Origin of the sequence: Shewanella sp. MMG014 (assembly GCF_018100775.1) — a bacterium.
In the GTDB taxonomy this organism is placed as follows: Bacteria; Pseudomonadota; Gammaproteobacteria; order Enterobacterales; family Shewanellaceae; genus Shewanella; species Shewanella japonica.
Genome location: NZ_JAGJDZ010000012.1, coordinates 57,672 through 172,707, shown reverse-complemented (window position 1 = coordinate 172,707; position 115,036 = coordinate 57,672). Strand labels below are relative to the sequence as shown.

Sequence of the window (115,036 nt, the reverse complement as noted above, 5' to 3'; positions counted from 1 at the left end):
GTAAATCAATACAATTAAACAAAATTTGTGGAGGCGCGACCCGGAGTCGAACCGAGGTCGACGGATTTGCAATCCGCAGCATAGCCATTCTGCCATCGCGCCGAAACTTGTTATTGAATTGGAGCGACATATCGGGTTCGAACCGATGACCTATACCTTGGCAAGGTATCGCTCTACCAACTGAGCTAATGTCGCCTTTCAATGCAAGTAATCAATAAGGAGTTAATCTCCGTTGTTGATTTCGAAATGGATTTTACCGTTTTACGCATAACTGTCAATGCAGATTTTTTAAATAATAGCAGTTTTGAATTTGTTTGATGTTTAAATCTACGTATTGAGTGAATAATTAACAATGCGAATAAAACTCAAACAATAAAAAAGCACTTCAATTGAAGTGCTTTTTTTAAAGTGTCTTTTAGATAATTAAAGACAGATTAAAAACTTAAGCTTCTGGTAAAGATAACGTCGTTAATCCAAGCATTTTTTGCATAACACCAACAACCTGGCAGCTATAACCAAATTCGTTGTCATACCAAACATATAGTATCGCACGTTTGCCATCAGCAATTGTCGCTTGTGAATCAACAACACCAGCATAGCGAGAACCGACTAAATCACTCGAAACAATTTCAGTTGAATCGGTGTAATCTACTTGGTTTTTAAGATCTGAAGTTAATGCAATATCCTTAAGATATTCATTTAATTCTTCGCGATTAGTCTCACCATTTAAATTAACACTGATAATTGCCATTGAAACATTTGGTGTCGGAACGCGAATAGCGTTACCTGTTAATTTACCTTCCATAACGGGTAATGCTTTTGCAACAGCTTTTGCTGCACCCGTTTCAGTTATAACCATGTTTAATGGTGCACTGCGGCCACGACGATCAGCACTATGGTAATTATCAATTAGGTTTTGGTCATTGGTATAAGAGTGAATCGTTTCTACGTGACCGTTTTCAATACCATACTTATCGTTAACAGCTTTCAGTACTGGCGTAATTGCATTAGTAGTACAGCTTGCTGCTGAAACAATCATGTCTTCAGGTAAAATATCGTTTTCGTTAACACCGTAAACAACATTTTTAATCGCGCCTTTAGCAGGTGCAGTTAATAATACTTTGCTTGCACCCTTGCTCTTAAGGTGAAGACCTAAACCATCTTCGTCTTTCCAAATACCTGTATTATCAACTACTAGCGCATTGTTAATACCATATTGTGTGTAGTCGACTTGATCAGGTGAATTGGCATAGATGATTTGAATGTACGTACCATTGGCAATGATAGCGTTGTTCTCTTCATCAACTTCAACAGAACCGTTGAACGGCCCATGAACTGAATCACGACGTAATAAGCTCGCGCGCTTTTCTAAATCGCCTTTTTTACCACCACGTAAAACAATGGCTCGTAAACAAAGTTTATTACTCTTACCTGTTTTTTCGATCATTAATCGTGCTAATAAACGACCGATACGTCCAAAGCCATATAAAACTACGTCTTTTGATTCAGCATCATCGCCAAAATTAAGACCTGCTTCCAGCTCACGAGTCATGTAAGCTTGAATTTGAGAAGCGTCTTTATTATCACGCCAGTAATTAATCGCTAGTTTACCGATATCAACTTTACAGTGTTTTACTGACAACTTACTTAATGCTTCAACAAACGGGAAGCTTTCACGTAGACGTAATTTTTCACCAATATGGCGACGAACAAGTCGATGCGCTTTAATAATTTCAATTGTAGATGCGTTTAGTAGAGGTTTACCATACACTAAGACTTCAACGCCTTGATTGCGGTATAGTTTTCCTAATAAAGGCTGCATTGCTTCAGCCATTTCGAAACGTTCTTGCCAACTTTGTAGGTGTTTATCAGCGCTCATTAAAAAGATCCTTTATCTCATATTTCAGCTTTTTGTCGCAGAAAGAATTGAGTAACGAAAAGAAAAGACCAATAATCATTATTTGGTAGGGTTAACCCCTTTTGGTCGGCGACATTGTAATGAAATTTATGCGTTTTCGCCAGTAAGAAATTTTTAGTAAACCTGTAATTTTATTAGATAATTTCCTGTTTTGGAGCTAGTTTTGAACAAAAGTTTAGTAATAATTACATCATTTTCAATTTTTGCTGCTTTATTCGGCTTATTTGGTTGTGATGTTGGCCGAAATAGTGGCAGCATTTGTAAAAAAAATCCTGAACTTTGTGCCGATTTACACAAGGATAGTTGGTGTTTAGTAGAAAAAGGAGACTTAATCCGTAGTCGTTATCAATTAAAGATCACTGAAAATCCGTCGGGTAAGCAACTATATGATCAATTAATTAAACTTGAATCTTATAGCAACTGCATTGAACTCGCAGCCGGCGTTAAACATATAATAAACACACATCGAACAGAAGACAGAGAACGTGCTTATGCTGTTAGCACTCAAAACTTAGCCCAATTACAAGAGTACACCAAAGACAATCCTGATATTTACCTTGCGTATTATCGTTGGACTAAATTTAATGACTTCCCCTCTCGCGATATTGTTATTAAAGCCGAACAAGCCGGTGAGCTCACTGAGACCTTTATGCTCGCTCAAGTTGCCTCTCACTATATAAAAACAGATGTCGCCAGAGCCAAATTACTTTATTTGCATTTACTCTCCCATGTTAAGGCGAGCAATATTGATTCAGATTGGCTCCTCGCTCTAGCAACCATATATAGAAGAGAACAAAATGTACAAAACGAGTATTTGTTAACTAAGGCGAATACATTAATAAGTGATAACACTGCCTCAGAAGAAAAATTATTAGCGTTAATAGCAAACAATTCAGACTTAGCGGTGCAACTCGATGCGGAAGCGAAAGAGCTAGTAAAGGACATCAAGCAAGGAAAGTTTGCAAGCAGTCAGATAAAACATCGTTTTGAATAACCAAATGTAAAATTATTAGCTACACTAAAACACAAATCATTTACAGCACTCGCTGTATTGGACTTTCATAACAAAGCTCAAAACCGCTTTTATTTTGAATTCTGTAAATAAAATACAGACATATTCACGATAAATGTCGCTTTTTGGGCTTTTTTACTTGACGAAATGCTCTAATTTGGTAATTTTACTACCATACGATTTACGTAACAGATTTATAATCACTTGAGGGATATGCGATGACTATCCGTGTTGCAATTAACGGCTATGGCCGTATCGGTAGAAATGTTTTACGTGCGCTTTATGAAAGCGAAAAGGATTATCCAATCGAAATCGTTGCTTTAAACGATTTGGGTGATGCTTCAATTAATGCTCACCTTACTAAATACGACTCAGTTCATGGCCGTTTCAATGCTAAAGTTGATCACGATGACGAAGCTATTTATGTCAACGGCGACAAAATCTTAACTTTCCAAGAACGTGACCCTTCTAAATTACCATGGGCAGAATTAAACGTTGATGTTGTTTATGAATGTACAGGAATTTTCACATCTAAAGACGCTGTTAAACCTCATTTAGATGCGGGTGCTAAAAAGGTCATCATTTCTGCACCAGGCAAACAAGTGGACGCTACCGTTGTTTATGGTGTTAATAATGAAGTATTAACTTCAGATATGACTGTTATCTCAAACGCTTCTTGTACTACCAACTGTCTAGCACCTTTTGCTAAGCCATTAAACGACTCTATCGGTATTGAGTCTGGTTTAATGACGACTATTCATGCATACACAAACGATCAACGTTTATCAGATGTTTATCACACTGACTTACGTCGTGCTCGTGCCGCTGCAATGTCGATGATCCCGACTCAAACTGGTGCGGCAGCCGCTGTTGGACTTGTTGTTCCTGAACTACAAGGTAAATTTGACGGTTTAGCCGTTCGTGTACCTACAGTAAACGTGTCATTAGTTGACCTAACGTTTGTTGCAGGTAGAGATACTAGCGTGGAAGAGATTAACGAGATCATCACTAAAGCTGCTCAAGTTGCACCATTGAGTGAAGTGCTTGCTGTCAATGAAGAACCATTAGTCTCTATTGACTTCAATCACAATCCTTACTCATCTAACTTCGATGCAACACAAACTCGTGTTAATGGTCGTTTAGTTAAAGTAATGGCTTGGTACGATAACGAATGGGGTTTCAGTAACCGCATGCTAGATAATACTGTCGCATTAATGAATGCTAAGTAATGATAGATAATAAAAAGCCCTGTTAATACAGGGCTTTTTTGTATCTGAAATAAAATTAAAGTGAGATACTAAGCATTACCTTTAACTTTCATATTCAAGGTTTTTGCAAAATCCAACATTCTATTTAATGGAATAAGCGCTTCATCACGTAGCGCGTCATCAACAAAAACTTCATGCTGCGTTTTATCTTCAGCGCTTAACGAAGCTTCAATTGCCTGTAAACCATTCATTGCCATCCAAGGACAATGAGCACAACTTTTACAAGTGGCTCCATTACCACCAGTCGGTGCTTCAATTAATGTTTTACCAGGCGCAGCTTGCTGCATTTTGTAGAAAATGCCGCGATCAGTAGCAACAATGAACTCTTGATTAGCCATTGTTTGCGCAGCTTTAATTAACTGGCTAGTTGACCCAACAGCATCTGCTAGTGCAACCACATTTGCTGGTGATTCAGGGTGGACAAGAATTGCTGCGTTGGGATGTTGAATCTTTAGTTCTCTTAACGCTTTGGCTTTAAATTCATCATGGACAATACAATCACCCTGCCACATTAACATGTCAGCGCCGGTTTCTTTGGCAATATAACTACCTAAGTGACGGTCTGGCCCCCAGATAATTTTTTTACCTTCGGCGTCTAAATGTTCAACAATTTCTAAGGCAATACTTGATGTCACGACCCAGTCAGCTCTTGCTTTTACTGCTGCAGATGTATTAGCGTAAACCACAACAGTATGATCAGGATGTGCGTCACAGAACTCAGAAAATTTATCGATTGGACAGCCGATATCTAGCGAACATGTTGCTTCTAAAGTCGGCATCAAAACTGTTTTTTCAGGGCTTAAGATTTTAGACGTTTCGCCCATAAACTTAACGCCAGCTACGATGAGTTTCTTTGCAGGATGATCACGACCAAAACGAGCCATTTCAAGAGAATCAGATACACAACCTCCTGTTTCTTCTGCCAGAGCTTGTATTTCAGGATCGGTATAATAGTGTGCAACTAAAACAGCATCTTGTTCGATTAATAACTGTTTAATTCTTGCTTTGTAATCTGCTTTTTCAGCGTCTGACAACACAGCAGGTTTAGCAGGAAAAGGATATTCAATAGAGTCAATATTCGGTGCCGAGGTGATCATTATGGTTCCGAGAAGTTACAACGTCCGAGGATTATACAAAAACACTTAACAAAATTAAAGGACGCATTAGCGTCCTTTATTTTGATTATGCTGAAAAACAATGATGACTACTTCATCGCTAATAGCATTTCTTGTGGTTGTTCAAGATATTGTTTCCACAAATTACAAAAACGAGCAATGGTGCCACCATCGATAACACGATGATCGCCAGACCAACTCACTTGCATAATCTTACGTGCTTCAACTTCACCTTTAGCATTAAATCGAGGCAATACCTGTAGTTTACCTAAAGCAACAATTGCAACTTCTGGTTTATTGATAATTGGCGTGGCTACTGTGCCACCTAAAGCGCCAATATTAGAAATTGAAATCGTGCCACCTTTTAAATCCGCTGGGCTGACTCGTCCACTTCTAGCGGCGTTAGTTAGTCGCGTAATTTCTGCGGCAACATCAAGAATAGATTTATCTTGTACGTCTTTGACATTTGGTACGAGCAAACCCACTTTTGAATCAACGGCCATACCAATATTATGACTTGCCTTGTATGTTAACTCGCTACAATCTGAATTAACTTGGCTGTTCATCACTGGGAATGAATTGATTGCTAAAGACATTGCCTTCATAAAGAAAGGCATCATGGTTAGTTTTACTTCATCTGATGAATAACGTTCTTTCATCTCTGTACGAAGTGCAACTAATTCTGTTAAATCAAACTCTTCACAATAAGTAAAATGAGGAATAGTTGAAACTGACTCAACCATCATCTTAGCCATAACCGCTTTTACGCCTTTAATTGGCTCTACTGTATCTGCAGCTTGTTTGACAATAGACTGAGAAACCGTGTCGTTAACAGGTGATTGTGTCGGAGTTGTAACAGGTTGAGCCTGAGCATTCGATGAACTGCCATTGGCAAAGTTTTCTACATCTTCTTTATATACTCGACCATTCTTACCACTGCCAGGTACATTAGCAATGTTGATATCTAACGTTCTCGCTAAGCGACGAACGGCAGGACTTGCTAATGCTTTTCCTTGTGGTACTGAAGAAGTCGTTGAAGCCACTGTTGTCGTTGCCGTTTCTACTTGCGTAGATCCCACCACTGAACTAGTTGATTCGACTTCAATAGCGAATAAAGGTTCATGAACTTTAGCAAGTTGACCCTTTCGATAATGCAGCTTAACAATTTTACCATTTTTAATTGCTGGTATTTGTACTAACGCTTTATCAGTCATGACATCGGCGATGGGTTGATCTTCAACGACTTGATCCCCCTCTTCTACAAGCCACTCAACTAATTCACATTCAACAATACCTTCACCTATATCCGGTAAAAGGAATTCTTCAACAGCTTTACCAGATACGGTTACTGAATCAGTCGTTGAGCTAATTTCTACATTCTGCTGTTCAGTCGATACTTGATCATCGTGATTCTGTGATGAACTTTTTTCTGTTTTCTCGGCTGACGTTGCTTCAATATCAACGGCGTATAAAGGCTCATGTACTTTAGCTATTTCACCTTTTGCATAGTATAACTTAGTCACAACGCCACCATGTGGTGCTGGAATTTGTACTAATGCTTTATCTGTCATAACGTCAGCGATAGGTTGATCTTCAACGATAACATCGCCTTCTTTGACCATCCAATCAACTAACTCACATTCAACCACACCTTCGCCAATGTCAGGCAAAATAAAATCTTTAATCATATCTTGCTCCTAAAAATTGACTGAGGCTTTAATAGCTTCATAAGTTTTTAGCTCATCAGGCATGTATTCTTTTTCAAGAATCAAAGGATATGGTGTATCAAGACCACAAACACGACTGATTGGCGACTCTAGGTGTAAAAAACATTCTTGTTGGATTTGCGCAGCAATTTCACCAGCAAAACCACCTGTTAAAGGTGCTTCGTGGTTTATCAGAAGTCTTCCTGTTTTCTTAACCGATGCAGCTACGGTATCAACATCCCATGGAGACAAAGTACGTAAATCGACAATTTCACAAGAAATACCGTCTTTTTCTGCCATTTTGGCCGCTTTTTCTAAAATTTCCATCTGGGCGCCCCAACCTAATAAGGTTATATCGCTACCTACTTTAACGACTTCAGCTTTACCGAGTTCGATAACAAAATCACCAGCAGGTACTTCGCCAACAGATGCACGATACAAACGTTTAGGTTCAAAAAAGATAACAGGGTTAGGATCGCGAATTGATGCTAACAATAACCCTTTAGCTTGTTCTGGGTTACGGGGTACTACAACCTTTAATCCTGGAGTTTGTGTGAAGTAAGCCTCAGGAGATTGTGAATGATAATGACCACCTGCAATACCACCACCGTAAGGTGTTCTAAAGGTTAAACCACCGACATTAAACTGATTGCCACTGCGGTATCTGAATTTGGCAGTTTCATTCACGATTTGATCAAAGGCTGGAAAAATGTAATCAGCAAATTGAATTTCAGCAACTGCTGTCATGCCGTTAGAGGCAAGACCATTGGCAAAACCTGCAATGCCTTGTTCTGTTAACGGTGTATTGAAACAACGTTCACGACCAAATTTTTCTTGTAAACCAGAAGTTGCACGGAAAACGCCACCAAAATGGCCAACATCTTCGCCAAATACTACCATGCGCTCATCATCAGTCATTGCGATTGATAACGCATCGTTGATGGCGTGTAACATATTCATTTCAGCCACGATTAAATTCTCCCTGCACTTTTTGGATATGACTTTGGATATTTCTTAATATGTTGTTTTAGCTCTGCCAATTGCTTTTCAAGGGCTGGCGTTGGCTTATCCAATACATCTGTAATCAATGAGTCAAGGTGCGGTAATGGCACTTTCTCTGCGACTTTTACTGCGTTTAACACTTCTTCTCGGTAATGTTCATACTGAGCAGCGTCATCTTTTTCGTTTAACCAATCTTTATTGATCATCCAAAGCTTAAAGCGTTTTACGGGATCATGTTGTTCCCACTTGGCTTCTTCTTCTTTAGAGCGATAACCTGAAGGATCATCCGATGATGAATGCGCACCAAGACGATATGTCATCGCTTCAATCAACACTGGTGCATTATGTTCAAGAGCATAAGCTCTAGCTTGTTGTGTTGCAGCTAATACTGCAAGCATGTCATTACCATCAACTCTAATAGTGTGCATACCATAACCAACACCACGACTCGCAATACCATTACCAGCAAATTGCTCTTCGGTTGGAGTAGAAATGGCATAACCGTTGTTACGGCAGAAAAAGATAGTCGGAGACTTAAGCACTGCGGCCATATTTAAGCCAGCATGAAAATCACCTTCTGAAGCTGCACCTTCACCAAAGTAGCAAATTGCTACGTTACGTTTACCTTGTAACTTGAATGCATGAGCAACACCTGTTGCTTGCGGAATTTGCGTCGCTAGAGGTGAAGAGATGGTTTGATAATTAAGTTCATTACTGCCGTAATGAATAGGCATTTGACGTCCTTTGCCTAAATCTTTCTCATTACTGAACATTTGATTCATGAACTGCTCTGTGGTGAAACCACGATAGCGTAAAGAAGCATGCTCACGGTACTGGGCAAGTATTACGTCGCCATCATCAAGCGCAGCTGTACTACCAATAATTGAGGCTTCTTCACCAGTACAGGTCATGTAAAAACTAATCCGACCTTGACGCTGCGCACTTAACATACGTTCGTCTAAAACACGGGTAAATACACAAGTGTCGTAAATACGTTCAGCGAGTGCTTGATCAATGACAGGCATCACCGCATTTTCATATGTGGTACCGTCTGCTTGCAGAATTTTTAAAATAGGGATGTGCAATGACGCTTTGTCTAAGAAGCTGACACGATGCACTGTTTCATTATTCAGCGGTGCGTTGCTCATATTATGCTCTTGTTATCTGAGGCCTTATAAAATAAAGCTTAATTTATTATATGCGAAAGCACATTACGTTAACGTAAACTTACTATCAACTAATGTGCTTTCTTGTTGGTAAATAACCTTGCAAAAAATTTGTATATCTAACTTTACAAGTTATTGAATATCTTCATTGGGCGCTGGTACTAAACATAATACCGTGCGTTGCCCGACAGGTACATTTTCATTTGGAAAAACGATAGCTTCGTAGGGCTCTATAACCTTTATCTGTTGATTGTTTTCAATTGCTAAAGTCTGGCCTTGCTCAAACCCAGTAAAGTTTTCAGTCGTCTTAGAAAATGAAAAAGCAAAATCATCAAAATGCTTATTGATTGAACGTGATACTTTATACAAGTTGAGTTTATTGCTATCGAATACGGCTAATTCTGGTTCTGTTTGAGTAATAAGCGCCGCTAACATTTTGTGGGTATTTGCAAATTTATGCATATCATTTTCACCAAATGGCATAACTTTACCTAGCTCAACGGTAAACGCATCAGCTTTAAATTGCTCTGATGAAAAATAACTAAATGTTGTTGTGGGTTCGTGATGAAACAAAATCGTATCTACATCGCAGCCTGCTAAAAACATTATTTGTTTTGCACTGAATGCTCTGCCTGGTCTGTAGGGATATATCGCAAACTTTTCATGCTTTGAAGGCTTGATAGCTGTGTGCAAATCGTAATGAATACGCTGCGAGTTATCATTGTCATTGAAAAAATCACTGACGTATTGTTCAAGCGCTTTAGCTCTCACTCGCTCTTTATTTATCAGCCCTTCCCCATCTGAATGAGCACCTGAAAACAAACGGTTCATGTTCTCTTCAACAAAGCGTGTTTGAGTCAATATAGAATCAGGGTTACCAATAATGAATAAAACGCGATGCAGCGTTTCTATTTTACAGGTAAGTAAATCACTGATGAGTTTGTTACATATTTCTATAGGCGCGGTTTCATTACCATGAATGGCACATGATAAAACCACATCCTTTGTAGAGCCAGATGCGGGGCTAAAGCTGATTACACCATTATCTAAGATTGTGACTGTTGTTTGATTTGATAATGTGAATGCTTGGCTTTTTAAAGGCTTATCAATATTGGCCAAAGTAAAAGCGAGAAAGTCATGATCGTCCATTAATTGCTGAAACACAAAGACTCCTTGAAAGACGTTTAAACGAATAGGTTTCATAATCGTGTTGATTCTAACACATTCAATGGACGCTAACGTTAAGTGTCATTTAACAAAATGTAAATCTTTGCTTGCATTCCTGCTGTGAACAAATATACTTTTAGCCATCTAGACTTCTTTATGGGTATAACTATGACATTAGCAACATTTGGTGCAGGCTGTTTTTGGGGCGTCGAATACTTCTTTAAACAAGTAGAAGGTGTTTTAGATGCCAAATGCGGTTATATGGGCGGGAATGATCAATACCAAACTTATGCTGAAGTTAAAGCGGGCAACACTGGCCATGCCGAAGTCGTTCAAGTTGAATTTGACGAAACAATCGTCTCGTACGAAACCTTAGTCGCTGTTTTTTGGCAAAATCACAATCCGACGACCTTGAATCAACAAGGCGAAGATATTGGATCTCAGTATAGAAGCACTATCTTTTTCCATGATGATCAACAAAAAGAAATAGCTGAGTCAGCAAAACAACAATTAATCGCCAGTAGCAAATGGGGAAACCGTCAAATTGTTACAGAAATTGTACCATTAAAGCGGTTCCACATTGCTGAAGAATACCACCAAAATTATCTAGAAAAGAATGACTTGCCGAGCTGTCATATTTCGTTTTAACAAGTAAGCGCTGAAAATAAGTATAAAAAGGCACCACTTTGGTGTCTTTTGTGTACATAGTCGATTAAAGCAATCTATAAGTTAGACCGAACTGCGCTTTACCCGCCCCGTTAAATTCCCTACAATCCATTCAAATTGCTTAGGCATATGAATACGGAGATATACAACAATGAGTCAAGCACGTCATATTAACCTACTGATATTAGGTTCTGGCCCTGCTGGTTACACGGCTGCAGTTTATGCTGCACGCGCAAATTTAAAACCAGTTATGATCACTGGTATGCAACAAGGTGGACAGCTTACGACAACGACTGAAGTTGAAAACTGGCCTGGTGACGCGAATGATCTTACTGGCCCTGCATTAATGGAAAGAATGCAGCAGCATGCTGAGAAGTTTGATACAGAGATTATCTTCGACCATATTAACGAAGTTGATTTCAGTGAGCGCCCATTTAAATTGAAAGGTGACAATGGTGAATTCACTTGTGATGCCTTAATTATCGCAACAGGTGCATCGGCTAAATATCTAGGTTTGCCTTCTGAAGAGGCATTCATGGGACGTGGTGTGTCTGCTTGTGCAACGTGTGACGGATTCTTTTATCGAAATCAAAAAGTGGCCGTTGTAGGCGGTGGTAATACTGCCGTTGAAGAAGCACTATATTTAAGTAATATCGCATCAGAAGTTCATTTGATTCATCGTAGAGATAGTTTCCGCTCTGAAAAAATCTTAATCAACCGATTAATGGATAAAGTAGCGAGTGGCAACATTATTCTACATTTAGATCAAACTCTCGATGAAGTTGTTGGCGATAATATGGGTGTTACGGGTCTAAAGATGAAGAGTACTAAAGATGGTGCGATTTCAGATTTAGACGTTGCGGGTGTATTTATTGCTATTGGTCATAGTCCAAATACCGGTATTTTTGATGGTCAATTAACCATGAATCATGGTTATATTACTGTAAATAGTGGACTACAAGGCAATGCTACGCAAACGAGTATTGAAGGTATTTATGCTTGTGGTGACGTTATGGATCAACATTATCGTCAAGCTATTACATCGGCCGGTTCTGGTTGTATGGCAGCGTTAGATGCTGAACGTTTCTTAGACGCTCAAAAATAAATTGCTATTATAGAAAAAAGCCAACTATTTAGTTGGCTTTTTTTGTGTCTTTTGAATATAAAACAACGTCTACATCGCCTTCCACATCTGGATGCGACAGTTTTTCAATATATTTCATACCCAGTTTTTTCATTATATTAATTGAAGCTAGGTTTTCTTCATCTGCAATGGCGGAAAAGTGCTTTATATTTTGCTGAGTTGCAAGCAAATGCTCCATCACAGCTTTTGCACTTTCAGTCGCTATTCCTCTGCCCCATGTTGATTGTTTAAAACGCCAGCCAATTTCTAAATCAGAATATGAAGGAGACAGAGTGAAGAAATGCATAGGTCGAATGAGTATCCAACCAAGAAAAGAACTAGGATGCTCTTTAAGCGATACTTTCCAAAGTCCCCAACCTCGTTCTGGGTTGATGTATTTAGCTAACCTCGGAATAAAAATGTCTTTTATTTCTTGCGCTGAAGTGACTTTGCCACCGTTTATGTATTGCATCACAGCAGGGTCTTGATCTAACTCAAACAACAAGTCGCCATCGTTGAGTGTCATTAAACTGATTTGCAATCGTTCTGTGTGTAACTGTTCCATGTAAGTACACCTATTCTCTAAAGTATTCACACAACATTTTATTCGGTGTTTTTACTATCCTATAAGAATTTTGGGCATAAAAAAAGGAACCCGAAGGCTCCTTCTTTAAGCATAATAGCTAATTACTTAGCTAAAGCTTCTTTTGCTTTTTCAACTAAAGTAGTGAAAACTACTTTGTCGAATACAGCGATGTCAGCCAAAATCTTACGATCGATTTCGATTGATGCTTTTTTAAGGCCATTAATGAAACGGCTATAAGAAAGACCATTTTGACGAGAAGCCGCATTGATACGTGCAATCCAAAGTTGACGGAATTGACGTTTCTTCTGACGACGGTCACGGTAAGCATATTGACCAGCTTTAGTTACTGCTTGAACAGCAACGCGGTAAGTACGTGAGCGAGCTCCGTAATAACCTTTGGCTAATTTAAGTACTTTCTTGTGACGAGCACGAGCGGTTACACCACGCTTAACTCTAGGCATTGTTCATATCTCCTTTAATTAAGCGTATGGTAGTTGACGTGCGATTGCTGGCACATCAGACTTTGCAACTAAACATTTAGCACGTAAGTGACGTTTACGCTTAGTGCTCTTCTTTGTCAAAATATGACGTAAGTGTGCTTGTTTACGCTTGAAACCATTAGCGGTTTTTCTGAAGCGCTTTTGAACACCCTTATCTGTTTTCATTTTAGGCATTGCTAAAACTCCGCATTGGGACATTAATAAAACGTAAGGCGAGCAAAACCCTCAAAAGGACTTTGCTACTTTTTAGTGGGTTGCCCTACTATTTCTTTTTAGGTGCGAGGACCATAACTGCTTGTCGACCTTCCATTTTAGGGAAAGATTCAACTACAGCATATGTTTCCAAATCACCTTTGATACGGTTCAAAAGATCCATACCTAGGCTTTGGTGTGCCATTTCGCGACCACGGAAACGCAGCGTAATTTTCGCTTTGTCCCCATCTTCAAGAAAACGAATCAGGTTGCGTAGTTTTACCTGATAGTCGTTTTCATCAGTGCCAGGACGGAATTTTATTTCCTTCAGCTGGACCTGTTTCTGCTTCTTCTTTTGTTCCTTTTGTGCTTTCGCTTTATCAAAAAGGAACTTACCGTAGTCCATTATGCGACAGACAGGTGGCTCAGCATTAGGGCTGATTTCAACTAGGTCTACACCTGCTTCGTCAGCTAATTCCTGTGCCTGTGAAATACTAACGATTCCAACTGCCTCACCATTGATATCCGATAAACGAACTTCTGGTACGCCAGTGATTTCATCGTTAATACGATTAGGGGCTGGCTGTCGCCCTGCTGCTCTCTTGATCTTTATGACCTATTCCTCCAACAATAATAGACTACGGCTAGAAATTTGTTCTTGTATCTTGGCAGCGAAATCATTGATTTTCATCTTACCTAAATCGATACCGTCACGTGTTCTTACCGCAACTTCCTTATTTTCCATTTCTTGATCGCCTACGACCAATAAATAAGGTACACGCTTAAGCGTATGTTCACGTATTTTAAAGCCTATTTTCTCATTCCTCAAGTCTTTAGATGCACGAATGCCACTTTCTTTGAAAGTTTTAACAATTTCGTCAACATAATCAGACTGTTTATCAGTAATATTCATAACAATTACTTGCACAGGTGCGAGCCATGTTGGGAATTTACCTGCATATTCTTCAATAAGAATACCTAAGAAACGTTCAAGAGACCCTAAAATAGCTCTATGGATCATAACAGGTGTCTGGCGAGTGTTATCTTCAGCAACGTAAGTTGCACCAAGACGCGCTGGTAATGCGTAATCTAATTGGACAGTACCACACTGCCAAGCACGGTCTAAGCAGTCATGTAATGTAAATTCGATTTTCGGGCCGTAGAATGCACCTTCACCTGGTAACACTTCAAATTCAATGTTATTTGCATCTAAAGCTTGCTTAAGTGCCTCTTCTGCTCTATCCCACATATCATCATCACCGATACGCTTTTCTGGGCGTGTCGATAATTTAACAACGATATTGTTGAAGCCAAAGCTACCATAAGTATCGTAAACCATTTGGATACATTCACTTACCTGCTCTTGTACTTGCTCATCAGTACAGAAAACATGTGCATCATCTTGGGTAAAGCCACGTACGCGCATTAAGCCGTGAAGTGAACCAGATGGTTCATTACGGTGACAACAACCAAACTCAGCCATTTTCAATGGTAAGTCGCGGTAAGATTTTAGTCCTTGATTAAAGATTTGAACGTGACCAGGACAGTTCATTGGTTTAATCGCATACTCACGATTTTCACTGTTTGTGGTAAACATCGCGTCAGCATATTTGTCCCAGTGGCCTGAACGTTCCCATAAGTTACGATCCATCATCAACGGACCTTTAACTTCTTGGTAAGTATATTGGCCTAGCTTTTGACGAATAAACTTCTCAAGCTCTAGATATAAACTCCAACCGTCGTTATGCCAGAACACCATACCTGGTGCTTCTTCTTGCATATGGTATAGATCAAGTTGCTTACCAATTTTACGGTGATCACGTTTTGCCGCTTCTTCAAGTCGGTTCAAATGCACTTTTAATGCTTTTTTGTCAGCCCAAGCTGTACCATAAACACGCTGCAACATCTTGTTATCAGAGTTACCGCGCCAGTATGCACCTGCAACACTCATTAATTTAAAGTGATGACAGAATTTCATGTTTGGCACATGCGGACCACGACACATGTCAGTATATTCTTCATGGTGATATAAAGCAGGTGTTGAATCCTTGCTAATATTTTCATCAAGAATTGCAATTTTGTATTCTTCGCCACGCGACTCAAAAGTGTCACGAGCTTCTTGCCAAGAAACAACTTTCTTAACAACACTATAATTTGTTTTTGCTAATGCCAACATACGCTTTTCAAGCGCATCAATATCTTCTTGCGTTAGCTTGTGGTCTAAATCGATGTCGTAGTAAAAACCGTTATCGATAACAGGACCAATCGCCATTTTGGTTTCAGGCCACATTTGCTTAATAGCATGCCCTAATAAATGCGCACAAGAATGGCGAAGGATTTCAACACCTTCTTCGTCTTTAGCCGTAATGATAGACAATTCTGAGTCTGTTGTGATCAAGTCACAAGCGTCTACTAGCTCGCCATTAATGCGGCCAGCAATACAAGCTTTAGCTAAACCAGGACCAATGTCGGCTGCGACATCTAATGTTGATACAGAATCTGCAAACTCGCGTTTGCTGCCATCAGGCAATGTAATAATAGGCATTGTATTTCCTTATCCAGTGGTGACCCACACGTAGGGCCACTTGGTAATAATAAATAAAAAAGAAATGCCACCAAACTACAGACATTACAGGAGCCTGAGTTAATAGCGGCATGAGTTTGCATTCTAATTGAAAAGCCCTTTTGCAATCAAGTAATGCGGAGTAATAGAGCTTGTTATCGATAAATTAATTGATATGAACAGCATAATAGATGATCAATACAGAAAAATGCTGATAGATAATCCCATACTAAGATTTTATATCCTTACTTTAACACTCAACTATAATTTAATCGTAAAGTGTAATTTTGACCCAATTACACAGGTTTCGGACAATGTTGAAGCTATATAAAGGAGTATGTTATGAATTTAGTCAGCAGAGTGATCAGTTGCCCACATTGTGGACATAATCAGCATGTTCATATAGATACGAGTTGCGGAGATCAAGAATATTATGACGATTGCAGAGTATGCTGTAACCCAATTCACATGACCTTATTAGTGAATGATGCCAATCGCACCATTCAACTATTTATAGATACCGATGATGAGCAACTATATTAAATAATAAACGCTAGTGCTTGGTGTAACACTATACGATGAAGGAAGCTCATCGTTTTGGTTAGACTAACCTAGCGCTTTTTTAGCTAATATACGTTCTACAGTGTCGACAATAACTTGAGTTTGGCTATCGATTTCTATATTGATTCGCTCGCCAATAGTAATATCACTCAAATTAGTCAATTTTAATGTTTCAGGGATCAAGTGCAGCTTAAAGCTGTTATCACTTAATTCACCAACGGTTAAACTACAACCATTAACACCTATAAATCCTTTATAAAAAATATAGTCCATCCACCGTGCAGGTACAGTAAGTGTTATGTTGTAATGTTTATCCGTTTGACTAATTTCTGTCACTTCTGCCATTGTGTGTACGTGACCAGACAAAATATGTCCGCCAATCTCTTTACCGAACGTTAATGAGCGCTCAATATTAACTTTGTTACCTGGCTCAACAAAATTCAGGTTTGTCACTTGTAAGGTCTCTTCCATTACATCGAAATAAACACTATTATTCTCAAGTTTAGTGACAGTCAAACAAACTCCATTATTGGCAACACTTGCACCTGTCTCAAGTCCTTGTTGTAGTTCTTCTGGAATATTAACTTCAAATGTTTTTAAACCACTTTGCTCTATAATTGAAACCACTTCACAAGTGGCTTGAACGATACCAGTAAACATATTTTCACTCGTTAGTTATAAGGTTTCTTAATGAATCACACAGGCTTTCAAGCCAAAAAGTTAATCCAATTAGCTTTGCCCGTTTTAATTGCCCAAGTTACACAAACCATGATGGGCTTTATTGACACTGTAATGGCAGGTCGAGTTAGTGCTGTTGATATGGCAGCGGTTGCTATTGGTACTAGTCTTTGGTTACCAGCACTGTTATTTGTGCAAGGACTTATTCTCGCATTTACGCCTGTATTTGCCCATCATCATGGTGCAAATAATCCTAAAGCGATTCAACCTCTCATGTCACAAGCGTTCTATATTGCCATAATTGGTAGTCTGGGTGTGTTGCTGTTCCTCTCATTTGCGCAAACTATTTTCGACATGATGGAATTAGAACCAGAACTTGCTGAGTTAAGTGCTGGATATTTACATGGATTTATGTGGGGTGTTCCAGCGTTTATTTTGTATCAGATACTTAGAGGTTGCTCTGAAGGTATTTCCTATACACTACCGACTATGATCATCGGCTTTGTTGGTTTAGCTGTGAATATTCCTGCTAATTATATTTTTATTTATGGACATTTTGGTGTTCCGGCGATGGGCGGCGCAGGTTGTGGTATTGCAACAGCACTCGTATTTTGGGCCATGATGATTGCTATGATGATTTACATGCAATTTCATCAAAAATTCGCCGAAATCGAACCTTTTAAACGGCTTAATAAACCTAACTGGAAAACCATTTGGGAAATGTTGAAGCATGGTATGCCGATCGCAATGGCATTATTTTTTGAAGTCAGTTTATTTGCCGTCATAGCATTATTGTTAGCTCCACTAGGTGCAACTGTTGTCGCTGGACATCAGATAGCGCTAAATTTTTCATCTATCGTATTTATGTTGCCATTATCTATTGGTATTGCAGTGTCTATCCGCGTGGGTTATTACTTAGGACAAGACAAACTCGACATATCTAACTTAGTTACTAAGATAGGGTTATTCATTGCTTTTTCATTAGCCGTCATTACGGCCGTGATTACAGTGTTATTTAAAACCCAAATTGCCCTACTGTATAATAACAATCCTGAAGTGGTCGCGTTAGCTGGTAGCTTAATGTTCCTAGCGGCACTGTATCAGCTATCTGACTCAATCCAAGTAGTTGCTGCAGGTGCATTACGTGGTTATAAAGATACTCAAAGTGCCTTTTATATTACCCTTGTGTCTTATTGGGCTATCGGAATGACGTTAGGTTACTTATTAGCAAGAACCGATATCATTGTACCTGCCATGGGAGCACACGGTTTTTGGATTGGTCTTATTGCAGGCCTAACTAGTGCTGCATTATTATTTGCCCTGCGTCTAAGGTACATACAAAAATCTGGGAAATTGAAAGCAGTCATTGAAGAACGCAGTTAATAGCGACTATGGATTTGAATTAACCAAATAAAATCTTAGTTTTGCAGAGGAAATTAAATAAATCTTAGCCTTTGTGCTGTAATAAGATTCAATTTGAACAGCAATTCACCATTCAAACAATTTTTTTGTTTTTTTACTTGCATCAAGCGACGTATACCGTAATATATCGCTCGTTCCAAAGATTACATGATATGTAGTCTTTAAACGATACAACTGTAGCTCAGCTGGTTAGAGCACCACCTTGACATGGTGGGGGTCGGTGGTTCGAATCCACTCAGTTGTACCATTTAAAAGATATTATACAACTGTAGCTCAGCTGGTTAGAGCACCACCTTGACATGGTGGGGGTCGGTGGTTCGAATCCACTCAGTTGTACCATCTTTAACTTTTAAACCAGCGAAAGCTGGTTTTTTTGTACCTCAAAAAAAACACCATCAATAATCAATGGTGTTTTGTTGGGGGAGATAAAAATGTTAGTTATGGATTAACAGATACGTCATCTAATAAGTAATCCACTCCTATAGGTAATCCATCAAAATACATAAATAACTCCGCTAATGTACATTCTGGTATCACTAATTCACCGGTGACTTGTTGCCAATCAAGATTATTGATCAATCCAGCACCTACGCCTTTATACAGTTCACTGTCACCTTCACAACGTGATTTAACCGTAATAGAGATATTGTGTTCAATAGTGCTCATGCTGCTGATTTTAGACCAAGCTGTGATTTGATAAGTCTGACCAGCTGTTGCCGTAGGTAATAAATCATATACGGCGCCCTGCCATTCTGCAGTCCTATTTTGAACCAATGCACTAAAATTTCCTGAATGAGCATCGATATCAGTTTGGCTAATATTTGCATCTCCCCATGTTACCCAACCTTGTGTATCCTGTTCAAAATGAGGGTTTGTGATGAGATTATTTGGGTCTTCAACCAATTCTGTACTGATAGTCACTTCATCTAGATAAATATTTGCATCAACAACAGGTCCATCAAAGTAAACAAATACCTCTTCCAATTGGCAATTTGGTAAGGTTAACGAACCATTTATAGCTGTCCAACCATCATTAGTTGCTTGAACACTGGCTAATTGTTGATATTGCTCTGTTTCACCAACACAGAGTGTTTTAACTGTAATGTTAACAGGATTAGATTCAATACCTTCAATGCGTGTATATCCATTAATATTAATCAATTGACCCGCTTGAACACGTGATAATAAGTCAATTAACGGTCCTTGCCATGTGCCAGTTCTATTAGATAATAATGCACTTTGAGTCCCCTGATATGCCTGCGCTGAAGTAACTTGTAAATCTCCGCCCCACGCACTCCAGCTATCAAGACCATTTTCAAAATCACTATATTGTATAACCTCGTTAATGGGTTGCGTGATGGCTTCATGTAATACCACGTCATCTAAGTATATATTTGCCTCAGGGGATGGCCCTTCAAAATACAATACAGCTTCAATGAAGTTACAATTAGGAATAGTGACTAAGCCGCCAAGTAATCGCCACTCAGTATTGCTGACTGTCGTCCCTCCTACACCAATATATTGATCTCCAGCAGGACAAGTTACTCGAATAGTCGCTTTTACGGTGGCTTGAGAGGCTGAAATTAAACTCTGTGCAAATAACTGATATGAATTACCCGCTGTTACTATGTTGGTTAGATCTAATGCAGGTCCCTGCCAGGTTTCTGTTCTGTCGACAGCAAGCAGGCTTTGCGACCCCGAATAGGCATTATCAGTTGTTATTGTTAAGACAGGATCACCAAATGGAAACCATTCATGATTAACCTGCTCAAAATCACTATTATCAATTAGATTAGGCCCAAATCCTTCAGTATTTGGCACTAAGCGTTTAGGTCTCAGGGTTAAGCCATCAACAAATAAGTCTATACCTGCTTGTGGGCCTTCTATATATAAAGATGCCGTTAATGAATCGCAATCAGGTGTTGTAAAGCTTGCCGTAATTTGAGACCAACGAAAAAGTCGAGGAGAGACTGTATCTAAGGATTGGTATATCGCACCTTCACTATCACACTGTGTCATTAAACTTAATGATACTTGTTGATTTCGTGCTAGTACGCGAGTCCAAACACTGGTATCGTACTCTTGAGCGGGTTTTATTACTTCACTGATATCGTAAACTGCACCATGCCAATTTTCAGTACGGTTCTTAACTCTTAATCCACCACGGCCATTTTTTGCAAAAAAAGCGGTTCGCTTAAGTTCACCAGCCCAGGTCGACCAGCCATCAAGGCCGATTTCTAAATTACCGTTAGCGATTAAATTGGGTAGTTGCCCTGCTTCATCAGCTTCAATTCTTAATAAACCATCTACAACACCAAAATATGCCGGTTTACGTTGATATTCATCATCATAGATGAGTGGATCATCTTCACCAAACTCTCCATCAATCCAGGTGTATTTGTCAGTGAATCCCCAAATCGTAAACGCATCACATTGACGTACATTCATACATGCATTCACAGCACGATGATAAACTTGTTGTTGTATCGCTAGATTGGTGACATCGTCCCAAGGAAGTGAAGATATTCTAACGTCAATCTCACTAATGTTGACTGATAAGCCAAGATCCGCAAAACGTTGTAAATTTGCAGTCATCTCTTCAGTACTAGGTGCAGAAGCGGCATCTAGGTGCATTTGAAACCCTATTCCATCAATAGGTACACCATCAGCAATTAATTCAGCCATCATGGTATAAACGGCATCTGATTTAGCATTGATGGAATCAATACCATAATCGTTGTAAAATAATTTCGCTCTTGGATCAGCAGCCCTTGCTGAAATATAGGCATCAGCAATATAAGATTTTCCTAATTTTTTGTAAAAAACAGATTGTCTATAGTTAGCATCATCACCCATAACCTCATTAACAACATCCCAAGCATAAATTTCACCTGCATAATATTGCATTGTGGTGGTGATATGATTATCAATCATTTGTGCTAGCGTTGCTGCATCAACTTGGTCATTGACAAAATTTGGTGCCTGTCTGTGCCAAACTAATGCGTGCCCTTTAACTTTTTGTTTGTTGTCTTGGGTAACCGCCAACATGGAATCAAAAGCACTAAAATCCCATTCATTAGCGCTAACAGGTTGCAAAGGTCCCCACTTTGCTACGTTCTCCGGAGTAATATAGTTAAACTCAGATGCAAGTAGTGATAAATAATCTTCTTCACCTGAAGCCATGACACCATAACTTGGTGCCGTCCCCACTTTTTTACGTGCTTTTTTACTTGCATCTGCAAGAGTTTCGACATGGCTGAAAAAATTAAACTTTTTCCAATCCGATTTTTTTTGCGGAGCAGCCTCCGCAATATTTATTGTTAACGTGGCTAATACTAACGCGCATAACCCAGCGTTTTTTACATGCTTGTTCATTAACTAATCCTTAAATAGATTCAGTTTTAAGGCAAAGAAAGCCCAAATGATTTTTTGATTGTTTTAGCTCTTATTCAGTGACTGCTTTTTAAACCGAATAACAAAAAACTAACATGTGGTCTTTTTGACAACAAGATGAATTTTTAATCTATCTATTTTAAAGAGCACAATACCGATACGGGTAATACACACAAATGATAAGCAATTTGGTTTACTAAATTATTGGCAAATAAAGGCATTACTTGATGTTAAGTAAAATTAAATGATGGCAATTTGGACTTAATAAAGTTTATTTGTTTATTTTTTCTGATGTGTTTTTTTAAACAGATAAATTCACTTAACGTTGTTTCAATAAACAATCATTTTTGAAAGATACCCTTGATGCCCATTGCAAAAGGCTTCAAGGATAAAATTTAGATCATTTGTTGGCGATTTTGGGTCAACTTATAAATCAGTTGTCATGTATCTATTCACAATAATTCAGATAGTTACTAAAAATATTGTTTGATCAAATATTGCGTAACTTAGAACTAGCTACACAATACTAGATTTAGCCCGTTATTGAATTTTCGGTATGTTCAAGATTAAAGTTAGAGCAGGTTTATAGCTTAAATCGCGATTCCATAACAATGGATAGTTAGTTCTTTGTGGAATAGGATAATCATTTTTCCAAGACATCGTGTCATGTACTCCCCAAAACGTGACTCGGTCAATTTTATCCTTCTTACGGTAAAACAATTCGAACAAAGCCTGATATCTTTTAGTAAGTTGCACTTGAACAGAATCAGGTAAACCATCACGATATGGGTCTAAATATGCTTTAAACTCTGACAGTTGAAATTGTGGGTGCGAGAAAGCCTGTCCAATGACTTGCCCATGCTTGGTAAATGGTAGTACGTCTATATCTAATTCTGTAATCATTACCTTTAACCCGAGCGCTGCATATGCATCAATTGCCGCTTCAATTTGCTCAATTTCAGGATAATTAAGTCCCCAATGGGCTTGAATACCGATACCATCAATTCTAATGCCTTCATCCTGTAGTAACTTGACCATTCGGATGATGCCATCACGTTTATTTGGCCTCCATGCATTAAAATCGTTGTAATATAGTTCTGTATCGGGTGCATATACAGCTGCAAACTGATATGCATATTTCACAAGTTTATCCCCATCACCCACGGCCTTAACCCAATTCGTTTGGCGATAATATCCATCCTCACCAATCACTTCATTAACAACATCCCATGCATCGACTTTGCCAGCATATCTTCCTGCAACAAGTTTAATGTGCTGTTTCATTCTGTCTAATTGCTGCTCAGAAGAATTTGCTGAGTTGTCAGGTTGTAAGAAAAACCAATCAGGTGTTTGGTTATGCCAAACTAATGTATGCCCAATAATGAACATCTTATGTTGTAAACCGAACTCAACAAAATTGTCAGCTTCAGTGAAGTCATAATATGAACGAGTAGGATTAACAACCTCTGCTTTCATGGCATTTTCTAACGTTATGCTGTTGAACTGAGTCGTTACAATATCGGTTAATTTAGGCGAATTACCGTTGATAATTGATTCATTTATCGCAACTCCAACTTTAAAGTGGCCATTATAGTGACTTTTTAAAGTCTCTAAAGTTTTGGTTTGTTCATTATTCGCCACTGTATACGCTGAAAAGAAACACAGACTTGTAAAAATACAAATAATTATTGGCTTAAGATAAACTCCGTATAGTGAACTGGTAATATTCTTGTATCTTTTTCCCTTGGAACACCTTTGACTATTCAATTTACCCCTCCTTTTGTAATTAGCTTTTCCTCATGAGTGATTTAATTATCCTCACATTTTTAAGCATATATAACGACGCACCTATGTGTCAATTTGACTATTAGGTGCGAGGTAATTATGATGTTAAGCAATCGTTAATAGGGAATATTGGGAAAAGGATCAAATGGGCAGCAAACATCTTCGTTTCATAAATATGGTTTTGCTTTTTAGCATGATCTTTTATTTTACTTCTCCTGTTTTCGCTAACCCTGTTCAGCCTAATAAGGCCACTCAACAAGAATTTATTGAAAGCTCAAGTGATACAAGGGCTATCAACTCTCATTCGAATAACAAGGTAAATGTTGCGATAGATACAAAAGCGCAATGTTATTCAGATATTCCACCTTTACCTGTTAATCCCACACCAACATTAATTACTAAAGATCTTGGATTTCTCGAAGGACCAACCTGGTCATCAGTAAAACAACAGTTTTATTTTTCAGAAATGGATTTTGACGGGCCTCAGACATCAGGACCTATTTCAACAATTTATACATGGAGTCATCAAGACGGTGTCAATAAACTAATCAATGATGTTGGTACGAATGGGTTATACGCTAAAGGTAATGAGTTATACCTGCTTGATCATGCTAACCGTGGTATCAGCAAGATGAATTTGTCGTCATTAAATCAACACGTCATTACAAACCAATTTCAAGGCCAACATTTTAATTCTCCTAATGATGCCGTCATGGATAAAGATGAAATACTGTATTTTACTGATCCTGATTGGCAGCTAGGGCCACGAGAGCAGGAAACTCCTTTTACTGGTGTTTATACTTTAAACAAGCAGGGTCATGTCCAGCTTATTAATAAGTCACTTAATAAACCTAATGGAATCGCTTTATCAAAGGATGAAAAGCATATTTATATCGGGGATTACTCGCATCATATATATGTTTATCGCTTAACAGCGGATAAAACAATAGCAGAAATTACGCAGAAAATTAGCATAGATACACCAGATGGAATGGCTATTGATTGTGCTGGCAATTTATATGCTACAAGTCATAACGAGGGTTTTATAAAAATTTATAATAAAAAAGGAAATTTGATTCAGTCAGTGTTCATTGCACCCAAATTGACTAATGTTGCTTTTGGTGGAAAAGATATGAAAACACTGCTCATTACAACGGGTAATGGGCTATTCCAACTGACAACAAAAGTTCCTGGTTAAAGAACACTTTACTGACGATAACCAAGACCTGTTGCCGCCCAATAAATGCCCCCGTATAAATGGGCTAAAAACAACGGGTCTTGATACACTGCCCCCAGATGACCTAAGCCTGTATAAAAAGAGCGACCACCATCATAATATTGAAACCACGCAATGGGGTGAAAATCTCCCATCCCATCACCCTGTTTGACTCCCCAATCAGATTGCGTTTGATAAGTCTGCTCGTCCACAGTTAATAAGTATTGCAAAGACGGTGTATTGGCCTCACTAAAGTCGTACCACTCGTCTGTAAACCAAAAAGAAGCAGGTAATTGTTCAGATCCGACAAAATCAATGGCAGTTTTATTAACGAGCGCAGTTTGCACTGTTGGATGAATGATAAATGTATGGCCAATTAATTTTTGGTACCACTCCCAACTGTATTCTGTATCAGCAGCGCTGTGAATACCTACAAAACCTTTACCGCTTTGAACATATGTTTCGAGTGCTTGCTTTTGCTTTTCATTTAAAATGTCGCCACTTGTGGCCAAGAAAATAACCACATCAACATCTGCAAGGTACTGGGTATTAATATAATGTGCTTCCTGATGCCAGATAACATTAAAGAAATGTTTCTCGGCCAATTCTTCTATTGCCTTCACTCCATTTAATATAGATTTATGATGCCAACCAGAAGTTTTACTAAAAACCAATACGTTAAATTGCTTTTTAGGCAACGTATCAAACCCCGTTGCATTAACTTGTTTAATCGTACAACACCAAGCTGAAATAAATAATAGAAGCAAAAAACCAAGTAATTTTGATTGATAAAAACTAGATACGAAAACACGAGTTAACTGATAATTTTTACTGATCATAATCTGTTATTCCTAATAGAATTATCTGAAAAGTTAGCAGTTAACTATCAGCTACTAGCAAGCTTACAAAAATTTAGCCCTACTTTATTATTCAAAGCCACGTTAAATAACAAATGGCAGAAGTTTAAAATTAACTTACCTCATTTCAGCAGAGCGGCAATAATTTTGAATAAAATCTACATGGTTAGGTAAGCTGTTTACCCTTCTCTGAATTGTTGATTTTATGGTGTTTAGAAAACCAGCTAACTCCTCGTCAGACATGTTATCGACGATTGGATGATATTCTTTGGGCATGAGTCCTTGACCAATCATCACTTGTAACCATGACGCTTCGCCAAATAATTCTTGATCTGTTTTATATACTTGTGCACTTTGTACAAACAAATCAATTCTATCTTGTAAGCTTTTTGGTATTTCCATCGATTTACAATAGCGCCAAAACTCACTGTCATCTCGCTGAGTTACATGATAGTGCAGCACAATAAAGTCGCGAACATTTTCGATTTCAAGTCGCATCTTTCGATTAAAATCATCAACTACAGCTGGTTCCATTTCTGTAGAAGGTAAGCTTTGCATCAATCTAACGACACTTTGTTGAATTAAATGAATACTCGTGGACTCTAGTGGCTCAATAAAGCCACTAGCAAGACCAATTGCTACACAGTTTTTGTTCCAGTGTTTACGGCGAGTACCAGTTTTAAACTTCAGCACTCTAGGTTCATTAAGTTTGTCACCTTCAATGTTTTCAAGCAGCAGCTCTATTGCTTGCTGGTCTGTCATGTATTTACTACAAAACACTAAGCCATTACCCATTCTATTTTGAAGTGGTATTTGCCATTGCCAACCCGATGGATGCGCTATTGAGCGTGTGTACGGGACTAACGGTTTAGTTTGCCTTGTTTGCACAGCAATAGCGCTATCACAAGGTAACCAGTGACGCCAATCTTCGTAACCAGTATGAAGTGCTTCTTCAATGAGTAATCCTTTAAATCCTGTGCAATCAATAAATAAATCGCCGTTGATCTGTTGACCATCTGCTAAGGTCAGCGATTTTATAAAACCGTTTGAATGATTAAGGTTAACTTTCGAAATTGTACCTTCAATCCGTTTGGCACCATGTTGTTCAGAAATGGCACGTAAAAACTTTGCATATAAACCGGCATCGGTATGAAAAGCATGGTTGCGGTCTTGATTAGGTAAAGCGGCGAATTTACCTAATCGACTGGCTAAATGTTCCGGGCAATAGTCACCAATTTCACTCGCTATCCCCTGTTGATAACCTTTGAGCCAAAAATGTTGGAAACCAGCAGCCCAGCAACTTTGGCCAATATAGCCAAACGAATGCATATAATCTTCATTCACTTGTTTCCAATTCTCAAAAGAAATCCCAAGCTTGAAAGTCGCATTCGTTGCCGCCATAAAATCTGACTCTTTAATTTTTAACAGGTCATGAAATAAATGAAGCGTGGGGATTGTCGCTTCACCAACACCAACGGTAGGAATGTTATCAGATTCAATTAAAGTGACTGAAATATGCTTTCCTAATAATTTTGAGAAAGCCGCAGCAGCCATCCAACCTGCTGTTCCGCCACCAGCTATAACTACATTTTTAATTTTATTGGACATGGTAATCCCCACTTGTACCTAGATTATTAGGTTATTGTTTTTATTCTATATTAAAACTTTAACGCCTTAACTGATTTTGAATTTGCGCACGTAATTTTCTTGCCGTTATTTCATTTAATGGAGAGCGTAAAACACCTTGTGCAGATGGTTGGATATGTTCAAAATTACTGTATTCATCGTTAAAAACATAATGATCGAACAATTTTTTCCAAGCATCTTTTTGCACTTTAGGTAAGTCACGAAGACTTAAAATACCGTGCATTAAAGCGTTACTCGGTTGACCTAAATGCCCCAAGCCCGAAGTAAACCAATAGTTAATTAACACATTAAATGGTGCTAAGGCTTCAACTTGATGCCACCACATGCTAGGAATAATCAACGCATCCCCCACTTCTAATTCGACAACTTGAGAAGCGTTAAATGCATGTTTAAGCTTTGGATATCGCTCAAAATCAGGATTTGTTAAATCAGCTAAGCTAATTGGCTGACCTCCAGGAGCAAGATCTATTGGACCAATATAAAGGTTATCTATTTGCTCAGGCGGAAATAAAGTAAAACGACGCCTTCCAACGACTGAACATGCTAGGTTTTGCGCAACATCATAATGGGCTGATATGTTTGTTTGATTACCCATCCAGATATTCGTTAATGCATCATCTGGCATGGTATCGATTGTAATTTCTTCCAATAATTCAGGGAAATTGTGCTTAATGCTCGTTGAACCTACATAAATGGTATCGGGATGCGGTTTTGAGATTTGGTCAATGAGTTGTGCTAACACATCATTTAAAGGCAACTGCAAAGGATCAAAATTAAATCCTGACAAATCTTCATTATAAAAAACTCGCCCTTGATGGTCGTTGTGTAAATAACAAGCATTAACACTATCACCATCAAATTTTTTACGTAAATAATCCATGGCTTTAAGTAATGACTTTTTACCATGGTGAACAAGTGTCCAGTCACTGGCAAAGTTTTTTAATATGACTGGTTGCTCTGAATATAGCAGTGTTCTGTCGATATTCTGGTGCGTGACACCAGTATATTCACTAATTACTAATTTTTTATTGGCCATATCATTCTCTTCAATCAACTCTGTGAGGGGGTAAGTCAACCTTTGCTGTTAACACTCTGAAGTTAATTGTTTAGCTGTTTATTTTTTCGTTCAATCAGCTTATTAATGTGAGCTTGAGACGCGATAATCATGTAAATAACTTCTAAATAACCTGCATGGTGAAGTCCTAGAAGTTCTGCATCTTCTAATTTGGCTAGTCGTTCTTTATTAATGATATAAAATCCAATTAATTGATGATGAGAGCTATCATTTAATTTAATGTCCATCGACACCGATTCTAATAAATCACAATGGATTAACGCTGCAATAAATTGCTGATTTTCTTGTAAACCTAGGTGTAGGGTTTCAAGCACACTGCCAATATGTTCCAGATAATCACTGTTACCACCTAGCGGAAGAAACAAAGCAGTTCCTTGGTTGCTACTCACTCTCGGAGAGTCTGTATCTAAAGTAATGACACGTTGCATATCAGTAACACCGTCTTGCGCTGTTTTTTGATAGCCAATATAAAAAGGCATCCTTTGAACTGATAGTGGGATATAGCTCGCATCCCAGCCGTTTTCAGTTAAAAATAGATTTTCTTGGTTTTTAAAACCGAATAAGGTGACAGGGCTAAATTCGCCAGTATCAGAATGCTTCTGAAATAAGATGGGATAATGGGCTTGCGCAGTTTTGATCTCTGCTAAAAAAGTCGCAGCAAACCATAAATCATCGCCAAGTTCTGCTGAACGCTGTGTATTGATACGTAATTCTTTGTGTTCTACATTGTTAAGTAGTACATGATTCATCTTATTCTCCCGACAAGATTGCCCTTACCCACAATCTCATATTATTTTGTTTATCTTGGTTAGTTTGTTTTAGTTAGATAGCAGAAAAGCCTTGTTGCCTAACAAGATCTAACAGTTCCCGATTAGATTTCATTCGTTGAGATAATGTTTGTCGTTTACTCATCACATCTTCTAAAAAGGCGATATAACGAGGAGTGATGCCTGAGTTTGGACTCAATAAATTAGCCTTTGGATCAGGTGTATTCGCTGTTGTCGTCTCCTTCATCCCCATATAAACATATTGGTAACTCGCACTAGGAAAGAGAGGATTCACGTGAGTAATATCCGCTGCACTTGGTAATTGGTGTTGCCACAGATTGAGTAATGTTTTTAGTGAATCAGGTATTGAGCTTAATGTTTGATGATCGCACCAATATTGGCTATCTCGTCGCTTGGATAAGACATAGTGCAATTTTAAAAATTCGATAATTTGCTGCCAATGTAACTTCATGCGCTCATTAAAACGCTCAGTAACGATTGGAAGAATTGCCAGATCTGTTGGAAATTGTTGTGCAATTTCAATTGCAGACTGTTCAACAACCGCAATGGCAGACGCTTCAAGTGGTTCTATAAATCCCGCAGACATCCCTACTGCAACACAGTTTTTATGCCAGAATTGGCGACGAAAACCTGGTGAAAAAGCAAGATGTTTAAATGACAAATTTTCTCGTTGCTGCTCAGATAAATTAGGCGTACTTGTCCCGATATAGCGCTTAATTTCAGTTAAGGCCTCATCCTTTGTTTGATGAGAAGAGGAATATACATGACCTACACCTCTTCTTGTTTGTAGCCCAATATCCCAAATCCATCCCGCACTTACAGCTGTTGATAACGTACTTGAGTTTATGCTGGCTGTAGTGTCGTTAGGGATTTGAACCGCTATTGCACTGTCATTAAATAATATTGATTTTTGACACACTAATGGGATCTTGTAATGCTGGCCTAATAACAATGAATGCTGACCGCTGCAGTCAATGAACAAATCACCTTGAATCTTTCTATCCTTGTTACTTGAATCTTTAATCGTCACTGATTCAATATGCCCATGGCGGCAAGTAACGCTATTATTTTCAGAATACTCGGTATCTGATATTTGAACATCTACGCATTGGTTTACGTTATTTATACCAATCACATTAGCAGAGATATGACTCACCTTAAGTCTATTCACGCAATGTTGTTTTAATAAGTTTGCAAATTTTGCTGCATCTAAATGGTATCCATAATTACAAACGAATTGGTACTCTGGTGTTGATATTTGCTTAGGTGCGAGATTTTGCTGACATAACTGGGTTTGATATCCCATAGCATCGGCAAACTTGATATCAAACGGTAAATTATTTTTTACCGTTTGATATTGCTTGAAAGCATCGGTAAATGGGAAGCTAATCAGTGAAAATGGATGGTAATAACTATGAGTGACAGAATTATCACTACCACTAGTATCACTCACATTCCAATTAATAAACTTCGAGGCTTGTTTGAAACTGGCATCGCACTCAGTTAAAAACTCAGCCTCACTAATACCTATATCTTGTAAAGTTTGACGCATTGAAGGCCACGTCCCTTCACCGACACCGATTGTCGCGATATCGGGCGATTCAATTAAGGTAATAGTGACAGCATAATGAGTTATTTTAGAAGCCAAAATTGCAGCGGTTAACCAACCCGCAGTTCCGCCCCCAACAATAACGATATTTTTAATGGCTGTTGAAGTCATGTTGTGATCCACTAGATAAACATTCAAATTAATCGTACTGACTCATCTACCGAAATAGATGAGCCAGTGACGAATTGTTAGAATGTATATCTAACTCCTAAGCCATAACGTGCTCCTGTTTGAGTTATTTTATACACTAACTGATCAACACGACCGTATTCTTTCACGTACTCTTCAGTCACGTTAATACCTTCTAAGAATACTGTTAGGCCTTCTACAGCAGGGATGTCATAACTTACGTTGAAATCTATCTGATAATATTCATCAGTATAAATAGGCGCAGTTAAATCACCATTTACACGACGCTCATTTAAAAATGCATCACGCCAGTTATAAGCTACGCGCGCTTGTAAACCATAATTATCGTAGAATAAAACTAAGTTGGCCGTATCACTTAACCCAACTAAAGCTTCAGTGTCTTCTAGCGAATTATTATCGTATTCAAGATCTGAGTTAACCATGGTGTAGTTAACGATACCGCCAAAGCCAGTTTCGCCAAATAAATGCTGAACATTAAATTCGAAGCCATCAATGGTGTGTTCTTCATCGCCATTAACAGGAACATTCAGGTTAAATGTGACTTCGTCGTCGGTAGCAGGATCACCAATAATTGTTCCGCCATCTAAGTTACCGTCAGCATCATAGTTTGGTTGAACATTCGGATCATTTTCATAATTCTCGAAAATATACTCGCGAATTTCCTCGTTCGTTGCACCAGCACCCAATGCAGCCACTGCTGAATCAAACTTTTGTCCACTTAATGGATTTGATAAATTGAAAATATTAGAGGTGGTTGTTCCGGTACGGATCCAATTCGAGACATCTTTTCTAAAGTAACCAACAGAGGCATAGCTGCCTTCATCGTAATACCACTCACCGGTGAAGTCGTAGTTAATTGATTCTAAAGGTTCAAGTCCTGGATTTCCTGAACTACCAGAGTAACCACTTAAACTGCCACCAGTATTAATTGAAGTTCCACCTAGCAAATCATTGTAACTTGCACGTGAAATGGTTTTACTTGCAGCAGCACGCACCATAAGATCATCAGTGACTGATAAATTGAAGTTTAAATTAGGCAAGAATTGGTCGTAATCAGCTGATTGATTCAAAGATTCAATACCTGTGATACCTGTTACCGAAGTTGAGGTTGCTTCAGTCCATTCAACACGGCTATAACCTGGAGCAGACGCTTGTGAGAACACATCTGTTTGTTCATAGCGTAATCCTACGTGAACACTAAAAGGCATATCCGAGATTTCACCAAAGTAGTTGGCTTGCAAATAAGCAGCTGTGGTTTTCTCTTCTGTAAAACGGTTTGTTCCCGCATCCCATTGCGTTGACGCACAGAATTGACCTTCTCCATTAGGGCCAGATGCCGCGCCAGGGGCAGCCTGACAATCACCGTATAAACCATCAACATTCGCTTCAGGATCAGCAAGTTCTGCAGCATTAACAATCTGGTCAAAATCGGCATAAAAGATTTTGTTGAATAGATCATAATCTTCTTGCGTAGGCGTTCCTTCGAAATTGCCAGGTGTACCAGAAAATTTATCTAAGATAGTGTCTTCAGTCCAATCAATACCAGCGAAGTCACCTACCTCACCAACACCACCCCAATCTGGGCGCTGAACTTGAGTATGACGATAATGGTTATTCACTTTATTGTAAGCGACACCAAAGTCGATATTTAAATCTTCATTTAAATGATATTTACCACTTAATTGAGTTTGCTCAATATCAGAAGAATATTTGTCATTAGCAAACCAACTACCCGATAAACGCATCGTGCTAGGATTAAAGTTTTCGATATTACCAGTCGCAATCCCCGGAAGACTGCCGGTTAAGTCGAGACCTGTACGGCTACGGGTATAAGAAGGAAGTTGTACGTTATTACGTGTTCCGTGCCTAGGATCACTCGCTTCCATCGCCGCTGAGGAGTTATGATAGTCTAACGTTAAAGACAAATCGTCAGTCACATCCCAATCTAAGTTAATACCAATAGAATCTGTTGTTTCTTCACGGCCCCAAGCTCCGACAGTTAATGACGTATCTTGTAAATCTGCAGGACTATTGATGTTATAAATTTCAGAGTAAATCTCAGGCCACGCGTTAGGTTCTCCGCTCCAAACAGATTCACTTCTATCACCAGCATAGTTGAACCATACAGAAGCATCAGTATGCTGTTCTTCGATGTTATTTCTAAACGTAGTGTAATCGACTGTTGCAGTGAAGTTTTCAACTGGGCGATATTGTAGAGTTACTTGACCGTTTATGCGTTCGCGTTGACGCTCTTCAAAGATATAACGAGGTTGTTGTGCATTTGAGTAAATACCGGAAGTTGGACGGTTTGCACCACCTTCAGCACCTGCAGGAACACCACCCCAGCCAGTATTAGTATAGTCACTTGCACGATAGCCTTGATCTTGAAGGAATTGCTGCATGCCACTTTCACGTTCCTGATAACTGCCTGAAATGGCAATACCAAATTTATCATCAGCAAAAGTTTGTGAATAAAGACCACTTAGTTCTGGTGTTGTACTGGCTTTATCTGATGACTTATCTTCAATTGCTTTACCACTGATAGTGGCTTTTAATCCTGGATTATCAAGTGGTTTAAACGTTGTAAGATTAATCGTTGCACCAATACCACCTGATGTAACACTGGCATTAGAGGTTTTATAAACTTGTACCCCATTAACACTTTCAGCTGCAACATTGGCAAAATCAAACGTTCTGTCGCCTGTTGTATTTGGTAATTGACGGCCATTTAAAGTTATTAAGTTATTCGCTGCGCCAAAACCACGTACAGTGACACGACTGCCTTCCCCACTAGCTCGGTCAATAGATACACCAGTAATACGCTGTAATGATTCTGCTAAGTTGGTATCAGGAAATTTACCGATATCTTCTGCAGAAATTGCATCAACAACACCTTCTGATTCACGTTTAATATCCATGGCTCTTTCTAAGCCACCACGAATACCCGTAACGGTAATGACTTCAACTTCTTCATCAGCGTAGCTGTTATTAGCAGCCATTGAACTTAATGCTGCTAGAATCGAAGTTGTTATAATCGTTTTGTTAAACATCTAACTCTCCCCTTTTCTTCATTATTGCCAAATCGGCAATGACTCCTTTTTGGTTTACACAAGCCAATAAAAAACTTGAAAACCTAATTATCATTATCAATAAAGAGTGCTAACAAAGACTGCTATCGGTTTAGATGTTATTAAATAGTTAAAAGCATTAACTATCAAGTCCTTACCGATACTCTGTACATTTATTGCTTCATAGACTGTAAAAAATTGACTACAGCTTTAATTCTCGTTGACATCGTCTATATTGACTTAACAATTTAATGTCAACTTGACCATAACTGAAGTAAGCAAAAAAATTTGCTCTAATGCTAGTTATACGCGGTTATTGGCAAAATCTTGCCATTTATATCGTGTATTAATTCTGTTTTCTTTACGCATCTCAGATGGGTTTTACCTGATGACAAACTAGAGTCATGATAAAACAACCACCATTTTTCTTGATGAAATACAATTGAATGATGATTCGTCCATCCTAAAACTGGATTTAAAATCACACCTTGATAAACAAATGGTCCATAAGGGTTATCTGCTATGCCATAAACAATTTTATGGGTATCACCTGTCGAATATGAAAAGTAATACTTGCCTTGATATTTATGTAGCCACGATGCTTCAAAAAAGCGCCTCTCGTTATCACCTGTTGTTATTGGAGCGCCTGATTCATCAACAATCACAATATCTTTTACAGGCTCAGCAAGCGTTAACATATCGTCTGATAATTTAGCCATTTTTGCTGGTAACGCAGGCTCATTATCAGCTGGGTAGCTATCTTGAATACTAAATTTACCATCACGCCAGTTTTGTAGCTGACCGCCCCATAAACCACCAAAATAAAGGTAATAACTGCCATCATCATCTTTAAACACGGCGGGATCGATACTGAAGCTCCCTTCGATATAGTTTTCCTGTGCTTTAAAAGGCCCAGATGGCCTGTCACTAATCGCAACACCAATTCTAAAAATACCGTCATAATCACGAGCTGGAAAATAGAAATAAAATTGACCAGATTTTTCTGCGGCATCAGGTGCCCATAGTTGCTTTGAAGCCCATTTAATGTCTTCTAAACTTAATGCCACGCCGTGATCTGTCACTTCTTCACTATGGTTATCTATCGAAAGAACATGATAATCACGCATAGCAAAATGGTCGCCATCATCATTTATCGCACTGTCGGTTTCGATATCATGTGAAGGGTAAATATAAATTTTTTCATTAAATACATGAGCCGAAGGATCTGCTGTATAAATATTGGTGACTAATGGCGGATTCTTTGGCTTAAAAGATCTCGCTTTCTTTAAGTCAAGTTGTTGTTTACGCTCAGCATCACTCATTTCAGCTTCTGGTTTCTTTTCCGATTCCATCTTGTTTACATCTCATCCATTATTAAACGTTGGCAATCTTGTTATAGAAACAATCCTTACCGTCTATATTCTGTAGCGATTAACAAGTCTTTGCCTTATTGCTGCTCAGTCCCTATCAATTTAAGTTGAATTTTTTTAACTTCAACTTCTGTGAGCTTGTATTTCGCAATCACAATTAAACAAATGACAGTGCAAATCACAGGTATGCCGGCAAAGGCTAATAATATGCCAGACAAGGTTTCATCTGTTTGCTGCTGATTGGGTATATAGTTATAAGCCGACAACAACCATCCTGCTAATGCTCCGCCTATTGCGAAACCAAATTTGATAGCTAATAAATGGCCCGAAAAAGTAATTGCAGTCAGGCGTCTACCTATCTTTTCAACACCATAGTCAACGGTGTCTGCAACCATTGAGAACATAATGGGCGTAATAATCATGTGTGCAAAATTAGCAATAAAATAGATGATAAATATCAGCAGTATTTGATCGTTAGCAATCACGTAAAATAAACTATGAGAGATAATGACAACAACTAAAGCAACCTGAAACAACACCTTTTTTTCAAAGTATTTAGATAAGAAATTTGTCGAAATTGCACCTAGAACAGAGCCAATAGCTGCTACTGTTAAAAAATTTGATAGAAGGCTCTCGTCACCCACATAATATTTAATGTAATGCGGTGCGACAGATGCACGGATCCCTATGAGTGTTAACGTCGCTAAGCTTATAATGGCTATCACTAACCATTGGTCATTCTTAAATAATTCAAAGAAGTCTTTATAAATGTGTCTAAAGCTTTTTCTCTCTGTTACCTGAATAGTTTCTTTCGTCATTTTAAAACATAACAAGAAGCAGCTTGCAGCTAATGCTCCCATGAACACCATTGCTAATGGATAGCCTTTGGTATCAGAACCTTGACCAAAAAACTCAACTAGTCTCGGAATTGCCCACACAATAATGACTAACGCAGCCATAGCCATTGCAAATCGGTAAGACTGTAATGACGTTCTTTCCTTAGGATCATTAACCATGACACCGCCAAGAGCACCATAAGGAATATTGATTGCGGTATAACAGGTCATCAATAGTCCATAAGTGATATAGGCATAGATAAGTTTTCCAGTGGTATCAAAATCAGGAGTAATGAAGGCTAAACACGCTAAAACACCATAAGGAATCGCAAGAAACAAAATATATGGACGATACGATCCCCAACGGGTTCTCGTTCTATCAGCAATGCCGCCCATGACTGGATCAGTAAAACCATCAAATAACCTGACCGACAGCAATAAGGTACCGGCTGCAGCTGCAGACAGGCCATAAACATCGGTATAGAAAATCAACATGAAATTAGCGACCATTTGAAACACGATATTACTGGCAGTATCACCTAACCCATACCCCATTTTTTCTTTGATGGTCAGCTTTGCGTTTTCCATTTATACCCCAGCCAAATGTAATTAACTTGTTATAGTCAAAAATACTATATGGTTAAAATTAGATTGTAAATACCTTTTAATGGAAATTTATCCATTTAGTAACAACAAGCTTGATGTGGGGTAATATAAAGAGGCATTGTCGCCTAAGTAGAATGTGTTCAGCGTTATTGACTAGTCACGACATTGATAAGAAGACATTGATAAGAAGACATTGATAAGAAGACTTTCATTTTTTCGTGTTCAAGATTTGAAGCGGCTGATTACGGATGGTTAACTTAGCAAAGTTTAACATACTCGTATAAGGACATTATTATGAGTAAAAGCATTCAAGGTCTGATTTAACGGTTCCTGATAAAACAGACGTTTATAAGCAATAAAAAAGGCGATGTATTCATCGCCCTTATAATTAGAAACTTATTCTTTGTCGTAGCCATTTGGATTGGCAGATTGCCAACGCCATGTATCTTCCATCATTTGTTGCAATGTACGAGTGGCTTTCCAATTAAGCTGTTTATTGGCTTTCTCAGCATTGGCCCAGAAAGCCGGTAAATCACCAGCACGTCTTGGACTAACTTCATAAGGAATGGCTTTTTTTACCGCTAATTCGAAAGCGCTAACAATTTCAAATACTGAAACGCCATTTCCTGTACCTAAATTGAACGCTTCAACCCCGGTAAATGCAGGATGACGTGTTAACCAATTCATCGCTGCTACATGACCTTCAGCAAGATCCATTACGTGTAAATAATCTCTCTCACAAGTACCATCTTTAGTTGGATAATCATCGCCGAATACACTTAACTTTTCTCTTTTCCCAACCATAACTTGTGCGACATATGGCAGTAAATTGTTTGGTATTCCTTTAGGCGACTCACCAATCTGACCACTCTCATGTGCGCCGATCGGATTAAAGTACCTGAGTGACACCCCTCTAAAATCGGGATTTGATGCAGCGGTATCGGCCATAATGCGCTCAACCATTACTTTAGTGGCACCATACGGACTTGAAGGCGTACCTAATTTCATCGTTTCAACATACGGAACATCATTTTCTTCTCCGTATACTGTAGCCGATGAACTAAAAATAAAATTATGCACATTATGTTCAGCCATCACTTCCAGTAAGCAAACAGAACCATGCACATTATTTTGATAATAAGCCAATGGAATTTGTCCTGATTCACCAACCGCTTTTAATGCAGCAAAGTGAATGACTGTATCAATATTATTTTCACTAAATAATGATTTAAGCTGCGACTTATCTCTGATATCACCTTCAATAAAATGAACAGACTTTCCAGTTAGGTTTTCAACTCGCTTAATCGATTCTAGGTTTGAGTTAAATAAATTATCAAAAACAATTACATTACAATCATTTTCGAGTAACGATAAAACCGTATGCGAACCAATATAACCCGCACCACCAGTGACTAAAACGTTCATTTCTATTCCTTGTGAAATACTTTTACTTAAATGTGCTATCTGCTGAGCGTAATTTTGAACGTTAATGACAAAATTAGCTAATGAAATTAAGTCTATCGTAAAAATGAACCTTTATACAGATTGTTTTTTGTTAACGATATGCAGTATTCACCAAGAAATGATTAACAATAAAATGCTTACTGAGGCCTACCTACCTTCGTCACGAGTAACAAAATGATTACAAAGTGAACTATGTAAACCTTTGAACTTCGCCTAAAATATGTACTTTGTCGTACTTAACAAACCTTAGAAATTCTAACAATCAAATTTAAACTATTGATTATTCGAAACAATAAGTGTTCTAAAACGCAGCGTATTATGTATACCTAATTGACACAAAAAATTACACATTGAAACAGTCACCTTTTAACAAAGCGTGTAACATACTCGTATAATATCTATAACCATAATATTTAAGCGGGCATTTGGCCTGTATAAGCTTCAACAAGAGGAAGTGTCGTGGCTACAGCAAAACAAATTTTATTCCCATTAGGGATCATTGGTGTAGGTCTTTTGATTTCAGGCGTGTTTATTTCAATGCAAAAACCACCTGAAGAAAAGCCACCAATTGATAATACGCCTCTCGTATCAATTGAAAAAATACAATACCAACCAATGACGTTTACCGTCAGTTCTTACGGTGTTGTCAATGCGAAATACCATACTGAAATAGTCGCTCAAGTCAGTGGTGAAATTACCTATCTATCAGATAACTTTGTTAAAGGCGGCTTCATCAAAAAAGGAGATGTTCTAGCCAGAATTGATCCAAGTGACTATGAATCAGCGCTGTTAGATGCACAAGCCAATCTTGCATCAGCAAAAGCGACATTAGTACAAGAAAAAGCAAACGCTCAAGTAGCCGAACGTGAATGGGCAGAAATTACTGATAGCAAACCCAGTGACTTAAGTCTTCGCAAACCACAACTGGCACAAGAGATTGCTAAACTGAAAAGCGCTGAAGCTGGACTATTACGGGCTAAACGCAACCTTGAACGTGCCATTATTAAAGCCCCATACGATGCGCTTATTGGCAGTCGTAACATAGGTCTTGGTACTTACGTCAGTAATGGCGCATCAATTGGGTTGGTTTATAGCACAGACAAAGCGGAAGTGAGATTACCTCTCGCAGATAAAGAAATGCAATATCTTGACCGTAAAGGTGCCAATGCTGAAGTTAAACTTGTTGGTAATTTTGCCGGTGAAAAGCAAGAGTGGATAGGCACTATTGTCCGCAGTGAAGGCATTATTGATAGTAAAAGTAGGATGACCTACCTCGTGGCTGAAGTCGATGATCCTTATGGTCTTAAAGGGGATCATAAAGAGTTACGTTACGGCACTTATGTTACAGCACATATTGGTGGAACCCATGCTGGTGAAGTTGCTGTCGTTCCAAGGCACCTTATTGTAAATGGTCTTGTCGCCACTATGGATAAAGAAAATAAGTTGCGTTATTTACCCGTTAATATCATTCGACAAGATGGCAGTAACGTCATTATTTCGAGTGGATTAGAAAATGGTATGAACATTATCACTTCAGCCCTAGATTATCCTGTTGAAGGGATGTCAGTTGCTTTACCACAGGATAAGGTTTTACAAACTGAGCCAACAATTGGGATGAATTCTGACACCGCTGTAGCCATGGAAGACAAGGAATAATTCATGGAAGATACAAATAAAGGCTTAATTGCTTGGTTTGCTCGTAACAGTGTTGCTGCAAACTTACTAATGATCATTATTTTACTTGGTGGTTTACTGACTGCTAATACGATTCGTAAGCAGTTCTTCCCTGCCGTTGAAATTAACTGGATTGAATTTAGTGCAGTTTATCCTGGCGCAGCACCACAAGAAGTTGAAGAAGGTATAACAGTAAAAATTGAACAAGCACTTGAAACCGTTCAAGGTTTACAACGTGTCATCACCTACTCTAACCGCAACCAAGCAAACGGCTACTTCAGGATTGAAGACTCTTATGACCCACAGATTGTTTTAGATGAAGTAAAGTCTGAAATTGGTTCTGTATCAACCTTTCCTGCGGGGATGGAATTTCCAAAAGTTGAGCGAATCAAAATTCGTCAAGAAGTCATGTATTTAAGTTTGTATGGCGATCTATCTCAGCGACAACTAAAAGATTTAGGCGAAAAAATCCATAAAGAGATCATGCAATTACCGAATGTTAATATTTCGGAGTTTTATGGTGGTTTAAATTACGAAATCAGTGTCGAGGTAAGTAAAGACCGTTTGCGTGAATTTGGTCTTAACTTTAATGATGTTGCAGAAGCTGTGCGTGGCTACTCACGTAATATGTCTGCTGGACAAATCAAAGCTGAAAACGGCTATATTAACTTACGTGTTGAAAACCAAGCTTATGTTGGTTATGAATTTGAAGATTTGCCACTGTTAACCTTAGATGATGGTACTAATCTTTTATTAGGCGATGTTGCCACGGTTAATGATGGATTTGAAGAAGGTATTCAATACTCAAAATTTAATGGACAAAATGCCGTCACATTTTTTGTCGGAGCAGCAAAAAATCAAAGCATCACAGATGTTGCTGACACAATGAAGGAATACATTGCCAAGAAACAAGCGCTGTTGCCAGAAGGTGTTACATTAGAGCCCTGGGTAGATATGACCTATTACCTAGATGGTCGGTTAGATTTGATGCTAGACAGTATGAAAACAGGTGCTGTTCTAGTCTTTTTCATGTTAGCGCTATTTTTACGTGTCAGGCTCGCTTTTTGGGTAATGATGGGATTACCTGTTTGTTTCCTTGGTACCCTATTATTTATGCCAATGGGTTTTATTGACGTGACAATCAACGTCATTAGTTTATTCGCATTTATTCTCGTCCTCGGTATCGTGGTAGATGATGCCATCGTCATGGGCGAAAGTGCTCACACAGAATGTGAAGAAAATGGCCAAAACATAGATAGTGTTATTAGAGGGGTAAAACGAGTTGCTATGCCAGCGACATTCGGCGTACTGACCACCATTGCCGCGTTTTTACCTATTACTTTAGATGACGGACCTTCATCCGCCTTTGGCCAAGCAATCGGCTATGTCGTCATATTGTGTCTATTATTTTCTTTAGTTGAGTCAAAGCTGATTTTACCTTCTCACTTAGCCCATATGAACAAACCCAAAGTTGTTCAACCAGGTTCAAAGAATCCGTTGGATTGGCTGCGAAATGGGGTCAATTTCATTCAGAAGAAAATCGAAACTAATCTGACTTGGTTCATAAAAAACGTTTATAAACCAAGCCTTACTGTTGCGGTTAAATACCGTTATGCGGTTATTGCAACCTTTTTGATGTTAATTGTTATATGCGCATCATTATATATCAGTGGATTAGTTAGGTTTATTGGCCAACCTAAAATCCCACATGATTTCCCTCGCATCAGCTTGGAAATGAATGTCGATGCTGCGGAAACAGCAACATTAGATGCAGCTCACTCAATCGAAAAAGCCTTACGTACCGTTGAAAAGCAACTAGAGGATCAATATGGTCAAGGCATGATTGCAGAGCTACAAGTTGAATTACAAGGTCGTACTCGGGCGGAAGTAAGAACTAAGCTTGTTGATCCATCTTTACGACCTATCAATACATTTGAAGTCGCAGAAATGTGGCGCCAAGCAATGCCTAAAATCCCAGGAGTCAAATCGTTCACTGTTCAAGATAGTTTATTTGGCGGTGGACGTGATGACGGTGATATTAGCTTTAGGTTGGAAGGAAATGATGAACAACAACTGTTAGCTGCTTCTCAAGCATTAAAAGACAAACTAAACACCTTAAAAGGTGTCAGTGACGTCAATGACAGCCGCCAATCTTCAGCCAAAGAAGTTCAATTTGATTTAAAGCCGTTAGCCCATAGTTTAGGTCTTACCTTAGCCAACATTGCATCGCAAGTTGGTAACAGTTTTTATGGTCTTGAGGCACAACGTATTATTCGCAACGGTGAAGAAATTAAAGTGATGCTTCGTTACCCTGAGGAACAACGTAATTCTATCGCCTTGGTTCAAGATGTTTTAATCAAAACCCCACAAGGCGCAGAACTGCCTTTATCTGAAGTGGCTAACATTACTGTCGTACAAGGTGTGAGTAGTATTCGTCGTGAAAATGGTAATCGCACCATCAATGTATGGGCTTCAGTTGATGCAGAGCAAGCAGAGCCTTTCAAACTGGCTAAAGATATCCGCGATAACTTTATGCCAGAATTGTTAGCCAAATATCCTCGTGTAAAAAGTGAAGTCTCAGGCAGTATTCAAGAGCAGCTTGATAGTGCTGATACGCAAATGCGTGATTTTATTATTTCAATGCTAGTGATATATAGTTTGTTAGCGATTCCGCTTAAATCCTATGTGCAACCTTTTATGATCATGTCAGTGATTCCGTTTGGTGTGATTGGCTCTATGTTAGGACATATCATATTAGGCATTGATTTAAGTGCCCTATCGGTATTCGGGATCATCGCCGCTGCAGGTGTTGTAGTCAATGACTCCCTCGTTATGGTCGATTATGTCAATAATTCCCGTAAACAAGGCATTAGGCTGAATGAAGCTGTTATTAATGCAGGTTGTCGCCGTTTTAGAGCGATAATGTTAACGTCATTAACCACATTTATTGGGCTTGTACCTATTATGACGGAAACAAGCATGCAAGCTCAGATGGTTATTCCCATGGCTGTCTCATTAGCGTTTGGCGTGTTGTTTGCGACTGTGGTTACCTTATGTTTAATCCCATGTTTGTATATTGCGATAGAAGATATGCGACGTATTGCACGTAAGATTTATCATCTTTACGTACCACAAACAAAGGAACAAGCATTAGCAGAGCTTAATTCGTTAACGAATAGTTCAAGCTAGCAAGGGATTAACTTCTGAATTGGCCAGACAAAGAATTAACGGCTAACGATTAAAAAAGCGAAACTTAGGTTTCGCTTTTTTTATTACTTTTAAGCCAGTCTTTGTCGATTTGTCATATAACTAGGCTATATTAACTCGCGTAAAGCATTATTAGTGTTAATGAAAACGAAAATTTAATCTCAACAGTGCTTCAGTTCTTTCAAAGGAAAATTATCACAATGCAAGCAAGTGTTCCCTTCAAAAATAGGTTGTTCATAGTCGTACTTTTAACCTGGTGCGTATTACTTTCCGCCAATGTTAACGCAGACAGTCAAAAAGCAGCTAAACAGCAAAATGTTCTATTAATCTCTATTGACGGTTATCGATACGATTACAATCAGCTACATAACCCTCAAGCACTTAATCAATTTGCTAAGGATGCCGCAACGGTTGAGTTATTCACTCCGGCTTTTCCTACAGTAACTTTTCCTAATCACTTAACTTTAGTGACCGGTCTGTATCCGGCAAATCACGGTATTGTGTCGAATCGTTTTTATAATCCAGTATTAAAACGTGATTATGCAATGAATATTCATGAAGCAGTCACCGATGGCCAGTTCTATCAAGGTGTGCCTTTATGGTCTTTGGCGCGTCAACAAGGATTAAAATCTGCCACTTATTTCTGGCCAGGGTCTGAAGCTAAAATTGCTGGCTTTAGACCTAATTACTGGCTTAAATATGATGGCCGAACCCCAAATGAGCAACGCATTCAACAAGTCGTTGAGTGGTTTTCATTACCAGAAAGCGAAAGACCACAATTCGTTACCTTATATTTTTCGGATGTTGATAGCGCAGGCCATCATCACGGCCCAGAGTCAACACAGACATACAACGCAGTGCAATACATTGATAAACTTATTGCGAGTTTACTTAAACAAATAAATGACTTACCGATTGATATCAATGTCATCATCACTTCAGATCACGGCATGGCTAAAGTAGATGAATTTGATAGAATTTACACAGATAAATTAGTGGGTAAAGTCGCTGATTTAAAGGATAAGTTTATCTTTAATAATGATGCTGCCTTCTCATTAGTCACAGCCATAGGTGAAAATAAAAAGCAAGATTTAGCTAGGCTGAAAGTGCTTGTGGAAGAGGTAGACGGTTTAGCGTTTTATTTACAAGCTGAAATGCCAGAACGCCTCCATTTTAGTGGAAATCCTTCAATTGGTGATGCCGTTATTATTAGTAACAATCACTATATTACTTCCACAGATGCAAAACCTGGCGTGATTGGAAAGCATGGCTATGATCCACAAACTATTCACGATATGAATACGGTTTTATACGCCAAAGGGCCTGCATTTAATCAGGCAACAATTGATCAAGCAGATAATATTCATCTCTACCCTTTGATTGCCAATATTTTAGGGCTAACGATACCCGATGATATTGATGGTGAGCTACGTTTTTTGTCGCCTTTGCTGCGCAAACCGTAACGCTATGACTTAACGGATCCCCTATTTGGTGATAAAAAAGCCTGTTGTCATCAACAGGCTTTTATAACAACCAAGGAGTAGACAATATAGCGATAGTTACTTAGCTTCAGATTCCATTATTTTATGATAAAGCGCATCTTTCATTTCAACGCGTTGTTGTTTTAAATCATGGATTGCATCATCGGCAATTGGCGAGTCTTTGAGCTCTAAATCACGTATTTGTTTATCGAGTTCATCATAACGCTTTAAAATCTCAGCAAAGTTCGCATCACTACTGTTTAGTGCAGTGATTGTGTCTAAATGATCTGGAAATTCATTTCTAAGAGAGTGATTTTCACCTAACATAAAAGCCTCATTTGATTATTAAATAAACCATGTTCGTTCTTTATAAATTTACAAGAATAAATCTAACGTATTTAGAATGTAGATCACACAGTTTAAAATTCAATCAAATAATGCCACTTTTGACGCTAAGGTTTACAAGAAAGTGTTTTTAATTAAATACAGTAATTCAAAAGAACATATTTTTTGCCTATAAAGCAGGCGTTTGCAAGGCAATTTTTAGCGCTATTTCTGGATTACTGTTAAGCTTACTGGTAAATATTTCTCTTTTTCTCATCCGTCGTTATGGTTCTAACATGCAATTATTTGAGTCGCCACATTTTGGCCAAGTGACAATTATTGGCAATGCCAACGGAGATTGGCAAGCATCTAAAAAAGGCTACTCGATAATTTTTAATGGAACTGTTGCTGAAGGAGAGCATATCATTAATATTTGTAATGGCCCTTTTGCAGGTTCAACAGAAGATTTTGTCGTTACCGGCCACCATAATAAATGGTTAAGCACTCAACTCTCTGCTATTGCTCATGAACTTCAAAGCAGATTGAATTGCTGGCCTTCCTCTGGACTGGCATGTTTTATCTTATTTAGTCGTTTAACGATTCCCCTTTCATTAACAAGAATGTCGTTATTGCCTAATTTAGCCCGTAATAATACCATGGCAAAAAACGAGCACCTGCCTTGCGTTGTTCATAACTGGCTTGGAGAAAGAAGAATCGCACTAAGCCAAATTAAAGAGTCACCAAGATCGCAGATTAATTGGCCTGCTTTATTGTTATCATCAGATAACAATAAAACCCTCTATCGTGCAGTAGACGTCACATCAGAGCAAAGCTTTAACGACTCTCCTTTTACCCTACTAGCTAAAATTGCGAACTTACAATCAAGCACACCTGAAGGTGTTATAGCGCTAGAGAAACTAGCGAATTTACCGTTATCACACTGGTTAGCATGTTCTACACAATCTAACTTATTAGACGTAGAACCCCTTTTCTTTAACCAACAACCTGAAAAAAACGCAGGCATATGGTATTTGTCTGACAATCACGCATCACAATATCTTGACTCAATTCGCTTATCGTTAGCACTCTGTCAGCAAGCATTATTGAAATAAACAGCGTTACAACACCATTGTCTTATTTATCATTTTAAGGATCTCTGTTAAACATATCTAAGTACGTATCAATATTGAGTACACACTTCGACCACTATGTTGAAAAGGATATCAAATGAAATGGACGCCAATCGTTGCCGCTTTATCAGTTTGTCTTGTAAATCAGGTTGATGCTAAAGAGCCTAAATTAATCTTACAGATTACTGTTGACCAATTACGCGCTGATTTACTCAACCGCTATCAGCATCACTTTACCGATGAAGGATTCAACTACCTTATTGATGAAGGCGTGTATTATACCGAAGCCCATCACCAACATGCCATTACAGAAACAGTTGTTGGCCACACCACTTTGGCGACAGGCGCACATCCTTCGAGTCATGGTATGGTGAGTAATTTATGGTTTGATAAACAATTACAGCAGCCCATCTATAACGTTCAAGATAAAACTCACCCTTTGATCAGTGCTAATGCTGCTGTTGATGCTGAAAATGAAATAGACCCCACGCAAAAAGCCAGTAAAGTTGAAGGCCGCTCACCTAAAAATATCTTAGCGACCACCTTTAGTGATGAGCTCACTGCCAGTAACAATGGTAAATCCAAAATATTTGCAGTGTCAGTAAAAGACAGAGGTGCAATTACACTTGCAGGTCACACAGGAAAAGCTTTTTGGTTCTCTAAATCAGCGGGTGAGTTTGTCAGTAGTCAATATTATTTTGATCAATATCCACAATGGGTTAATGAATTTAATCAACAAAATGATATTGCAAAATATGCAAATACGTCTTGGACATTATCTAAAGAATCAACTGAATATTTGTTTGGTGATAATGCGGCTCATGACTGGAAAACTAAATTACCAGGTTACGGTATTACATTCCCACATCAATTTGGAAAGCGAGACAATCCGTATTTCAGTACGTTTTTAACTGTCAGCCCAGTCGGTGACGAAATGACGGCCAATTTTGCTAAATCAGTCATAGAACATAATCAATTAGGTCAAAACAAAGTCACTGATTATTTATCTGTTAGTTTTTCATCTACGGATTATGTTGGCCATATTTTTGGGCCATCCAGTTTAGAAGCAGAAGATAATTTACTTCGTCTTGATAGAACGCTAGCCAGTTTATTTTCTTATGTCGATGACAAAGTAGGTTTAGATAATACGTTAATTGTATTATCAGCAGATCATGGCGCACCTGAAGCACCGGGCTATTTAACCCAATTTGGCACCAAAGCCACTCATTTTGATTTAGCCTCTCTAGAAAAACAACAAGATATCGTTAAACTAAAAAAAGACTGGAAGATTAGCGGTAATTTGTTTGCCAATGCTTGGCAACCTTATGTCAATTTAGATCACGATGCCCTCAAAAAAAGTGGAATTAAATTGAAAGATGCAACGTCTGTAGTCGCTGACGTTCTAAATAATGTTGCAGGCATACATCGTGCCTACAGTTATCATCATTTACTAGAAGGTGCAGTACCTAAAGATGAGATAACTCAAAAGGTCATTAATAGTTTTTACCCCAGCCGCTCAGGTGATATTTACATCGTATTTGAGCCAAATGTATTCGTAGCAGATTTTGATGGCCTCAATGTCGCATCTGTACATGGTTCCCCATGGCGTTATGACACTCATGTTCCAATAATCTTTGCTGGATTAAAACTCAATGGGCAACTGATTGAACGGCCTGTCGCCACCGTCGATGTGGCCACTACCTTAAGTGCCATTCTTGGTATTAATGCGCCATCGAGTGCTGCTGGGTTTCCATTAAAAGAAGTGATTAAACAATTTAAAGATTAATCACTTTTACAAAATAACGACGTTTCGTGGTTATATCTATTGCAAACAAAAAGCCAAACTTATGTTTGGCTTTTTCAATTAGTCATCAGTTAGTGTTGGTAAATTGTAAAATTGGCTTTACTATAAAAGTCCTTTTGATAAATAGCAGTTTTAATATGAAATTCAATCATCTAGTTTTGTTTGCCAGCATTCTTATTACTTCTTATTGTTACCACTCAATAACACAAGCCGCTGAGTTCGTCGGGACAGATCAATGTATAGATTGCCATCAAACTGAATATAAAGACTGGCAAGGTTCACATCATGATATGTCAATGCGTCATGCAAATGCCGAATCGGTATTAGGAAATTTCGACAATACCTCTCTCACAGTCAAAGGTGAAGTATATCGATTATTTAAAATAAATGACCAATATTGGGTGAATACAAAAGGGCCTGACGGCAAGTTTAATGATTATCAAATCAGCTACACGTTTGGCTACCATCCATTACAACAATATATGGTTGAGTTCCCTGATGGTCGGCTACAACTTATTCCATTAGCATGGGATGCCCGAAATCAAGAGCAAGGTGGGCAAAGATGGTTTCACCTTTACCCAGATATGGAACCCTATGATGAGTTCTTCTGGACTAATAATGGCCAGAACTGGAATTACATGTGTGCTGATTGTCATTCTACAAACATTAGCAAAAATTATGATGCTGAAAAAAATCAATACAATACCACTTGGTCCGAGATTAATGTCGGTTGCGAGGCTTGCCATGGCCCCGCCAGCGACCACTTGTATTGGGCTAACCAACAACCCAACACCTCAAATGTAAAAGCTAAAATCAAAGGCAATAACCAAGCGACACACCAAGATGATAGTAATACGAAAATAAATGAGGCGACTTTCGGGTTTGAGCGTACTTTATCGCCGAAAGTAGGAAAATGGGTCTATGAAAAAGGTCAGAAAATATTAACCCCAACTGAAGTTAAGGGATCTGATCAATTAGCCACGTGTGGTCAATGTCATAGCCGTAGAGCGCAAATAAGTGACCAAAATGATCACATTAAAGGCAACTTTTATGATAAATACATTTTGAATGCTGTCACTGCAGATCTGTATTATCCAGATGGCCAAATTTATGATGAAGTGTTTGTTTTAGGTTCATTTAAACAATCCAAAATGCATCAAGCTGGGGTCGTCTGCAGTGATTGCCATAACCCTCATAGTAATAAACTTAATGCGCCAATCGAGTCGATTTGTTTTAAATGCCACTTACCTAGTGAATATACCGCTGACACTCATAGCCAACATAAATCAGGCACAGACGCAGCGCAGTGTGTGACCTGTCATATGCCTAAAACGACGTATATGGACGTTGACCCTCGAGCCGATCATAGTTTTAAGGTTCCTAGACCAGATATCAGTTTAAAAATCGGCACTCCTAACGTTTGCACATCTTGTCATACCGATAAAGACAACCAATGGGCTGATAATGCAATTAAGCAGCGTTACCCACAATCAAATTATCGACAAACTGACTCTTTTGCTACAGTGTTTGCTCAAGCTGCTGTAGGCGTACCGACGAGCGGAGATAGCTTATCGTATATTGCTCAAAATAATGCTAACCCAGATATCATAAGAGCATCAGCATTAAGTAGATTAAGTGATTACCCTGGACAAAATGCACTAGTTGCAATAATGCGCGGTGTAAAACATGAAGATCCACAAATCAAGCTGGGCGCTATTGCTGGTGTGACCTCATATCCATTTTCTGACCGTTGGCAAATCATAAGTCCTTTACTTGATGACCCTGTACTTGCAGTAAGAACAGAAACGGCAAGTTCTCTCATTAATGACTGGGCAAGTATGACTCATACCCAACAAGAAAAACTTCGCCCCGCTTTGGATGAGTATCTAGCAATTCAATCCTTTAATGCAGATCGAGGTTTTGGTTTGATGAATACAGCTAACGTATATTTAGCCCAAGGAAAAATACAACAAGCAGAGAAGAGCTATTTAAAAGCAATTGAAATTGAACCTATTTTTGCCACAAGTTATGCCAATTTAGCTGATTTATATCGACAAACCGGTGATGATGACAAGTCCTTAGCTATTTTAAAACAAGGAATAACTAATCAACCTAAAGCGGGGTTACTAAGGTACAGCGCAGGACTTAATTTATATCGACAACAGCAACTTGCAGAAGCAATTGACTACTTCGAACAAGCAACGAAAGTAGAACCAAGAAATCCTCAATACTGGTATGTATTAGGACTCGCGCAAGAGAAAATAGATATAAAAAAAGCAATGAACTCAATCGAACAAGCTTATAAAGTGGGTAATAACCCACAACATTTGTATGCGTTATGCGAGTTTAAAATAAAACATCGTGACCCAACAACGAATGCTTGTATTAATCGACTGTCAAAAATTGTTCCTCCACAGGTAATTAAGCAATTAACTAGACGTTAAGCATGCATGACTATTATTAGATTACGTACGCGCCTTACAGTGCACTCAAGGTTACAATAAACTCTGTAATCTTGAGTCACTAGTCTGAGTGAGCGCTTTTTATCTGAAAAAGTTAATTATATTTATATCGAATTAAGAACAACCTCTAAAACTCCAAATCCCCCCTTCTAAAGCAGATATCCAAAAATTGCATTTTCAATAAATAGAAACGCAATTATATTTATTGCAACTTACTCTGTTTTTACTAGGGAAAAGGGGTTTATTCTGCAATTTTATACTTAAACCCCAGCTGTCTAAATTAGCTTCAATTGATTAAAATCAAATCAAACCTCATTGTTCGCCAATTAAATCAATCAAGTGTTTTAAAGTTGATTTATATCAATATGCCTCAGTTCAAGCCTCTTTATATTGTGTCCATATAGTTTGATCCTTCACCACGGAATAAGGTTGATTCATGGATACACACTCAGCTCTCTATAACCGCAGCAAGACACGATTGGCACAGCTTCGTGAAATTGCACCTCGCCAAACCGTTACCCTAGAAGAAAAATTAAAGGAAAATGGCATCACTCGTCGTGAATTTATGACTTGGAGTGCGTCAGTAACGGCTTTATTAGCACTGCCCTTGCCTTTTACGACTTTAGTTTCTGAAGCTGCAGAACTGGCCGATCGTGTGCCACTTATATGGCTACATATGGCTGAGTGCACTGGTTGTTCAGAATCACTTATACGAACTGATACACCCAACTTAGACAGTTTAATATTTGATCATATCTCCCTTGAATATCATGAAACCCTTATGGCTGCATCAGGCTGGCAAGCTGAAGAAAATTTAGAACATGCACTGGAAGCTTATAAAGGTAACTATTTACTCGCAGTTGAAGGGGCTATTCCGACCGCAAATAATGGCGCCTATTTAACCGTTGGCTGTAAAGGACATACAGGGCTTCATATCGTTAAAGAAGCAGCTGAAGGTGCTGCTGCAATTATTTCAGTTGGCACTTGTGCTGCCTTTGGTGGTGTTCAAGCAGCAGCGCCAAATCCAACGGGTGCTAAAGGGGTACAAGATGTCATAAACAAACCTGTTATTAACTTAGGAGGCTGCCCACCAAGTGAAAAAAATATCGTCGGCACTCTGATGTATTTCATTATGTTTGGCAAACTTCCCGCTTTAGATATGTTTAACCGTCCTAAGTGGGCATATGGCGCACGCGTTCACGACAATTGTGAAAGACGTGGTCGCTTTGATGCCGGTGAGTTTGTTGAAACCTTTGGTGACCAAGGTGCAAAAGATGGCTACTGCTTGTATAAAGTCGGCTGTAAAGGCCCATACACCTACAACAATTGCCCAACAGAACGATTTAACCACCACACCAGTTGGCCTGTGCTAGCAGGGCACGGCTGTATTGGCTGCTCAGAACCGAACTTCTGGGATGACATGGCTGATTTTGAAAAACCACTCGGGAGGCAATTACTTCACGGAGTTGATGCAACAGCAGACACTATCGGCGCAGTTATTTTAGGCGCAACCGTTGTAGGAATCGGTGCACATGCCGTCGCTAGCCTTTTTGCCAAGCCTTTAGAGGAATAATTCATGAACAAACGTGTCGTAATCGATCCTATTACTCGTATTGAAGGTCACCTTCGTGTTGAAGTCGAAGTTGATGAAAATAATGTCATTCAAAAAGCATGGTCTTCTTCAACTTTATGGCGTGGCATAGAAGTCATTTTAAAAGGCAGAACGCCAATGGATGTTGGCCTGATTGTGCAACGGATCTGTGGTGTGTGTACCTATTCTCATTACCGTTGCGGAACCGAGGCTGTTGAAAATGCGCTTGGCGTTAAAATACCACTTAATGCAAAGTATTTACGCTCATTAATGCAAACCTCGCTCTATATGCATGATCACATTGTTCACTTCTATCATTTACACGGTTTGGATTGGGTTGATGTTGTTTCTGCATTATCAGCTGATCCCGCGCTCGCTGCACAAGAGGCATTAAAATATACAGCAAATCCCATTGCAGCTGGTGAAGGTGACTTACGTGCCGCTCAAGAGCGTGTTAAAGGCTTAGTTGATACCGGTAAACTAGGTCCGTTTGCCAATGCTTACTGGGGAAATAAAACCTATAAATTTACGCCAGAGCAAAATCTAATAGCCCTATCTCACTATCTCAAAGCATTAGAAGTACAACGAGTAGCAGCTGAAATGCTGGCGATATTCGGGGGTAAATCCCCTCACCCGCAATCATTAGTAGTTGGTGGAGTGACATCTGTTCGAGATATGTTAAGCCCTGCTCGCTTACAAGAATGGAAACAAAAACACGCAATCGTACAGGATTTTATATTACGTGCTTATAAAGCCGATATCGTCATGGCAGCGGCAGCATTTGGTTCAGAACCGAGTGTGTTAGGCGGCGTTAATGTCAAAAACTTTATGGCCACCAATGATTTTGTATTAGCTGATGGTCAATACATGTTTGACCAAGGCGTCATTATGAATGGTGATTTAGCAGGTGTAACTGATATCGATCCTGATTCAATTAAAGAAGATGTAACTCATGCTTGGTATGAAGCAGATAATGCGCAACATCCATACGAAGGCACTACAGTCCCAAACTATACCGGTTTTGTTGAACGAGACACGGTTTACGGCAAATTACCAACGGTCGATGGTGATGGTAAATACTCTTGGGTTAAATCACCACGATACAAAGATGAACCCGTTGAGGTTGGACCGCTCGCATCATTACTTGTGAGTTATGCCCGTGGTAATAAGGTCGTTGTTAATTCAGTTAATGGTTTACTTGAAGCAACTGGATTACCCATTGAAGCTTTATTTACCACATTAGGACGCACAGCAGCTCGCATGCTTCAAACCGTAATTGTTGCTGAAGAAGGATTAAAAACCTTTGATGCGATGCTAGTCAATATGCAATCAGACGAAAGCACCTTTGTTACACCAGAAATAGATTCTTCTAAGGATTATGTTGGTCACGCAATGATTGAAGCCCCTAGAGGAATGCTAAGTCATTGGATCCGCATTAAAGGCGGAAAAATTGAAAACTATCAGGCGATTGTACCAACGACTTGGAATGCGGGCCCCGTAGATGTAAACGGTAAAGTAGGCCCCTATGAAGCGTCTTTAATTGGGCTTGAACTAGAAGATCCTAGTAAACCTTTAGAAGTGATTCGTATCATCCACTCGTTTGATCCTTGCATGGCATGTGCTGTACATGTGATGGACTTTAAAGGTACCAGTTTAGGCGAGTTTCGTATCGACCCTAATGGACTCTAATGGACTATAACGAGACGACTGTCGAAGAGGATTGAATTATGACTCAGGTTGCTACGCATCACAGAGAACTCATATTTTCACCAGCAATAAGGATATTTCATTGGCTTAGAGCATTAGCCATTGTTGTGTTAGTTGTGACAGGCTTTTACATTTCTTGGCCTTTTTTAGTGGCACCAGAGTCATCTGATGTATTGGTACAAGGCTGGATCAGGTTTGCTCACATTGTTTTTGGTTTTGTATTAACTAGTGTCACGCTTATTCGTTTTTATTTGTTCTTTTTTGGAAAAAGCAGTATCGAAAGACGTTCTATAAAAGATGTACTCAGTGTTAAAAGCTGGATTGTTCAAATTAAATCCTACATTTGGATGGGACACCTTGATAAAGCGGGTGTTTACGGGCCACTGCAGTTTGTCACTTATGTTGCCATTTCACTGGTAGCGTTATTTATGTGCATTACTGGCTTGGTACTTTACGCCAACGTTTATCATGAAGGTTTAGGTGGCTTACTGTGGGATGTGTCTGCATGGTTCACTGAAATAATGGGTGGTTTAGCACAAGTCAGAATATGGCATCACATTCTGACTTGGGTATTTATCGTCTTTGTGGTCATTCATGTCTATATGGCTGTGTGGTCTGGTATTCGCTTCAAACATAACGCTGTGGACTCTATCGTGTCAGGTTATGACTACCATAAGGATCATTAAGCCTTGACCTCTACCTTACTTATAGGAATAGGTAACGTATTGTACGCCGATGAAGGTATCGGCGTACATTTCGTTAATTATATCCAAGAGAAATATCAATTTTATCATCCTAATATCACACTCGATTTATTAGATGGCGGAACCCTAGCCCAAGGGTTAATTCCAATATTATGCCGTTTCGATAATTTGATTGTCGTCGATACCGTCAACAGTCCTGGGGTTCAACCAGGCGAAGTTTACTCGTTTAACTTTGATCAAGCTCCACCAGAAATTGATTGGCAAGGTAGTGCTCATGAAGTTGAAATGCTGCAAACCTTAATCATGATGGAAATGGTGGGCGACCGCCCAAATACCCATGTTATTGGTGTAACACCAACTGTGATTGAACCAATGACATTAGGTTTAACCTCTCAAATACAGGCCGCAGTGCCAGTGATGGAACAAGCCTTACTTAAGCATCTCAGTCTTCAGGGCTTTAGCTCAAAATGTATTGCAGAGGTCGACATCAATTCATTAATCCCTGATTCTTATAAGCGTGGAGCAAACATGTATGCCTAAAATCAGGTTTAACTTTTTTTGCCATCAACCAATCGCGCTGTACGCAAAGTTGTGTAATCAGTACATCAATGATAATCGGTATTTTTTCACTACAATCCACCAGCTGCATCGGGAGCAACAATTTGATGTGTTGCACCAATATTGTATTGAAGTTGAAGCTGAAGAAAATCAGCTAACTGTAATTGCAGACGAGATAGCCGAGCGTTTTTTATATTCAGTTTGGCTTGAACGAGCCGAAGTTATTCGTATTACAGAAAGAATCGGCTCACAGGAGCAAATCCTACATTCAAAGCTCAATCAATATTTTTGTCATGCTTGCAGTAAGCCCATAGCAGACCATACAATTCCAGCTGATATCTCATTCGCTTGCCAACAATGCCATGGTGAAAATAATCTTAAACCTTATGAGATAGGCTATAGTCATCATGATATTGCTCAACTTGCGACAAAACTGATTAAGGGCGACACGGTTGAGTTAACTTCTGATCTGAAAGCAAGCGGTATAGATAAAGCCAATGGCATCAGGTTATCTTTACTTCCTTTAGCAGCCCAGCAGCTTGACAAAAAAGCGTGGCATCAACAAATTTGTCCACAGATCTTAGTGACAAACCCTGAGCGTATCAGTCGTTATTTCCATATTGCGCCACATCAAGTCCATGCTTTATCAAGCCTTGAAAAACCATCAATAACATTACTTGCTAACAAACAGCCTTCAGAGTCTGAATCGAGATTAAGTGAAACCTATTATCAAGTGTGTTTTGCAGATTCACGGCTACTATTGCAACTATCAACACACTTACAACAACAAGGCATTGATTGGCTTTATATTGATAAACAACAAGATGACCTCGCATTAAGCTGGGTAAACCTTGCCTGGGTCGCAAACAAAACTAATGTTGCAGAGGTTAACATCCCTGCTCCTATGCCAAGACATGATATTCATACTTATGGTCAATATCAGGCTACATATCTAAAAGAGATGATTACTTGTAAATCAACGCTATTACCTAGCGGTATAACAAGCAGTCCACATGTAAAAATTCCAGATATTGTTACTCCGATAGCAAAGGTATTTCCCGGGTTTGAGGCCGCGAGCTGTGCATTACATGCAGGGATACTGGCGAATTCTTTCTCAGCATCTCAGTATAAAGCAAATAGACGTCATATAAATAAACAAACAGCAACGAGTGCAGCCTGTATCTACTTATCCAATCAACACCCTAGTTGTGTGATCACTCAAGATACATCAGCAAAGCATGATTGCTTTTTAATGATGCCCTATATTGCTAAATCAGGCGCAAGCATTCTCGCTGAACTAGATAAAAACAAGCATCAAATTAGCGATAAGTTTCGACAAAAATTTAGTCAACGATGCCAAGTCATTAAATCTGTTTCTTTTAGCTCACACAATACTAGCAATAGCTTAGAGCGATTTATTGCAGTAGTGGCCTTGTTTGTATTATCTGAAGCGGACATACGGGCAATTACGCCGTGTAACTTAACGACTGATGCAGAAACTCAACCGCTAACTTGTAAGCACATCGCCCAGTTAGCCGCTAAATTTCATCAATTAGCCCAATTATACAATGGAAACAATGCCCCACGTATCGACTTCCCGTTATGTGCATATAACGGAGAAAACACTTCTGAATCACAAAAACGATCAATTAACTGGCAGCAAACGCTTTCATCAGTAATGAGTTTTATGCTTGCTGATGCCAACCCTGCAATAGTGGCCTTTGGTTTTTTTGACTCTTTAGCTGACTATTTAAGTAACTGGATGGATCATCTTGACCAGGAAATGGGTCTTGATGCTGTTGTCTTAGCCGGAAGTGATTTCAGGTACTCAGTGTTAGCAGATAGGCTGTGTTTGCGCTTAGGGAAAAATTATCCAATTGTCGTCAATCGACTACTTGATTTAGACGGTGCAAACCTCGCAGTGGGTGGTTTATTCCTCGCTAAACGTCGACGTTACTAAGGAGTCTTTTATGACCATACACCAAGGTTACCGTCAACAAGTTAGACTTAACATCAATGGAATTGTTCAAGGGGTTGGATTTAGACCCTTTGTTTACCGGTTAGCGACTGAATTGAATCTCGTCGGATCAGTATTGAATAACCAGCAAGGCGTTTGTATTCATTTACAAGGGTTAAACACCGATATTAACCGTGTTGTGCATCAATTGAAGGTGAACCCGCCTCCTCTGGCTAGAATTGATAAATTGATGATCAAAGAAGAAGCGATTGATCGTGATTTAACACAATTTGAAATAAAAACCAGTCACAGTGAAGACGTCGCAGTCGTTTCAATATCCGCAGACAAAAGCACTTGTGGAGATTGTTTACTGGAAATGCGCGATCCTAACAACAGACATTATTTGTATCCTTTTACCAACTGCACCAATTGCGGGCCACGCTATAGTATCGTTAAACAATTGCCGTATGATCGCGTTAATACCTCAATGGCAACGTTTGAAATGTGTGATGATTGCGCACATGCCTATCATGACCCATTAAATCGACGTTACCATGCTCAACCTGTGAGTTGTCCTAATTGCGGTCCGCAGATACGTTATTCTCAAATCAACTCAGATAAAACAATCACATCAAATGCCCATGCCAAATCTCACAACAGTCAACATGTATTGCAAGCAGTGGTTAACGATCTTAACCAAGGTAAAATTATCGCAATAAAAGGCTTAGGCGGATTTCATTTAATATGTGATGCAACAAACGCCAAAGCAGTGAACACTTTACGCCTTCGTAAACAACGTAAAACTAAACCTTTTGCAGTTATGGCTGTTGATATTAACCAAGCTAAACAAATAGTTTCGGGTTCATTAAAAGAGTGGCAAATCCTTAACTCAGCTGAAAAGCCTATAACATTATTAAAAAAACGTGATGATGTTGCATCTATAATATGCGACGACATTGCACCGGGTATTGATACTTTAGGGGTATTTTTACCCTACACACCATTACATTACTTACTGTTAGATTTATTTAAAAAACCTATTGTTGCAACCAGTGCCAATAAGTCTTCTATGCCAATCATCACGGACTCACAAAACATCATAAGTCAACTAGGCTATGTAATTGATGGAATACTCGACCATAACCGAGATATCGTCAATGCGTGTGATGACAGTGTCGTGCAGGTCATAAATGATGAGTTACAAGTTATAAGGCTTGCTCGGGGTTACGCACCGTTGAGTATTCCATTACCTCACTCTTTAAACCATGCCCTACTGGGTGTGGGTGCACAGCAAAAAAATACCCAATGCTACGCTTTTAATGAGAACGCGTTTGTTAGCCCTTATATTGGTGATTTATTTAATTTAGAAACTGATCAGCACTTCATTAAAACCTTATCAACATTCAACCGACTCTATCAATTTAACCCTGAACAGATTATTACTGATAAACACCCGACTTATTCTTCAAGCCAGTGGGCTGCAAAACAAGCTGATTTACATCAACTCCCCCTAGCTAAAGTTCAGCACCACTATGCACATGTATTAAGTGTTTTAGCGGCTAACAATTATCAGCATAACGTAATTGCATTTAGTTTTGACGGCACAGGTTTGGGAGATGATGAACAGCTCTGGGGCAGCGAGTGTATGGTTGCTGATACTGACGGCTTTGAACTTAAAGCACATCTTAACTCGTTTAAATTAATTGGCGGTGAACAAGCTATCAAGCAACCAGTAAGAATTTTACTGGCTTTGTTATTTGAGAGTATGACAATTGAACAAGTCATGTCATTACCCATTAATGCAATACAACAAATGGACAAAAGCACGATTACCAATTTACATACCATGTGGCGTAATGACACGGCATGTATCCATAGTCGCTCTATGGGGCGACTGTTTGATGCCGTCGCTGTAGCACTTGATTTAATTGTACAAAATGATTTTGAAGCTCAATCAGGCATGTTAATTGAAACTTATGCAAATGAAGCCATTAAATCGCTGCAATACCCTCAAAATCAAGTTAATGCTTTAGATCTGCTTACACTACAGCCCTTAGACCAGACACTGCCTGACGCTTGTCCTGTTCCCCATTTGAGTATGGAAGCAAATACAAGTAAAGATCAGGTACTAGATAAAAGTCCGGCCGTATTTAACACGGCTTTATTAATACAGCAGCTAGTTAAGGCATTACCTGAAATCTCGTCAGATAATAAGCAAGCGCACCTTTGCTTAGCATTTATCAATAGTATCGCTGACATGGTGTATGACATAGCCAATCAGTCTTCACATCTTAAAGTCGTACTCTGCGGCGGCGTTTTTCAAAATAAACTTTTGAATGAACTCGTAAGAATTAAGCTCACTACCCATGACACTCACCTTTTTAATAACCTTAAAACCTATGCCAACCGCTCAGAAATAAATGCGATGAAAAACACGCGTATTTTACCTTGTCACAAAGTACCCATTAATGATTCGGGAATTTCAGTTGGGCAAGTTTGGTATGCGTATCAGCAACTTAATAGATCACAAACTCAGCATTAACTCATGATAAGAGATAAATAGCTGATATGAATCAAAGAATTATTACCAACGCTTATTGATACTGGTTTGTACTAGATTCAGGGCGTTTTAAAGGAGTAAATATATGTGCCAAGATTGCGGATGCTCACTGACAGATCATAGTCATCTTCATAGTAACCCACAGCTGAATGACACGAAAACCTTGTCGGTTATTCATAAAATACTCGACAAAAATGATCATGAAGCTCAGCATAATCGTGAGCATTTTGAGGCTAATCAGGTTCGTGCTTTTAATTTAATGAGTAGCCCTGGTAGTGGCAAAACAACATTACTCGAACACTTACACGAATATTTAGCTAAAAAGTACGCTGTCATTGAAGGCGATTTAGAAACCTCACGCGATGCGGATCGTCTTATTGCTAAAGGCATTGAAGCATACCAAGTACAAACAGGCTCAGCTTGCCACTTAGACGCATTTATGGTTCATCAAGCATTACATCATATCGATCTTGCGCCTATTGATATCTGTTTTATTGAAAACGTTGGTAATCTGGTCTGCCCTGCTAGCTATGATGTTGGTACCCATCGAAATATCGTTTTACTGTCAGTACCCGAAGGTGACGATAAAATTGAAAAATACCCTGTCATGTTTAGACGTGCAGATCTGGTATTAATCACCAAAATGGATTTAGCAGAACACTTTGATTTTTCATTACTAGAGTGCCGTAAACAACTTCAAAAGCTCAATCCAGACGTCACCCTCATGCCAATATCTATTAAGGACCCACAATCTATCACTGCCGTAGCAAATTGGCTTAATAAGCAATTAGAGGAATAACATTATGTGCTTGTCTGTGCCTTCTCAAGTAACGCAAGTGCATGCTGACGCCACAGTAACTGTCGATACCTTAGGTGTAAAACGACGTGTTAGTTCTCATCTAATGTCTGAGCCTCTATTAATCGGTGATTTTGTGTTAATACACATCGGATTTGTAATGAATAAAATTGATGAGGAAGATGCAAAACTGAGCTTAGCGTTATACAGAGAAATCGTTGAAAAACTTGAGCAAGAGGAATAAGCATAATGGAATTATCCAACTTGTATAAAGAATTTCGCGATCCGAAAACCATTAGAGCACTTGCTAATGCTATTAAATCTTATGCTAAGACGGTTAATCAAGATATTAACATAATGGAAGTGTGTGGTGGGCATACACACACCATTATGAAATACGGTTTAAATCAACTACTACCATCAAATATCAAATTTATTCATGGGCCTGGCTGCCCTGTATGTATCATGCCAAAAGAACGCATTGACCATGCCGCCACGTTAGCAATGCAGCCTAATGTCATTTTACTCACATTAGGCGACATGATCAGAGTGCCCGGATCAAAAGGCAGTTTAGCCAAAATTCGCTCACAGGGTGCAGATATTAGGCCTTTATATGATCCAATGGATGCCTTGAATATTGCAAAACAGCACCCTGATAAACAGGTGATATTTTTTGCAATTGGCTTTGAAACCTCTACACCTATGACTGCGGTACTGATTGATCAAGCTGAAAAGCAGCAAATCAATAACTTATTATTTCATATAAACCATGTACTTGTTCCACCAGCCATTGATGCTGTTATGGCTGATAAAAGAACCCAAGTAAATGCCTTTATTGGACCCGCGCATGTGAGTGTTATAAGCGGAGCTAAAATATATCGTCCAGCTGTAGACCAATATCAAACCCCAGTCGTGGTTTCAGGCTTCGAACCTGTCGATGTTATGGAGTCAATTCTTAATATTGTTAAACAAAAGGCCCAGCAAAAATCAGAATTACAAATTCAATATAGCCGCGCAGTAACTGAAGATGGCAATGTCGCAGCACAAGCACTCATCCATCAATATCTGACAACTAAAACGTCTTTTCGTTGGCGTGGCCTAGGACCTATACCCAATTCAGCGCTTACTTTAAAACATGAATATGCTCACCGAGATGCTGAAGTCATTTTTCAATCACAATTACCCAGCGAAGAAATTGATGACCATAAAGCCTGCCAGTGCGGTGACATACTGCGGGGATTATCTAATCCGCCAGATTGTAAAGTGTTTGGTAAAGGCTGCACGCCAGACAACCCATTAGGTAGCTGTATGGTCAGCTCAGAAGGAGCGTGTAACGCTTATTATCGCTACGCAGGAGTCGCACATGCCAATACGTAAAAACGATCGGATCCAACTGAGTCACGGCGGTGGCGGTAAAGAAATGAATGTTTTGATCCATGACATGTTTTTTAAAGCTTTTGCCAATCCAATTTTGGCCGCTGAAGAAGATGCCGCACAACTGCAGCTATGTGGTACGACAGCTTTTACAACAGACTCTTTTACTGTAGACCCGTTATTTTTTGCGGGTGGAAATATTGGCAAACTCGCAATTGCCGGTACTGTTAACGACTTAGCCATGATGGGTGCCATACCAGAATACTTAAGTTGCAGCTTTATCATTGAAGAAGGCTTTGCAATAACAGATCTGCAAACAATAGTGACGAGTATGGCTGACGAGATGCAGCACTGCGGTGCACATATCGTGTGCGGTGACACTAAAGTTGTGCCTAAAGGGTGTGCTGATGGTATTTTTATCAATACCTCAGGCATTGGCCAAATTGTTAAACCTGATATTTCCGTGAAAAACTTACAACAAGACGATGTGATAATCGTTTCTCGCGATATAGGAAGACATGGCGCTGCAATTCTAATGGCAAGAGACAGTTTAACGTTGGAATCGGCACTCACAAGCGACTGTGCGACATTGTGGCCGATAGTTGAGCAACTTATTGCATCAAATGTAGACATTCATGCGATGCGTGATGCTACTCGAGGTGGCCTTTCAGCTGTGCTTAATGAATGGGCGCAAGCATCTAATGTTGGTATCAATATCAATGAAACCGCCATTCCAGTCTCTTCGGAAGTACAAGGGCTGTGTGAACTGTATGGATTTGAACCCTTTGATTTGGCCAATGAAGGCACGTTTATTATTGCCCTGCCACGCAGTGCAGCAGATAAAGCACTAGAAGTCATGGCTCAGTATTGTCATTGCGACCAAGCAGCCATTATTGGCAATGTAACAGATAAGAATCCAGGTAAAGTCGTGCTCAATACACCTTGGGGTAGTAGCCGATATTTAGATATCCCTCAGGGTGAATTACTACCAAGGATTTGCTAATGCACGAATACTCGATTGTGATGTCTCTAATGGAACAAATTACTCAGCTCGCTAAAGATAATAATGCAACTGACATCATAAGGGTCGATATAAAAGTCGGTGTTTTGAGTGGCGTTGAACCACAGTTACTTCAAACGGCTTTCGATACCTTTAAGCTGGGCACTATTTGTAATAATGCTGAATTAAATCTGCAACAACAGGCATTAGTTATCAAGTGTCGGCAATGTAATCAACAAACTGAATTAACTCAGCGAAATATCGTTTGCCCACACTGTTTAAGCTATGAGACACAAGTCATTGATGGCGAAGATATGATGCTCATGCAACTTGAAATGAATTCGATTTGAAAGAGTTAACACTGTTCAAAATTGATTGTTTAACATAACCAACTTAATGATAAAGGACACGACTATGAAAACTAAAATCGCAGCGGTACTCATGGCTATCACACCGTCACTCGCTATGGCACATGAAGGTCATGGCGGTGTTGGCCTTTTCCATCACATGTATGAAGTGGTGCCAGCGATAGTATTAGTCGCTATCGTTGCTTTTATTTTCTACAAGAAATCTAAGTAGCAATGACAACCTCAAAACAAAAAGCCCTCTACTGAGGGCTTTGAAGTCAATATTTATTAATTAATAAATAGCTATGCTCTTAAGGCAGTATCAATCATCACCTGAGCTTGACTGATTATGTCTTGCAGATGGGTTTCGCTTACAAAGCTTTCTGCATATATTTTGAAAAGTGCTTCAGTTCCTGAAGGACGTGCAGCAAACCACCCATTTTCGGTGGTCACCTTAATACCACCAATCGCAGCGTTATTACCTGGAGCGTGAGACAATATAGCGGTAATGTCTTCGCCTGCTAGGGTTTTATCGGTAAAACTATCTGATGATAATTGCTCAAACTTAGCTTTTTTCTTTAAGCTAATTGGACTGTCGATTCGGGTATAAAAGCTTTCACCGAATTTGTCGGTTAACTCAGCGTATCGCTGTGCTGGCGTTTTGCCAGTTACCGCGATGATTTCAGCAGCAAGCAAAGCTAAAATAAAGCCATCTTTATCTGTACACCAAGTACTACCATCTTTATTTAAAAAGGCTGCACCTGCACTTTCTTCACCGCCAAACGCAATCGTACTTTGAGCCAATCCATCAACAAACCATTTAAATCCGACAGGCACCTCTAGACATTGACGCTCATGGGATTGGCAGATACGGTCGATAATTGCACTCGAAACCAACGTTTTGCCGATAGCTAAGTCAGCAGACCAATCTTTTCGGTAAGTAAGTAAATAATCGATTGCTACAGCTAAATAATGATTTGGATTCATTAAGCCAAAACCGGGACAAACAATGCCATGTCTATCGTAATCAGGATCATTACCGACACAAACATCAAAGTTTTCACTGTGTGCTAATAAGCCAGCCATAGCGTAAGGAGAAGAACAATCCATACGAATTTTGCCATCTTTATCTAATGGCATGAAGCTAAATGACGGATCAACTTTGTCATTAATGACGGTAATATCTAACCCATGTGCTTGTGCAATATGGGACCAGTAATAGATACCAGATCCGCCTAATGGATCGACACCAATACGAATGTTAGCTTTTGCAATAGCTTCAAGGTCAATAACACTGCTTAAGGCATTGACATATGGAGCGATAAAATCAACGTGATCAATCCAACCTGAATCTACTGCAACACCATAATTAACCTTGTAAACACCAGAGAGTTGTTTGGCAAGATATTCATTGGCTTTAGCTTCAATTTGTTTAGTAATCTCAGCTTCAGCAGGCCCGCCATGTGGTGGATTATATTTAATCCCGCCATCTTGCGGAGGATTATGAGAAGGAGTAATAATTAAACCATCAGTTAAATCGGTACTGTTTCGATTAGCTGCAACGATAGCTTGAGAAACCACAGGAGTCGGGGTAAATCCATCATCCTTTTGAACGCAGACTTTGACTTGATTTGCTGTTAGAACTTCAAGTACTGACATGTACGCTGCATAAGATAATGCATGAGTATCAAAGCCAACAATCATTGGGCCTTTGATGCCGGCTTGTTGACGGTAATCAACGACAGCTTGGGTGATTGCCCAAATATGGTTCTGGTTAAAGCTCGCTTTTAATGCGCTACCACGATGGCCAGAAGTCCCAAAAGTCACCTTTTGCTGAACATCGTCAACATTCGGGATGATGCGATAATAATGGCTCATTAATTTAGGTAAATTGATTAAATCTGACTGTTGAGCCACAGTCCCTGCTCTTTGATGAATCGCCACCCGTAATCTCCCTATCGTAATTAAATGTTATCTGCTATCGATTTTGCCTGAGATTCATTACAACCTAATTGCAATAATACTTCCGATAAAATCGTACGCTTTTTCGCCGTATTATTGTTGGTTGTTACCCAATAACCGCTGTCACCAATTTCCTTTGGATTAGCAGATTGACTTGCTGATAATAATTCAGCTTTTGAACGTGCGAAATACAAACGACCGCGACCTTGAATTTTAAGGATTTGGTCAAATGTTGAAGGTGTTAATACTGATAGTGATTCAAGCAAGTACATAAAGCGACCTACGGCCCCTTTTTGCTGAGCTAGCATATGTTCATGAACCAAGGTACTAAAATCAACAGGTGTGTTTGGTGTCGCAATATTTGCCTCATTACCTGAAAGTGCAGCCGTGTTACTGACGGTGCTAACTTCTGCAGAGCTGGTTTCTACCTCTGATTCAACGGCTGACTGATCATTTTCTATTGAAGTAGCTTCAGATGAAACGGCAACAGATTGCGTATTTGCTGAAGCTTCTAGACTTGGGTGACTAATATCAAGCGGCTCTGCATGCTCAACAGCTTCTACAGATAACTCTAACAAACGACGTAAAATATCAGATGCACTTTCGCCAATACGTTCTGTTTTGCTAGCAATATAACGATAGAGCTCTTCATCTACCTCAATATATTTCATATTAGTCTTATTCCTTTTGGCTTAAACGAATGCCGCCAAATGCATTGCCTTGTAAAACGTCATACTCTTAATCATTATGATAGTTATAAACAAGTTAAGGGCGGCTAAAGGATCGATTTTGATCGATCTTAATCATGTTCACAGTCTACCCATGTGTGGCAAAACGATAAAGAGCTAATGTCACTTAATCTCTTAAAAATGAGTCGATTTCATCAGTTAATCTTGCTGGTGGATTGATTAATGAACATTTTAGATTTTTTTAATCTGATAACTCACTTGAAATCCAGCTAGGTTTACAGGCAAAATCACGCCTCATTAATCATCATATAGAGAAAAGTGAATGCATTACGTTTCGACAGGACAAGGACCAGCAGTGGTATTAATCCACGGCTTATTCGGTAATTTAGACAACCTAAAGAATCTAGCGAATGCATTAGAGCCTCATTATCAAGTTATTCGTGTTGACTTGCCAAACCATGGACAAAGTCAGCACTGGCAACAAATGGATTACCCTCAATTAGCACAAGAATGTGTGAACCTATTGTCTACATTAGCAATACCAGAAGCCCACTTTGTTGGTCACTCGATGGGTGGCAAAGTCGCAATGGCTTTGGCGCTTCTTCATCCAGAAAAAGTAACCAGTTTGGTGGTCGCTGATATTGCGCCTGTGAGTTACTCACCAAGGCATCAAAAAGTGTTTGCTGGATTAACAAGCTTACCTCTTGATAGCAAAACCACCCGTAAAACGGCTTTAGAACATCTTTTAGCTGCTGACATTGATGTCGGCACTGCACAGTTTTTACTTAAGAATCTACAACGCACAGATACGGGTTTTGAATGGAAAATGAATCTTGCTGGTCTCATTGAAAATTACCCGCAAATCATTGGTTGGGATATGCCTAACACCAGCTTCAATAAACCTTGTTTTTTCATTAGAGGTGGAGAATCTGAATACGTTACAGCAGAACATACAGACGCTATTATGCAACAGTTTCCAAAGGTGAGTGCTAAAACGATAAACGGTACTGGCCATTGGTTACATGCACAAAAGCCAGAGATTTTTAATCGTTTAGTTGTTGAGTTTATTGACAAGCATTCGGTATAAATCTTTACGTAAATTTTAATCAATTGAACTAAGCAGATATAGCCCACGTATCATCAATGTGATATATTCCTGCCCTCTTTTTAGCCTTAAAGCAAAACGAATGGTAAAAACATGTTGAATCAATACATGGATCAAATTGAGACCTTAGGTCTAAACTTGTTTTTTGCTTTAATCTTTTTCTTTATAGGCATGGCGATTCACGATGTGCTCAAACAAGGTAAAGTACCTAAGTTTGGTCGTTATATCGTTTGGTTAGTATTATTCCTTGGCTGTGCCGGGTTTGTAGCAAAAGGTATTATTCAGATGACCTGGGAAGGCTCAGGCGTCGGTTAAACAAAACGATGGCAAAAGAATCAACAGACAGAACAACGATTGACCTGTTTGCTTCTGAAAAACGTCGTGGACGTCCAAGAAGCAATCCCTTAAGTCGGGAACAACAGCTAAAAATCAATAAGCGTAATCAGATCCAACGTGATCGCGCTAACGGATTAAAACGAATAGAGTTAAAGGTGTCACAAGTTTTGTATGACGCCTTGAACGAACAAGCATTGGCCAGTAACATCAGCCGTAGCCAGTTAATCGAATTAATCCTGCAACAACAAATCGACAACTGAACCGTTTTTTACAATTCGCAAGACGAACTAGATATTTAAAGGATAGACAATGGCAACTGTAGGTCTTTTTTTCGGTAGTGACACGGGTAACACCGAGGCTGTAGCCAAAATGATCCAGAAAAAACTGGGTAAGCAAATGGTTGATGTTAAAGACATCGCCAAAAGCACCAAGGAGCAAATCGCTGAATTCGATTTACTATTATTCGGTATCCCGACTTGGTATTACGGTGAAGCACAATGTGATTGGGATGATTTCTTTCCAGATCTAGAGCAAGTTGATTTCACAGATAAGCTAGTTGCTATCTTTGGTTGTGGTGACCAAGAAGATTACGCAGAGTACTTCCTGGATGCAATGGGCATGGTTGGTGATATTGTGTCTGCACGTGGTGGTATCATCATTGGCCATTGGCCAACCGAAGGTTATGACTTTGAAGCTTCTAAAGGCTTAGTTGATGACAAACATTTCATCGGCTTAGGTATTGACGAAGATCGTCAACCTGAATTAACTGAAGAACGTGTTGATGCATGGGTTAAGCAAATTTACGAAGAAATGTGCTTAGCAGAATTGGAAGACTAATCTCGTCTCAATTCTCCTATTAAAAAGCGGCTTAAGCCGCTTTTTTTGAGTCCGCAACAAACTCATTAGAATAAGTCATAATTTCAACATGATAATCTAGCTAATTAAAGTGATGCCAACGCCGTGAATAAACAAGTTAATTATAATGCTCCTCACTGGGACGTCTTTTGTGCTGTTGTTGATAACTACGGTGATATCGGTGTCACTTGGCGATTAGCAAAACAGTTACATGCAGAATATGGCATTACGATTAACTTATGGGTTGATGATCTCAAAAGTTTCTCACATATTTTACCCAAGCTTGACCCGTTGGCTTCAATTCAATGTTTTTATGGTGTGAATATTTATCAATGGAACCAGCCACTAGATATTACCTTTATACCAGGGGAGTTGTTAATTGAGGCATTTGCCTGTGAACTTCCCTCACAGGTAATTGAAGTAATTGAAACTCAACATCAAACGTATAAGCAATCAAACGGTCATGCTATCGCACCGCCAAAGTGGATTAATCTTGAATACTTATCGGCAGAAGATTGGGTAAACGGCTGTCATGGCCTTCCATCTATGCAGCCTAGTGGCATCAAGAAGCATTTCTATTTCCCAGGTTTTACCCGAGAGTCAGGCGGCTTAATATGTGAATCTTCATTATTTGATGAACGGGATCAATGGCAATCAGATGTTTCTAATAAAATGGCCTTGTTTAGCCAACTAAATCTTAAAGGTATCGAGTCATCTGATACTGTAATTAGTGTATTTAGTTACGAATCCACTGCATTAACTCAGTTATGTAAGCATTGGACAAAGGGTACATTTGATCAAACTAGTGATGTTATTACTCCTATTCATGCTTTGATACCCAAAGGTAAAAGTTTATCAAGTCTGGCGTCATTTTTAGATATCCCAATCGACTCTATCAACAGCGGTCAATCATTTACTGTAGACCATTTAACTATTCACGTTTTACCCATGACAGATCAAACTCAGTTTGACCGCCTATTATGGAGCTGTGACCTCAATATTGTACGAGGGGAAGACTCGTTTTTACGTGCTCAATGGGCTGCAAAACCATTTATTTGGCACATATACCCGCAAGAAGATGATTATCATCTAGTAAAATTGCAGGCTTTTGTTAATATCTACATTCAGAAACTTGATGATGACATTGCAACTAATTGGTCTAAAACCAATTTTGCGTTCAATCAACAAGATGCTGATGTCGTTAAACATTGGCAAAAACTAATTTCAGTGCAATTGCCGTTATTGCAGCATGCAAAACAATGGGCAATTGATGCTAAAACAGGTGCAGATCTTGCGTCTCGACTGGTTCAATTCGTTAAAACCAGCTAAGATACTGCACAATTAAAATTACTACCTAAACATATAGGAATAATGCAATGAAAACTGCTCATGAACTCCGTCCTGGAAACGTGATCATGTTAGATGGCAGCCCATGGGTTGTTCAAAAAACTGAAACAACTCGCTCTGGCCGTAACGCTGCTATCGTTAAAATGAAGCTTAAAAACGTACTTTTAGACTCTACTACTGAAACCACCTTTAAAGGTGAAGATAAGATGGAAGACATCATCTTAGAGCGTTTAGACTGTACTTATTCTTACTATGCTGATCCTATGTATGTATTCATGGATGCAGAATATAACCAATACGATGTTGAAGCTGACAACCTAGGTGACGCTGCTGCATATATCGTTGATGGTATGGAAGAACAATGCTCTGTTACTTTCTACGAAGGTAAAGCGATTTCAGTTGAATTACCTGTCACTATCGTACGTGAAGTCACTTACACTGAGCCTGCTGCTCGTGGCGATACTTCTGGTAAAGTAATGAAGCCTGCAACTATCACTGGTGGCGGGACTGTTACTGTTGCTGAATTCGTTAAAATCGGCGATAAAATCGAAATCGATACTCGCACTAACGAATTCAAAAAACGCGTATAATCGCCAGCATAATTGATCATTGTTAATACAATGATAATTAAGTGGTAATTAAGTGAATCAAAGGCCAGCAATTGCTGGCTTTTTTATTGGGTACATTGAAATTATTAAGACTTTATTTCACTAGCGTCTTTACCTTCCCCACCCCTCACAAACAAGCAAAAACACTTTAAACCGCACCTTTACCAGAATAATACTTCAACAATCTCACTTAACAACCTGCTCGTTAGAATAAAACGCTAAAAATATACTCTCAAAAATTAAATAGTGCTTTTATATCCCTATTAAATTCGTTATTGTTCGCTGACTTAAGTCGTATTTAGTAAGGTTAAGCAAGTATGCGTCCCATTATCAAATCCAATAAACTCGATAGCGTTTGCTACGATATTCGAGGCCCTGTTCACAAAGAAGCGCGTCGACTAGAAGACGAAGGCCATCGTATTTTAAAGTTAAACATTGGCAACCCTGCCCCATTTGGATTTGAAGCACCTGAAGAAATTGTTCGTGATGTCATTTTGAACCTGCCTAGTGCACAAGGGTATTGTGAATCAAAAGGGTTATTCTCTGCTCGAAAGGCGATTGTTCAGCACTATCAAGCCCATGGTATTCAAGGGATCGATATTGAAGACGTTTACATTGGAAATGGCGCATCTGAATTAATTTGTATGGCGTTACAAGGATTACTCAATACCGATGATGAAGTCCTTATTCCATCGCCTGATTATCCGCTCTGGACAGCTGCTGCAAACCTTGCAGGCGGTAAAGCGGTTCATTATCGCTGTGACGAAGAATCTGATTGGTTTCCTGACTTAGATGATATTAAAAGCAAAATCACTTCTAGAACTCGTGGCATTGTGATCATTAATCCTAACAACCCGACAGGCGCTGTTTACAGCAAAGCGTTGTTATTAGAAGTCATTGAGTTATGTCGTCAACATGACATTATTTTATTCGCCGATGAAATTTATGACAAAATCTTATATGACGAAGCTGTTCATACCCATGCAGCGTCCCTGTCAGATGATATTTTAACCGTTACGTTTAATGGCTTATCTAAGGCTTATCGAGCTGCAGGTTTCCGAGTCGGTTGGATGGTACTCAGTGGCAATTTAAAATCGGCCAAAAACTATATTGAAGGTTTAGACATGTTGGCTTCAATGCGTTTATGCTCAAACGTGCCCAATCAACATGCAATTCAAACCGCATTAGGTGGATATCAGAGTATTAATGAATTAATCCTACCCAATGGTCGCTTAACGGCGCAGCGTGATGTCTGTTATGAAGTATTAAACAGTATTCCTGGTGTTAGTGTTAAAAAGCCTAAAGGAGCGCTCTACGCTTTCCCTAAGCTCGATATGAAGAAATTCAATCTACGAGATGATGAACGCCTAGTACTTGATTTGTTGAAGTCACAAAAAATCTTATTAGTGCAAGGTACCGCTTTTAATTGGCCAGAACCCGATCATGTTCGTGTTGTCTTTCTACCTCATAAAGAAGATTTGCATAAAGCATTATCAGACTTTGGTAATTTCTTGGAAGATTATTCTCAATAAATAAAGCTAACGATGCTTGTACTCAAACAAGATAAACATCAAAAGCTTGAAGATTAACTAGCCACTGCTTAAACAGTGGCTTTTTTATGCCTCTGAATAAAGGCTTATAGTAAGGGGCTAAATAGATAAAACACTTGCTCAATGACTCGGCGATACATCGGACGCTTCTGCCATTCATCATGCGATAACCTGTCAGAATTATCCATGTAAGTCTGTAACAACCCCTTTAGCTTTGTGGCAAATTTAATGTCATCTACCGCAAGCGTCAATTCGAAGTTAAGCCATAAACTGCGCATATCCATATTAACAGTGCCAATCAAACAATGTTCGTCATCAATTAACACCGATTTGGTATGCAATAAACCACCATTAAATTGATATATATTGACATTAGCAGCTAACAGCTCACTAAAGAACGAACTGCTGGCCCATTTCACCATTGTCGAGTCATTGCGCCTAGGAATAATAATGTTCACTTCAACCCCACGTAGTGAGGCAGTAACTAACGCATCTAACAACTGTTCACTTGGTACAAAATATGGCGTGGTGATTACAATTTTCTTTTGCGCTTGATACAAACTTTGCAGTAAAACTTGATGAATGACTTCTTCAGGCATACCTGGGCCAGATGGAATGGCCTGTACTAAAGATGATGTGTCAGTACATTTTGCTTTGTCTGGGAACGCTGGCAACAAACGTTCGTTCGTTTCAACTTCCCAGTCCCAAGCACTAACGGTATTGATAACAGGAACAACTGGTCCAGTAATCCGAACCATCATATCGATCCACTCACCAACACCATCTCCCTGTTTGAAGTATTTAGGGTCAACTAAATTCATCGAACCTGTATAACCAATATGGTTGTCTATAACCACTATTTTACGGTGAAGTCGCAGGTCCATCCTTCTAAAAAACATCCGTATAGGACTAACAATTAACGCTTGAACTACGTTGATATCAGATTTTTTCATCGCTTTAGGCCATTCAGACTTAAAGAATTGTCTACTGCCAGCGGCATCTAATAATAAGTTAACTTTTACACCTCGATTCGCAGCGCTAATTAACGCCTTAGCAACTTCATCCGCTAATCCACCGGGATGCCAAATATAAAACTCCATATTGATGGTCGTTTTAGCGTGATGAATATCGTTAATTATCGCGTGTAATATTTGCTCGGGCGTGTGCTGTAACTCTAATTCATTTGAAGTGAGTGAAGGAATATTAAGCTGTGAGTCGCACAACTTACTGATTGAAGCGGCATAATCACTTTGCTTATCTGGTTGGTGTGAATTATGGCTATATAGCGTACTAAACCACTTCCCATAGGGTTCATACATTGCTTTTGAGCGGCTTGAGCGAGCTTTGCCTAGATGCAATTCGCCAAAAAGCATATAGGCAAATACACCGACAAAAGGCAGAAAATAAATGATCAGTAACCAAGAAAAAGATACGCCAATACTGCGACGTTTAATGACAATACGGGTCGCTACGGCGCCTAATATCAGCCAATATAAAAAGACACCAAGGACCGCAATGATTTGAGTTAACTGATCCATTTTTAAAAATGTTATCCTTGGTGCTAGAGAATAGTAGAATGATTAATAGTAAAGTTTGATTGTACTCAATTCTTTATAAATCGTCACAAATGGCATTAATCTTCGTTAATAAATTGCATTCTAGTGACTAAACTTCGCTATTGTGAGGCTCAATTGCAGACAAGAAGTATTCAATATTGGCTGTTATTTACGTTTGTAACGATTTTAGGGATTTATATCGTTGCTATTTGCTATTTTAACGGTAATCCCGAGATCATGATGACGGAATCAAAACCCTATTTTTCTAGCCAATGCCTTTCCCAAGACACCACTTCACCACTCGATAGAAATGGACGGTTGAGTATTGCGGTCTGGAATATATACAAGCAAAAAAAGCAAGATTGGCAACCCGTACTTAAGCAGTTAACAGATCATAATGATCTCGTATTATTACAAGAAGCCAAACTTAATCATACATTTGCCACTTATCTTGAAGAGATTCAGCATCACGTTGTGATGGCTAAAGGCTTTAAGTTATTGAATGTACCTATGGGTGTCATGAACATTTCATCACAGCCAGCCAATCAGGCTTGTGCTTATCAAACCACTGAGCCTTTAATACGGTTTGCAAAATCAACGCTTGTCGCATCTTATCCATTATCAACCGGTGAAACGCTTATGGTGGTTAATCTCCATGGAGTCAATTTTGACATTCGATTAAATCGTTTCGAAGCTCAATTTAAACAAGTCATCCACAAAATCAGCTCACACCGTGGGCCTATTATTCTTGCTGGTGATTTTAATACATGGCGTGATGGCAGGCTTAACATCGTAAAGCATCTGACACAGGGAATAAGACTACAAGAAGCGCACTATAGAACTGATTTTAGAAAACGCGTATTTGGCTTGCCATTAGATCATTTATATTACCGTGGGCTTACTTTGGTTGAGGCTAATTCTGATAGAACGACAGCATCAGATCATAACCCGATCAAAACACAATTTATGCTGATGAATGAATAACGGGGACCCTTAGAGAGCCTAATTCGTATTGTATTTCAATCTGTCACAATGCTGAGCTAGAAGACTTTGAGGCTAATTAAACGTGGCTCATTACAAGTAAAGCGATAAAAATCAGTTTCTCTGTCTTGCCTACCAACAAACACGATCGCAGCCTTTTTATCAGTGCCTTTGACCAGTTGTTGTATGTGTTTTAAGCGTTCGATCAAGTGATTAATGCTTGTTTGGGTCCAACTAGCAATATTAATTTCGATATAATATGGCTTTAGATTTTGCTTTTTACCGTCCACTTCTTGCCACCAGCCAGCCGAAAGTTTTACTGTTATGGTATTTTCTGTAATGGCAGGTTTCTCCCAAGATAATGTGGAATAGAACACTTTATTTTCATCATCTTTGCTTTGAAATCGAAATTTTTGTTTACCCACAGGGTTTAAGATTTTTTGGAAAACATCTCGATATTCAGCACCAGTTATTCCTTCAAAGTTAAGCTTTCTATCTCGGTCGTAAGGAAAATTAAAATATTGATCAACTACTGTTTGAAATGAACTCGTCACATAGTTATTTTTCTGACGAACTCCCAAATCTGCTTTAGCAGCCCTTTTAGAATGAGACGTGTCAGTCCCCTTTTCATCTGACACTTCAGGACTATGTTTTACCGATTTTGCTGCAGTTAGATTAAAACAATTAGGATAAGATAATGGAAAGCCTTCTTCAGTAGTAATCCTAGACTTCTTGGCTTGTTCTCTAATTTTAGACACGGCTTTAGCAAAACAATGTGGCTTATGTTCTTTATTCTTACCGGTTTTGAAATAAGGTTTACGTAAGTTAATGGCTTTTTTATAAGAACATGGGATTAATTCAACGCCGCATTCATCGCATATAAAGGTATGGGATTTAACGTTTTCAAGTAGGTACAAATCTTCATTAGTCATGCGTTTATTTAACTCAACGCAGTGGGCATCATCCATGTCAATACTCTATAATTAGATCAATAAGTCAGAGTAAATCTATCACATCCTAAATTCAACAATATCGACAAATATCATTAAATTAATGAATAAAAACAAGGTAATGTTCTGGCAGTTACTGAATAACTGCAGTAATGTTAACCAACAAAAAGGCATATTTATAATCACGTTTAAGCCTGAGGCTTTTTGAATTCAGCGAGTCATTACTCACTAAGGGGCGAACATGAAACCAAGTACCTTTATGGCATGGATAACACGTATGCCATTATTAGAACGCTGGGCATTGATGCATTGCTTTCAAAAAGAAAATGTATCTGAACATTGTCACCAAGTCGCTGTCATTGCACACCTTTTGGTCGTGATTAAAAACAAACGCTTTGGTGGTCAACTCAATCCAGAAAAAGCCGCTACCATAGCCTTGTATCACGAAGTATCAGAAACAAAATTACAAGATATCAATTCAAACACTAAATACCACAGCCCTGAATTTACTAAAGCATTTAAAAAACTTGAAGATTTAGCTGAAAAGGAATGCTTAGCATCCCTTCCTGACGATCTTAGAGATGAAATGGAACCTTTACTGGTGCAATCAGAGGTCGATCCTGAGTATAAGGCCATAGTCAAAGCCGCTGATATATTACAAGCATACGTTAAAACTATGAACGAATTGAGATTTAACAATGATGAATTTCACCATGTTAAAGATAACTTAGATCGTAAATTAAGTGAGATCCAACAGGCTTTACCTGAAGTAAAATGCTTTATAGATATATTTTTAGATAGCTGCACTTCAACACTCGATAAACTAACCCAAGATGATCCCCATCTATAGTTAGTTCAACAATTAAAATCTTTTGTTTAATGAACGACCCAATTGCAAGCAAGTAAAGGAAGCGCCATGTCAGATACCATTTCTTTTAATACCGCATCAAATGAAACTCCTTGGCATGCAAGACGATTAGGTGAAGATAAAGCCCGACGCAATGATCATCGCAGCCCTTTTCAACGAGATAGAGCTCGTATATTACATTCCGCAGCATTTAGAAGACTACAAGCTAAAACCCAGGTTCATGGTATTGGTATGAATGACTTTTTTCGTACTCGGTTAACCCATTCATTAGAAGTATCGCAAATAGGCACTGGTATTGCGGCTCAATTAAAACGTAAATACCCACACATAAGCCATTTATTAGATTCAATGAGTTTAATAGAATCATTATGTTTAGCACATGATATTGGCCACCCGCCTTTTGGTCATGGTGGTGAAGTCGCATTAAATTATATGATGCGAAATCACGGAGGATTTGAAGGAAACGGGCAAACATTTCGGATTTTAGCTCGTCTTGAGCCTTACACTGAGTATTGGGGAATGAACCTAACCCGCAGAACGTTACTCGGTATTTTAAAATACCCAGCCCTTTATCATCAGCTTCATATTGATCTAGGACAGCAAGAAATTAAAAACCATCGTCAACTTAAACCATCCGAGTGGCCGCCAGTAAAAGGCTTATTCGATGATGATAAAGATATCTATGATTGGGTATTATCAGCCCTGTCGACCAAAGACAGAAACCGGTTTGTCAGTTACAAAAACACTGGCGTATCTGTTTACCCTCATCTTAAAACGCAATATAAATCTTTTGACTGTTCCATTATGGAATTAGCTGATGATATTGCTTATGCAGTCCATGATTTAGAAGATGCTATCGTGATGGGTGTTGTGTCACCAAAACAATGGCAACAAGATGTTGCTTCTCATTTATCACTGAGTGAGGATGAATGGCTTAGCAATGAGTTTACTCATATCGCAGAGAAGTTGTTTTCACATCAACATCACCTCCGTAAAGATGCCATTGGTACCCTAGTTAATGGGTTTGTCACTGCGATTGTCATTGATGAAGACCCCCTGTTTGATGAACCCTTGCTGCGTTTTAATGCCAAACTAGAGCCAGCATTTGCTGATGCCTTAACGACACTGAAAAATTTCGTATTCAAGTTCGTTATTCGAAAACCCGAAATTCAAATGCTCGAATACAAAGGACAACAAATCATTATGGAGTTATTCGAAGCATTTGAATCCGACCCACAACGTTTATTACCGTTAAATACTCAAGAGCGTTGGCAACATGCCAAGGATAATAATTTGAACGAAATGCGTGTGATTGCCGATTATATTTCGGGAATGACAGATGAATTTGCTGGACGATTACATCAGCAACTGTTCGGTCCAAAGTCAGCGGGTATTTTTGAAATCAGTTTAGAGCGCTAACCCGACATATACGGCAGTCGACCTATTAAGTAGCACTGCCGTATGCCCCTTATTAAACTATAATCCCTTTAAGCTAACTTTTAGCGTTATCGCTCGTTATCTATATAATCCTAACTGTGAATCCATAAGTAAATTAGCCTAGTGGCAATCTGCTAATGAACTGAGATTATTCATCAATTGACCTGCTAAGTTAACACTAAAGTGCACTATTCAATGACTGTCATTTTTAGTTCAATAAATCAGCATATGATTAGCAACTGCTACCTTTATTCCTCTCTCGTTAAAATGTAATAAAATTACACTTAACTTGAATCTGTGGGCTTGATCACGACATAAATGCCTCTAAAGGGGTAATTTTATAACAGAGACACAAATTAAGAATTTGAAAGAGTCGTTAACTAAACTGATTTAGTTAACTATTTTTAAGGGAGTGATTATGACTGTCACCAATTCTGAACAACTTAACCAATTAGTCGATCGTGTTGCCAAGGCGCAAAAAGAATTTGCTAATTTCAGCCAAGAACAAGTCGATAATATATTTAGAGCTGCTGCACTCGCTGCAACTGATGCTCGTATTTCACTGGCCAAAATGGCAGCAAGTGAAACCGGTATGGGGTTACTTGAAGATAAAGTCATCAAAAATCACTTTGCATCAGAGTACATCTATAACAAGTACAAAGATGACAAAACCTGCGGCATTATCGATGAAGATGTCACATTCGGTACAATAACAATTGCAGAACCTGTCGGTATTATCTGTGGCATAGTCCCGACCACTAACCCAACCTCAACAGCAATTTTTAAAGCGCTAATTAGCCTTAAAACGCGAAATGGGATTATTTTTTCACCCCATCCTCGAGCAAAAGAGTCAACCACAACAGCTGCAAGAATTGTACTTGAAGCCGCCATTGAAGCTGGCGCTCCTAAAGATATCATTGGTTGGATTGACGAACCTTCAGTTGCGCTTTCAAATCAGTTAATGACTCATGAGAGAATTAATCTCATTTTAGCAACTGGTGGTCCTGGTATGGTAAAAGCGGCTTATTCTTCTGGTAAGCCAGCAATTGGTGTCGGTGCGGGTAACACCCCTATCGTGATTGACGAAACAGCTGACATCAAACGTGCCGTGAGTTCGATTCTCATGTCTAAAACGTTCGATTACGGTGTTGTGTGTGCTTCTGAACAAGCCGTTGTGGTTGTTGATAGTATTTACGATCAAGTCAAAGAGCGTTTTGCTAGCCATGGTGGCTACATGCTATCTAAAAAAGAAACAAAGGCTATGCAAGGTGTCATTCTTAAAAATGGCGGCTTAAACGCAGATATCGTTGGTCAAAGCGCCGCGACGATTGCTGCTATGGCAGATATTACTGTCCCAAGCTGGACCAAGGTATTGATTGGCGAAGTCTCTGACATTTCTGATGCAGAAGCATTCGCCCATGAAAAACTATCGCCATTACTAGGTATGTACCGAGCAGCCGACTTTAACGACGCAATGGATAAAGCTGAAGCATTAGTCACCCTAGGCGGTATAGGCCATACATCAGGTCTATATACCGATCAAGATAGTCAAAGCGATCGAGTTAAAGCGTTTGGTTTTAGAATGAAAACCGCCCGTATCTTAATTAATACTCCAGCCTCTCAAGGTGGAATTGGTGATTTATATAACTTTAAACTCGCACCATCATTAACCTTAGGTTGTGGTTCATGGGGCGGCAACTCTATCTCAGAAAATGTGGGTCCTAGTCATTTAATTAATAAGAAAACCGTCGCGAAAAGGGCTGAAAATATGTTGTGGCATAAACTTCCATCTTCAATTTATTTCCGCCGTGGCAGTTTACCTATCGCACTTGAAGAACTTGAAACTAAAAAACGAGCCTTGATCGTTACCGACAAGTTCCTGTTCAATAACGGTTATTGCGACGAAACCATCAAGATTTTAAAAGCTCAAGGACTTGAAACTGAAGTATTTTATGAAGTAGAAGCGGATCCGACCTTAGCGATTGTTAAACAAGGTGCAAAGGTCGCTCAAAGCTTTCAACCTGATGTCATAATTGCACTAGGTGGCGGTTCACCAATGGATGCGGCTAAAATCATTTGGGTTTTATATGAGCATCCTGACGTTGATTTTACAGATTTAGCACTACGCTTTATGGATATCCGTAAGCGTATCTATAAATTCCCTAAACTGGGCGTAAAAGCTCAAATGGTGGCCATCCCAACCACGTCAGGAACAGGCTCTGAAGTGACCCCGTTTGCAGTTGTAACTGATGAAGTATCTGGGATGAAATACCCTATTGCGGATTACCAGTTAACACCCAATATCGCCATTGTCGATCCTAACTTAGTAATGGATATGCCAAAATCATTAACCGCTTTTGGTGGAATTGATGCGGTTACTCACGCATTAGAAGCCTATGTTAGTGTGATGGCAAATGAGTTTAGCGATGGTCAAGCACTACAAGCACTAGATTTACTGGTTGAGTATCTACCTGCAGCTTACGAGCAAGGATCGAATGCACCTGTTGCCAGAGAGAAAGTTCACAATGGCGCCACGATTGCTGGTATTGCATTTGCTAACGCTTTCTTAGGAATTTGCCACTCTCTTGCTCATAAACTTGGCGCTGAATTCCACTTAGCCCACGGTCTCGCAAATGCATTATTAATCAGTAATGTCATTCGCTTTAACGCGACTGACATGCCAACTAAACAAGCCTCTTTCAGCCAATATGATCGTCCAAAAGCCCTGTGTCGTTATGCAACGATTGCAGATCACCTAAAACTTGACGGTGTTGAAAAAGCTAAAACTGATAATGACAAAGTTGAACTACTAATAGCAAAAATTGATGAACTAAAATCGGTTGTCGGTATACCCGCTTCAATTCAAGAAGCAGGTGTTAATGAAGCAGACTTTTTAGCAAAGCTCGATGAACTAGCAGAACATGCGTTTGATGATCAATGTACTGGTGCTAACCCACGTTATCCCTTGATCAAAGAGTTAAAGCAAATATTGCTCGATAGCTTTTATGGTAAGGCGTATCAAGATAGCTAAACATTTCCCCTTTAGTTTTTATTACGCATAAAGAAAAACGCTAACAATGTTGAATTTTGTTAGCGTTTTTTTATATAGCATTTCGATGATTAGATAATTAGCAAAGCAAGCTATTTGCTGAAATCGTTCACATCTGATTTACTAGTCTACAAATTAAACATAAGACGGTAACTCACAAGCGATGCAACGTAGATTGGTTTTGAAATCATTAATTGCAGGTGGTGCAGTGTTCAGTGCAGCGGGTATAACTTGGTTTTCTATTTCGCCAGAAAACCAACCTCTGACAATCAAGCAGACGATTAACACCTTAAATACGCTCCATATGATTTTAGTCACCCAGAGTGAATCCAATTCCGAGTACATATCATCAGCAGGACAATGGAAATTGGGGCAAATATTTGAGCACTGCGCCCAGAGTGTTGAATATTCGATGACAGGTTACCCTGAACATAAATCAGCACTATTTAAAAGCACCTTAGGCCATATCGCTTTTTCGGCATTCTCAGCTAAAGGAAAAATGACTCATAGTCTTCATGAAACAATACCAGGAGCACCTCAGCTTTCATTAAATCAAGACGTTAGCTATTATTTATCGGCTTTATCGAGACTAAGAAAATCACTAACCGATTTTGAATCTTACGCCGGAACGTTAAAGCCCCACTTTGCTTATGGCGCATTAACAAAAGCAGAATATGAACTCGCCCATGTCATGCACATTAATAACCACCTAAGTGAAATTATCACTCGAACATAAGACGAACTTTGGTACTGTCTACAAGTTTAACTTCATTTTTACTAAGGTTTTTGTAAAGCCTACTTTCTCATAGGCTCGAATTGCTGCATCGTTAGCATCATAAACATCTAGATAAAAATCCAAAACACCTTGTTCCTTGCTCCAGTGAACAAGTTTGTCTATCAGACATTTATTAATACCTTGGCCTCTGTATTCAGACTCAACAAACATAAAGCCTAAATAACAGTGTTTAGCATGATTCAAAGATATTTTAGACTGTCTGATTTGTGCATAACCTGTTGCGATAATGTCATTTTGATTTTCGCCAACTAAAACACAACTAAGTGGGTCTATCAGTAATGATTCTAAATCATAATAAATAGCGTTTTCGGATTTAATACTCGCGTTATAAGGCCTTTCCGCTTGAACCACCTTCTGTTCTAACTCTCGCAAAATGGCTATATCTGCCAGTGACGCTGTTCTAAAAGTAATATTATCCAATCTTTTTTCTCATCATTTAACCAGAGTCTATTAATTCATTGTGATAAACCATTAAGCTCACCGCGTAGCTCTATTGATAGTCTACGCAATAAAAAAAATGGGAAACCGATATTGGTTAACTAAGTTTTTTTATCCGATGCTGAATTAGCGAAATCATTTTTTGTGGGCTATCAACACCAATATAAATCTGTTTTGCATCATCAATTTCAGACTTCAAAACGATGTGGATATTGGGTGTACCACTAAAATTATATCGCTTAACGCCTTTTTGCCTTCTTATCACACTGTGATTAAATTCTATTGTTTTAATATTATCCAACGCAATGGTAAACACGTTAAACACTCCGTAACGTAAATATATCTGGCGATCATCAATCGAGATAGGTCGTCTAGACATGGCTAGATACTCGGCGACAAAGAAAACTAAACTGAGTGCAGTTAACAATGTCACTATATTAGCTGCTAAGGGTGACCAAATAAAATGTAATACTAGGTGCATGAGTGGGATTTCGAATGCAATCATCAATATAAATCCTAGGGAATTAGATTGATTTGCATCTTTTAAATGATAACTGAATTGTTCATCTCCTTCATAAGCACTTGAATGAATCAATCGACTGCAAAAAATAAAGCTCCACACTCTCGTTTCAAAAATAATTAACTTACTGATAGCACTATCACCAATAAAACGTTTTATTGGCTTTTCGGTAGCAAAGTCGGGATCAAGCCCCTTGGTTAACGCCTGTTTAATTGCAAATATTACGCAAGCAATAACGCTCAATTCAACGACAATAAAGCCAAATAAAATAAGGTAACGTAGGTCGGTCAGGTAAGGCCAGACAACTTGATACTGATTGGGAATAATGTAGCTACCTGCAGCCACCAACAATGCAAAATAACCAATTGATTTCATTAAAGCTATCTTTTTAGGTTTAATACAAATAAAACACAGCAAAGGTAAGGTAACGCCAATATCAATCAACAATAACCAATCACTTTTTGACTGGCCGAAATCATTTAGCCAGGTGTCATAATTAAAAAAATGCCACCAGCTTGCAGCCATCAATATCAGAAATACCAGTGGTAGTTTTTCAATAACGTGTACGCGCTGTATATTCATGAATGTCCATTTCAATCAGTAAAACTGTCAGTAAATCAATTTATTTACCCTAATCGCTTAAGATACATAAAACAATCTGTAGCTTGTTTCACACCATCAATTAAATAGTCTTTTTCGTATTGTTCAATAACCTCAAAGCCATTCTCACGAAATAAGTTTGCGACATATTTTGACGGGTAAAAATACATATGTACTTTATTTCCTTGGGTTGAGGTTTGAGTTTGTGAATAGAACTTATTTGAGGTCATAAAACTGACAAACAAGATGCTGTTATTGGCCATAAACTGAGGCAAGTCAGCAATAAATTGCTTCAGTTCGTGTTGATTTAAATATGGAAAACAAAAAGCACAAATAGCAAAGTGATACTTATTAGATAATAACGCAGTAGAGGCATTACGTACCTTACGCATATCCAACACTTCATAATGAAAAAGTGGATTGTTAGCTGTTGCTAAAGCAACCATTTGTTCAGCAAGATCGAAACCATAGACACAAATATCTATGCTTATTTGTCGAGTCGCTTGCCAAGTTTTACACTGCTGGTATAAATACAAACTCACATTACCTGGGCCGCAACCTATATCCAATTTGAATATGGGTTTTGTATAAGTGACTGAGTCAACATCCAAAACTTGATCAACATCGGGAGATAAAGCCATTTCGAGAATATAGTCGCACAACTTATCAATACTATGGCTATATAAACTGCAATCCATGTATTTATCTTGATATTGTTGTGCCATCTTATTAAATGTTGCCACACTTTGCGCTGATTTATCCATATGACCTTTATAAGGAATAAAAGAGTAAAACGATGGCTAAGATGCTAACAATTAAGCTCTCCCCTAACTCCTAACGCCTAACGCCTAACCAAGTGATATCAACCATTTCAATTTTGAAGATTATTTTAATGAATGTGCATTTTAAACATTAGTCTATTTTAACCAATAAAAAACCACCCGAAGGTGGTTTAATTTAACGAATGCTCACTTAAAGAGAGTAATTAAAGCGCACTAATCGCATCTTTACATAACTGGGTAATTCGGTCCCAATCGCCTTGCTCCATAGCATCAGTTGGTGCTATCCAGCTACCACCAATACAATCAACATTGGGTAAAGCCAAATAGTTTTTGTAACTAGTTGGAGTAATACCGCCTGTTGGGCAAAAACGAATATTTGCCAAAGGACCTGAAAATGCTTTTAACGCACCTACACCACCAGAGGCTTCTGCAGGGAAGAATTTGAAATGAGTGTAACCTAATTCCATTCCGACCATGACTTCAGAAATACTCGCAACACCAGGAATTAAAGGTACAGTGCCTTTCATAGCCGCCTTCAATAACCCTTCTGTTGCACCAGGGGTGATGATGAATTGCGAACCTGCATCTATTGCTTGCTGAAGATGTTGTTCGTTTAAAATTGTACCTGCACCCACAATGGCTTCTGGCACTTCTTTAGCAATTAATTTAATTGCTTCTAAAGCGCACTCTGTGCGTAAAGTTATCTCTAAAACACTGATACCGCCCGCAACTAATGCTTTCGCTAACGGTACTGCATGCTCAATTTTATTGATAACCATTACAGGAACAATCGGACTGCGTTTAAAAATATCTTGTGGCTGTATCGTCCAGTTATTCTCAAGCATTCGTTATTCTTCCTTACAATTAGTATTTTTCATCAATGGCACTGGTACAGCGAGCGCCGGTTTCAGGACCACTTAAATTACTTCGTAAAGCACCAAATAATTCACGTCCCATGCCAAAACTTGAATGATGTAAATCGACTTTAGCAGCTGTCCTCGCGGCTAATGTTCCATCGTCAACTAAAAGTGTTAGTTCACCAGTATCAGAATTAACACGAATTACATCGCCGTTTTCAATTTTTGCAATCATGCCACCGTCTAACGCTTCTGGTGTTAGATGAATAGCGGCAGGCACCTTACCTGACGCGCCTGACATACGGCCATCAGTCACAAGTGCAACTTTAAAGCCTTTATCTTGTAGCGTACCTAAGTATGGGGTTAACTTATGAAGTTCTGGCATGCCGTTGGCTTTAGGTCCTTGACCTTTAACCACGACAACACAGTCCTTATCTAACTCACCCGCTTTAAAGATAGCGTCTAACTTATTTTGATCGTCAATAACAACTGCTGGCGCTTCAACAACACGATTAGCAACAGGCACTGCCGATACTTTAATTACTGCTCGTCCGATATTACCTTTGAGCAATGTTAAGCCACCATTTGATTGGAATGGTGTATCAATATGGGTTAACACTTCTTTGTCTAAACTTTCTGTTGGGCCTTCAACCCAAATCAATTCGCCGTCGACCAATCGAGGCTCTTGGGTATATTTACGTAAACCAAAACCTGCAACTGTATTAACGTCTTCGTGTAACAGACTGGCATCCAATAGTTCTTTAACCAATAACGCCATACCGCCTGCTGCATGAAAATGGTTAATATCAGCGTGGCCATTAGGGTAGACACGAGCAAGTAAAGGCACGTTTGCAGAAAGTTCTGAAAAATCATCCCAATTGACAATGATCCCTGCAGCACGAGCAGCAGCGACAATATGCATGGTTAAGTTGGTAGAGCCACCTGTTGCCAATAGTGCAACGATGCCGTTAACAACTGATTTTTCATTAACGATTTCACCAATTGGGCTGTATTGCGTTCCCATTGAAGTTAAACGACATACCTGTTTAGCTGCCATTGACGTTAATGCATCACGCAACGGATCATCTGGGTTAACAAATGACGAACCAGGTAATTGAAGCCCCATAACTTCGAGCATTAATTGATTTGAATTTGCAGTACCATAGAAAGTACATGTACCAGCACTGTGGTAAGAGCTAGATTCAGCTTCTAACAATGCTTCTCTATCAACTTTGCCTTGAGCGAAAAGTTGGCGTACTCGCGCTTTTTCTTTATTAGGAATACCAGATTTCATTGGGCCAGCTGGCACAAATAACATCGGTAAGTGACCAAAACTTAACGCACCGATCAATAGACCCGGCACGATTTTGTCACAGATACCTAATAATAAAGCGCCATCAAACATATTGTGAGATAACCCTACAGCAGTCGACATCGCAATGACTTCACGGCTAAGTAGACTGAGTTCCATACCAGGTTGACCTTGAGTCACACCGTCACACATCGCAGGTACACCTGCGGCAACTTGAGCAACACTGCCTACTTCCTGACAGGCTTTCTTTAAGAAGTTCGGATAATCTTCATATGGCTGATGCGCCGACAGCATGTCATTAAATGCTGTAACAATACCAATGTTAGCTTTAGTAAATTGACGTAATGATTCTTTATCTGCAGGCTGACAAGCAGCAAACCCATGGGCTAAGTTACCGCAGCTTAAAGCACTGCGGTGTACGCCTTTTGCATTAGCATCGTTAAGGGCTTCAAGGTATTTTTTACGTGTATCTTTGCTTCGTTCGATTATTCTATCGGTAACAGCTTGAACTACTGAGTGCATAATTGACTCCTTAAGCGCTATAGAACACATCAACGGGCGTTTTACGCTGCGCTAATACGGCTCTAATAGGCATTTCGTTCACATCGTCATTTTGTAATGCTTGGCGATATACGGATAATTTAGATTCACCAACAAGATGAAGATAAATCTGACGACTGTTTAAGATTGCCCCTTTTGATAATGTGATGCGGGGATGCGGTGCGGTTGTCGGATTGACAGCTGCGCATAACAAATCAGTCGTAAAAGCGTTTTCTAGTTCGGTACTGCATGGGAACCATGAACATGTATGCCCATCTGTTCCCATACCTAATACCACCACATCGAAAGGCTTTGGAAAGTTAGCTAATGATTCAATGGTCATTTCGCAGCCCTTTTCTGGACTATCGAACATGTTTTTCAAACCACGAAACTTAGCACTAGCAGCACGGTTCTGTAGAAGATGCTCACGGACTAGGCGCTCATTAGAATCAGCTTCTTCAGCATCAACCCAACGTTCGTCAGCTAATGTAATGTAAACATCACTCCAATCGATTGCTTTATTACTAAGTAATTTAAACAGTTTTAACGGTGTGGAACCGCCTGATACTACAAGACTGGCTTTACCACGACTATCAACAGCATCTTGTAGTTGATTAGAAATTTTCTCTGCTAATTTAGCTTCTAAATCAGCAGGAGTATCAAATGATTTAAATACAGATTCTTTAATCATGACTCATTCCTTATTCGTCCCAAGAGCGGCCGTCTTTAGTGATCAGTGCAACTGAAGCAACTGGGCCCCAAGTCCCAGCTGGATAAGGCTTAGGTTTTTCACCGCCTTTTTCCCAAGAGTTCATGATGCCATCAACCCATGTCCACGCTTCTTCAACTTCATCACGACGAACAAATAAGGCTTGATTACCTATCATGGCTTCAAGTAACAAACGCTCATAAGCATCAGCAATACGTTCATTTTTGAAAGTATCGGTAAAACTTAAATCAAGTTTAGTAGTTTGAATGCGCTGCTTCTCTTCAAGACCAGGCACTTTATTCATCATTTGGATCTCTACACCCTCATGAGGCTGCAGACGAATGGTTAATTTATTTGGTGGCAGGTTGCGCATACTGTCACGGTATAGATTCAATGGTGGGTTTTTAAAATAAACCACAATTTCAGAACTCTTGAACGGCATACGTTTACCGCTGCGCAAGTAAAATGGCACCCCAGCCCAACGCCAGTTATCTATATCAACACGCAGTGCGACAAACGTTTCAGTATTAGACTTAACATTAGCGCCCTCTTCTTCAAGGTAACCAGGAACAGGGCTGCCTTTTAAGAAACCTGCAGTATATTGACCACGTACGGTATTTTCAAAAACATTGTATGGCGTAATTGGACGAAGAGATTTAAGTACTTTTACTTTTTCATCACGGATGCTGTCAGCATCAAGATTGACAGGTGGATCCATTGCAACCAGTGTCAGCACTTGTAATAAATGGTTTTGAATCATGTCACGCATTTGACCAGCAGTATCAAAGTAGCCCCAACGCCCTTCGATGCCCACTTCTTCAGCAACTGTAATTTGTACATGATCAATTGTTCGATTATCCCACTTTGACGCAAATAGCGAGTTAGCAAATCGAAGTGCAATTAGGTTTTGAACGGTTTCTTTACCAAGATAATGGTCAATACGATAAACTTGGTTTTCGTTGAAGTATTCAGAAACTTTGTCGTTAATGACTTTTGATGATGCTAAACACGTACCGATTGGTTTTTCTAAAACGATACGAGTGTCAGGATGGATGAGGTTTTGTTCATTTAAACAGCGACAGATATCGCCAAAAATAGAAGGAGGCGTTGCGAAGTAACTAACCATGACACGTTTTGTTGGTTCTAATAGGTCATGGAATGCTTTGTAACCTTCAGCTTCTGTAAAATTAGTCCCTATATAATGACAACGCCCAATAAAGCGTTCTAAGGTCTCTTCACATAATTCATCTTTTACAAAGGTATTTAATGCTTTTTGTACTAACGCGATAAATTCTTCTTGAGTGAAGGCATCTTTTGCAACGCCAATCACTTTAGTGTCTGTATCTAACAGGTTAGCTTTATCTAGTTGATAAAGCGAAGGCAACAATTTACGTCTCGCGAGATCGCCCTTTGTACCAAAAAGCACAAAATCGCAAGCTTTAGCCCCTGAAGTTGAGTTACTCATTGCTCTACATACTCCTTTATTTTGTGTGATTCACCTTACGAAATTTAAGTATCCGACGATTTAAACCACACTTTTGTTGTAATATAACAACAGAATTCGTTTTATGCATCTATAATTTGAAAATAATCCTTTGTTTTGTATCTAGCATTATTAACATAAAACCTGATAGTATTTTGGTGATTAAATTACTTTACTATCTTAGTCTAGTTACAAAACAACGATGAAAAGTGACTACATTTTGTTTTTAGAGGGATAAAAATTACTTCATTTCCTCTCAAATTGTAATTTATGATATAAAATTACATCATCCATTTTAGCGGACAATTGCTTATGAATACCCTTGAAAAGGTGCAAAAGAGCCTGACACAGTTTAGTAAGTCAGAGCGTAAAGTGGCAGAAGTTATTTTAGCTTCTCCTCAAACAGCTATCCACTCAAGTATCGCTACCCTTGCCAAAATGGCTGACGTCAGTGAGCCGACCGTAAACCGCTTTTGCCGACGACTGGATACTAAAGGGTTCCCTGATTTTAAATTACATCTTGCTCAAAGTCTTGCTAATGGTACGCCATACGTAAGTCGACATGTAGAAGAAGATGACTCACCTGAGTCGTACACAACAAAAATCTTTGAGTCTTCAATGGCATCCCTTGATACCGCACGTCAAAGCCTTGATGTGGTTGCTGTCAACAAAGCCGTCGATATTCTCACTCAAGCAAAAACAATCTCGTTCTTTGGTCTTGGTGCCTCATCATCTGTTGCACATGACGCTCAAAATAAATTCTTTCGTTTTAACGTCCCAGTAATTTGTTTTGATGATGTTCTCATGCAACGTATGAGCTGCATTGGTTGTAATGAAGGTGATGTTGTTGTGTTGATATCCCATACAGGCCGTACTAAATCATTGATTGAAATTGCACGTATCGCACGTGAAAATGGTGCTGCAGTGATTGGGATTACAGCACGTAATTCTCCACTGTCCCATGAATGTACTTTGCCTGTAACCATGGAAGTACCAGAAGATACCGATATGTACCTACCCATGGCATCTCGTCTAGCTCAGTTGGTCACTATCGATGTTCTCGCAACTGGATTTACCCTAAGACGTGGACCTCGATTCCGTGACAATTTGAAGCGAGTTAAGGAAGTATTGAAAGAATCACGAGTTAATAAAGATCTTACTATCTAAATATTTCTGTTGAATGACACTTCCAAAAGGCCGAACAGTCTTGACTGTTTGGCCTTTATTTTCTGTAAATATCGAATCTGTCACAAAAATAAAACATTAAAAATGACCTTTTTGTTCGTAACTTTCCTACAAAATACTAAAATCTCTGTTAATATAGTTTCATATTTGTACCGAATTCTTTTTCTTAATATTAACGGAGTATCTTATGTTCCGCAGAACTAAAATCGTTACAACACTTGGTCCAGCAACAGATCGTGATGACAACCTACGTAAAATCATCGCAGCCGGCGCAAATGTTGTACGTCTTAACTTCTCACATGGCTCACCAGAAGATCATTTAAAACGTGCTACAGACGCTCGTAACATCGCTAAAGAGTTAGGTGTTCATGTTGCAGTTCTTGGTGACTTACAAGGCCCGAAAATCCGCGTTTCTACATTTAAAGATAACAAAAAAATTCAATTGAATTTAGGTGATACCTTTATCTTAGATGCTGATTTAGCAAAAGGCGAAGGTGACGAAAAGCAGGTCGGCATTGATTACAAAGAATTACCAAAAGATGTCACAATTGGTGATATTTTGATGCTGGATGACGGTCGCGTTCAACTTAAAGTTGAATCAGTTGAAGGTAACAAGGTATTTACCTCTGTCACTGTGGCCGGTCCCCTTTCAAATAATAAAGGCATCAACAAACAAGGTGGCGGTTTAACAGCCCCTGCACTAACTGATAAAGATAAAGCTGATATTTTAACTGCTGCTCAAATTCAAGTTGATTACTTAGCTGTATCTTTCCCACGTACAGGTGCTGATTTAGATTATGCTCGTAAATTAGCAGAAGAAGCTGGCAGTTTTGCATTGATCGTTTCAAAAGTTGAACGTGCTGAAGCAGTTGGCACTGACGAAGCAATGGATGACGTTATCAAAGCATCAGATGCTGTAATGGTTGCACGTGGTGACTTAGGTGTTGAAATCGGTGATGCTGCCCTTGTTGCTGTTCAAAAGAAACTAATTAAACGTTCTCGTCAGTTGAACAAAGTGGTTATTACTGCAACTCAAATGATGGAATCTATGATTTCAAGTCCAATGCCAACACGTGCAGAAGTCATGGACGTTGCTAATGCTGTTTTAGATGGTACTGATGCAGTTATGTTATCAGCAGAAACTGCAGCAGGTGATTTCCCAGAAGAAACAGTACTCGCAATGGGTAATGTTTGCGCAGGCGCAGAAAAACACCCTTCAGTGATGTCTTCTAAGCATAGATTAGACCAGAAGTTCAATTCTATCGAAGAGACGATTGCACTTTCGACTATGTATGCAGCGAACCACCTTGAAGGTGTTAAAGCGATTATTAGTTTAACGGAATCTGGTGAGACAACTAAGTTGATGTCGCGCATTAGTTCTTCTTTACCTATCTTTGCTCTGTCTCGTCACGAAAAGACATTAGCTAAATTAGCTTTGTTCCGTGGTGTATTGCCCGTTAAATTTGATTCAACAGCTGTACCTGCTGATGCATTAGCATCTGAAGCGTTAAAAGCAGTTGCTAAAGCGGGTTACTTAAAATCAGGTGATATGGTATTGATGACTAAAGGCGATGCAATGGAAACTGTCGGTGGCACCAATACATGTAAAGTGCTGGTTGTTGCATAATTCTGGCATCGCAAATATGAGTTAAGTTGGTCTGTTATAAAATTAACTCAGCAAATATAAAGTATAAAAAAACCACCTCAATGAGGTGGTTTTCTATTTGTGCTTAAATCGTTTTTTAGCAGGCTAGTTTCATTAGCAAGCTATAGACTTTCAAAGTCATCAACATTGATAGCAGCTAAGCGTTTGGTATCTGCATCAACAAGTTGAGCATGCTCTTCATCATTGATAACCCCTTTCTCTAATGCTTGAACAAATAACGTTAATGCAGGCAGTTTAGGCGTTAACTCTCCGGCCTTTTGCGCTTTCTTTAATCGTTTAAATAACTGCTTGCAAGCGTATTTAGCTAAAAATGCTTGTTCGACTTCTGCTATGCCGCTCTTATCACCTTCAAATTCTGCACATAAGAAAGTAATTCGATCACGAGCAGGAGAAGGTTGTAAAAAGTTATCAGCTAACACTGTCGCTTGCTTATCCGTTGGCGCATTAAAATGATTGCCTAATGGGAATATCACTAGCTTTAATAAAATGCCCACAAACTTACTTGGGAAGTTACGGATAGCTTGTTGCAATGCTTCAGCAGCTAAATGGAGGCGCTGTGTCATCACATAATGAACAATCGGCAAATCATCTTGTTGACGACCATTATCTTCAAACTGCTTTAACGTCGCTGACGCTAAATACAACTGACTTAATACATCGCCCATTCGTGCAGAAATCATTTCTTTACGTTTCAGATCGCCACCCATGATCAACATAGATAAATCAGTCATGATAGCTAAACCAGAAGATAAACGGCTCATATCACGGTAATACTGCTGCGTTGTACCACTCACTGGCGCTGAATTCGTTTTACTTGCAGTTAGTGCGTTAAAAAACGCCATAAAGCCATTACGAGCAGCATAGCCCATATGTCCCATGAGTAAAGCGTCAAATCGGTTGATAGCCGCTTTTTGATCTTCCATTGCTGCTGTTTCCATTTCAGCGAGCACATATGGATGACAACGCGTTGCACCTTGACCAAATATCATTAACGAACGCGTTAAAATATTTGCCCCTTCAACCGTAATTGAAATGGGACTTGCCATGTATGCATGACCAAGATAGTTTTTAGTACCCAGCTGGATCCCTTTACCTGATTGAATGTCCATTGCATCTTCAACTACATCACGACCTAACTCAGTCATATGGTATTTAGCAATTGCAGTAACAACTGAAGGTTTAACTTTTAAATCAATTCCTGTCGTAGTCAAACAACGTGCAGCTTCCAATTGATATGTATTGGCAATAATACGTGCTAAAGCTTCTTGTACACCTTCAAACTTACCAATAGGCATGCCAAATTGTTGCCTTACAAAGCTATAAGCTGTTGTCGTCTTAGTGGCCATATGACCAGAAGCGGTCGCCAGCGCAGGCAAAGAAATACCACGCCCAGCAGATAAACACTCAACAAGCATTCGCCAGCCTTTACCTGCAAATTGTGGCCCACCAATAATCCAATCAAGCGGAATAAAGACATCTTCGCCACTCGTCGTTCCGTTCATAAATGCCATCATTAACGGGTTATGACGACGACCAATTTCTACACCTTCGTGATCAGTCGGAATTAACGCACAAGTTATACCTAAGTTAACTGTATCACCAAGTAACCCATCAGGATCGCGCATTTGGAATGCTAAACCAAGCACTGTCGCTACAGGTGCTAGTGTGATGTATCGTTTATTCCAAGTTAGGCTTAAGCCAAGTGTTTCTTCACCATTAAACTCACGACGACAAACAATTCCAGTATCAGGAATAGCACCAGCATCCGAGCCAGCCTCAGGACCCGTTAATGCAAAACAGGGTAACTCTTCACCTTTAGCAAGCGCTGGTAACCAACGTTCTTTTTGCTCTTGAGTACCATAATGCGTTAGTAATTCACCTGGGCCTAATGAGTTTGGCACCATAACGGTTACGGCAGCACTAATACTGCGCGTGGCAATTTTACTGACAATGGTCGAATTGGCGTATGCAGAAAACTCTCGACCACCAAACTTTTTAGGAATGATAAGCGCAAAGAAGCCTTCTTTCTTAAAGTAATCCCATAATTCAGGAGGTAAATCTTTACGGTTATTAACAATGTCATGATCATCAATCATGGTGAGCGCTGTCATCACTTGATTGTCGATAAAGTCTTGTTCATCTGCCGTTAATTGAGGTTTGCCATAATTGTGAAGCATATTCCAATCAGGTTTACCGCGGAATAACTCTCCTTCCCACCAAACATCTCCAGCTTCCATGGCTTCTTTCTCTGTACTGGACAAAGGGGGTAGCACTTTTTTAAAGAAGCTAAATACAGGTCGCGTGATAAAACGCATACGTAAATTTCGAACACCTAATAGCACTAGCAGTGCTATTAATACGAGTATGAGGACAGTCATGTTAATCCCTTATTCCTTTCCTAAAATCGGTACAGATACACCAGCTGCCATATATGGAATAACCTTACGAATAATCGCTTCAGTATCATTATGTTCACCGTAGTCAGCCTCTGCGATTTCATTTAATGCATCAGCTGATGCCATAGTGAAAACGATGGTGCCCAAGGTAAAGTGTAGTCGCCAAAACATCTCAGCAGGCGGAATATGTGGCGCACTAGCAGAAACGGCTTTAACAAACACTTGTAAGTATTCACCGTAATGCGTAGTGATAAACCATCTTAAATGGCCTTGGCTTTCTATATATCCACGACCCAGTAATTGAAGAAAGATGGTTGTACCACCTTGCCTAACTTGATTTAATTCTAACAGCGGCTTTATTAACGATGAAAAAATTTCATTTAAATTCGCCAGCTCTGGATTCTTAAAAAGTCTTTTAATTTCAGATGCTGCACTGGGCATAAACACATCTAAATACCGTGCTAAAACAGCGCGAATTAACTCTTTCTTTGAACCAAAATGATAGTTCACAGAGGCCAAATTTACTTCAGCTTTGCTGGTAATTAGCCTCAAAGATGTTTCAGAAAAACCTCTTTCTGCAAAAAGTTTTTCAGCAGCATCGAGAATTCTTGTTTTTGTATCAGTTCTGCTTGCCATTCCGTGACCCAATTCAATTTAAAACACCCGTTTAAATTAAACACTGAGCGCACACTTGTCAATGTTAAATCAGATTATATGTTCAAGCTTACGCCGTCTTTAGTACTCTTCTGGCACTGTTTATTAACTAAAATGCAATATATACCCTAATTATGTAAACTGTCGACGACAATAAAAATAAGGAAACCTGTAAGATGAACCAGCCTTTTAAACAGCCGTCTAAAATTGCGCTTGTTATTTCAATAGCGGTAGGACTTACGGCTTGTCAGCAAGTCGAAGAAGAAATCATCATTTCAACAACGGAAGTTAGCCAATCAACCAATACTTCATCAACTTTAATTGATAGTCATGCTTCTGCATTACTTAACGGGTTAAATGATTTTTCTATAGGGGAAAATTCTCAGCAGAATCTTTAGGATTAAATTCATTTGAAATAGTTTAGAGGTGTCTTTTAGCTGAGAGATTCTGGTTCAAAAAGAAGGTAATACCTCCTTAATCATTACGGCTCAAAATTTAACGACAATTTAACGCTTACGATTTTAAGTATCATGTTAGGACAGGTGTAATATACCCACCCCCCTTCGTCCTATCAAGTCAAAAGGCAAATACACTTTTCCTCTCAATATGCTGCAGTCTAAAAAGTTATAAGAAATCTCTATCGATAACAATTGGATCTATTTAAACAGTGTATTTTACTTCACTAACTTATACGTACCTAGTACCATAAAGTTATCAAATAGAGAAAACGTTATTTAACAATGTGGAGTGACACTAATCAAATTAATCAACAAGACTAGTTCAGCACTGACCAACTTTATAAACGCTAAGGTGGAGGCTGTAACCAACACCAAAGCTAACCAATATTAATCGAAACTAACTAATAAGGGCTAACGATATGTTTCCCCGTTAAAACAGGATTGAGCAATGAACAATCAAGCCATATACAACGAGCTATTAAACATTTTCCCTATCGCTGAACGTGGTGCAAAGGATGGCAAGTGGGAAGATTTAGAGTACAACACACTTGCACTTAAAGGTGGTGGACTTTACTTAATGCTTACCGATGAAGGTGTGGTATTGAGTATCACAGCAAGTCAAAAGGGAGCAGATAAGATTACATCAATGGCTAACTTGTTTGGCTTAAAGCAATGGGAAAGTGGTGAGCAATACAGCTATGGTTCATGTCGCTACATTGGTGCTTACATTCCATCTGTGAAGATAGGCAAGCAACTAGCAGACATTATGTTACCGCTATTCCAAAAAAAGGGTTAAGCAATGAAAACAGCAATACTAGTAATAACAGTAGTGACCATTTTAACATTAATCCAATGATGATTAACGTTCACCACGCTGATTGTCAGGTGTGCTTTGGAACCATCATCACAATGTGTAGTGAAGACCTGCCAAGATTCATGAAGTAAGCCCAATCAAACATTAGCCCCTAACAGGTCGCTACAAGCGGCCTTATTTATTCCTAAGAGTGAGATTTAACAATGAACAAAGTAATTGAATTTAAAAACGCATTAACCATCATTGACTACGTTTGCTGGGCAATCATTATCGCTGTCGCATTCGTTGCAATCGTAATGATGGGACAAGGTAATCCAATAAGCGGTTTACCAATGCTTATAAGTGCTGCTGTGTTATGGCTGCTTAAAGTATTAGGTTTAGGTATGGGATATGCGCTTTGTGCTATCGCTGAGAATACCGCCAACGGTGGTGCAATCAATCCAAGTGATACACCAACAGTTAAACCAGCCAAGGTTAAGCCAACTGAAAAGGGTATTGTTTCGCTAGACCTATCACAGCAATGCTCGCACAAAGGTTGTGCTGATCGCTCTACCACTAAGTATGACGGTGCTGTGCTGTGTAAGGAACATGCGCCAAAGAAAGAAGTAATAACTACAGGCACTGACTTACAAGAATGTGTTGTGTGTGGTGTTCGTCAAACCAAGCGTTTGGTTGATGGCTTCCCTATCTGCAAGACCTGTAAGTAATTACCAAATCAAGTAAGGTCGCCATTGGGCGGCCTTACTTCTAAACCTAATCGATATTATGACCAATGAAAAAACTATTATTAGCTCTACCCTTTGCACTATTCTAAACGCTTGTGGCGAACCTGAATACATCATTCACAACTAACCTGAACATAAGGTGGTATTACACAAGATTGATAACGGTTTATGTAAGGCTGCTTGTAAAGATGCGAAAAGAGCACAAATCAAAGTTAGTGCCATTTGAGCAAAGAACACGCAATGCCCGTAGTAAGTTAAGCCTTGCTAATATGAACCTCCAAGGTATGGAATCAAGAAACCGTGTTAGCGCTAGAGCCATCGCATCGGCACAGGCTGACCTTGATAATGTTTATATCTCAGAAAAAACATGATTGCGCTGTATCAACGTGACATTAAGAATGGCAAGGGTTGGGGCATCTTGGGTGACCAATATCCACATGACCAAATCAAAGAGCATAAGCAGAAACAAAAAGAATACGGGGATAAGAACAAGGCACGTATGGAAAAGGCTTTAGCAGCCGCTAAGCGCAATAACAAACCACATCCTACTGCTAACCTTACCAAGGAAATTGAAGCGGCTGAACTTGCATTAAGTGTCGCGGTTAAGGCATTAGAGAGTGAAGAAAAGAGACTCGCCGCTATCGATTCAACTGAAAGCGGTGACGTAGCAAATGAATACACAGAGCTATCAGGTAAATTCAACTCAACCTTTGCTGAATACATGTCGTGCTATGAAACCAGCCTAACAGATAGAAACATCATCATAGTGGATTAACCACACCAACTAGTAGCCCTGATTTAGTCAGGGCTTTATTAACCTAATCGAGATTTAACAATGAAAACTTTATAATTAGCGGCAACCTTATTACTCACCAGTGGATGTGTAACTCAAGCACCATTTACAGGTGAAGCACTAACCGATACCAACAACAATCAATACACAGTTTAACCAACTAACACTGGTGTAACTGTTATGGCTCAATACCCAAGCAATCCAGTATCCAAAATCACATGGTGAGACTGTTACACACATTGGCTACAACAAGATTGTTAATAATGGATCTGCTTACATAAACCACGGTAGAGACATCATCACAGCCATTATGAATGTGAACTGTAAACACACTTACCAGTACAACTAACCAACAGGATTGAACCATGAAATATCTATTAATAGCACTAACACTAATCAGCTTCGCAGCTTCAGCTAACTCATTTGTATGCAACACTGAACATACACAGTGGGTGGTTACTAATAAAACTATGATAGCCATAGATAAGGAGACAGGTGAGGTATTTATGAATGTTGAAGGTGAACAATTTAACGATGCATTCTATTACATGAATCCAAGTACTTCAGGCTTAGCAGATATCTACTACAGCATATCAATAGAGAAGGTGGATACAGTTGGTATCCATGGCTCTAAAGTTATAGGCACTAGAACAAAGTACTGTAAGGGACAATGAACCATGAGAGATCAAGCAATACAGTTATTCATAGCTGAGAGTAAGAATGATAGAACAGTGGGGATTATCCAATCACTGTTAGAAGGTGTAGCAGTTCCTGAGATTGCAAAGGAATATGATATTACCAAGAAAGCTATCTATAACATTAAGTAAATACAATTAGCCCACTCTAAGTAGTGGGCTTTATTTTGTTTGCACTTATAACCAGATAAAATAAGCTTATAACTTTATTATTGTGGGTAAGTACGTTTACTATCGTTTAATATCCACTTTCCCCATTGATGACCCATTGGCGACACTATTGCCCTCTCCATTACACCCAGTTATTTAAAACAAATTGGCTTACTAGAACAAGTACCTGACGAATCGAAAGATATCGGTTTATTGCTTAAACAAGCGTTGGATAAAATTGCCTTTATGCCATTTGGCCTAATGATAGATCAATGGCGTTGGAAAGTGTTCAACGGTGAAATTTCACCAGAGCAATACAACCAAGCATGGTGGGAGCTGCGTGAAAAGTACCAAGGTGTAGCTGCACCAATAGCACGAACTGAGGCTGACTTTGACCCTGGCGCCAAATATCATGTACCTGGTAATGTGCCATATACACGTTATTTTTTAGCTCACGTATTACAGTTCCAATTCCATCAATCATTATGTGAAATAGCGGGTAACGAAGGACCAGTTCACCGTTGTAGTATTTACGGTAATAAAGATGCGGGTCATAAGTTAAATGAAATGCTAGAAGCTGGATTAAGCCAGCCTTGGCCTGAAGCACTTAATATCGTGACTGGCACTAAAGCAATGGATGCAAACGCAGTTTTAGACTATTTTGCGCCATTACATGTATGGCTCGACAAACAAAACCAATCTAAAAACCGTCAATGTGGTTGGTAATGTATCGACTCAAAATACATTAAAATCAATAGCAATATAAAGATAAATATAAAGCACCTTAGGGTGCTTTATATTTTGGCTTCAATCATCGTAAATCTCAGTTAATATATACCCCTGCCAAGAATTAACACTAAAGCAACAGAGTAAAAACATCCCCAAAACACAAAGCACCACATGCTTTAACGACAATATTATGACACCTGTCAATTTGCACCGATGCGTGATCAGGATCACATAAAAACCCATTCTCACCCCTGTCGTTTATGATAATTTTACGCGGTACACAAAGTGAATGGAGTTACTTGTACACGTCATTATGACAAGTGTAATAAAAGCCAAAAGTCACATTAAGTATCAATACGACTTGCCGTTATATCTACGCTTATCAAGTATTAAAACCTTCTACATTTTGAGTATAACGATACAGATTCATTTCTGATTTTGTCGTTTGATATTGCTAATGAAAAAAAGAAACTACGTAAAATTAAGAAATGGCCGTGCTAAGCGGATCCGTAAAGGTTCAACCCTTAATTATAGTAATCATAAGAGTAGTATTCATTTATTGTTTATTACCATCGCTATTTTATATTTTGTGCTGAATTAGCGATACCTAAAATAACGTTAACATGATAACGAGATTAACAAATTCACTAAAGTACACTTACATTTCTAACTAGGTTCTTTAGCATCTCTAGAATGAAAAGCAGTCATTTTCTGCAAAGATCACAAATCTAACCCAAACAAGGTTATTAGCATGCTTGAAAGTGACAAAGTCTAGCGTCACTGCTTGTGTGAATTACACTTGTTGTTGTTTGTTAGCCTAGGTGTAGCATGAAGAAAAGTCATTACCAAAAATTAAGAAATGAACGTTCAAAACGATTAAATAATGAAGAGACGCCAAGAGAAACGAATCCTAAAATGATAGTGGCTGTTATTGTACTCCTTGCCATCCTAGCTTTCTTACTCGTTTAACTTGCAAGCATCTTTTTAAGAATTGTTTTATAACGATGTTTGATAAGGGCTTTATTAAAAGCCCTTATGAATATGTCATATACCAACCATATACAAGCGTTACCGAAAGCCACTGCCTTTTCTATTCGTTTCTCCTGATACAATGCGTTGCTCATCAGACTTAACCAACATCACAAACAATGCACCAGTTCCGCCTTGTTCACGGGTCGCACTGTGAAATGCTTGCACTTGATCAAACTGCATCAACCAATCGTTGACCGCAGATTTCATGAGCGCTGGATAGGGTTTATTATTCACTCCTTTGCCATGAATGATTAATAAATTTCGTTCGCCTCTTTCATGTGCTTGAATAATCGTTTCAACGAGCAACTCTCTGGCTTGACTCAATCGATAGGCATGCAAATCTAACACTGTTTGCTTTTTGTATTTGCCTAAACGCAAATGGCGGAACACTTCTTCTTGGACACCATTTCGTTTGTAACTCAAAATCTCATCAGGAGCTATTGGAGTTAATAACCTTGGTTCAATGGGTAATTTCGCCAAATACTCATTTTGCATTGCTGCTTTACGTCTTGCTCGATGTGCATCCGTATCTAGTTGTTGTGATGAGACAAATACCTTGTCATTAGTGGTTAATGGTTTAACGTCGCCCATTTCAGCTAAAAATAATGCTGTATCATCAACGCTCATAATCAACTCCTACACACTTTGTAAAGATTACTTACTGTTGCTAATTAATAGAATAATTTATAGTGTCATGCATTATTAAAATCTGCACCTGAAATTATTCATTAGCCAGAGTAAAGAGTAAAAAATCTTGATGACTTATATCAAATTGTTGTTTTGTTGTACTTTTATGCTTTTCAGTATCAATGCCTTAGCGGGAAAAATACCTGAAACAACTTTATCAGACAACGACATCATTAATAATAATTATAAAACCTTCCACGCAGGTTTCGAGAATCTAGATCTGGACTTTATTAATAAAATATACACGGATGATGCCACATATATATCTGAGGTGTTAGATCAAGAAATCGTCATTGGTAAACAAAACATCCTCGACCTCTATACGGTATTTTTCAAGAAAATAGCCAAAAAAGATGCTCATATTGAAGTTGATTTCAGGGTGATTAACCGTGAGTTAACTGAATCAAGTGCCACAGATGTAGGTTACTACCTAGTGAGGTTTCACCCTCGTAAAGAAACAGGCGATCCTACAAGTGTTTTCTCTGGTAAGTTTGTTTTAGTATCACGAAAGACAGCGAAAGATCAGTGGCAATTTATTGTTGATTCAAACACTAAAACAGATCCTAAGTACTATTTTACCGCCAAACCTGTTTCAAACTTATATTACGGCAGACAATTCAACCAAGTCCCCAAACCAGACATCATCGTTGAAACTGAATCAGAACCTAATACGCAGCAGCCTATTGATTCGACAGATGCCCATAATCATTAAAGCGACCTGTAATGAATACTCGTTTAATCAATACTCAAACAGCTAAGACCCAGATGACCAATACAATGTGCCCTTGCGGTCTAAATCAACACTATTCTGAGTGCTGTGAGCCTTATCACTTAAACGTAAATACAGCAGCTGACGTAAAGACATTAATGCGCTCACGTTACTGCGCTTTTGTATTACAAGAATTTCAATATTTACTCGATACCCATCACCCTGATTTTCTGAACGGGCTTAGCATTGCGTTACTGGCTGAAAATGCGTCATCAACAACTTGGCTGGGATTAACTGTCGATGAGGCCAATCAAACCGCTAACCATGGCACTGTCACCTTTAAAGCATGGTTTTTACATGATGGTGTTATTGATGCCATTTTTGAAGCATCACAATTTGAGTGTGTAGGTGGACAATGGTTTTATACTACTGGCGAGCAAAAACAAGCTAAATTACCAAAACGTAATGAAACGTGTATCTGTCACAGCGGCAAAAAGTTTAAGGCCTGTTGTTTAAAGAAAATAAGTTAGTTTGCAAACTGAATGAATTAGTTGAAAAGTGAATGAGTCAGATAACACCTAGGTTGTCGTTTCAAACACTCACCTATTTCCACACTGGGGTATGCATCATCACCGTAACCATTATCGCTTTATAAATATCGCTTTATAAATATCGCTTTATAAATATCGCTTTATAAATATCGCTTTATAAAAGCACTGTGATTATAGAGATTTAATTTAAGAGGTTTGATTTAACTGATTTAACTGATTTAACTAACTTAACCAGTTAGGTCAAAATAATCAGACTTAACTAATTTGGTTTAGCAAAAAGGTTTTAGATTTGCTGGCTGTTATGAATGAACAGTTACGAGTGTGCAGTTATGAGTAGAGAGTTTCGAATTTAATGTACCGTTTCATTTTGTTCAGAAATGAACCGAGAGAATTCATTTTCTCTTATAGCGGGACTGTATAAATAGCCTTGAGCGTGATTACAAAGACTATCTTCTAAAAACAACTCTTGTTCTTTTGTCTCTACTCCTTCAGCCGTCAGTGAAATATTTAATGCTTTCGCCATTGCGATAATCGCACTTACAATTTCTCTGCTTTGATGACTGGTCGTTAAATCTGAAATAAATGAACGGTCGATTTTTAATTTGCTGATTGGGAACTGCTTTAAATAACGCATTGAACTGTAACCCGTACCAAAATCATCAATGGCCAACCCTACCCCTAAATCAGCCAACTCTTGACACAAACAAGTCGCATGACGCACATCACCCATTAATTCAGTTTCGGTAATTTCTAATATCAAGCTTTGTGGCTTTAGACGGTAGCGAGTCACTAAATTCCAAACTTGCTCAAATAAATTTCCGCTAAAGAATTGTCTTGCCGCTACGTTAACATGCATAACAATATCGACATTTTTACGCTGCCATAAGTTAAGTTGTTTACAAGCAGCTTCTAATACCCAATCTCCGATGGCATTGATCATGCCCGTTTGTTCGGCAATATCAATGAATGCGCCTGGGTAGAGCACTCCTTTCTTAGGGTGATGCCAACGTATTAAGGCTTCTGCGCCAATGAACTTATGGTTCTTTAAATCCATTAAAGGTTGGTAATAAAGCTCGAACTGACGTCCACGTATTGCTGTTTGTAAGTCACGTTCAATTTCTGCATTATTTTTAAAAGTCGCTAATAAATCATCATTAAAAATTTGATAATTCATCATAGCTTTCTTTTTCGCATATTGAAGCGCAATATCAGCGCAAGAAAGGGGTGAAAACTCCCCAACAACAGGCGCAATATCAACCACAGCAATCGCGGCTTTCGGGTCAACCTTTTCTCTTCCGATCACAGATGGGACACTAAGTTTTTGATATAGCTTAACAATCGTTTCTTCTAAAATGTCACTTGAATGTATCGCCGGTAAAATCAAGGCAAACTCATCGCTGCCAACTCGGGCAACATCAATTGCTCCGTTACTTTCAGCAAAATGCTTGAGCCTTCTTGCCACTTCAGTGAGCAAGGAATCCCCTTGCTCGTGACCACTTGTGTCATTGAAACGCTTAAAGCCCATTAAATCGATTAGTATCAGAACACCTTCAGACGTGACGTCGAGCTGTTGAGTAAAATGAAGTCGATTGTGTAAACCCGTTAACGTGCAGTTCCATGCAAGCTTTTCAAGTTCATCTTTATGACGTCGCTGTTCTGAAACATCTAAACACGACACCAATGCGTAATAGTTGCCTTGCTCGGTAACGAAACGACTAGCTTGATATTGTACCCAATAATTTGTGCCGTCGATTCGTTGTAATTCGGTTTCGCCTTGAACGGTTTTGCCCGCTATTAATTCTTGTGTTAATTCATTAGCAAGTTCACGCTTACCTCTAAAGAAATCCAAGGTAATGAGTTCATTGTTTTGCACAACGTCACGAGACAGCCCTGTCATTTTTTCATGTGCAGGATTGATATACTCAATAATTTGATTTTTTAAGTTAACCAACATCAACACATGTTTAGCTTGCTCTGTTGCACTATGGAACAAGGTTAAACGTTCGTCTTTGTCATAAGCGTAACGGGTGGCAAGTGTCAGTGCTAATTGGTCTGCAAATTGACAAGCAAATTCAATCGACTGTTTTGGCAGTTCAATTTGGTGATCAAATTCAATGCACAGTAGTCCTTCAATATGACCATTGATTCGAATTGCGACATCTAAATTTGATTGGATTCCAGACTGGAGATAATACTCAGAAAAGCAAGTAAGGCGTTTATCTGTAGAAGAAATATTACTGACAACGTGTCGATAACGTCGTATTTCATCAAAATACAGCTCTGATGCAAAGTGTTTATGACGGAATTTCTTGGTGACTTCAACCATAGCTGTGTTGGGTGAGGCGCAAGCAACAACTTTTTGCTCAAGTGCTTTATTTCGTAGCGAAATAACTGATACACAAGTCGCATTAAAGTATTTCAATAACAATTTACAGGCAAGTTCAGAGGTCGCGGTAAAGTCGCCCTTTTCTTTTGCTTTTGAGTTAACAATTAACTCTAATAAATGTTGTTGCTCATTTTGCTTCATTATTGTTCCCAAAAAGACAGCATAACAGTCGGGTCACCTCATTCTTTGGAGGCTTTTTCCAGCTAAAATAAGGGGTGACTTGACAAAAATCAACATCCCTCATGTACCAAAGCAAATGTAAAATGGCCTTGGCGCTTATGACATATGTCTAAGCATAAAGTAGTAATGTAACGATGGTTACACTCACTGAATTAAATTGCAAGTTGTTAGCGCAAAAATCATTATATATTTGATATATTTTAGCTATTTACAAGCCATTCTCTAATTGAAAGATCATTTTTTCAGCAGTGAATTCAAAATCTATAATGACAGTAATATCTGCTTCCGCTTGCTCGCTATTAACCTTAACTGAGTCAAAACGAATTTTTGCTTTAGTAATGATATCTTCTGCTTCTTCGGCAACTGCATCACCAGTAATTTTCAAAATAAGGCGTGTATCCTGCTCGTCAATTACAGTGCCAATATCGACAAATGATCCACAATCATTACAGCTATCGCTTACCTGAACTTCTTGCTGGGTAATTGTTTTAATCATAATTAGTCACCTATCACAATGATAAAGAAAGCGTCAGCTTAACGTAAAAACTGAGATTAATTTTATAACTAGTTCACACTATTAGCGGTTTATGTTATTTCATTCTGAATCGGGTGGTTATTTGTCGATACTCTATATTGTGTTATGCAACTGCATACAGCTGATTAGCAATTGTTTCGCTAATTTTTCGCTGTACTGATAACTGATCTAAAAAGTGCATTTTATCTAACTCAGATACTTCAGGTAGTTTTTGTTGATGCTTTAATTTTGTTAATACATCACAGTTTGCTAGTGCTATTTGCATGTCATCATCAAACTCACCACGAGTCACTATGGCCTCAGGATGTAATGCTTGAGTCAACTGAAATTGAGATGAACCGCTTTGATGAAATGCACTAGCATTATCTATTGCTTGTTGTTTCGATAAATCACAAACCAATTGTTGCTGCTTGGGTAAGTCAAAGGCTTTATACAGCTTTTGATTATCATCGAGTTCTTTATCAAGCTGAAATTGCGACATATCTCTAGCGTCTGCTGATAGCATTGATAATAGTAAGCCAAATTCGCCGCGGCGGTCATGTTCGATTGCGTCATTTAAACGACGACCTAACTGCAGTTCATTGACTAAAGGAAACTCGATTTGCATATAAAAACATCATTAATTACTAGGATTGATATTTTATCGACCACTTAAACAAATACTTGAGAGTTATTTTCGATTTTGGCTTTACTTATATTTAATTCGTGACTATCATTGCCGCCGCAATTGAGGAGGGGTTCCCGAGTGGCCAAAGGGATCAGACTGTAAATCTGACGGCTCAGCCTTCGAAGGTTCGAATCCTTCTCCCTCCACCATTTGCACCAATGATAAATATACCGTTTCGTGGAGGGGTTCCCGAGTGGCCAAAGGGATCAGACTGTAAATCTGACGGCTCAGCCTTCGAAGGTTCGAATCCTTCTCCCTCCACCATTTATCGGTTTATTGATTATTAAAAAATATTGTTGTGGCCAACAATACTGCAAGACAAGTAAGAAAATGTGGAGGGGTTCCCGAGTGGCCAAAGGGATCAGACTGTAAATCTGACGGCTCAGCCTTCGAAGGTTCGAATCCTTCTCCCTCCACCACTTCTTATCTTATATATCTCGTTTCAAATATCTCCCATTATCTCTCTATTCAAGACTATTCTCTTTAAAGCAGTAAATATGTCGAATAAACTTTATATATACCCGTTTGATGCGCCAATTAATGTTATTTAATCGATAAAGTGATCTGTATACCTTTTAGCATTGCCACTTTGAGTCTATGATGATTTTTTATTTGTTAATCGGGATCTCATCATGTCAAAGCAATGGGTAAATCAAGCAATCGCCAAAATTGAAGCAGATTTTCAGCGAAGTGCCGATACTCACCTTATTAAACTCGATTTACCACAGCTCTCCGGTATTGATATATACCTTAAAGACGAGAGTACCCATCCTACAGGCAGTTTAAAACATCGTTTAGCACGTTCACTGTTCTTATATGCGCTTTCAAACGGATGGGTAAACGAGAACACCACCATAATCGAATCTTCATCAGGCAGCACCGCCGTGTCCGAAGCCTATTTTTCAAGATTATTAGGCTTACCATTTATTGCCGTTATGCCATCTTCAACTGCAAAAACTAAGATTGAACAAATTGAGTTTTATGGTGGTCAGTGCCACTTTGTCGATCACAGCAGTAAAATTTATGCTGAATCTCAAAAGTTAGCCACTGAGCTTAATGGCCATTATATGGATCAGTTTACTTATGCAGAGCGAGCAACCGACTGGCGTGGTAATAATAATATTGCTGACTCTATTTTTAACCAAATGCTGAAAGAGCCGTACCCTACTCCTGCTTGGATAGTCATGAGTCCTGGCACTGGCGGTACATCTGCAACCATAGGCCGTTACTTAAATTACCAACAATTACCAACACAGTTATGTGTAGTCGACCCTGAGAATTCGGTGTTTTACGATTATTACCACAAAAGAGATCTCACCATTACGTGTGAAAACGGCAGTAAAATTGAAGGGATTGGTAGACCAAGAGTCGAACCTTCTTTTATCGCTGGGGTTGTCGACGATATGAAAAAAATACCTGATGCTGCGTCATTAGCAACAATGAATTGGCTAGCCAAACTGATAGGACGCAAAGTGGGTCCATCAACAGGAACTAACCTTTATGGTGTTCTTCAGCTAGCTTGTGAAATGAAACAGCACAATCAACAAGGCTCGTTAGTCACCTTATTATGTGACTCTGGGGATCGGTATTTAGACACCTATTACAACCCTGAGTGGATAAGTAAAAACATCGGCGATACTGCATTTTTCGACCAGCAACTTACACAATTTAATCGTAGTGGTTCGTTAAAACCTTAAGCGATTAGTGCACCAACAAAAAACCGCTCAATGAGCGGTTTTTTATTTAATCAATATCTAAATATTTATGCGTTTGAATCGAAAGGCGCCAATTTCTAGCAATACATGTTTTCATCGCAAGTTCAGTCGCTCTAGGTTTTTGACTAATTGGCTGTAAACACACCACTTTATCTTGCGTATCGATATTTGCTAATAAGTCATCTAATTCATCAATGTGCTTTTGTGTTGCTATGGGATGCTTAATCTCATTCGCGCGTGTTAACGCCTGCTCAAGCACCTCATAACCGCCTTTCATGTTTACCTTAGGTGAAACCGTCACAAAGACCTTGTCGTGGCACAGCACTTCAAAAGTGCCACTGGTTTCAATCTGCACAGCATAACCTGCAGCAATAAACTCACTGGTTAAATCAGTGACATCGTACATACATGGCTCGCCGCCAGTCAGTACAATGTGCTTTGCGGTATATCCTTTGGCTTGAAAAGCTTGAATTAAACTACTGGCATCATGCTCGGCCCAACGTCCAATAGTGCCATCAACTTGAATGACATCAGCTTGATTTACCTTGTTTTGAGCTAACACTTCCCAGGTCTGCTGAGTATCACACCAAGCACAACCCACAGGACAGCCTTGTAAACGGACAAAAATGGCAGGTACTCCGGTAAAGCTACCTTCACCTTGAATTGTTTCAAATACTTCGTTTACAGGATAATTCATTTGCAAGCCTTATTAATTTCAAGGGCGCATTTATAGATGATTTTGTTTCTAGCTGCAAGTTTTTGCCAACTTTATGCTGGATAAGATAAAATGCACTTTTGTTATTAATAAACAGACAAACATGTGCATAGTAATGATGACTTTCGTCCATTACCTTATATTTGTCTTTCCGGTGATTTTAATGTCCAAAGCAATTGTAGTTTTTTCAGGTGGTCAAGACTCCACCACATGCCTTATTCAAGCCTTGACTCAATACGATGAAGTCCATGCCATTACCTTTGACTATGGTCAACGCCATAGAGAAGAAATCGACATTGCCCAAGCGCTTGCTAAAAAGCTTAAAGTAGCAAGCCATAAAGTCATGGATGTCAGTTTATTAAATGAATTAGCCATTTCTTCATTAACACGAGATGCGATTCCGGTTTCACATGAATTAATGGATAATGGCCTACCGAGTACCTTTGTTCCTGGTCGCAATATATTGTTTCTAACATTAGCTGGGATTTATGCCTATCAATTAGGCTGCGATGCAATCATCACCGGGGTATGTGAAACCGATTTTTCAGGTTATCCAGATTGCAGAAATGATTTTGTAAAATCAATGCAACAAGCATTAGAGCTTGGTATGGACAAACCGCTCAATATTGTTACCCCCCTTATGTGGCTGAATAAAGCTGAAACATGGGCATTGGCTGATAAGTACCACTCACTCACTCTCGTTAAAGATGACACCTTAACCTGTTACAACGGCATTAAAGGCAGTGGTTGTGGAGATTGCCCAGCTTGTTTATTGAGACAAAGAGGTTTAGAGGATTACCTTAATAATCGTCAAAGCGTTATGGCTGATTTAAATCGTAAGTCAGCACGTTAAAACGCGTGTCACTTTATCAAATCATTTACCAACAAATCGCTAGGTGATTTGAAACGTCAGCCATAAACCTCTATTGCCTGACTGTGTTTAACAGCATTTAGTTAAGCAAAGTGTTAACGATTCACTATAATAAACAATATTATAAGGTAAAACGGACTTAAAACATGGCAAGAAGAAGTCGTAACAGTGCAAGTGCCTATTACTTTGCAATTTTGGTCAGTATTACATGCTGTGTATTCTTTGTTTTGTCGATGAACCCATTGGGAACAATTGATGTCGATAACCTATTAAGTTATCGCTACGATAACATCGCTCAAGGTGAGTACTGGCGTATCATCACAGGTAATTTGTTACACACAAACTTGTGGCACTTATTAATGAACCTTGCAGGCTTTTGGGTTATTTTATTTTTACATGAATCTCATTACAAAGGCCATATAAGTCAGTTTGCTTCGTTGTTTATCAGTTTGTGTGTATTAGAAGGATTAGGTCTTTACTGGTTTTTTCCAGAGCTTAAAGGTTATGTCGGACTCAGCGGGTTATTACATGGCCTATTTACCTTTGGTGCCCTATTAGATATACGTAAAGGCTATAATTCAGGTTATTTATTATTGCTAGGTGTGTTTGCCAAAGTGGGATACGAAATGTACTTTGGTGCCAGCGAAAGTGTCAGCGCTATTATCAATGCACGTGTCGCGACCGAATCTCATTTTATTGGCGTACTCGGTGGGTTATTTTGTGGCTTTATCTGGCTGCCATTAACGCGTTTTTTTAAACACCAAAAATTACAAAGCCAATAAAAAAAGGAGCAATTGCTCCCTTTTCTTTTCTAAGATGATTAGTCTCGGCGCATATAAGCCAACATCATCAACAAAACCAATACTGCAATAAGGCCAAGTGGTAACCAAGTGTTGATTTGCAAAACGGTATCGACGTTGGAACCAGTATGAATACCTGTTGAGTTAATAAAGCGCTCTATTTTACTTAACCCTAGGTAATCACTCCAAATACTAATCAACCCCAATATTTGGATACAGGATATGATGAACAATATTTGATTTTGGCGACGATTAGATTGCTCTGCTTTACGAGCGTAAGCACGTTCTAAATAGTCTTTAAAAAAACTAACGTAAGTTTTAGCATGCTCTAGGCTGCTTTCTACATTCCATTTAGACTCAATTTTTTGATAAACATCTTCGTTGTCTGACTCAATTGCTAATTTGAAATTTTCGTTATTCATTCGTAGCAACTCAATCTTATTAATATATTCATCAATAACATTACGTTTTGAGTTAAGGGTTTTCTTCGAGTCATTTGCAAGAATATGACTATTTAGTTTATCTAAGACACGGCTATAAAAACTGACGTAATACCAAGTTGATTGAATATGATGCTGAATCGGCGCAAATCGGTAATATCGTCCTATATCTAATGTCATAATCGTATGAAAACGACTGAAGAAGGCATAATGCACACAATCATTATCGATAATTGTCGTATTATTACCTTTAACACGCTCAGCTTTGGCATTACAGGCTAGAAACTGCTGCTTCATTTGTTTATCTTGCGGGCTAGCTTCGACAAAGAAAGTGAAATTACCTGAATTATTACCTATATAAGCTAATGGTCTATGGCTACTTTTTAACGGAATATGGCTAATAGCCTGAATTCTTTTACACACTTCTAAACGTACTGCATTACCCCATTGACTGAGTGCGCTAGTATCATGTTCTTTTACTAATAAATTTCTCAGATTGTTATAAAAATCAGCGCCTTGATTTTCTGCGAGCTCATCTGCTGTCAGTTCTGTTGATAACAGTTCAGCTGTTTTGTCATCAGGTAAGTTTAAGTGTATTTCAACAACCAAAACAAAATTAAAAAATCGTTGATCGAAAACCAATTCATAGGTTGTATTTTCAAGATCAAGATACTCACTGATGTCATGCAAACCATTTACATGAAAGTCTGTAGACTGTAGATCTTGCTTTAATAAAAGATTTGAAACCTTGCTTTCTTCACTGCGATAAATACATTTAAAATTTGATAAATCACGATGTAATGCGTTGAATTGTTTAAGCCATTCTATTTTGAAATGGTTTCTGTCAAATGTCCCAATTAACTTGCCAATACGACTTTTCTTACTGATGAGTTGTTCATATTGTTCTGAATCAACCTCAATAGGCTGTACACACATAACGCGAATTTTCGGCATAAGGATTTCTTATTATTATAAAAATTGTTTTTCTGGGTTAGTTAGATAATCGTCAGAAAGTTGCTCTTTGCGATAATCAATCGTTAGTTCTTCACCAACTTGAATCTCTTTGATAGCCACTAGACGCATTGGGTGATACCTGATTTCAGTATTCGGCGTTCTTGAGTGGTTAATATAACTGTATTTAGTTCTGAAATTTCTGACTAATAAGGTTTCATTATTGAGGTAATTACATTCCATGAAAATGTAATTCGAATAAGGGGCAATGTCTTTTGCCATAAGCGACTCGATTTTTTCATAGTCTGCAATTGATACCACTTGGCCATCAAATAAATAAAGAATTTGCTCATCTTTAATGGCATCTGTAGCAAACAAACCAAACCCATGTAATTCACTTGAGTGAATCATGGTCTTTGCGATCGTATCTAGCGTTGCTTTACGGACAAAATCTAAATCTTGTGTCTTATCAATTTGTTGAGAATTCGACATACCAAACCCAAAGTAATGAACAAAATAGTAAAATATTAAGTAATTACTTTAACTTATCAATGCTGGGTTGAAAATAAATAAACAGCTGAAAATGTCACAGAATGTGCAAATTGATTACATTTATCTTGTTCGATATATGGATTATTACATCGCTTTAACGCCTTTTAGTCATCATTTTGAGAGCTTAAATAGATTGAAGGACGCCAAATTTGCATTAAAATTTCTGGATTTTCTATTGGGAGGAAACCAAACTGAGCATACAAACCATGGGCATCTCTAGTTGCTAGCAACATTCTCCGTAACCCAACAATTTCAGGGTGAGTCACAATCTCATTTATTAACCATTTGCTTAAACCTTTACCGCGATGCTGCTCAAGAATAAACACGTCAGCTAGATAGGCAAAAGAGGCTTTATCAGTAATAAGGCGGGCAAAACCAACTTGTTGATCATCCACGGTATACACAGCAAAACATAATGAATTGGCAATGGCTTTGGTCAGCACTTCAATTGGGATATCTTTCGCCCAGTAAGAATTGGAAATATACCCATAGACGACATTTATATCGATTTTAGTTTTATCCGTATCGATATAATACCCGTCTACCGGTTGAACAGACTCAAACTTATTATGCTGATTCACTGTCGCTCCCTACTGTGCGATTTACTGTATGTGCTTATAGACTTACTGGTGCTTCATTTTGATTTTTTAAATGGGCGGCTTACTCATGTTATTGGTAGTGCAGTTTGGTATATGCCAGTAACGCCTGATCGTCTAATCGACTTGATTCGCTTAGTCCAGCAAGCACTCCCTTTTGATCGGCCCGAGAACGATGCTGGCCTAATTTATTTTTGCCTTCAATTGAATCGATTTTTACTTTAAAGCCCACTATCGCTTTGGCTAGCTTCAATTTATAGTCAGGCGGTATAAAACCATCATGACCATGGGTTTCACTACTCAGTAAACTGGGTTCATATTTCGCAATAGTGTCGTTAAGTATAGATAAGGTTGTTTCATCGTCTGTCAATGTGACAGTCCCTTTTACATGTACAGCCGCATAATTCCATGTGGGTACAGCGGGACTGCTCTCATACCATGTTGGCGAGATATAGCCATGTGGGCCTGAAAAAACAGTTAAAACTGACTGCCCATCGGCTATCTTCCAGTGCTGATTAGCTCGAGCCATATGGCCATAGAGTGTGCCCAATTTACCTTCATCTGCTTTAAGTAATAAGGGTAAATGGGATGCGGTTAAATCCGCAGTTGTGATGACAGCAAAACCATAATCAGCAACAAACATATGGAGTGATGTTAAATCATTAATTCTTAGATTTTTTGGAATATACAAAACAAATCCTTGTTTTAGTTGATGTCATTATAGTATTCATCAATACTCTATTTCGGCTAGATATCGTTTAAGTCTCTGCTGTAAAGAGTTAATAGCTTGTGGGTGATTCAGGTAATCTTCAATATCCATCAGCCTCCAATACTGGCCTTCATTTCCGAACCTAATCTTATCAAGCTGTTCATTATCAATATGAGCTGCAAAAAAATAAGCGTTGCCATTACCAGTTTGATTAATGTCGATTTGTTTATATATCAAACACGCTTTAGTTAAAACAAGTGAAAACTCTTCATTCAATTCACGAAGCACACACTCTTCAGCTGTTTCGTTCCCCTCACGCCCACCACCTGGAAAGTCCCAACAATTGGGATAAGGAATGGTTGCAAGGTTATCTCTTAAATACACAACCAACTGACGGCCTGAAATTAACGCCATTTTACAACCCGTAAACTTCTCAGTGTTCTTGTCATTCATTAGGCTGAACTCCAGATAATATAAAACCAGTGACAAGCACTGGTTTTAACATTATTAGCCACGATAGATAAGTCGCGTCGACTTCATGTGGTCACATTATTACGCTATCACAATAAAACCTATCACGGTGATGCTTGCCGCAATCAAGGTGTATGGCAACTGAGTGATGGCATGGCTGACTAAGTTACACCCTGCACCTTGCGCTGCTAACACTGTAGAATCACTGTAAAAGCAAGCTTGACTCCCAAAGGATGATGCAGAAAGTAATGCACCGATCACTAACGGAATATCCGCGCCGACCGCTTGAGCAAGCGGCATAACAATAGGAATCGATACGGCAAAAATCCCCCAGCTTGACCCCGTAGCAAAGGCTAATAATGCCATTGCAACAAACACGACTGCAGGTAAAAACTGTGCTGTCATGTAGGGACTTAAGCTCTCAATTACATATTGAGGTAACAGCAACTTATCGCATACATCTTTAAAAATAAATGCTGCAATCACTGTCCCAATTGCGGGTAACATACTTTTAAAGCCATCAATCATTTGCTCCATCATTTCAGCAAAAGGCATTAAACGCTGCACAGCATAATAAGGAATCGTAATTGTCATGGTCGCTAATAAACCAAGCCACACATCAATATCAAAATATACGGTAAAACCAACAAGCATTATAATTGGCACAAGGAAATTATGTAATTTTCCTTGATGATCAGCCGTTTTAAATTCATCTTCCATCGCCTTAACGGCATAGTCATTACTGGTTTGAATATCAGCTGACTCATCAACCGGTATCCCAATACCTTGCTTTGCTTTTAACTCAGCCTTTTTCATCGGACCAATAAGCGGCATCACCCCTAAAATGACTAAAGGAACCATAATCACAGCAACCCATGCATAAAGCATATATGGAATGGCTTGCATATAAACTGAGATTGCTTGCCCAGGTTCTGCTATACCGTTATCAACAAGTAAGCCGCCAAAAAACACAGCCCACGTCGATAAAGGGACGAGAACACAAATAGGTGCGGCTGTGGAATCGACAACATACGCCAGCATTTCACGAGAAATACGAAATTTATCCGTCACTCGCTTCATGGTTTCACCCACAGTTAATGCATTAAGATAGTCATCAATAAAAATGGCAACACCTAAAACAAATGTCATCATTAACGATGATTTAGGGCCTTTAGCTACCTTCAGTGCATTTTTCCCAAATGCGAATGCCCCGCCCGTTCGAACGAGTAAAGCGATTAGCGCACCAAACGTGCCACATACTAAGATTAACCAACCAATGGTTTCATCAGCCATGACACTTAACGATATTTCCGAAAAATTATTTAATGCTTCAACAGGATCAAGCATTAATAAACCCACAACAGCACCTATTACTAACGCTAAAATAGGTCTTCTTAATACAATTGCTAATATCAAAACAACCACTGGCGGGATCAAACTGATCGCTGATGGCTCTGTCATGATTTTTTTCCTTGTTGGTAATGTAAGTCAAAAATGGAGATGCAAAATAATGTCGTTATGTCACTGAGTCAACATAATTTATACAATAATAGAAAATAAAATAAGAATTTTTGACAGAGAAATCAAATTAGATTCATTCAAGTAAACACCTAGACTAATATGACGACATAAAAAACTGAGTTATAGTAAAATCGACTTATAACTCAGTTTGTTTAAACAAATTGCCGC

The 115,036-nt window shown here is 38.9% G+C and carries 99 protein-coding genes, 7 tRNA genes and 1 pseudogene; 57 read left to right on the top strand and 50 right to left on the bottom strand.

Features of this window, described 5'->3' with window-relative positions:
• Positions 1–28 precede the first annotated feature (28 nt).
• From J8L86_RS17965 to J8L86_RS17955, 3 genes are all read right to left on the bottom strand, one after another.
• Positions 29–102: transfer RNA gene (locus J8L86_RS17965), tRNA-Cys, on the bottom strand.
• A 17-nt stretch (positions 103–119) separates the two neighbouring features.
• A tRNA-Gly gene (locus J8L86_RS17960) sits at positions 120–195 on the bottom strand.
• A gap of 247 nt (positions 196–442) precedes the next feature.
• Positions 443–1,879, bottom strand: coding sequence for a glyceraldehyde-3-phosphate dehydrogenase (locus J8L86_RS17955; protein WP_211031206.1), 1,437 nt, complete (start codon positions 1,877–1,879; stop codon positions 443–445).
• A gap of 202 nt (positions 1,880–2,081) precedes the next feature.
• Here J8L86_RS17955 and J8L86_RS17950 point away from each other — a divergent pair, with 202 nt between their 5' ends.
• Both J8L86_RS17950 and gap read left to right on the top strand, forming a co-directional pair.
• Positions 2,082–2,912, top strand: coding sequence for a DUF2989 domain-containing protein (locus tag J8L86_RS17950; RefSeq protein WP_192022698.1), 831 nt, complete (start codon positions 2,082–2,084; stop codon positions 2,910–2,912).
• Between the two features lie 236 nt (positions 2,913–3,148).
• The gene (gap, locus tag J8L86_RS17945; protein ID WP_055023940.1) at positions 3,149–4,159 is read left to right on the top strand and encodes a type I glyceraldehyde-3-phosphate dehydrogenase; all 1,011 of its coding nucleotides are present in this window, start codon (positions 3,149–3,151) and stop codon (positions 4,157–4,159) included.
• Between the two features lie 68 nt (positions 4,160–4,227).
• Here the strand turns inward: gap and nadA are convergent, their stop codons facing one another.
• From nadA to astE, 5 genes are all read right to left on the bottom strand, one after another.
• On the bottom strand, positions 4,228–5,295 hold the full coding sequence (gene nadA / locus J8L86_RS17940) for a quinolinate synthase NadA (RefSeq protein ID WP_055023941.1): 1,068 nt from the start codon (positions 5,293–5,295) through the stop codon (positions 4,228–4,230).
• A gap of 107 nt (positions 5,296–5,402) precedes the next feature.
• Positions 5,403–7,001 (bottom strand): dihydrolipoyllysine-residue acetyltransferase, encoded by a 1,599-nt coding sequence (locus J8L86_RS17935; RefSeq protein ID WP_211031205.1) that lies wholly within the window; start codon positions 6,999–7,001, stop codon positions 5,403–5,405.
• A 9-nt stretch (positions 7,002–7,010) separates the two neighbouring features.
• Entirely contained in the window at positions 7,011–7,988 is a 978-nt protein-coding gene (locus J8L86_RS17930) for a transketolase C-terminal domain-containing protein (protein ID WP_065108094.1), read from the bottom strand.
• Between the two features lie 2 nt (positions 7,989–7,990).
• Positions 7,991–9,169, bottom strand: coding sequence for a thiamine pyrophosphate-dependent dehydrogenase E1 component subunit alpha (locus J8L86_RS17925; RefSeq protein ID WP_055023944.1), 1,179 nt, complete (start codon positions 9,167–9,169; stop codon positions 7,991–7,993).
• A 150-nt stretch (positions 9,170–9,319) separates the two neighbouring features.
• On the bottom strand, positions 9,320–10,351 hold the full coding sequence (gene astE / locus J8L86_RS17920) for a succinylglutamate desuccinylase (RefSeq protein ID WP_211031204.1): 1,032 nt from the start codon (positions 10,349–10,351) through the stop codon (positions 9,320–9,322).
• 171 nt (positions 10,352–10,522) lie between these two features.
• On the opposite strand from astE, the gene msrA reads away from it, so the two are divergent.
• On the top strand, positions 10,523–11,002 hold the full coding sequence (gene msrA / locus J8L86_RS17915) for a peptide-methionine (S)-S-oxide reductase MsrA (RefSeq protein WP_211031203.1): 480 nt from the start codon (positions 10,523–10,525) through the stop codon (positions 11,000–11,002).
• A 169-nt stretch (positions 11,003–11,171) separates the two neighbouring features.
• The gene (gene trxB, locus J8L86_RS17910) at positions 11,172–12,125 is read left to right on the top strand and encodes a thioredoxin-disulfide reductase (RefSeq protein WP_055023947.1); all 954 of its coding nucleotides are present in this window, start codon (positions 11,172–11,174) and stop codon (positions 12,123–12,125) included.
• 28 nt (positions 12,126–12,153) lie between these two features.
• Here trxB and J8L86_RS17905 read toward each other — a convergent pair whose 3' ends face one another.
• The 5 genes from J8L86_RS17905 to thrS all read right to left on the bottom strand — a co-directional run bounded on the left by J8L86_RS17905 (position 12,154) and on the right by thrS (position 15,966).
• Positions 12,154–12,708: a GNAT family N-acetyltransferase gene (locus J8L86_RS17905; protein ID WP_211031202.1), complete on the bottom strand. Its 555-nt coding sequence runs from the start codon at positions 12,706–12,708 to the stop codon at positions 12,154–12,156.
• A 122-nt stretch (positions 12,709–12,830) separates the two neighbouring features.
• Entirely contained in the window at positions 12,831–13,190 is a 360-nt protein-coding gene (rplT, locus tag J8L86_RS17900) for a 50S ribosomal protein L20 (RefSeq protein ID WP_012325107.1), read from the bottom strand.
• 18 nt (positions 13,191–13,208) lie between these two features.
• Positions 13,209–13,403, bottom strand: a complete 195-nt coding sequence (gene rpmI / locus J8L86_RS17895) for a 50S ribosomal protein L35 (protein WP_055023949.1) — start codon at positions 13,401–13,403, stop codon at positions 13,209–13,211.
• Between the two features lie 88 nt (positions 13,404–13,491).
• Positions 13,492–14,034: a translation initiation factor IF-3 gene (gene infC / locus J8L86_RS17890; protein WP_080915702.1), complete on the bottom strand. Its 543-nt coding sequence runs from the start codon at positions 14,032–14,034 to the stop codon at positions 13,492–13,494.
• Between the two features lie 3 nt (positions 14,035–14,037).
• Positions 14,038–15,966 carry a threonine--tRNA ligase gene (gene thrS / locus J8L86_RS17885; protein WP_211031201.1) on the bottom strand — a complete coding sequence of 643 codons (1,929 nt, stop codon included), beginning with the start codon at positions 15,964–15,966 and terminating at the stop codon, positions 14,038–14,040.
• Positions 15,967–16,326: 360 nt separating this feature from the next.
• Here thrS and J8L86_RS17880 point away from each other — a divergent pair, with 360 nt between their 5' ends.
• Positions 16,327–16,527: a CPXCG motif-containing cysteine-rich protein gene (locus J8L86_RS17880; RefSeq protein ID WP_055023952.1), complete on the top strand. Its 201-nt coding sequence runs from the start codon at positions 16,327–16,329 to the stop codon at positions 16,525–16,527.
• Positions 16,528–16,590: 63 nt separating this feature from the next.
• Here J8L86_RS17880 and J8L86_RS17875 read toward each other — a convergent pair whose 3' ends face one another.
• Entirely contained in the window at positions 16,591–17,205 is a 615-nt protein-coding gene (locus J8L86_RS17875) for a riboflavin synthase (protein WP_065108098.1), read from the bottom strand.
• Positions 17,206–17,235: 30 nt separating this feature from the next.
• Here J8L86_RS17875 and J8L86_RS17870 point away from each other — a divergent pair, with 30 nt between their 5' ends.
• From J8L86_RS17870 to J8L86_RS17860, 3 genes are all read left to right on the top strand, one after another.
• A complete protein-coding gene (locus J8L86_RS17870; RefSeq protein ID WP_211031200.1) occupies positions 17,236–18,606 on the top strand; it encodes an MATE family efflux transporter in 1,371 nt (456 codons plus the stop codon).
• Positions 18,607–18,815: 209 nt separating this feature from the next.
• Positions 18,816–18,892 (top strand) — tRNA-Val (locus J8L86_RS17865).
• 15 nt (positions 18,893–18,907) lie between these two features.
• Positions 18,908–18,984, top strand: a tRNA-Val gene (locus J8L86_RS17860).
• A 99-nt stretch (positions 18,985–19,083) separates the two neighbouring features.
• Here the strand turns inward: J8L86_RS17860 and J8L86_RS17855 are convergent.
• Complete coding sequence (locus J8L86_RS17855) at positions 19,084–22,020, bottom strand: endo-1,4-beta-xylanase (protein ID WP_211031199.1); 2,937 nt, start codon at positions 22,018–22,020, stop codon at positions 19,084–19,086.
• Between the two features lie 558 nt (positions 22,021–22,578).
• Positions 22,579–23,679 (bottom strand): endo-1,4-beta-xylanase, encoded by a 1,101-nt coding sequence (locus J8L86_RS17850; protein WP_348772663.1) that lies wholly within the window; start codon positions 23,677–23,679, stop codon positions 22,579–22,581.
• 289 nt (positions 23,680–23,968) lie between these two features.
• On the opposite strand from J8L86_RS17850, the gene J8L86_RS17845 reads away from it, so the two are divergent.
• Entirely contained in the window at positions 23,969–25,021 is a 1,053-nt protein-coding gene (locus J8L86_RS17845; RefSeq protein WP_082972165.1) for an SMP-30/gluconolactonase/LRE family protein, read from the top strand.
• A gap of 8 nt (positions 25,022–25,029) precedes the next feature.
• Here the strand turns inward: J8L86_RS17845 and J8L86_RS17840 are convergent, their stop codons facing one another.
• The 9 genes from J8L86_RS17840 to galE form a co-directional block, all read right to left on the bottom strand.
• Complete coding sequence (locus J8L86_RS17840) at positions 25,030–25,878, bottom strand: ThuA domain-containing protein (RefSeq protein ID WP_211031198.1); 849 nt, start codon at positions 25,876–25,878, stop codon at positions 25,030–25,032.
• Between the two features lie 135 nt (positions 25,879–26,013).
• The gene (locus tag J8L86_RS17835; protein ID WP_211031197.1) at positions 26,014–27,504 is read right to left on the bottom strand and encodes a tryptophan halogenase family protein; all 1,491 of its coding nucleotides are present in this window, start codon (positions 27,502–27,504) and stop codon (positions 26,014–26,016) included.
• A gap of 58 nt (positions 27,505–27,562) precedes the next feature.
• Positions 27,563–28,579, bottom strand: coding sequence for a cupin-like domain-containing protein (locus J8L86_RS17830; RefSeq protein ID WP_211031196.1), 1,017 nt, complete (start codon positions 28,577–28,579; stop codon positions 27,563–27,565).
• Positions 28,580–28,641: 62 nt separating this feature from the next.
• Complete coding sequence (locus J8L86_RS17825; RefSeq protein WP_211031195.1) at positions 28,642–29,367, bottom strand: SapC family protein; 726 nt, start codon at positions 29,365–29,367, stop codon at positions 28,642–28,644.
• A gap of 73 nt (positions 29,368–29,440) precedes the next feature.
• Positions 29,441–31,126: a tryptophan halogenase family protein gene (locus tag J8L86_RS17820; RefSeq protein WP_211031194.1), complete on the bottom strand. Its 1,686-nt coding sequence runs from the start codon at positions 31,124–31,126 to the stop codon at positions 29,441–29,443.
• 77 nt (positions 31,127–31,203) lie between these two features.
• A complete protein-coding gene (locus tag J8L86_RS17815) occupies positions 31,204–34,215 on the bottom strand; it encodes a TonB-dependent receptor (protein ID WP_211031193.1) in 3,012 nt (1,003 codons plus the stop codon).
• Positions 34,216–34,532: 317 nt separating this feature from the next.
• Positions 34,533–35,555: a glycoside hydrolase family 43 protein gene (locus tag J8L86_RS17810; RefSeq protein ID WP_211031214.1), complete on the bottom strand. Its 1,023-nt coding sequence runs from the start codon at positions 35,553–35,555 to the stop codon at positions 34,533–34,535.
• A 125-nt stretch (positions 35,556–35,680) separates the two neighbouring features.
• Positions 35,681–37,027 carry an MFS transporter gene (locus J8L86_RS17805; protein ID WP_055023964.1) on the bottom strand — a complete coding sequence of 449 codons (1,347 nt, stop codon included), beginning with the start codon at positions 37,025–37,027 and terminating at the stop codon, positions 35,681–35,683.
• Positions 37,028–37,441: 414 nt separating this feature from the next.
• On the bottom strand, positions 37,442–38,470 hold the full coding sequence (gene galE / locus J8L86_RS17800) for a UDP-glucose 4-epimerase GalE (protein ID WP_211031192.1): 1,029 nt from the start codon (positions 38,468–38,470) through the stop codon (positions 37,442–37,444).
• A gap of 498 nt (positions 38,471–38,968) precedes the next feature.
• Here galE and J8L86_RS17795 point away from each other — a divergent pair, with 498 nt between their 5' ends.
• The 3 genes from J8L86_RS17795 to J8L86_RS17785 all read left to right on the top strand — a co-directional run bounded on the left by J8L86_RS17795 (position 38,969) and on the right by J8L86_RS17785 (position 44,853).
• Positions 38,969–40,165 carry an efflux RND transporter periplasmic adaptor subunit gene (locus tag J8L86_RS17795; protein ID WP_211031191.1) on the top strand — a complete coding sequence of 399 codons (1,197 nt, stop codon included), beginning with the start codon at positions 38,969–38,971 and terminating at the stop codon, positions 40,163–40,165.
• Between the two features lie 3 nt (positions 40,166–40,168).
• Positions 40,169–43,372, top strand: a complete 3,204-nt coding sequence (locus tag J8L86_RS17790; RefSeq protein ID WP_211031190.1) for an efflux RND transporter permease subunit — start codon at positions 40,169–40,171, stop codon at positions 43,370–43,372.
• A 218-nt stretch (positions 43,373–43,590) separates the two neighbouring features.
• Positions 43,591–44,853, top strand: coding sequence for an ectonucleotide pyrophosphatase/phosphodiesterase (locus J8L86_RS17785; protein WP_211031189.1), 1,263 nt, complete (start codon positions 43,591–43,593; stop codon positions 44,851–44,853).
• A gap of 96 nt (positions 44,854–44,949) precedes the next feature.
• On the opposite strand, the gene J8L86_RS17780 is transcribed toward J8L86_RS17785, so the two are convergent.
• Positions 44,950–45,198, bottom strand: a complete 249-nt coding sequence (locus J8L86_RS17780; protein ID WP_055023969.1) for a YdcH family protein — start codon at positions 45,196–45,198, stop codon at positions 44,950–44,952.
• A gap of 293 nt (positions 45,199–45,491) precedes the next feature.
• Here J8L86_RS17780 and J8L86_RS17775 point away from each other — a divergent pair, with 293 nt between their 5' ends.
• From J8L86_RS17775 to J8L86_RS17705, 15 genes are all read left to right on the top strand, one after another.
• The gene (locus J8L86_RS17775; RefSeq protein ID WP_211031188.1) at positions 45,492–46,307 is read left to right on the top strand and encodes a hypothetical protein; all 816 of its coding nucleotides are present in this window, start codon (positions 45,492–45,494) and stop codon (positions 46,305–46,307) included.
• Between the two features lie 115 nt (positions 46,308–46,422).
• Positions 46,423–48,111, top strand: coding sequence for an alkaline phosphatase family protein (locus J8L86_RS17770; protein WP_211031187.1), 1,689 nt, complete (start codon positions 46,423–46,425; stop codon positions 48,109–48,111).
• Between the two features lie 155 nt (positions 48,112–48,266).
• Positions 48,267–50,573 carry a tetratricopeptide repeat protein gene (locus tag J8L86_RS17765; RefSeq protein WP_211031186.1) on the top strand — a complete coding sequence of 769 codons (2,307 nt, stop codon included), beginning with the start codon at positions 48,267–48,269 and terminating at the stop codon, positions 50,571–50,573.
• A gap of 454 nt (positions 50,574–51,027) precedes the next feature.
• On the top strand, positions 51,028–52,164 hold the full coding sequence (hyaA, locus tag J8L86_RS17760; protein ID WP_211031185.1) for a nickel-dependent hydrogenase small subunit: 1,137 nt from the start codon (positions 51,028–51,030) through the stop codon (positions 52,162–52,164).
• Positions 52,165–52,167: 3 nt separating this feature from the next.
• Positions 52,168–53,871 carry a nickel-dependent hydrogenase large subunit gene (hyaB, locus tag J8L86_RS17755; protein WP_080915684.1) on the top strand — a complete coding sequence of 568 codons (1,704 nt, stop codon included), beginning with the start codon at positions 52,168–52,170 and terminating at the stop codon, positions 53,869–53,871.
• A 38-nt stretch (positions 53,872–53,909) separates the two neighbouring features.
• Positions 53,910–54,575, top strand: a complete 666-nt coding sequence (cybH, locus tag J8L86_RS17750) for a Ni/Fe-hydrogenase, b-type cytochrome subunit (RefSeq protein ID WP_211031184.1) — start codon at positions 53,910–53,912, stop codon at positions 54,573–54,575.
• A 3-nt stretch (positions 54,576–54,578) separates the two neighbouring features.
• Positions 54,579–55,133, top strand: coding sequence for a HyaD/HybD family hydrogenase maturation endopeptidase (locus J8L86_RS17745; RefSeq protein ID WP_211031183.1), 555 nt, complete (start codon positions 54,579–54,581; stop codon positions 55,131–55,133).
• Entirely contained in the window at positions 55,126–57,111 is a 1,986-nt protein-coding gene (locus tag J8L86_RS17740; RefSeq protein ID WP_211031182.1) for a hypothetical protein, read from the top strand. The genes J8L86_RS17745 and J8L86_RS17740 overlap by 8 nt, the downstream gene beginning before the upstream one ends.
• A 10-nt stretch (positions 57,112–57,121) precedes the next feature.
• The gene (hypF, locus tag J8L86_RS17735) at positions 57,122–59,650 is read left to right on the top strand and encodes a carbamoyltransferase HypF (protein ID WP_211031181.1); all 2,529 of its coding nucleotides are present in this window, start codon (positions 57,122–57,124) and stop codon (positions 59,648–59,650) included.
• 103 nt (positions 59,651–59,753) lie between these two features.
• Complete coding sequence (gene hypB, locus J8L86_RS17730; RefSeq protein WP_211031180.1) at positions 59,754–60,467, top strand: hydrogenase nickel incorporation protein HypB; 714 nt, start codon at positions 59,754–59,756, stop codon at positions 60,465–60,467.
• A 4-nt stretch (positions 60,468–60,471) separates the two neighbouring features.
• Entirely contained in the window at positions 60,472–60,708 is a 237-nt protein-coding gene (gene hypC, locus J8L86_RS17725; protein ID WP_065108124.1) for a HypC/HybG/HupF family hydrogenase formation chaperone, read from the top strand.
• 2 nt (positions 60,709–60,710) lie between these two features.
• Positions 60,711–61,841 carry a hydrogenase formation protein HypD gene (gene hypD / locus J8L86_RS17720; protein ID WP_211031213.1) on the top strand — a complete coding sequence of 377 codons (1,131 nt, stop codon included), beginning with the start codon at positions 60,711–60,713 and terminating at the stop codon, positions 61,839–61,841.
• Positions 61,828–62,841, top strand: a complete 1,014-nt coding sequence (hypE, locus tag J8L86_RS17715; protein ID WP_065108126.1) for a hydrogenase expression/formation protein HypE — start codon at positions 61,828–61,830, stop codon at positions 62,839–62,841. The genes hypD and hypE overlap by 14 nt, the downstream gene beginning before the upstream one ends.
• Positions 62,841–63,188: a hydrogenase maturation nickel metallochaperone HypA gene (gene hypA / locus J8L86_RS17710; protein WP_211031179.1), complete on the top strand. Its 348-nt coding sequence runs from the start codon at positions 62,841–62,843 to the stop codon at positions 63,186–63,188. Before hypE ends, hypA begins: the two co-directional genes overlap by 1 nt.
• 64 nt (positions 63,189–63,252) lie before the next feature.
• Positions 63,253–63,417, top strand: coding sequence for a hypothetical protein (locus J8L86_RS17705; RefSeq protein ID WP_167692912.1), 165 nt, complete (start codon positions 63,253–63,255; stop codon positions 63,415–63,417).
• Positions 63,418–63,488: 71 nt separating this feature from the next.
• Here J8L86_RS17705 and pgm read toward each other — a convergent pair whose 3' ends face one another.
• Positions 63,489–65,129 (bottom strand): phosphoglucomutase (alpha-D-glucose-1,6-bisphosphate-dependent), encoded by a 1,641-nt coding sequence (gene pgm, locus J8L86_RS17700; RefSeq protein ID WP_211031178.1) that lies wholly within the window; start codon positions 65,127–65,129, stop codon positions 63,489–63,491.
• A 20-nt stretch (positions 65,130–65,149) separates the two neighbouring features.
• Positions 65,150–65,818 (bottom strand): replication initiation negative regulator SeqA, encoded by a 669-nt coding sequence (seqA, locus tag J8L86_RS17695; protein ID WP_211031177.1) that lies wholly within the window; start codon positions 65,816–65,818, stop codon positions 65,150–65,152.
• A gap of 340 nt (positions 65,819–66,158) precedes the next feature.
• Here seqA and J8L86_RS17690 point away from each other — a divergent pair, with 340 nt between their 5' ends.
• The 7 genes from J8L86_RS17690 (at position 66,159) to J8L86_RS17660 (ending at position 71,619) form a co-directional block, all read left to right on the top strand.
• The gene (locus tag J8L86_RS17690; protein ID WP_065108129.1) at positions 66,159–66,923 is read left to right on the top strand and encodes an alpha/beta fold hydrolase; all 765 of its coding nucleotides are present in this window, start codon (positions 66,159–66,161) and stop codon (positions 66,921–66,923) included.
• Positions 66,924–67,034: 111 nt separating this feature from the next.
• The gene (locus J8L86_RS17685; protein WP_055023986.1) at positions 67,035–67,256 is read left to right on the top strand and encodes a DUF2788 domain-containing protein; all 222 of its coding nucleotides are present in this window, start codon (positions 67,035–67,037) and stop codon (positions 67,254–67,256) included.
• Positions 67,257–67,264: 8 nt separating this feature from the next.
• A complete protein-coding gene (ybfE, locus tag J8L86_RS17680; RefSeq protein ID WP_055023987.1) occupies positions 67,265–67,537 on the top strand; it encodes a LexA regulated protein in 273 nt (90 codons plus the stop codon).
• 49 nt (positions 67,538–67,586) lie between these two features.
• A complete protein-coding gene (gene fldA, locus J8L86_RS17675) occupies positions 67,587–68,114 on the top strand; it encodes a flavodoxin FldA (protein ID WP_065108130.1) in 528 nt (175 codons plus the stop codon).
• Positions 68,115–68,237: 123 nt separating this feature from the next.
• Positions 68,238–69,461 (top strand): elongation factor P maturation arginine rhamnosyltransferase EarP, encoded by a 1,224-nt coding sequence (gene earP / locus J8L86_RS17670; RefSeq protein ID WP_211031176.1) that lies wholly within the window; start codon positions 68,238–68,240, stop codon positions 69,459–69,461.
• Positions 69,462–69,508: 47 nt separating this feature from the next.
• Complete coding sequence (gene efp, locus J8L86_RS17665) at positions 69,509–70,069, top strand: elongation factor P (RefSeq protein WP_055023990.1); 561 nt, start codon at positions 69,509–69,511, stop codon at positions 70,067–70,069.
• A gap of 335 nt (positions 70,070–70,404) precedes the next feature.
• Positions 70,405–71,619, top strand: a complete 1,215-nt coding sequence (locus tag J8L86_RS17660; protein WP_065108132.1) for a pyridoxal phosphate-dependent aminotransferase — start codon at positions 70,405–70,407, stop codon at positions 71,617–71,619.
• Between the two features lie 104 nt (positions 71,620–71,723).
• On the opposite strand, the gene cls is transcribed toward J8L86_RS17660, so the two are convergent.
• Positions 71,724–73,175: a cardiolipin synthase gene (gene cls, locus J8L86_RS17655; protein WP_211031175.1), complete on the bottom strand. Its 1,452-nt coding sequence runs from the start codon at positions 73,173–73,175 to the stop codon at positions 71,724–71,726.
• A 153-nt stretch (positions 73,176–73,328) separates the two neighbouring features.
• Here cls and J8L86_RS17650 point away from each other — a divergent pair, with 153 nt between their 5' ends.
• A complete protein-coding gene (locus J8L86_RS17650; protein ID WP_055024061.1) occupies positions 73,329–74,177 on the top strand; it encodes an endonuclease/exonuclease/phosphatase family protein in 849 nt (282 codons plus the stop codon).
• A 56-nt stretch (positions 74,178–74,233) separates the two neighbouring features.
• Here J8L86_RS17650 and J8L86_RS17645 read toward each other — a convergent pair whose 3' ends face one another.
• A complete protein-coding gene (locus J8L86_RS17645) occupies positions 74,234–75,142 on the bottom strand; it encodes a hypothetical protein (protein WP_065108133.1) in 909 nt (302 codons plus the stop codon).
• A gap of 223 nt (positions 75,143–75,365) precedes the next feature.
• Between J8L86_RS17645 and yfbR the strand changes: the two genes are divergently transcribed.
• The 4 genes from yfbR to J8L86_RS17625 all read left to right on the top strand — a co-directional run bounded on the left by yfbR (position 75,366) and on the right by J8L86_RS17625 (position 81,214).
• Positions 75,366–75,974, top strand: coding sequence for a 5'-deoxynucleotidase (gene yfbR, locus J8L86_RS17640; RefSeq protein ID WP_055023994.1), 609 nt, complete (start codon positions 75,366–75,368; stop codon positions 75,972–75,974).
• A gap of 66 nt (positions 75,975–76,040) precedes the next feature.
• Entirely contained in the window at positions 76,041–77,411 is a 1,371-nt protein-coding gene (locus J8L86_RS17635; protein ID WP_211031174.1) for an anti-phage deoxyguanosine triphosphatase, read from the top strand.
• 436 nt (positions 77,412–77,847) lie between these two features.
• On the top strand, positions 77,848–80,460 hold the full coding sequence (gene adhE / locus J8L86_RS17630) for a bifunctional acetaldehyde-CoA/alcohol dehydrogenase (protein WP_211031173.1): 2,613 nt from the start codon (positions 77,848–77,850) through the stop codon (positions 80,458–80,460).
• 181 nt (positions 80,461–80,641) lie between these two features.
• Complete coding sequence (locus J8L86_RS17625) at positions 80,642–81,214, top strand: DUF1569 domain-containing protein (RefSeq protein WP_211031172.1); 573 nt, start codon at positions 80,642–80,644, stop codon at positions 81,212–81,214.
• 18 nt (positions 81,215–81,232) lie between these two features.
• Here J8L86_RS17625 and J8L86_RS17620 read toward each other — a convergent pair whose 3' ends face one another.
• From J8L86_RS17620 to zwf, 7 genes are all read right to left on the bottom strand, one after another.
• The gene (locus tag J8L86_RS17620; protein WP_247663514.1) at positions 81,233–81,694 is read right to left on the bottom strand and encodes a GNAT family N-acetyltransferase; all 462 of its coding nucleotides are present in this window, start codon (positions 81,692–81,694) and stop codon (positions 81,233–81,235) included.
• 115 nt (positions 81,695–81,809) lie between these two features.
• Positions 81,810–82,814: a PH domain-containing protein gene (locus J8L86_RS17615; RefSeq protein WP_211031171.1), complete on the bottom strand. Its 1,005-nt coding sequence runs from the start codon at positions 82,812–82,814 to the stop codon at positions 81,810–81,812.
• 44 nt (positions 82,815–82,858) lie between these two features.
• Positions 82,859–83,596 carry a class I SAM-dependent methyltransferase gene (locus J8L86_RS17610; protein WP_211031170.1) on the bottom strand — a complete coding sequence of 246 codons (738 nt, stop codon included), beginning with the start codon at positions 83,594–83,596 and terminating at the stop codon, positions 82,859–82,861.
• Positions 83,597–83,817: 221 nt separating this feature from the next.
• Positions 83,818–84,459: a bifunctional 4-hydroxy-2-oxoglutarate aldolase/2-dehydro-3-deoxy-phosphogluconate aldolase gene (locus J8L86_RS17605; protein ID WP_055024001.1), complete on the bottom strand. Its 642-nt coding sequence runs from the start codon at positions 84,457–84,459 to the stop codon at positions 83,818–83,820.
• 19 nt (positions 84,460–84,478) lie between these two features.
• Entirely contained in the window at positions 84,479–86,305 is a 1,827-nt protein-coding gene (gene edd, locus J8L86_RS17600) for a phosphogluconate dehydratase (protein WP_211031169.1), read from the bottom strand.
• 10 nt (positions 86,306–86,315) lie between these two features.
• The gene (gene pgl / locus J8L86_RS17595) at positions 86,316–87,014 is read right to left on the bottom strand and encodes a 6-phosphogluconolactonase (protein WP_055024003.1); all 699 of its coding nucleotides are present in this window, start codon (positions 87,012–87,014) and stop codon (positions 86,316–86,318) included.
• A 10-nt stretch (positions 87,015–87,024) separates the two neighbouring features.
• Positions 87,025–88,497 carry a glucose-6-phosphate dehydrogenase gene (zwf, locus tag J8L86_RS17590; RefSeq protein WP_055024004.1) on the bottom strand — a complete coding sequence of 491 codons (1,473 nt, stop codon included), beginning with the start codon at positions 88,495–88,497 and terminating at the stop codon, positions 87,025–87,027.
• Between the two features lie 330 nt (positions 88,498–88,827).
• Between zwf and J8L86_RS17585 the strand changes: the two genes are divergently transcribed.
• A complete protein-coding gene (locus J8L86_RS17585) occupies positions 88,828–89,682 on the top strand; it encodes a MurR/RpiR family transcriptional regulator (protein WP_055024005.1) in 855 nt (284 codons plus the stop codon).
• A 205-nt stretch (positions 89,683–89,887) separates the two neighbouring features.
• On the top strand, positions 89,888–91,327 hold the full coding sequence (pyk, locus tag J8L86_RS17580; RefSeq protein WP_055024006.1) for a pyruvate kinase: 1,440 nt from the start codon (positions 89,888–89,890) through the stop codon (positions 91,325–91,327).
• Positions 91,328–91,467: 140 nt separating this feature from the next.
• Here pyk and J8L86_RS17575 read toward each other — a convergent pair whose 3' ends face one another.
• Together J8L86_RS17575 and J8L86_RS17570 are read right to left on the bottom strand one after the other, a co-directional pair.
• Complete coding sequence (locus J8L86_RS17575; RefSeq protein WP_211031168.1) at positions 91,468–93,744, bottom strand: acyl-CoA dehydrogenase; 2,277 nt, start codon at positions 93,742–93,744, stop codon at positions 91,468–91,470.
• A 9-nt stretch (positions 93,745–93,753) separates the two neighbouring features.
• Positions 93,754–94,398 carry a TetR/AcrR family transcriptional regulator gene (locus tag J8L86_RS17570; RefSeq protein WP_055024008.1) on the bottom strand — a complete coding sequence of 215 codons (645 nt, stop codon included), beginning with the start codon at positions 94,396–94,398 and terminating at the stop codon, positions 93,754–93,756.
• A gap of 194 nt (positions 94,399–94,592) precedes the next feature.
• Here J8L86_RS17570 and J8L86_RS17565 point away from each other — a divergent pair, with 194 nt between their 5' ends.
• The 8 genes and pseudogenes from J8L86_RS17565 to J8L86_RS17530 all read left to right on the top strand — a co-directional run.
• Positions 94,593–94,814: a hypothetical protein gene (locus J8L86_RS17565; protein WP_211031167.1), complete on the top strand. Its 222-nt coding sequence runs from the start codon at positions 94,593–94,595 to the stop codon at positions 94,812–94,814.
• A gap of 508 nt (positions 94,815–95,322) precedes the next feature.
• Positions 95,323–95,670, top strand: coding sequence for a hypothetical protein (locus J8L86_RS17560; RefSeq protein WP_211031166.1), 348 nt, complete (start codon positions 95,323–95,325; stop codon positions 95,668–95,670).
• A 221-nt stretch (positions 95,671–95,891) separates the two neighbouring features.
• The gene (locus J8L86_RS17555; protein ID WP_211031165.1) at positions 95,892–96,395 is read left to right on the top strand and encodes a hypothetical protein; all 504 of its coding nucleotides are present in this window, start codon (positions 95,892–95,894) and stop codon (positions 96,393–96,395) included.
• Between the two features lie 206 nt (positions 96,396–96,601).
• Positions 96,602–96,784 carry a hypothetical protein gene (locus J8L86_RS17550; RefSeq protein WP_211031164.1) on the top strand — a complete coding sequence of 61 codons (183 nt, stop codon included), beginning with the start codon at positions 96,602–96,604 and terminating at the stop codon, positions 96,782–96,784.
• Positions 96,781–97,188, top strand: coding sequence for a hypothetical protein (locus tag J8L86_RS17545; RefSeq protein WP_211031163.1), 408 nt, complete (start codon positions 96,781–96,783; stop codon positions 97,186–97,188). The genes J8L86_RS17550 and J8L86_RS17545 overlap by 4 nt, the downstream gene beginning before the upstream one ends.
• A 383-nt stretch (positions 97,189–97,571) precedes the next feature.
• Positions 97,572–97,880, top strand: a complete 309-nt coding sequence (locus tag J8L86_RS17540) for a hypothetical protein (protein ID WP_211031162.1) — start codon at positions 97,572–97,574, stop codon at positions 97,878–97,880.
• Positions 97,881–97,883: 3 nt separating this feature from the next.
• Positions 97,884–98,033: a hypothetical protein gene (locus J8L86_RS17535; RefSeq protein ID WP_211031161.1), complete on the top strand. Its 150-nt coding sequence runs from the start codon at positions 97,884–97,886 to the stop codon at positions 98,031–98,033.
• A gap of 135 nt (positions 98,034–98,168) precedes the next feature.
• A pseudogene (locus tag J8L86_RS17530) lies at positions 98,169–98,777 on the top strand (M2 family metallopeptidase); the annotation flags it as partial.
• A 1,071-nt stretch (positions 98,778–99,848) separates the two neighbouring features.
• Here the strand turns inward: J8L86_RS17530 and smrA are convergent.
• A complete protein-coding gene (gene smrA / locus J8L86_RS17525) occupies positions 99,849–100,439 on the bottom strand; it encodes a DNA endonuclease SmrA (protein ID WP_211031160.1) in 591 nt (196 codons plus the stop codon).
• A gap of 130 nt (positions 100,440–100,569) precedes the next feature.
• On the opposite strand from smrA, the gene J8L86_RS17520 reads away from it, so the two are divergent.
• Both J8L86_RS17520 and J8L86_RS17515 read left to right on the top strand, forming a co-directional pair.
• Positions 100,570–101,211, top strand: coding sequence for a DUF4440 domain-containing protein (locus tag J8L86_RS17520; protein ID WP_211031159.1), 642 nt, complete (start codon positions 100,570–100,572; stop codon positions 101,209–101,211).
• A gap of 53 nt (positions 101,212–101,264) precedes the next feature.
• The gene (locus tag J8L86_RS17515; RefSeq protein WP_211031211.1) at positions 101,265–101,738 is read left to right on the top strand and encodes a YchJ family protein; all 474 of its coding nucleotides are present in this window, start codon (positions 101,265–101,267) and stop codon (positions 101,736–101,738) included.
• 370 nt (positions 101,739–102,108) lie between these two features.
• Here the strand turns inward: J8L86_RS17515 and J8L86_RS17510 are convergent, their stop codons facing one another.
• The 3 genes from J8L86_RS17510 to J8L86_RS17500 form a co-directional block, all read right to left on the bottom strand.
• Positions 102,109–104,286 (bottom strand): EAL domain-containing protein, encoded by a 2,178-nt coding sequence (locus tag J8L86_RS17510; protein WP_065108145.1) that lies wholly within the window; start codon positions 104,284–104,286, stop codon positions 102,109–102,111.
• A 247-nt stretch (positions 104,287–104,533) separates the two neighbouring features.
• A complete protein-coding gene (locus tag J8L86_RS17505; RefSeq protein ID WP_065108146.1) occupies positions 104,534–104,821 on the bottom strand; it encodes a DUF406 family protein in 288 nt (95 codons plus the stop codon).
• Positions 104,822–104,963: 142 nt separating this feature from the next.
• A complete protein-coding gene (locus J8L86_RS17500) occupies positions 104,964–105,467 on the bottom strand; it encodes a VC2046/SO_2500 family protein (protein WP_119969527.1) in 504 nt (167 codons plus the stop codon).
• Positions 105,468–105,591: 124 nt separating this feature from the next.
• Here J8L86_RS17500 and J8L86_RS17495 point away from each other — a divergent pair.
• The 4 genes from J8L86_RS17495 to J8L86_RS17480 all read left to right on the top strand — a co-directional run bounded on the left by J8L86_RS17495 (position 105,592) and on the right by J8L86_RS17480 (position 107,224).
• Positions 105,592–105,676: transfer RNA gene (locus tag J8L86_RS17495), tRNA-Tyr, on the top strand.
• A gap of 30 nt (positions 105,677–105,706) precedes the next feature.
• A tRNA-Tyr gene (locus J8L86_RS17490) sits at positions 105,707–105,791 on the top strand.
• A 70-nt stretch (positions 105,792–105,861) separates the two neighbouring features.
• Positions 105,862–105,946, top strand: a tRNA-Tyr gene (locus J8L86_RS17485).
• A 213-nt stretch (positions 105,947–106,159) separates the two neighbouring features.
• Entirely contained in the window at positions 106,160–107,224 is a 1,065-nt protein-coding gene (locus J8L86_RS17480; protein ID WP_065108148.1) for a PLP-dependent cysteine synthase family protein, read from the top strand.
• 46 nt (positions 107,225–107,270) lie between these two features.
• Here J8L86_RS17480 and queE read toward each other — a convergent pair whose 3' ends face one another.
• Positions 107,271–107,939 carry a 7-carboxy-7-deazaguanine synthase QueE gene (gene queE, locus J8L86_RS17475; RefSeq protein WP_211031158.1) on the bottom strand — a complete coding sequence of 223 codons (669 nt, stop codon included), beginning with the start codon at positions 107,937–107,939 and terminating at the stop codon, positions 107,271–107,273.
• Positions 107,940–108,120: 181 nt separating this feature from the next.
• On the opposite strand from queE, the gene queC reads away from it, so the two are divergent.
• Both queC and rrtA read left to right on the top strand, forming a co-directional pair.
• Entirely contained in the window at positions 108,121–108,810 is a 690-nt protein-coding gene (gene queC / locus J8L86_RS17470) for a 7-cyano-7-deazaguanine synthase QueC (protein ID WP_082972166.1), read from the top strand.
• 164 nt (positions 108,811–108,974) lie between these two features.
• On the top strand, positions 108,975–109,610 hold the full coding sequence (gene rrtA, locus J8L86_RS17465; RefSeq protein ID WP_065108150.1) for a rhombosortase: 636 nt from the start codon (positions 108,975–108,977) through the stop codon (positions 109,608–109,610).
• A 38-nt stretch (positions 109,611–109,648) separates the two neighbouring features.
• On the opposite strand, the gene J8L86_RS17460 is transcribed toward rrtA, so the two are convergent.
• From J8L86_RS17460 to J8L86_RS17435, 6 genes are all read right to left on the bottom strand, one after another.
• Positions 109,649–111,022, bottom strand: a complete 1,374-nt coding sequence (locus tag J8L86_RS17460) for a hypothetical protein (RefSeq protein WP_211031157.1) — start codon at positions 111,020–111,022, stop codon at positions 109,649–109,651.
• 15 nt (positions 111,023–111,037) lie between these two features.
• Complete coding sequence (locus J8L86_RS17455; protein ID WP_055024018.1) at positions 111,038–111,511, bottom strand: SET domain-containing protein; 474 nt, start codon at positions 111,509–111,511, stop codon at positions 111,038–111,040.
• 164 nt (positions 111,512–111,675) lie between these two features.
• Positions 111,676–112,152, bottom strand: coding sequence for a GNAT family N-acetyltransferase (locus J8L86_RS17450; RefSeq protein WP_065108152.1), 477 nt, complete (start codon positions 112,150–112,152; stop codon positions 111,676–111,678).
• Between the two features lie 88 nt (positions 112,153–112,240).
• On the bottom strand, positions 112,241–112,858 hold the full coding sequence (locus J8L86_RS17445; RefSeq protein ID WP_247663512.1) for an FMN-binding negative transcriptional regulator: 618 nt from the start codon (positions 112,856–112,858) through the stop codon (positions 112,241–112,243).
• Between the two features lie 39 nt (positions 112,859–112,897).
• Complete coding sequence (locus tag J8L86_RS17440; protein WP_211031156.1) at positions 112,898–113,329, bottom strand: NUDIX hydrolase; 432 nt, start codon at positions 113,327–113,329, stop codon at positions 112,898–112,900.
• Positions 113,330–113,428: 99 nt separating this feature from the next.
• Positions 113,429–114,808 (bottom strand): Na+/H+ antiporter NhaC family protein, encoded by a 1,380-nt coding sequence (locus J8L86_RS17435; RefSeq protein WP_065108155.1) that lies wholly within the window; start codon positions 114,806–114,808, stop codon positions 113,429–113,431.
• Positions 114,809–115,036: the final 228 nt, after the last annotated feature.

What these genes read in the sequence shown, in the direction of transcription:
- J8L86_RS17955 (WP_211031206.1), bottom strand. Translation starts at nt 1,879, where the DNA reads ATGAGCGCTGATAAACACCTACAAAGTTGGCAAGAACGTTTCGAAATG.
- gap (WP_055023940.1), top strand. Translation starts at nt 3,149, where the DNA reads ATGACTATCCGTGTTGCAATTAACGGCTATGGCCGTATCGGTAGAAAT.
- nadA (WP_055023941.1), bottom strand. Translation starts at nt 5,295, where the DNA reads ATGATCACCTCGGCACCGAATATTGACTCTATTGAATATCCTTTTCCT.
- J8L86_RS17935 (WP_211031205.1), bottom strand. Translation starts at nt 7,001, where the DNA reads ATGATTAAAGATTTTATTTTGCCTGACATTGGCGAAGGTGTGGTTGAA.
- J8L86_RS17925 (WP_055023944.1), bottom strand. Translation starts at nt 9,169, where the DNA reads ATGAGCAACGCACCGCTGAATAATGAAACAGTGCATCGTGTCAGCTTC.
- msrA (WP_211031203.1), top strand. Translation starts at nt 10,523, where the DNA reads ATGACATTAGCAACATTTGGTGCAGGCTGTTTTTGGGGCGTCGAATAC.
- trxB (WP_055023947.1), top strand. Translation starts at nt 11,172, where the DNA reads ATGAGTCAAGCACGTCATATTAACCTACTGATATTAGGTTCTGGCCCT.
- J8L86_RS17905 (WP_211031202.1), bottom strand. Translation starts at nt 12,708, where the DNA reads ATGGAACAGTTACACACAGAACGATTGCAAATCAGTTTAATGACACTC.
- rplT (WP_012325107.1), bottom strand. Translation starts at nt 13,190, where the DNA reads ATGCCTAGAGTTAAGCGTGGTGTAACCGCTCGTGCTCGTCACAAGAAA.
- rpmI (WP_055023949.1), bottom strand. Translation starts at nt 13,403, where the DNA reads ATGCCTAAAATGAAAACAGATAAGGGTGTTCAAAAGCGCTTCAGAAAA.
- thrS (WP_211031201.1), bottom strand. Translation starts at nt 15,966, where the DNA reads ATGCCTATTATTACATTGCCTGATGGCAGCAAACGCGAGTTTGCAGAT.
- J8L86_RS17880 (WP_055023952.1), top strand. Translation starts at nt 16,327, where the DNA reads ATGAATTTAGTCAGCAGAGTGATCAGTTGCCCACATTGTGGACATAAT.
- J8L86_RS17875 (WP_065108098.1), bottom strand. Translation starts at nt 17,205, where the DNA reads ATGTTTACTGGTATCGTTCAAGCCACTTGTGAAGTGGTTTCAATTATA.
- J8L86_RS17870 (WP_211031200.1), top strand. Translation starts at nt 17,236, where the DNA reads ATGAATCACACAGGCTTTCAAGCCAAAAAGTTAATCCAATTAGCTTTG.
- J8L86_RS17855 (WP_211031199.1), bottom strand. Translation starts at nt 22,020, where the DNA reads ATGAACAAGCATGTAAAAAACGCTGGGTTATGCGCGTTAGTATTAGCC.
- J8L86_RS17845 (WP_082972165.1), top strand. Translation starts at nt 23,969, where the DNA reads ATGGGCAGCAAACATCTTCGTTTCATAAATATGGTTTTGCTTTTTAGC.
- J8L86_RS17840 (WP_211031198.1), bottom strand. Translation starts at nt 25,878, where the DNA reads ATGATCAGTAAAAATTATCAGTTAACTCGTGTTTTCGTATCTAGTTTT.
- J8L86_RS17835 (WP_211031197.1), bottom strand. Translation starts at nt 27,504, where the DNA reads ATGTCCAATAAAATTAAAAATGTAGTTATAGCTGGTGGCGGAACAGCA.
- J8L86_RS17830 (WP_211031196.1), bottom strand. Translation starts at nt 28,579, where the DNA reads ATGGCCAATAAAAAATTAGTAATTAGTGAATATACTGGTGTCACGCAC.
- J8L86_RS17825 (WP_211031195.1), bottom strand. Translation starts at nt 29,367, where the DNA reads ATGAATCATGTACTACTTAACAATGTAGAACACAAAGAATTACGTATC.
- J8L86_RS17820 (WP_211031194.1), bottom strand. Translation starts at nt 31,126, where the DNA reads ATGACTTCAACAGCCATTAAAAATATCGTTATTGTTGGGGGCGGAACT.
- J8L86_RS17815 (WP_211031193.1), bottom strand. Translation starts at nt 34,215, where the DNA reads ATGTTTAACAAAACGATTATAACAACTTCGATTCTAGCAGCATTAAGT.
- J8L86_RS17810 (WP_211031214.1), bottom strand. Translation starts at nt 35,555, where the DNA reads ATGAGTGATGCTGAGCGTAAACAACAACTTGACTTAAAGAAAGCGAGA.
- J8L86_RS17805 (WP_055023964.1), bottom strand. Translation starts at nt 37,027, where the DNA reads ATGGAAAACGCAAAGCTGACCATCAAAGAAAAAATGGGGTATGGGTTA.
- galE (WP_211031192.1), bottom strand. Translation starts at nt 38,470, where the DNA reads ATGAACGTTTTAGTCACTGGTGGTGCGGGTTATATTGGTTCGCATACG.
- J8L86_RS17790 (WP_211031190.1), top strand. Translation starts at nt 40,169, where the DNA reads ATGGAAGATACAAATAAAGGCTTAATTGCTTGGTTTGCTCGTAACAGT.
- J8L86_RS17785 (WP_211031189.1), top strand. Translation starts at nt 43,591, where the DNA reads ATGCAAGCAAGTGTTCCCTTCAAAAATAGGTTGTTCATAGTCGTACTT.
- J8L86_RS17780 (WP_055023969.1), bottom strand. Translation starts at nt 45,198, where the DNA reads ATGTTAGGTGAAAATCACTCTCTTAGAAATGAATTTCCAGATCATTTA.
- J8L86_RS17775 (WP_211031188.1), top strand. Translation starts at nt 45,492, where the DNA reads ATGCAATTATTTGAGTCGCCACATTTTGGCCAAGTGACAATTATTGGC.
- J8L86_RS17770 (WP_211031187.1), top strand. Translation starts at nt 46,423, where the DNA reads ATGAAATGGACGCCAATCGTTGCCGCTTTATCAGTTTGTCTTGTAAAT.
- J8L86_RS17765 (WP_211031186.1), top strand. Translation starts at nt 48,267, where the DNA reads ATGAAATTCAATCATCTAGTTTTGTTTGCCAGCATTCTTATTACTTCT.
- hyaA (WP_211031185.1), top strand. Translation starts at nt 51,028, where the DNA reads ATGGATACACACTCAGCTCTCTATAACCGCAGCAAGACACGATTGGCA.
- hyaB (WP_080915684.1), top strand. Translation starts at nt 52,168, where the DNA reads ATGAACAAACGTGTCGTAATCGATCCTATTACTCGTATTGAAGGTCAC.
- cybH (WP_211031184.1), top strand. Translation starts at nt 53,910, where the DNA reads ATGACTCAGGTTGCTACGCATCACAGAGAACTCATATTTTCACCAGCA.
- J8L86_RS17740 (WP_211031182.1), top strand. Translation starts at nt 55,126, where the DNA reads ATGCCTAAAATCAGGTTTAACTTTTTTTGCCATCAACCAATCGCGCTG.
- hypF (WP_211031181.1), top strand. Translation starts at nt 57,122, where the DNA reads ATGACCATACACCAAGGTTACCGTCAACAAGTTAGACTTAACATCAAT.
- hypB (WP_211031180.1), top strand. Translation starts at nt 59,754, where the DNA reads ATGTGCCAAGATTGCGGATGCTCACTGACAGATCATAGTCATCTTCAT.
- hypC (WP_065108124.1), top strand. Translation starts at nt 60,472, where the DNA reads ATGTGCTTGTCTGTGCCTTCTCAAGTAACGCAAGTGCATGCTGACGCC.
- hypE (WP_065108126.1), top strand. Translation starts at nt 61,828, where the DNA reads ATGCCAATACGTAAAAACGATCGGATCCAACTGAGTCACGGCGGTGGC.
- hypA (WP_211031179.1), top strand. Translation starts at nt 62,841, where the DNA reads ATGCACGAATACTCGATTGTGATGTCTCTAATGGAACAAATTACTCAG.
- J8L86_RS17705 (WP_167692912.1), top strand. Translation starts at nt 63,253, where the DNA reads ATGAAAACTAAAATCGCAGCGGTACTCATGGCTATCACACCGTCACTC.
- seqA (WP_211031177.1), bottom strand. Translation starts at nt 65,818, where the DNA reads ATGAAATATATTGAGGTAGATGAAGAGCTCTATCGTTATATTGCTAGC.
- J8L86_RS17690 (WP_065108129.1), top strand. Translation starts at nt 66,159, where the DNA reads ATGCATTACGTTTCGACAGGACAAGGACCAGCAGTGGTATTAATCCAC.
- J8L86_RS17685 (WP_055023986.1), top strand. Translation starts at nt 67,035, where the DNA reads ATGTTGAATCAATACATGGATCAAATTGAGACCTTAGGTCTAAACTTG.
- ybfE (WP_055023987.1), top strand. Translation starts at nt 67,265, where the DNA reads ATGGCAAAAGAATCAACAGACAGAACAACGATTGACCTGTTTGCTTCT.
- fldA (WP_065108130.1), top strand. Translation starts at nt 67,587, where the DNA reads ATGGCAACTGTAGGTCTTTTTTTCGGTAGTGACACGGGTAACACCGAG.
- efp (WP_055023990.1), top strand. Translation starts at nt 69,509, where the DNA reads ATGAAAACTGCTCATGAACTCCGTCCTGGAAACGTGATCATGTTAGAT.
- J8L86_RS17660 (WP_065108132.1), top strand. Translation starts at nt 70,405, where the DNA reads ATGCGTCCCATTATCAAATCCAATAAACTCGATAGCGTTTGCTACGAT.
- cls (WP_211031175.1), bottom strand. Translation starts at nt 73,175, where the DNA reads ATGGATCAGTTAACTCAAATCATTGCGGTCCTTGGTGTCTTTTTATAT.
- J8L86_RS17645 (WP_065108133.1), bottom strand. Translation starts at nt 75,142, where the DNA reads ATGGATGATGCCCACTGCGTTGAGTTAAATAAACGCATGACTAATGAA.
- yfbR (WP_055023994.1), top strand. Translation starts at nt 75,366, where the DNA reads ATGAAACCAAGTACCTTTATGGCATGGATAACACGTATGCCATTATTA.
- J8L86_RS17635 (WP_211031174.1), top strand. Translation starts at nt 76,041, where the DNA reads ATGTCAGATACCATTTCTTTTAATACCGCATCAAATGAAACTCCTTGG.
- adhE (WP_211031173.1), top strand. Translation starts at nt 77,848, where the DNA reads ATGACTGTCACCAATTCTGAACAACTTAACCAATTAGTCGATCGTGTT.
- J8L86_RS17625 (WP_211031172.1), top strand. Translation starts at nt 80,642, where the DNA reads ATGCAACGTAGATTGGTTTTGAAATCATTAATTGCAGGTGGTGCAGTG.
- J8L86_RS17615 (WP_211031171.1), bottom strand. Translation starts at nt 82,814, where the DNA reads ATGAATATACAGCGCGTACACGTTATTGAAAAACTACCACTGGTATTT.
- J8L86_RS17610 (WP_211031170.1), bottom strand. Translation starts at nt 83,596, where the DNA reads ATGGATAAATCAGCGCAAAGTGTGGCAACATTTAATAAGATGGCACAA.
- J8L86_RS17605 (WP_055024001.1), bottom strand. Translation starts at nt 84,459, where the DNA reads ATGCTTGAGAATAACTGGACGATACAGCCACAAGATATTTTTAAACGC.
- edd (WP_211031169.1), bottom strand. Translation starts at nt 86,305, where the DNA reads ATGCACTCAGTAGTTCAAGCTGTTACCGATAGAATAATCGAACGAAGC.
- pgl (WP_055024003.1), bottom strand. Translation starts at nt 87,014, where the DNA reads ATGATTAAAGAATCTGTATTTAAATCATTTGATACTCCTGCTGATTTA.
- zwf (WP_055024004.1), bottom strand. Translation starts at nt 88,497, where the DNA reads ATGAGTAACTCAACTTCAGGGGCTAAAGCTTGCGATTTTGTGCTTTTT.
- J8L86_RS17585 (WP_055024005.1), top strand. Translation starts at nt 88,828, where the DNA reads ATGAATACCCTTGAAAAGGTGCAAAAGAGCCTGACACAGTTTAGTAAG.
- pyk (WP_055024006.1), top strand. Translation starts at nt 89,888, where the DNA reads ATGTTCCGCAGAACTAAAATCGTTACAACACTTGGTCCAGCAACAGAT.
- J8L86_RS17575 (WP_211031168.1), bottom strand. Translation starts at nt 93,744, where the DNA reads ATGACTGTCCTCATACTCGTATTAATAGCACTGCTAGTGCTATTAGGT.
- J8L86_RS17570 (WP_055024008.1), bottom strand. Translation starts at nt 94,398, where the DNA reads ATGGCAAGCAGAACTGATACAAAAACAAGAATTCTCGATGCTGCTGAA.
- J8L86_RS17565 (WP_211031167.1), top strand. Translation starts at nt 94,593, where the DNA reads ATGAACCAGCCTTTTAAACAGCCGTCTAAAATTGCGCTTGTTATTTCA.
- J8L86_RS17560 (WP_211031166.1), top strand. Translation starts at nt 95,323, where the DNA reads ATGAACAATCAAGCCATATACAACGAGCTATTAAACATTTTCCCTATC.
- J8L86_RS17555 (WP_211031165.1), top strand. Translation starts at nt 95,892, where the DNA reads ATGAACAAAGTAATTGAATTTAAAAACGCATTAACCATCATTGACTAC.
- J8L86_RS17550 (WP_211031164.1), top strand. Translation starts at nt 96,602, where the DNA reads ATGCGAAAAGAGCACAAATCAAAGTTAGTGCCATTTGAGCAAAGAACA.
- J8L86_RS17545 (WP_211031163.1), top strand. Translation starts at nt 96,781, where the DNA reads ATGATTGCGCTGTATCAACGTGACATTAAGAATGGCAAGGGTTGGGGC.
- J8L86_RS17540 (WP_211031162.1), top strand. Translation starts at nt 97,572, where the DNA reads ATGAAATATCTATTAATAGCACTAACACTAATCAGCTTCGCAGCTTCA.
- J8L86_RS17535 (WP_211031161.1), top strand. Translation starts at nt 97,884, where the DNA reads ATGAGAGATCAAGCAATACAGTTATTCATAGCTGAGAGTAAGAATGAT.
- smrA (WP_211031160.1), bottom strand. Translation starts at nt 100,439, where the DNA reads ATGAGCGTTGATGATACAGCATTATTTTTAGCTGAAATGGGCGACGTT.
- J8L86_RS17520 (WP_211031159.1), top strand. Translation starts at nt 100,570, where the DNA reads ATGACTTATATCAAATTGTTGTTTTGTTGTACTTTTATGCTTTTCAGT.
- J8L86_RS17515 (WP_211031211.1), top strand. Translation starts at nt 101,265, where the DNA reads ATGACCAATACAATGTGCCCTTGCGGTCTAAATCAACACTATTCTGAG.
- J8L86_RS17510 (WP_065108145.1), bottom strand. Translation starts at nt 104,286, where the DNA reads ATGAAGCAAAATGAGCAACAACATTTATTAGAGTTAATTGTTAACTCA.
- J8L86_RS17505 (WP_065108146.1), bottom strand. Translation starts at nt 104,821, where the DNA reads ATGATTAAAACAATTACCCAGCAAGAAGTTCAGGTAAGCGATAGCTGT.
- J8L86_RS17500 (WP_119969527.1), bottom strand. Translation starts at nt 105,467, where the DNA reads ATGCAAATCGAGTTTCCTTTAGTCAATGAACTGCAGTTAGGTCGTCGT.
- J8L86_RS17480 (WP_065108148.1), top strand. Translation starts at nt 106,160, where the DNA reads ATGTCAAAGCAATGGGTAAATCAAGCAATCGCCAAAATTGAAGCAGAT.
- queE (WP_211031158.1), bottom strand. Translation starts at nt 107,939, where the DNA reads ATGAATTATCCTGTAAACGAAGTATTTGAAACAATTCAAGGTGAAGGT.
- queC (WP_082972166.1), top strand. Translation starts at nt 108,121, where the DNA reads ATGTCCAAAGCAATTGTAGTTTTTTCAGGTGGTCAAGACTCCACCACA.
- rrtA (WP_065108150.1), top strand. Translation starts at nt 108,975, where the DNA reads ATGGCAAGAAGAAGTCGTAACAGTGCAAGTGCCTATTACTTTGCAATT.
- J8L86_RS17460 (WP_211031157.1), bottom strand. Translation starts at nt 111,022, where the DNA reads ATGCCGAAAATTCGCGTTATGTGTGTACAGCCTATTGAGGTTGATTCA.
- J8L86_RS17455 (WP_055024018.1), bottom strand. Translation starts at nt 111,511, where the DNA reads ATGTCGAATTCTCAACAAATTGATAAGACACAAGATTTAGATTTTGTC.
- J8L86_RS17440 (WP_211031156.1), bottom strand. Translation starts at nt 113,329, where the DNA reads ATGAATGACAAGAACACTGAGAAGTTTACGGGTTGTAAAATGGCGTTA.
- J8L86_RS17435 (WP_065108155.1), bottom strand. Translation starts at nt 114,808, where the DNA reads ATGACAGAGCCATCAGCGATCAGTTTGATCCCGCCAGTGGTTGTTTTG.